Below are 114184 nucleotides of genomic sequence, written 5' to 3'. Positions count from 1 at the left end.
AGCGACCGTCATCCGCTGTTTGGCGAGCGGCGCATTCCGCCAGAGTTGATCACTCAGCAGCGCATGGTCGGGCGCAGTTATTGGAGCCAGGCGGAACTGGCGCGCCACGGTTTCAAACACAGCGCGGCGACGGTGGAAAGTATGGAGGCGCAGCTGATTCTGGTGCTGTCGGGCGCTTACATCGGCTACCTGCCCGAGCACTATGCGCAAGCCTGGGTCGACCAGAAACGCCTGCGTCCGCTGCTGCCCACCACGTTTGGTTACCAGGCGCCGTTTTCCCTGACCTACCGCCGTGGGCGTTCGCGCGAGCCGTTGTTGCAAACCTTTCGCGATTTACTGAAAACCCAGCTCAGCCAACCGCGCCCAGCCGCTGCGCTACCTGCCGCTGCGCAACCCAAAGCTGCGCTATAAGTACCGCCGTTGCTGGCGTCTGGCCATTGCTGTGCTACACCTAAATCCTTATGGGCATAGGGGTTTATATGCTCGTCACCACAAGGATGAACGCGATGCGCCAGAACCTGCCTGTTACTCAGCGCGAAAGAACCTTTTCCGAGCATGAGCGCCTTATTTCCACGACGGATTTGCACAGCAAAATCACCTACTGCAACGACGCGTTCGTCGAGCTCAGCGGTTTTACCCGGGAAGAGCTGATCGGCCAGCCACACAACCTGGTGCGCCACCCCGATATGCCGCCGGCGGTGTTCGGCCACATGTGGGACGTGATCAAGCAGGGCAAGCCGTGGATGGGACTGGTGAAGAATCGCTCCAAAAATGGCGATTTCTATTGGGTCAGCGCCTACGTCACGCCGGTGTATGAGAACGGCCAGATCGCCGGTTACGAGTCGGTGCGCTCGTTGCCGACCCGCGAGCAGGTCGCGCGGGCAGACAAACTTTACGCCCGCCTGCGTGCCGGCAAGAGCCCGGTGCCGGCCTTGGCCTACTGGACGCGGGACATTGTGAATTCCTGGCCGGTGATTCTGGCCACGCTGATTATTCTTGGCGGGGATCTGTGGCTTAAAGGCTGGGCGAAAACTGCATTGGCCATGGTGGTCATGGCGCTGCTGGCGCTCTGGCTGGTCATCAGCAAACGGCAAGACGTACGCAATACCCTGGCCGATCACCCCAAAGCCTTTACCAGCGAGCTGGTGGCCCTGACCTATTCCGACAACCCCGGCCCGCAGGGCTTGCTCGATCTGGCGATGATCAGCGAAGAGGCGCGTCTGCAAACCGCACTCACGCGCCTGGAAGATGCCGGCATCAGCGTAAAACTGCGCGCGGCGGAGTCGTCGAAGTTATCGAACTCCAACGCCGAACTGATCGAGCAGCAACGCAGCGAAACCGATCAGTCGGCCACCGCCATCAACCAGATGGCCGCCACCATTCAGGAGGTGGCGCACAACGTCGCCAGCACCGCCAATGCCGCGCAGGAAGCGGATCAGTTGGCGCAGCAGGGACGCGGTCTGGCCAACGACAGTCTGGGCGCCATGAAGCACATGGCGGATGCCGTTACCGAAATCGGCCAGGCGGTGAAAGATCTCGCCGACTCGACACAATCGATTGGCAGCGTCGCCGACGTGATCACCTCCATTGCCGAGCAAACCAACTTACTGGCCCTGAACGCTGCAATCGAAGCGGCGCGGGCCGGGGAGCAGGGGCGCGGTTTTGCCGTGGTAGCAGACGAGGTGCGTTCGCTGGCCTCACGTACGCGAGAATCCACCGAGCAGATTCACGCCATCATCGCCTCGCTGCGCAGCGGTGCCGACCGTGCGGTAACCACCGCCAGCAAAGGCGAAGAGATTTCCCGCGAAAGCGTGCACAGCGTGGAAGCCGTTCAGCAGGCGTTGGATGGCATCAGCCAGGCGGTGACGCGCATCACCGGCATGAGTCAGCAGATGGCGACCGCTTCCGAGCAGCAAAGCCACGTGGCCGAAGACATCAGCCAGCAAATCACCCGCATCGCCCAGCTTTCCGACCGCAGTGCCGGGCAGGCGCAGGAAGGCGTGGTCATCAGCCAGGACCTGGAACACATGGCCGATTACCTGCACAGCCTGGCCGAGCGTTTTAACAAATAATCAGTGGCGAGCCCGATGGCAGCGACTGCCATCGGGTGGCAGACTTCGCGCTCCAGAGGAGTGCCCATGTCCCGCCCGTTATGCCCGCGTTGTCAGCGTCCGCTCAGCCATTGCCTGTGCGCGCTGATCCCCAGCCTCAACAGCCGCACCCGCGTGCTGATTCTGCAGCACCCCAGCGAAGTCAAACACGCCCTCAACACGGCGCGCCTGGCCGCCCTCGGCCTGAGCAATGCCGAGCTGTGCGTGGGCGAGCGGTTTGACGAGCTGGAAACACTGCTCAACCCGCCGGGTTATCGCAGCGTGCTGTTGTTTCCGGGCGAGGGCGCTACGGTGCTGGAAGCGGGCCCGGCAGACGTACCGATTCAACTTGTTGTGCCGGATGGCACCTGGCGCAAGGCGAGCAAACTGCTGCACGTGAATCCGTTGCTGGCGGCGTTGCCACGGGTGTGTTTGCCGGCAGGCGGGGTTTCCCGATATCGGCTGCGCAAGGCGCCGAAGGAAGGGGCCTTATCGACAATCGAGGCCGTTGTTCAGGCGCTAAAAATGGTCGAGGCGCCGCTGCGTTTTGGCGAATTGCTCAGGCCGTTCGAGGCGCTGATTGAAGGTCAGATTGCGGCGATGGGCGAAGAGACGTTCCAGCGCAATCACCTATAAAAGGCATCGCGGCTGATCGGGTTGTGTTGCTGTTTGTGGGAACGGCTTCAGCCGCGATTGGCCGGACCTGCACAGCGCATTCCAGACCAACACACCGCCCCGTAGGAGCTAGCTTGCTAGCGAACCCTGCAAACGAAGATCGAGAATTTCGATTGCAAGGTTCGCCACCAAGGTGGCTCCTACAAAAAACCGTACGCAATGCGCCTGCGGGAGCCGCGATGCTGTTGATCTTCAAGGCGCATCCCGCAAGGCCAGCGCGTTATCGAGCATGCGGTTGGAAAAGCCCCACTCGTTGTCATACCAGGCCAGCACCTTGAGCAGCTTGCCGTTGGTTTTGGTGTGGTTGGCGTCGAAGATCGACGACAGCGGGTTGTGGTTGAAGTCGTGCGACACCAGCGGCAGCGTGTTGTAGCCGAGAATGGGCAACTGCTTGCTGGCTTCCAGCATCAGCGCATTGACGGTTTCGGCGCTGGTCTGCTGTTTCAGTTCTACCGTTAAGTCCACCAACGACACGTTGATAACCGGCACCCGCACCGCCATGCCGGTGAGCTTGCCCGCCAGTTCCGGCAGTACCAGGCCGACCGCTTCGGCGGCGCCGGTTTTGGTCGGGATCATCGACTGGGTGGCCGAGCGCGCGCGGTACGGGTCGCTGTGGTAGACGTCGGACAGGTTCTGGTCGTTGGTGTAGGCGTGAATCGTGGTCATCAGGCCGTTTTCAATGCCCAGCTCGCGGTGCAGCACTTGCGCAATCGGCGCCAGGCAATTGGTGGTGCACGAGGCGCTGGAGATGATCTGGTGCGACTGGCGCAAGGTGTCGTGGTTGACGCCATAAACGATGGTGGCATCGGCGCCTTTGGCCGGGGCCGAGATAATCACCTTGGCGGCACCTGCCGTGAGGTGCGCGGCCGCTTTGTCGCGGTCGGTGAACAGGCCCGTGCATTCAAAGACGATGTCGATCTGTTGCTCGCGCCATGGCAGCTCGGCGGGGTTGCGGATGGCGGTGACGGCAATGCGGTCGCCGTTCACCAGCAGTGCGTCGGCTTGTGCCTCAACAGTGCCGTCGAAAATGCCGTGCACGCTGTCGTACTTGAACAGGTGGGCGTTGATGGCGCTGTCGCCGAGGTCGTTGATCGCGACTACCTGCAGCTGTTGGCGGTAGTCCTGGGTGTAAAGGGCGCGCAGAATGTTGCGGCCGATACGGCCGAAGCCGTTGATTGCGATACGCAGTGTCATGGAATCACCGAATCTTGTCTTTTGTTGTTGGAATTACAAGATTATGCTCGGTAATATATAAATCAAGCCATTTTTACCGACTATATTTTGTTTTATATAAAATTTATGCCTGTTTGGAGCCGATGATATGCATCCCCGTGTCGTAGAAGTTACCGAGCGTTTGATTGCCCGCAGCCGCGCCACGCGTGAGCACTATTTGAAGATGATTCGCGCCGCTGCCGAAGACGGTCCGGCGCGGGCCAAGCACCAGTGCGCCAACTTCGCCCACGGCGTGGCGGGGTGTACCGGCGAGGACAAACAGCGCCTGCGCCTGATGGACTCCGCAAACGTGGCGATCATCTCCGCCTACAACGACATGCTCTCGGCGCACCAGCCATACGAGCACTTCCCCGACCAGATCAAACAGGCCCTGCGCGATATCGGCTCGGTCGGCCAATTTGCCGGCGGCGTGCCGGCCATGTGTGACGGCGTGACCCAAGGCGAGCCGGGCATGGAAATCGGTATCGCCAGCCGTGAAACCATCGCCATGTCTACCGCGGTGGCGCTGTCTCACAATATGTTCGACGCCGCCTTGTGCCTGGGTATCTGCGACAAGATCGTGCCGGGCTTAATGATGGGCGCGCTGCGCTTTGGCCACTTGCCGATTATTTTCGTGCCGGGCGGGCCGATGACCACCGGCTCGTCGAACAAGGAAAAAGCCGAAGTTCGCCAGCGCTACGCCGAAGGCAAAGCCACCCGCGACGAGCTGCTGGAATCGGAAATGAAGGCCTACCACGGCCCCGGCACCTGCACCTTTTATGGCACCGCCAACACTAACCAGTTGCTGATGGAAGTGATGGGCCTGCACTTGCCCGGCGCCTCGTTCGTCAACCCGTACACGCCGCTGCGTGATGCGCTGACCCGCGAAGCGGCGCAGCAGGTCACGCGCCTTACCAGTCAGGCCGGCAACCGACTGATGATGGGTGAAATGGTCGACGAAAAAGTGTTGGTGAACTCCATCGTTGCCCTGCACGCCACCGGCGGCTCCAGCAACCACACCTTGCACATGCCAGCCATCGCCCGCGCGGCCGGCATCTTGCTGACCTGGCAAGACATGGCCGACCTCTCCGAAGTGGTGCCGACCATGGCCCACGTCTACCCGAACGGCAAATCCGACATCAACCACTTCCAGGCCGCTGGCGGCATGGCGTTCCTTATCCGCGAACTGCTGGACGGCGGCTTGCTGCATGAAGACGTGCAAACCGTGGTCGGCCATGGCCTGCGTCGCTACACCCAGGAGCCGTTCCTGCAAGACGGCAAACTGGTGTGGCGCGACGGCCCGACCCAAAGCCTCGACGAAAGCATTCTGCGTCCGCTCGCCAACCCGTACTCGCCCGAAGGCGGCTTGCGCGTGATGGAAGGCAACCTCGGCCGTGGCGTGATGAAAGTGTCGGCCGTGGCGCTGGAGCACCAGATTGTCGAAGCGCCGGCCCGGGTGTTTCACGATCAGCAAGAACTGGCCGATGCCTTCCAGGCCGGCGAGCTGGAGCGCGATTTCGTCGCCGTGATGCGCTTCCAGGGCCCACGCAGCAACGGCATGCCCGAACTGCACAAAATGACGCCGTACCTGGGCGTATTGCAGGACCGTGGTTTCAAAGTGGCGTTGGTCACCGATGGCCGGATGTCGGGCGCCTCGGGTAAGATCCCGGCCGCCATTCATGTGTGCCCGGAAGCCTTCGACGGTGGTCCGCTGGCCCGCGTGCGTGACGGCGATATCGTTCGCGTCGACGGCACCAAAGGTGAATTGCGCGTGTTGGTAAACGAAGCGGAACTGGCGCAGCGGGAAAATGCCCAAGGGCTGCCGGTCGCCTTCGGTACCGGCCGTGAGTTGTTTGCCTTTATGCGCGCCGCGTTCAGCACCGCCGAACAAGGCGCCAGTGCCTTTACTACCAGTTTGGAAGGATTGAAATGAAGTTAGCCCTGGTCGGCGATATCGGCGGCACCAATGCACGCTTTGCGTTGTGGCGCGATAACCAGCTGGAGTCTGTGCGGGTTCTGGCCACGGCCGATTTTCCCGGCGTCGAGCAAGCCATCATCGCCTACCTCGACGGCCTCGGCCTGGCGCCGGGCGCTGTGCACGCGGTGTGCCTGGCCTGCGCCGGGCCGGTGAGTGGCGATGTGTTTGTGTTCACCAACAACCACTGGCGCCTGAGCCGTTCGGCGTTCTGCCGCGACTTGCAAGTGGACGACCTGCTGCTGATTAACGATTTCTCCGCCATGGCCCTGGGCATGACGCGCCTGGAAGAACACGAGCGCGTGCAAGTGTGCCCCGGCACCGCCGAAGCCGACCGCCCAGCCGTGGTGGTCGGGCCGGGTACCGGTTTGGGTGTTGGCACCTTGATTGGTTCGGCCGCCGAAGGTTGGCAAGCCTTGCCGGGCGAGGGCGGGCATGTCGACCTGCCGATTGGCTCGCCGCGCGAAGCGCAGCTGTGGCAAGAGCTGTATCGCCTGAACGGCCATATTCGCGCCGAAGACGTGTTGAGCGGTGGCGGTTTGCTGCTGTTGTACCGCGCCCTGTGCGCCCTCGACGGCCACCAGCAAACCCTGCAATCGCCGGCCGACATCACCGCTGCGGCGCTGGCCGGTGACGAAGTGGCGGGCCAGGTGATCGACCAGTTTTGCTCATGGCTTGGCCGCGTCGCCGGCAACAACGTACTGAGCCTTGGCGGGCGTGGTGGCGTGTACATCGTCGGTGGCATCGTGCCGCGTTTCACCGAGCTATTCTTGCGCAGCGGTTTCGCCCGCTGCTTCGCCGAGAAAGGCCCGATGAGCAAATACATGGTCGACGTGCCGGTATGGCTGGTCACCGCCGAGTACCCAGGTTTGATGGGCGCGGGTGTCGCCCTGCAACAGCTGTTGGAACGCCAGCAATAAACGTCTAGAAAACAAAAACCAGAAAAGGACGGGCCCCTTGAGCCAGACCGGAAAATCCATTCTGTTAGTGGATGACGATCAGGAAATTCGCGAACTGCTGGAAGCCTACCTGAGCCGCGCCGGCTTCCAGGTGCGCACCGTCGCTGACGGCGCCGGCTTTCGCGCGGCGCTGGGGGAGGAGAGCGCCGACCTGCTGATTCTCGACGTCATGCTGCCCGACGAAGACGGCTTCAGCCTGTGCCGCTGGGTGCGCCAACACCCGCGCCTGGCCCAGGTGCCGATCATCATGTTGACCGCCAGCTCCGACGAGGCCGACCGCGTGATTGGCCTCGAATTGGGCGCTGACGACTACCTCGGCAAACCCTTCAGCCCACGCGAGCTGCAAGCGCGCATCAAAGCCCTGCTGCGCCGCGCCCAGTTCGGCCAGGAACGCAGCCGCGTCGAGGTGCTGGCCTTTGATGAGTGGCGCCTGGACATGATCAGCCACCGCCTGTTTCACCTCGACGGCGAAGAAGTGTTTCTCTCCGGCGCCGACTTCGCCTTGCTCAAGCTATTCCTCGACCATCCGCAACAAATTCTCGACCGCGACACCATCGGCAACGCCACCCGTGGCCGCGAGCCGATGCCGCTCGATCGCATTGTCGACATGGCCGTGAGCCGCTTGCGCCAACGGTTGCGCGACACCGGCAAGGCACCGCGGCTGATTCGTACTGTGCGCGGTTCCGGCTACCTTCTAGCGGCCAACGTGACGCCGCACAATGCTGCCTAACCCGGCGCCGACGCCAGCGAAACCCTGGTATCAGCGCTGGTTCGGCTGGGTGCCGGTGCCGCGTTCCTTGCTCGGGCGCATGTTGCTGCTGACCCTGCTGGCGGTGTTGATGGCGCAAAGCTTGTCGAGCGTGATCTGGCTGTCGCAACTGCGCGCCACGCAACTGGAAGGCCTGGTGACCAGCGCCCGCAGCCTGGCGCATTCGATGTCCGCCAGCGTCAGTTACTTGCGTTCTCTGCCGCTGGCCTATCGGCCGCTGGTGCTGGATCAGTTGCGCAGCATGGGCGGCACGCGCTTTGTCGTGACCCTCAACGACAAGCCGCTGGACATGCGCGTGCTGCCGCCGACGCCGCGCAAGACGGCGGTGCTGGAATCGGTGCACGACGTGCTGCGCGAAGCCATGGGCAGCGACCCTGACATTCTGGTGACCTTCGTCAGCCCGGACGATTTACGCATCTTCAACGGCGGCCTGAAACTCGACGAACTGCCGCGCTCCTGGGCGCATTACGCGCTGACCCTGGAACCGGTGAAACCGCCGGTGCTGGTCACGCAAATTCAGATGGCGCCGGGCGAGTGGCTGTACATCGCCTCTCTGCTGCCCGAGCCCTACACCAGCTTGGAAGAAGAAGGCCTGCCGGCGCAGCAGGTGTGGTTCATTTTTCTCACCAGCAGCTTTTTGCTGCTGTTTATCGGCGTGCTGGTGCACTGGCAAAGCCGACCGCTTAAACGCTTGGCGCGGGCTGCGCGCGATATGTCGCTGGGCGCGGCCGAAGTGCGCCCGGTGGCGGAAGGCGGTGGCAGTGAAGTGGTGGAAGTGGGCCGCGCCTTTAACGCCATGCGCGAACGCATCAGCCGTTACCTGATCGAACGCAGCCAACTGTTCAGCGCCATTTCCCACGACCTGCGCACGCCTATCACGCGCTTGCGCCTGCGCGTGGAATTGCTCGAAGACGAAAAGGTGCAAGCCAAATTCGGCCGCGACCTGGACGACCTGGAGATGCTGGTCAAAGGCGCGCTGCAGTGCGTGAAAGACACCGACATCCACGAAAACATCGAGCCGGTCGACCTCAATCTCGCCCTCGACTGCCTGATCGAGCCGTACCTGCCGCCCCAAGGCAACGGCCGCGTCAGCCTCAACGGCCGGGCGCTGGCGGCCTATGCTGGCAAGCCGCTGGCGCTGCGCCGCTGCATGGGCAACCTGATCGACAACGCCCTCAAATACGGCAACAAAGCGCACCTGCACATTGAAGACAACGACAGCGCGTTCATTCTGCATGTGGACGACGAAGGCCCCGGCGTGCCGGAACAGCGCTTGGAGCAAGTGTTCGAGCCGCACTTTCGCCTGTCTGGCAAGCAGCAGGGCTACGGGTTGGGATTGGGCATCGCGCGCAACATCGCTCACAGCCATGGCGGCGAAGTGACCCTGCAAAACCTGCGCGAAGGCGGCTTGCGCGTGACCTTGTACCTGCCACGTTTCGCCGACTAATCAGAACTCAGCGACGATCTGCCCGAGCATTTCCATCGCCCGCTCGCTGGCTTCGTCCCACGTGTGGCCGTGATTCAGGCGCGCGCAATTGCCGAAACTGCGCGTGGCCGAAAAGATCGGTCCCGGCGCCAGGCTGATGCCCTGGGCTAACGCCAGTTGGAACAGCTGCAACGAGTCCACCGCCTGGGGAAATTCGAACCACAGAAAATACCCGCCGCTGGGCCGCGTCACCCGCGTTTCGGCCGGAAAGTGGCGGGCAGCGGAGGCGAGCATGGCGCTCTGCTGCATCTCCAGCGTGTGCCGCAACTTGCGCAAATGGCGGTCGTAGCCGCCGTGTTGCAGGTAATCGGCAATCGCCGCTTGCGCCGGCACGGACGGGGAAATGGTGGTCATCAGCTTCAACCGGCTAATCTTTTCCGCATAACGGCCGCCCGCCACCCAACCCACCCGATAACCCGGCGCCAGGCTTTTCGAAAACGAGCCGCAGTGCATCACCAGCCCGTCGCGGTCGAAACTCTTCACCGGCTTGGGCGGCTGGGTGCCGTAATACAGCTCGGCGTACACGTCGTCCTCAATCAGCGGCACCTGATGCTGGTGCAGCAGCTCATACAGCGCGCGCTTTTTCTCATCGCTCATGCTCGCGCCGAGCGGGTTCTGCAAACTGCTCATAAACCAGCACGCCTTGATCGGCAGCTGCGTCAGGCTGTCGGCCAGGGTTTGCAGATCAATGCCCTCGCGCGGGTGCACCGGAATTTCCACCGCCTTGAGCTTCAAGCGTTCCAGCACCTGCAACGTCGCATAAAAGGCCGGCGCCTCAATGGCCACCAAGTCGCCGGGCTGCGTGACCGTTTGCAAACACAGATTCAACGCCTCCATGGCGCCGTTGGTGATCACCAACTCTTCGAGCCGCAGCATCACGCCGGCCACGCGATAACGCAGGGCGATTTGCCGGCGCAAGTCCGGATTGCCCGACGTCATGTCGGCGATCACCGCATGGGGCGACAGCGCGCGCAGGCTTTGCGCCATCGAGCGCGCGAGGCGGGCGAGGGGGAACAGATGCGGGCTGGGAAACGCCGAGCCGAAAGGCACGGTGTTGGGGTCTTTCAGGGAACCGAGCACAGAGAACACCAACTCGCTGACATCCACCTCGGTGGTATGCGCCGCACGCGGACTGATCTGCGCCTCCGGCAGGGGGCGTTTGGCGTGTTCACGCACGAAGTAACCGGAACGGGCGCGCGCCTGAATCAGGCCGCGGTCTTCGAGCAGGTAATAGGCCTGAAACACCGTGGAAGGACTGACCCCATAGGTGCGGCTGGCATGGCGCACCGACGGCACTTTTTCCCCGGCAGCGAGCACACCGGAGCGGATCAGTTCGGCGATTTCATCGGCGAATTTTTCGTAGCGTTTCATCGAATCCTGCGCGGGCATGGGCGGGAGGGCAGGAGGCGACTTTACGGGAAGGGGTGGGGGCATGGCGATGGGGTCTGTTTTGAAGAGCTTCGCGAGCAAGCTCTGGGGTAGATCAAAAACATCGCGGCTAAAGCCGCTCCCACAGGTTTTCGCGTTCTGTGGGAGCGGCTTTAGGCGCGATTCCTGCACAAGGTGATATCAAACCGTACGCGCTCCCTCTCCCGCGTGCGGGAGAGGGCTGGGGTGAGGGGCTTTTAATCAGCGATTCACCGGCGCCACAAACGTACTCACCCCCGCCACACGACTGCCCGGCGCATCCACATCCTTCAACTCAAAATGCACCTTCTCGGAAATACTCGCCGGCTTCTCAGCGGTCAGCACCACGCTCAGCGGCACGTCAGTAATCTCGCCGGGCGCCAGTTGCAGGGTGGTGTCGCCGCGCAGTTCGTACGGGCCGTCGACGGTGAGGGCCAATTGATAGCGGCGGGTTTGTTGGGTTTTGTTAATGACTTTGACGCTGTAGATGTTTTCGATTTGCCCGGCGCTGTTTTCGCGGAACAGGCCACGGTCGCGGGTGATGTCCAGGGACAGCTGCGGCCGGGCGTCGAGCGCCCAGACAAAGGCGCCGATCATTAGCAGCAACGCGGCGCCGTAGCTGACCAGCCGGGGCCGCAGAAAGCGGGTTTTTTCGCCAGTCAGCGAGCGCTCGGAGCGGTAGCCGATCAGGCCGCGGGCGTAGCCCATTTTGTCCATCACCGAGTCGCAAGCGTCGATGCACGCCCCGCAGCTGATGCAGTCCAGTTGCAGGCCGTCGCGGATGTCGATGCCGGTGGGGCACACCTGTACGCACACGGTGCAGTCGATGCAGTCGCCCAGGCCCACACTTTGCGGCACCACGTCACGGCGGCGGGCGCCACGGCTTTCGCCACGGGCGGCGTCGTAGCTGACCAGCAGGGTGTCTTTGTCGAACATCACGCTTTGAAAGCGCGAGTACGGGCACATGTGCAGGCACACTTTTTCGCGCAGCCAGCCGGCGTTCAGGTAGGTGGCGGCGGTGAAGAAGAACAGCCACGTGGCGCTGCCGCTGTCGAGGCTGAAGGTCAGCAGCTCGTGGGTGAGGTCGCGCACCGGCACGAAGTAGCCGATGAAGCCGACTGCGGTTGCCAGGCTGATGGCTAACCACAGCCCATGTTTGGCGCTGCGGCGTAGCACTTTGTTGACCGACCACGGCGCGGCGTCGAGTTTGATCCGTTGGCCGCGATCACCCTCGGTAACTTTTTCGGCCCACATAAACACCCAGGTCCACACGCTTTGCGGGCAGGTGTAGCCGCACCACACGCGGCCGGCGAATACGGTGATGGCGAACAGGCCAAAGGCGGCGATGATCAGCAGCGCCGACAGCAGAATGAAGTCCTGCGGCCAGAAGGTGGCGCCAAAGATGTAAAAGCGCTGGCCGGACAAATCCCAGAGCACCGCCTGACGACCTTCCCAGTTCAGCCACGCGGTGCCGAAGAAAATCAGGAACAGCAGCCCCGCGCCGTACAGGCGCAGGTTGCGAAACAAGCCGGTGAAGGCGCGGGTGTGGATCGGCCCGCCGGCTTGCGCCGGGGTCAGCCGCAATGGCTGGCGCGGGTCAATGGTTTCAAGCAGTTGCGCGGGAATACGGTCGGTCATGGCTGGCCCCATCAGGCTCTTTTTCAGGCGTGGCCATGATGGGGCGGCATCTGCTCCGATAACAGACTCAGGTTTAGCGGAAAAAACCGGATCAGATGGGTTTCGCTCAGCTCAGTTCGAGCCAGATCGGGGCGTGGTCGGAAGGCTTTTCCATGCCGCGCAGGTCGTAGTCGATGCCAGCGTCTTTGAGGCGGCTCAGCAGCGGGGCGCTGGCCAGAATTACATCGATGCGCAGGCCGCGTTTGGGTTCGTCTTCAAAACCACGGCTGCGGTAGTCGAACCAGCTGAAGCGGTCGTTCACCTCCGGGTGCAGGTGCCGGAAGGAATCCACCAGGCCCCAGCCTTTCAAGGTTTCCAGCCATTCACGTTCTTCCGGCAGGAAGCTGCACTTGCCGGTTTTCAGCCAGCGCAGGCGGTTCACGTCGCCAATGCCGATGTCGCAGTCTTGCGGGGAAATATTGATGTCGCCAATCACCACCACCGCCTGGTCCGGCGAGAACTGTGTGGTGAGCAGGTTTTGCAGGTCGGCGTAGAAACGCTGTTTGGCCGGGAACTTGGTGGGGTGGTCGCGGCTTTCGCCTTGCGGAAAATAGCCGTTCATCACGGTGACGGGCTGGCCGTTTTCGTCGGCGAAGGTGCCGTAGATGAAACGGCGCTGGGCGTCTTCTTCATCGCCGGGGAAACCTTTGTGCAGCGACAGCGGCGCCTGACGGGAAAGCAGGGCGACACCGTAATGGCCTTTCTGCCCGTGCCAACTGACGTGATAGCCCAGGGCTTCAATTTCAGCGAAGGGAAATTGCTCGTCCGCCACTTTGGTTTCCTGCAGGCCGATGACGTCGGGCTGGTGTTTTTCGATCAACGCCGCCAACTGGTGAGGGCGGGCGCGCAGGCCGTTGATGTTGAAGGAAACGATCTTCATGGGCGGCAGGTTCTCTTTATGGCGGTCTAGACAGGCAAACAGCAAAGCCTGCGATGCTAGCCCATGCCCGGCGACGGGACCAGCGGCGGCGTGTGGCAGGGCGGCGCCTTGGCTGCTAACGTGAGGTCGGTCTTACGCAATAAACGCCCGATAAAACCAACAATAAAAAACCGCCTGGAGCCCGCGCCGTTCGTGCGTTTGCGCCAAGGCAGGTGAACCGAGGTACCGTGCATGCCTTCGTCTGTTGCCCTTCCCGCTGCCGAGGTGCGTTTACTCGATAGCAGCTTTGTTCGCGAAGCCCGTTCCTTGCTCTATCACGCCTACCGCCACGAGCCGACTTTCGGCTATCTATTCGAATCCGAACGCCCCGGTTACGACCAACGCGTACGCGCCACGGTGCGCGAATTGGTGCAGCGGCATTTTCTCGAAGAGCTGCCTGCCATTGGCCTGGTGATCAACGACCGGCTGGTGGCGTTGGCCTTGATCGCCCCGCCACAGCGGCGGCTCGACATCACCGAAAGCTGGGGCTGGCGCCTGCGCATGTTGCTGACCACCGGCCTGCGTTGCACCAAACGTTACCTGCACTACCACGACGCGGTGCTCGCCTGCCTGCCGCCGGGGCAATACCACGTGCTGCCGCTGCTGGGCGTGCACCCGGAATTTCAGGGCAAACACCTGGGCGAGCAGTTGCTCGAAGCCTTGCACGACTGGTGCGCCAGCGACGAAACATCCCTCGGCGTGGTGCTCGACACCGGCAACCCGCGCTACCTGGATTTCTACAAACGCCAAGGCTACGAAGAAATTGGCGAAGTGGCCGTGGGACCGATTCACGAACATGTGTTCTTCCACGCCAACCCCCAGCAGGTCGCCCTCGCCAGCGCTTGAAACGCGCCGCCACCGTGGCGCCCGCCCGCTCTGGAACGGGCGGGCGCCCGTGTTAGCATCGGTGCCCATGACTTTTCACGCATCAATCGGGCTGGCGTTGGCGCTGCTGCTCACGGCCACCACCGCCCTCGCGCAAACCCAGCTGAGCGTGCGCATCAAGCCGGCCAACCCGGCGCTCAGAGCCAACATCAGCGGCTATGTCGGCGATCTGGGCGAGCGCGACGAACAGGCTTTGCAGCGCTTCAGCCGCGGCGCCGAAGTGCAGGCACGCAAGGCAGCCGAGGCGTTGGGCTATTACCAGGCAACCATCAGCAGCGAAGTCGACCGCAACGACCGTGGCCCGCGCTTGATCCTGCGCATCGAACCCGGCGAGCCGGTGCACATACGCAACGTGACGGTGCGCATCGACGGCCCCGCCGCGCAATTGCCCGCCTTTCGCGTACCGGCCAGCAGCGAGCTGCGCAGCGGCGCGGTGCTTAATCACGGTCACTACGAAGATGCCAAACGGCTGATCCAGAACCAGGCCTCGCGCTATGGCTTTTTCAGCGGCCGTTTTACCTCGCAGCGCATGGCCATCGACCCGGTAGCCGGGGTGGCGGACATCGAGCTGATCTACGCCAGCGGCCCGCGCTATTACTTCGGCCCCAGCCAATTCAGCGGCGACCAGACCTTCGACGAACAACTGCTGCAACGCATGGTGCCGTTCAAACCGGGCACCGCCTATGACGCCGACCTGATCGCCAAGCTCTATCAAAACCTGCAAGGCAGCGGCTACTTCGACAGCGTGCGGGTGGATGCCGCGCCGGTTCAGGGCAGCGGCGAGCAGGTGCCGGTGAAGATAGACCTGGTCTCCCGTGAACCGCGCACCGTCGGCATCGGCTTGGGTTTTTCCACAGACGTTGGGCCGCGCGCGCGCTTCAACTGGACGCGCCACTGGGCCAACGCGCAAGGGCACAGTTACGGCACGGAAATGGAACTCTCCGCGCCTCGGCAAAACATCGGCCTGTGGTACGACATTCCCGGCAACCCGCCGCTGACCGACAAAACCCGCTGGGCCGGCGGCTACCAGTACGAAGAGCTGGCCAACACCGATAGCCTCAGCCGCCTGCTCACCGTCGGCCCGGAGTGGCACAGCAAACTCGACAGCGGCTGGCAGCAAGTGCTCTCGCTCAAGCTGCAACGCGAGGAATATCGGCTGGGCAGCGACAACGGCCTGAGCACGTTATTGATGCCTGGCGTCAGTTATTCCTACCTGCACAGCGACAACGCCATCGACCCCGCCAACGGCTACCGCTTGCAATTCGAGGCGTCGGTGGCCAAGGACGGGCTGATCTCCGACAGCAACCTTGTTTACGGCACGGCGCTCGCCAAAGGCTTGACCACGCTGTGGGACAAGCACCGTTTTCTCGGCCGCATTCAATTCGGCGGCAGCGCCACCGACGACTACAAAGCCGTGCCGCCGTCGTTACGCTTTTTTGCCGGTGGCGACCAAAGCGTGCGCGGTTACGACTACCAGTCGCTGTCGCCGGAAAACAATGAGGGCGACCGCATCGGCGGCCGCTATCTGGTGGCCGGCAGCGTGGAATACCAATACGCCTTCGCCGAGCGCTGGCGCTGGGCTACCTTTGTCGACCAAGGCAATGCCTTTCAGAACCTAGAAATTCCGACGCTTAAAACCGGTGTCGGCATGGGCGTGCGCTGGATTTCCCCGGTGGGGCCAATCCGCCTGGACCTGGCCCGGGCGCTGGATGACGACGGCGGCTTTCGCCTGCATTTCTCCATGGGGCCGGAGCTGTGAGGGTGCTCAAGCGTGCGCTCGACGCGCTGCTCGCCGTGGTGCTGAGCACGGTGCTGGTGGCGGCGGTAGTGCTTGGCACCGAGGGCGGCAGTCGCTGGCTAGTGACGAAAATTCCGGGCGTGCAGGTGGACGCCTTCGAAGGCCGCCTGGGCGGCGCGTGGCGTGCGGCGAGCGTGGTGTGGCAGCAGCAGAAGGATGAGGTGGCGCTGACGGACGTGAGCGTCGAGTGGTCGCCGTCGTGTTTACTGCGGCTGACCCTGTGCATCGACCAACTACACGCCCAGCAATTGACCCTGCAATTTGCCAGCAGCGAGAGCAGCGACGACACGCCCTTGGCGTTGCCTGCCCTGAATCTGCCGTTGTCGTTGCAACTGGGCGATATCCAGGTGGGCAGCATTCTTTACAACGGCGGCGAGCAGGCGAGCCAGCTGGCGTTGGTGGCGCACTGGAACGCGGGCGGCTTGCAGATCGAACGCTTGCTGGGCGCCAGCAATGGCGTGGCGCTAGACATACACGGCACGCTCGACCCCAACGGCCAATGGCCGCTGAACCTGGAGGGCACGGTGCAACTGCCGGCCCCCGATGCGCAGCGCTGGGATCTGGCGGTGAAGGTTGAGGGCGAGCTGCAAAACAGCCTGGCGGTGACGGCCGCCAGCTCCGGCTACCTGACGGCAACGCTCAAGGGCCGCATGCAGCCCCTGGCCGACGGCCTGCCGGCACAGGCGCAGATCAGCGCTGAGCAATTCTCGGCCCACGCCGATATGCCTGCGCTAAAGGCCATCGAACTGAGCGCGGCGGGCACGCTGAGTGCCGGTTATCAAGTGAACGGCACGGCGGCGCTGGATGCGCAGAACGGCGATATTCCGCTGACCCTGGCCGGCCTCGTCACCGCCAGTGGCGCCGATATCCAAGCCCTAACGTTGCAAGCGGCGGACAACCAGCACGTCACCGTCAATGGCCGTCTGGATTGGCAAGACGCCTTTACCGCCGACGCCGACTTCACCTGGCTGGACTTTCCCTGGCGCCGCCTGTTGCCCGAGGTGGAGGAGCCCGCCGTCACGCTGCACACCTTGGCCGGGCAGGTGCATTTTCAGGACGGCAACTACCTTGGCCATTTCGCCGCCGAGCTCAACGGGCCGGCCGGCGCGTTCAGCCTGAGCAGCCCGGTGAGTGGCGACCTCAGTCAGGTGCATTTGGTCAGCCTGCAGCTGCAAGCCGGGCAGGGCAAAGCCGAAGGGCAGGTGACCCTGGGCTTTGCTGATGGCATTCGCTGGGACAGCCGCTTGCAGCTCAGCCAGCTCGACCCCGCCTATTGGCTGGCCGAACTGCCCGGCACACTCGGCGGCACCTTGGTCAGCCAGGGCGAATACCGCGAGCAGCTGAAGCTGACTGCCGACCTCGACCTCAACGGTCGCCTTCGCGGCCAACCCGCCGTGGTTCAGGTTCAAGCGGCTGGCGAGGGCCAGCGCTGGACAGTCGACAAGCTGGCCCTGCGCCTGGGCGACAACAGCGTGCAGGGCCAGGGCAGTGTCGATCAACGCCTGGCCGGCAAACTGACCCTGGCCATGCCGCGTCTCGGCCAACTCTGGCCGCAACTGGCGGGCCAACTCAATGGCCAGCTCGACCTCGCGGGCAGCCTGCAAGCGCCGCAAGGCCAGCTCACCTTGCGCGGAACGCAACTGGCCTATCAGCAGCAGAAAATCGCCACGCTCGACCTCGCCGCCGCGCTCGACAGCCAACAGCGCGGCAAACTGGAACTCACCGCTACGGCCATCAAAAACGGCGACACCGACCTGGGCCGTCTGCACCTGACCGGCAGCGGCAACCGCCAGCAGCAACGCATGGCCCTCGACCTCACTGGTGACAAACTCAAACTGAATATCGCCGCCGACGGCACCCTGGCGCCGAATTTCGACTGGCGTGGACGCATCGCCAGCGGCCGCGTTGAAACGGCCGGGCAGGTGTGGACGTTGCAACAAGCCGCCACGCTGCAACGCTTGGCCAACGGCCAGTTGAGCCTGGGCGCGAACTGTTGGCTGAGCGGTGCGGCCAGCTTGTGTGGCGATGAGCAACGGCTGATGCCCGAACCGCGCTTGCGCTGGCGCCTGCGCGATTTCCCGATGCAAACCCTGGCGCAGTGGTGGCCGGCGGACTTCGCCTGGCAAGGCCAACTCAACGCCGACCTGTCCCTCGACTTGCCCGCCAGCGGGCCTAACGGCGATGTGCGCCTGGACCTGGGCGCCGGCAACTTTCGCGTCCGCGACAACGGTCATTGGCTGGACTTGCCCTACGACCGCTTCCTGCTCACCAGCCAACTGCGCCCGCAACGCATCGACTCGCAGCTGGATTTCCATGGCGCCAAATTGGGCCAGTTGACCCTGCGCGCACAGATCGACCCACGGCCGGTGAGCAAGCCGCTGTCTGGCAGCTTTGAACTGGCGGGCCTCGACCTCAGCGTGGCGCGGCCCTTTGTACCCATGGTCGAGCGCCTGAACGGGCATCTGAACGGCAGCGGCACATTGTCTGGCGGCTTGCTGGCGCCGCAAATCAACGGCCGCTTGCTGATCGAAGACGGCGAGGTGGCGGGCAGTGAATTGCCGGTCAGCGTCCAGGGTTTGAAGGCAGAGGCGTTGATCGTCGGCGAGCGCCTGCAACTGACCAGCAACTGGCGCAGCGGCGAAGCAGGCGAGGGCAGCCTAAGCGGGCAACTGACGTGGAACGCAGGCCTGAATATGGACATGCAACTGCGCGGCAGTCGCCTGCCAGTGATCGTGGAACCGTACGCCAACCTGGAAGTGCACCCGGACCTCAACCTGCGCCTGGCCGACGAACGTCTGGCGGTGCAAGGCAAAGTGCGCGTGCCCCGTGGCGCCATCGAGATTCGTCAGTTGCCGCCGTCAACTGTGAAGGTTTCTGACGATGCGCAAGTGGTCGGCGTGCACGACCCCGAAGCGCGGCAAACGCAGGCCATGGCGATGGATATCGACATTGATGTGGGCGCCGCCGATGGCCAGCCGCCGTTGACCTTCAGTGGCTTTGGTCTGACCGCCGAACTGGGCGGGCGCCTGCACATGGGCGACAACCTCGACACGCGCGGCGAACTGACGCTGAAAAAAGGCCGTTACCGCGCCTACGGCCAGCGCCTGAACCTGCGCCGCGCACGGCTGCTGTTTGCCGGCCCGATTGACCAGCCGTACCTCGACGTCGAGGCGGTGCGCCAGGTCGACAGCGTGACGGCCGGCCTGCGCATCAGCGGCAACGCCGAGCAGCCGACCACCGAAGTGTTCTCCGAACCGGCCATGAGTCAGCAGCAGGCGCTGTCGTATCTGGTACTGGGACGCCCGGCCAGCAGCGGCAGCGGCGACAACAATATGCTCGCCGAAGCGGCGTTGGGCCTGGGCTTGATGGGCAGCTCATCGGTGACCACGGAAATGGCGCAACGCCTGGGCATCAACGACTTCCAGCTCGACACTGGCGGCAGCGGCGCGACCACCAGCGTGGTCGCCAGCGGCAATCTGTCTGAACGTCTGAGCCTTCGTTACGGCGTTGGCGTGTTCGAGCCGGCGAGCACCATTGCCCTGCGCTACGAACTGACCAAACGGGTGTACGTGGAAGCCGCCAGCGGCTTGGCCAGTTCGCTGGATATTTTCTACAAGCGCGACTTTTGACGGGTAGGCGATTTAAGAGCCCCTCACCCCAGCCCTCTCCCGTGGACGGGAGAGGGGGCGAAATGCGATCTACGCCAACAAGCTCAGCCACGCCGAGGCCAGCAACAGCAACGCCATCACCTGATTGAACCGACGCATGCCGGCGTCGGTGCGGCAAAACCGCGTCACGCCCCGGCCCAACGCCGCCCAGACGCCGAGGCACGGAATCGCGACCAGAAAAAACAGCAAGGCCAGCAGCGCCACGCGGCTGGTTTTGTCCGGCGCATGGGCGGCAAACACCCCAACCACCGCCAGCGCCATCATCCAGGTCTTCGGATTCACCACCTGCAAGCCGGCGGCCGCCGCCATGCTTAGGCGCTTGCCTGGTTGCTGGCGGGCATTGTCGAGACCCACCGCCGGGCTGCGAAAAATCTGCCAGGCCAGGTAGCTCAGCCAGGCAATGCCCGCCCACGCCATCGCTTGCTGCACAAGCGGATGGCGAGTCAGCGCATCGCCAATGCCCACGCCCACCAGCAACACCAACAGGGCCGCACTGGCGCAGGCGGCCAGCACCAAGGGCACGGCCGCGAGCAGACCAAAGCGGGCGCTGTTACTGAGCACCAACAGGTTGGTGGGGCCAGGCGTTATGGAGGCGACGAGGGCGAAAAGCAGAAAGGGCAGCAAGTCCACGATGGGCTCCAGGCAGATTCAGGAGCCGTAAGGGTTGCAGGCGGGCGAGGTTCAGTCTGGATGATTTGTGCAGCGCTTGCGGTAGTCCGCCGGGGTCAGCCGATACGCCCGACGGAACCAGCGGCCGAGATGACTTTGGTCGGCAAAACCAAGGGCGCTGGCCACCTGGGCGGGCGTTTCGCCCCGAGCCAGCAGGTGCCGGGCTTTGCTCAGGCGCAACTGAATGAGATAGGCATGGGGCGCCATGCCAAACGCGACCTTGAACGCGCGGCTGAGGCGGAAACGGTCGACACCGCTGATGCGCGCCAGGTCGTCCAGCCCGATGTCGTCGTGCACATGGGCATGTAAATAATCCCGCGCCCGCTGCGCCACCAGCGGCAAGCGCGGGTCGAGGCCTTGCGGCTTGCGCCAATGCAAATGCGCGGTCATTTGCCCGAGCAGATCATCCAGCGCCGTCTGCCGCACGATGCGCAATTCGTTGCCATGCAACGCCTGGAACGCATTCAGCGTGGCCTGGGCCAGCGGCCGGTCGCCGATCAACGTTTGCTCGAACGCCGGCTGGCAATCGCTGGGCGCCTGCTCGAACAGGGCGTGCAGCTCACGCTCCAGCCACTGCGGGTCGAGATAGAGCATGGAATAGGTAAAGCCTTCCTCCGACGGCGCGGTGCCGTCGTGAATCTCGCCGGGCTCGAGCATAAATACTTGGCCGGGCGTGCTGTTGTGGCGCTGCTGCCGGCAACTGAACTGCTGCACGCCTTGCTCGGTGACGCCGATGAGGTAGCTGTCGTGGAAATGCGGGTCATAGGCATGGCCCCGGAAATGCGCACGGATGGTCTCGATGCCGGTGTCGGCGTCTTGGCTGAGATCGATCCAGTTGCTAGCGGCCATGGTAGGGACCAGACAGGGGACGGGGGTGGGTCAGTATGCCAAGGTCGAAAATGGGCGTCTGGAAGTTTTGTGCAGTGGGTTTGGATGGCGGCAGCGGCCGGAATCGCATCGCGGCTAAAGCCGCTCCCACAGAAATCGCACAACCTGTGGGAGCGGCTGGACCGCGTCGCCTGCTCTGGATCCCCGCCTGCGCGGGGATGACGGAGGATTTTTCAAACACCACCGTCATTCCCGCGAAGGCGGGAATCCAGAATTTCAAGCCGTACACGGTAGATCCGCGCAGGTATTCATTACCGCACGCGCTGAACGTTTTGGTATTGCGCCCAGTGACACGACGAACACCCCCCGTCCCCTCACCGAACAGCCGTCGACGTCGCCGCGTTAAACCACCCCTTCACGTAACACGTCGACACCAACGACGTATCACACCGCCCGTTCGTCAACGCCTCACGCAATTTGTCCACGTCCGCCCGCTCCACATAGCGGCGCGCATCGTCCATGTCGTCGGCCTGCCCATAGCCGCCGTTGAGCATTTCGCTCAGGGCTTCCTGTTTGCTCCAGCCTTGAATCACCGTGCGGAACATGGCGCCCATCAAGCCGGTGCGGTCGCTGCCGTGTTTGCAGTGCATCAGCACCGGGCCGCGGGTTTCGGCCAGTTGCAGGGTGTTGAGCACGCGCAGTACGTCGGCGTCGTTTACGCGGTCGGCGTGCAGGGGAATGCTGATTAAGGTGATGCCGCTGTTGCCTAGCCACTGGCGGTCGTCTTCCTTGCTCAGGCTGACCACGGTGCGCACTTGCAGCTGTTCTAGCACCGCCAGGTTTTGCGGCTTGGGCAGGGCGCTGCGGTAGAGGGTGGGGGACATTTCGAAGAGTTTGAAACTGCTGTCTACCGGCCGCGCCCAGGTTTCGTTTTGCGCGGCGCTGAATACTTCAACCGGCGCGGCCTGGGCGTGGCGGAAATGGACGAGCAGCCCCACGCCCACCAGCGCGATAAACCCCGCAACAGCAACCACCAGACGATAAGACGTACGCATGAAAGCCCCTCAAGTAAGGGCACCCATGCTAGGAATCGGCCGGTGAAGCGTTGATCAAATCGATGTGAAAAAACGGTGAAAGGCGAGGCGTTTTATTGCGTGCGCGAGCCGCCGAAATAGGCGCAGCCGCGTTCTACTTTGCCATTGCTGCGCAGCTCGGCGGACAGAAATTGCACGGCGCCGGTGGCGCTGTCGACGCAGCGTTGCGGGGCCACCCACAGTTCTATGCGCAAGCCGTTGGCTTCGCTGGTGAGGTTGAAGCGGCCGTTGGGCAATTGTTCTTCCAAATAGGGCAGGGCCAACGGTTCCTGGTTGGGACGCTCGAGCACCATGCCTTTGGCGTTGACGCTCACGCTCCAGTCCGGCTCGTGGCCGCTGGCGCGCAGCATTTGGCGTTTGAAGTTGGGGTCGTCGCAGCCGTGGCCTTCACGTTGCACGCGGTACAGGCGGGTGAGGTTCAGTTGGCCGTCGGTGCCGGCCACGGGGCTGGCGCCGAGGTTGCCGCTGACGTCGGCGAACAGGGTGGCGTCGCGGGTGTCGAGCAGGGCGGCGGACTCTTGCAGCAGGCCGGTGTTGCCGCTGTCGTTGATGACGAAACGGCGCTGTTCCTGGCACGGGCGCAGCAGCAGCTTGCCGTTGCTGACGCTCAGTTCGCCTTGCATGCGGGTACCGGGCGAGACCGGTGTTTCGTCCTGTTGATCAAACATGGCGCAACTGGCGAACAGGGGCAGCAGGGCAAACAGCAGAGGGCGAACGGCGCGCATCGGGAGGGTCTCCTGGAAAGTGCGGCCACGTTACCCATGGGTCTGCGTTGGCACAAGAGCGGAGCGCGGATTGAAAAGCATCGAGGCTGAAGCCTCTCCTACAGAAATCTGGGGGCTTCAGCATCGTGGGGCCCGTCACTCACCCGACGGTATAAACCTGCCCGGTTTGCTTGCCCTCAACGCTTTTCGAGTAGGCCAGAGAAACGTCCGCTGCCGACACCGGTTTGAAACCACGGAAGAACGGGCCGTAGCTGTCCATGGATTCCACCAGCACGTTGGGGCTGACTACGTTCACGCGCAGGCCGCGCGGCAGTTCGATGGCTGCGGCTTTGACGAAGCTGTTGATGGCGCCGTTAACCATGCTCGCCGAGGCGCCGGCAACGATGGGGTCGTCGCTGAGGATGCCGGAGGTAAAGGTGAATGAACCGCCGTCGTTGATGAATTCGCGGCCGATTAGCAGCAGGTTTACCTGGCCCATCAGCTTGTCGTTCAGGCCGATGGCGAACTGCTCGGCTTGGAGGTCGGCCAGCGCGCCGAAGTGCACGGAGCCGGTGGTGCTGACCAGTGCATCGAAGCGGCCGGTTTGTTCGAACAGCTGGCGGATGGAGGCGGCGTCGCGGATGTCGACCTGGAAATCGCCGCTGCTACGACCGACGCGAATCACTTCATGGCGCTCGGCCAGTTCACGCGCTACGGCTTGGCCAATGGTGCCGCTGGCACCGATCAGGATGATTTTCATGGCACTGCTCCTTGGGGTTGGGTGTGGGACGCAGTGTAGGACGGCAGTTTGTGAGCGATAATCCGTCTAATTGGAAACCTTTGGTTCTCGCTGGGAAACAATCGCCATGAGTGAAATGGATGATCTGGCGGCCTTCGCCACGCTGGTGGAGGCCGGCAGCTTTACCGCCGCCGCGTTGCGGTTGGGGTGCAGTAAGGGGCAGCTGTCCAAGCGTATTGGCTTGCTGGAGCAGGGCTTGGGCATCAGCTTGCTGCACCGCACCACACGGCGATTGTCGCTGACCGCTGCGGGCGCAGCCTTGTTGCCGGAAGCGCAGGCGTTGGTGGCGCAAGCGACGCGGGCGCGGCAGACCCTGGCGCGCTTGCAGGAAGAGGCGAGCGGCGTGGTGCGCATTACAGCGCCGGTGTCGCTGGGCGATACCTTTTTCGACGCCCTGCAACTGGAGTTCGCCCGCGCCTATCCGCACATTCGCATCGAGCTGGAGCTGAGCAACAGCTACCGCGATCTGGTGGCCGATGGTTTCGACCTGGCCATTCGCAGCGGCGAGCAGAGTGATGATCGCCTGGTGGCGCGGCCGTTGTTGTCGATGCAGGAACTGACCTGCGCCAGCCCGGCGTACCTGGCGGCCCACGGCCAAGTGCGCGAGCCGCAGGCGCTGAGTGAGCAGGTGTGCTTGCTCAACAGCCACTACAGCGGTGCCGAGGAGTGGCTGTATCACCGCCAACATGAATTGACGCGCGTGCGCGTGAACGGCCCGTTTGCCAGCAACCACTACAGCTTGCTGAAAAAAGCCTGCCTGGGCGGAGCGGGAATTGCGCGGTTGCCCTCGTACCTGGTGCATCAGGAATTGCTCGACGGCACGCTGGTGTGGCTGCTGCGCGATTACCAGACGCGCATCAGCCCGGTGTTTCTGGTGCATGCCTATCAGCACGGGTTGCCCAAGCGCACGCAGGTGTTGGCGGATTATTTGTTGGCGTGGTTTGAAGAGCGGCGGGGGGAGTTGGATCGGTTGACGACCGTGGCGCCTTAACGTCCCCCCTCACCTCAACCCTCTCCCGCGAGGGGAGAGGGGGCAAAACGAGGTGCTCGCAGGATTTCCTCTCCCCTCTACCTCTGGGAGAGGGGCTGGGGGTGAGGGTGGGGTCAAAGGCGCTGATCGGCCCTAAGCAGCGTCTCCAGACACTGCTCCTGAATCCCATAAAACGTTTTGATCCCTTGAATCCGCTCCATCACCGGCGCCGGGTCGACCGGTTCGGGGCGTTTTACGGCGAGGATCATTTTGTTTTTGTTGGTGTGTTCCAGCGAGACGAATTCGAACACTTTGGTTTCATAGCCGCAGGCTTCCAGCAGCAGGGCGCGCAGGCTGTCGGTGACCATTTCGGCTTCCTGGCCGAGGTGCACGCCGTATTGCAGCATCGGTCGCAGCAGCGCCGGGGTTTGCATTTGTGGGCGGATCTGTTTGTGGCAGCACGGCGAGCACATGATGATCGAGGCGTCGCTGCGAATGCCCAGGTGAATGGCGTAGTCGGTGGCCACGTCGCAGGCGTGCAGGGCGATCATGATGTCGATGGCGGCCGGCGTGTACGTGCGCACGTCGCCGTGTTCGAAGCTCAGGCCCGGTTGCTCCAGACGCGCGGCGGCGTCGTTGCCCAGGCGCACCATGTCTTCACGCAATTCCACACCGGTGACTTTGCCTTGGCGGCCGAGGCTGTTGCGCAAGTAGTCGTGCATGGCGAAGGTCAGGTAGCCCTTGCCGGAGCCGAAGTCGACCGCATGAATGGCCTCGTCGGCGCCGCGTTGTTGCAGCGGCGAGCTGGCCAGGGCGTGGGAAAACACTTCGACGAACTTATTGATCTGCTTCCACTTGCGCGCCATCGCCGGCACCAGTTCGTGCTTGGCGGTGGTGACGCCGAGGTCGGTGAGGAACGGGCGCGTCAGCTCAAGAAAGCGTTTCTTCTCGCGGTCATGGCCAGCCTGGGCGCCTTCACGTTCCACTGCCTTGCCCACAAACAGCCGGCTTTTGTTTTTCTTGCCGAAGGTCAGTTGCACGTCATCGGTCAGCGACAGCAGGTGGGCGTTTTTGAACGCGGCCGGCAGCATGTCGGCGATCAAGGCCAGGGCCTCGGCGTGGGGGAAATTCTTGGTAATGTCGCGGGTTTTGTAGGTGTACACGAACGACAAACACGCCTGGCCGCGCACCGTGATCGGACGGATCGCCACCCGTTGCAGCTCGGTTTCGTCGCCGTGGTATTTGCTCAGCAGCACCTTGACCAAGGTGTTCTGCACCAGGCTCTTTTCCACGAGGGCAAGGAAATCGCCACGGTCATCGGTGGTGGCGGCGGCGGAAACTTCGACTGACATGAACGGGCCCGGTCTTCACTGGCTGGCGAGGGGCGCTAATGCTACAGGGTTCGCGCCGTTCTGTGGCGCCGCGCCAGCAGGTGGTCGATGGACAGCACACCCGGCCCGCGCGCCATCAGCAGCAGCAAAATCGCCGCCCAGGTGCCGTGCACGGGATAGGCGTCGGGGTAGACGAACAGCTGAATCGTCAGGGTCATGCCCAGCAGAGCCAGTGCGGAAAAGCGCGTGGCCAGACCGAGCAGAATCAGCACCGGAAAAAGGTGTTCGCTGAACGTGGCGAGATACGCCGCCGTTTCGGGCGGGATCAGCGGCAGCGCATATTCGCTGCTGAACAGCGGAACGGTCGAGTCGGCCAGGTGCGGGTTGTCGTAAACAAAGGTGCCGCTGACCAGGTCGACGGCAAAGCCCTCCACCTTGGTTTGGCCGGATCGCCAGAACACCGCCGCAATGGAAAACCGCGCGATAAAGGCGATCAGGCTGTGGGGAATTTTTTCGAACAAGTCGATTACGCGGCGCAGGCTCATGGGGTTTCTCGGTAAGAAAGCGCGGTGATCGCGCCGTGGGAAATCAGCAGTGCCAGGGCGGCGCCGAGGTCGAAATCCGGCGCGCAGGATTGCGCCGCGTCGGCGAAGGTCTGGCCATTCAGCAGTCGGCCGATAAAGCCGGCGCTGTCGGCGTCGATGCCGATCACCAGCACGTCGAGGTGCTGACGCAGCACCAGGCAGTGTTCGGCGCTGCCAAGGTCAACCTGCTCGATGGCCAACTCGCCCTGGTGCGCGGCCCATAGCGAGCGCACCCCGAAAGCCGACGTCAGCAGGTGAACGCAGGCGTGCAACTGAAACCGCAAATCGCCCAGGCGCTCGCTGTCGCCTAGGGCGCCGGCTAGCACCTCATGCGCGACGGGCTCGGCATCAGCCGCGTGGTAGGCCCGCACCCGCAAGGCTTCCAGTCGCGCCATGTCTGCCAGGTACGGCAGCGTGGCGGCGGGCTCGAAGGTTTCAATAAACAGCGGGAAGTCGTTGCCGTAGTGCACCAACAGCCGTGAGGAAGGCGGATTGGCTTTTACGTACACCGCCGCCATGGCGCGGAAAAACGCCTCGCCCACCAACTGCTGCACCACCGGAAAGGTATCGGCCAGGGCATTGATCAGCGAGCTGAGTACGTTATTGCGGTACACCGCGAAACGCGCCGCCGGGTCGGAGCCGTTGTAGGTGTGCAGCCCGCTCGGCGTGGTGTTCTCGTCGCTCAGCAGGGCGTGCTCAAACTCGGCGTGCAGGCTCATCGCGCTGTGCTCCGCGCCAGTATGCGTTCGGCCATGTGCGCTTCGGCGAGCAGGTGGTCCAGCGGCGGCACGTCGTTGTCGCGCTCGATCAACGTCGGCAGCGGGCCGAGGCGGGCGATAAGTTCGGCGTACAGCTGCCACACGGCGTCGTCTACCGGCGCGCCGTGGCTATCGATCAACAGGCGGGCGCCGCTGCTGTCGCGGTCTTCGGCGAATCCAGCGAGGTGAATCTGCTCGAGGGCGTGCAACGGCAGTTCGTTGAGATAAGCCTGCACGTCGCGCTGGTGGTTGATGCACGAGATGTACAGGTTGTTGACGTCCAGCAGCAGGCCGCAGCCGGTGCGCTGCACCACGTCGCGGATAAACGCGGCCTCGCTCAAGCTTGAGGCGGTGAACTCGACGTAGGTGGCGGGGTTTTCGAGCAGCATGCGGCGCTTGAGCACGGTTTGCGTGTGGTCGATGTGTTCGCACACGCGCGCCAGCGTCGGTTCGTCGTAGGCCACGGGCAGCAGATCGTTCAGGTACGTGGGCCCGTGGCTGGACCAGGCCAGGTGCTCGGAAAACGCCGCAGGCTCGTAGCGTTCCAGCAGGGTGGCGAGGCGTTGCAGGTGGTCGCGATCCAGCGGCTCGGCGCCGCCAATCGACAACCCGACCCCGTGCAGCGACAGCGGGTAATGCTGGCGAATCTGCCCGAGGTAGTGATGAAAAGGGCCGCCGGCGACCATGTAGTTTTCCGCATGAATTTCGAAGAAACCAATGGCGGGCAGGCTGGCGAGAATGGCTTGGTAATGCTGGGACTTCAAACCCAAACCCGCTCGCGCGGGCAGGTTTGAAACAGAAGCGAGAGGCGCGCCGCTCGGAGCGATAACGGACTGATTCATGACGGCGCGCCCCGTGTACTTAGGCTTTTTCTTTAAACGCTGCCATCTGACCGAAGCCGGTCGGGGAGGTCGGGCTGGCGGTTTTTTCGCAGGTGCCAGCCGGTACGTGTTTCCAGGCGCTGCCTTGGTAGTCCTTGGTGGACGTGCCAGCACAGGTGGTGCCTGCGCCTGCTGCGCAATCGTTTTTACCCTTCATGGAAACGCCAAAACATTTTTCGCCTTTGCTGTCATCGGCATGGGCAACCATAGGCGCGGCGGCGATGCTCAATGCGCTGCCCAAGGCCAGAGCGAGGGCGGCGGTATGCAGAGGGCGGTTTTTGTTGTTCATGGAAGTGTCTCTCTTCAGTGGGAGGAAACAAGCCGTAGTGGCCTGCTTAGTGAAGTAGAGAAACGAGGCGGGGGGTTGTTACAGGGGACGGAAAATAATTTTTTCCTGGTTTGAATGGATCAAGAGCATCGCGGCTAAAGCCGCTCCCACAGGGTATGTGCGGTCTGTGGGAGCGGCTTCAGCCGCGATGCTTTTGAGGTCAACCGCCCAGGTAGGCGTCGCGCACTTTCGGGTCGGTGAGCAGCGCCTCCCCCGTGCCTTCCATAACGACATGCCCGTTTTCCAGCACATACGCCCGGTCAGCAATCTTCAGCGCCTGGTTGGCGTTTTGTTCCACCAGGAACACCGTCACACCGTCTTGGCGCAGCTGTTCGATGATCTGGAAAATCTGCTGGATGATGATCGGCGCCAACCCCAGCGACGGCTCGTCGAGCAGCAGCAGTTGCGGCTTGCTCATCAGCGCACGGCCGATGGCGAGCATTTGCTGTTCGCCGCCGGACATAGTGCCGCCGCGCTGGCTGTAGCGCTCTTTCAGGCGCGGAAACAGGTGCAGCACTTTGTCGAGCTGTTCCTGATAGTCGCCTTTGTCGGTGAAGAAACCGCCCATGGCCAGATTTTCTTCAACGGTCAGGCGGGCAAAGATGCGGCGGCCTTCAGGCACCACGGCAATGCTTTTGCGCATGATCTCGCTGGATTCCAAGCCCACCAGTTCTTCGCCTTGGTAGCGAATGCTGCCGCTGGCGGCACGCGGCGAACCGCACAGGGTCATCAGCAGGGTCGACTTGCCGGCGCCGTTGGCGCCGATCAGGGTGACGATCTCGCCTTTGTGCACTTGCACGTTGACGTTATGCAGCGCTTGGATCTTGCCGTAGAAGGTGGAAACGTTGTCGAAATACAGCATGGTTACGCTTCCCCCAAATAGGCTTTGATCACTTCCGGATTGTCGCGAATCTGCTCCGGAGTGCCATCGGCCAGCGGTGTGCCCTGGTTGATCACGACGATGTGGTCGGAAATGCTCATGACCAGTTTCATGTCGTGTTCGATCAGCAGCACCGTGACGTTGTATTCATCGCGCAGCACGCCGATGAGCTGCTTGAGCTCTTCGGTTTCGTTCGGGTTGAGACCGGCCGCCGGCTCGTCGAGCATCAGCAGGCGAGGGCGGGTCATCATGCAGCGGGCAATTTCCAGGCGGCGTTGCTGCCCGTACGCCAGCGTGCCGGCCGGGCGGTTGGCGACCTCGGTGAGGTTGACCTTATCCAGCCAGTGCGCGGCAAACTCCATGGCTTCACGCTCGCTTTTGCGAAACGCAGGAGTCTTGAACAGACCGGCCAGGAAGTTGGTGTTGATGTGCCGGTGCTGGGCAATCAGCAGGTTTTCAATGGCGGTCATGTCTTTGAACAGGCGCACGTTCTGGAACGTACGCACCACGCCCTTGCGGGCGATTTCATGGCCGGCCAGCCCTTGAATGGCTTCACCGTCGAGCAGGATGGTGCCGCTGGTGGGTTTGTAGAAACCGGTCAGGCAGTTGAACACCGTGGTTTTGCCGGCGCCGTTCGGGCCGATCATCGACACCACTTGTTTCTCTTGCACGGTCAGGCCCACACCGTTGACGGCCAACAGACCGCCGAAGCGCATGCAAAGGCCGCTTACTTCAAGAATCGGGCGGCTCATTGCTTCAACTCCAAGTGCGGGCGCTGCATGGGCAAGAAGCCCTGTGGACGCCAAATCATCATGAACACCATCAGGGCACCGAACAGCAGCATCCGGTACTCGCTGAAGTTACGCATCAGTTCGGGCAGCAGAATCATCACGATGGCGGCCAGAATCACCCCCAGCTGCGAGCCCAAGCCGCCGAGCACGACGATGGCCAGAATGGTGGCCGACTCCAGGAAGGTGAACGACTCCGGCGTGATCAGGCCCTGACGCGCGGCAAAGAAGCTACCGGCGAAACCGGCGAAGCAGGCGCCGAGGGTAAAGGCCGAGAGTTTGATCACGGTCGGGTTCATGCCCAAGGCGCGGCAGGCGATTTCGTCTTCACGCAGCGCTTCCCACGCACGGCCGATCGGCATGCGCAGCAGGCGGTTGATGACGAACAGCGCGACCAACACCAGCAGCAAGGCCACCAGATACAGGAAGATCACTTTGTAAATCGAGTTGTAGGCGATGCCGAAATATTCGTGGAAGGTTTGCAGGCCTTCCGCCGCCTTGCGCTCGAAGCTCAGGCCGAACAGGGTCGGTTTGTCGATGTTGCTGATGCCGTTCGGGCCGCCAGTCAGCTCGGTGAGGTTACGCAGCAGAATGCGGATGATCTCGCCGAAACCCAAGGTGACGATGGCCAGGTAGTCGCCGCGCAGACGCAGCACCGGGAAGCCCAGCAAGAAGCCGAACAGCGCCGCCATCAGGCCGGCAATCGGCAGGCACAGCCAGAAACCGAAGCCGTAGTAGTGCGAGAGCAGGGCGTAGCTGTAGGCGCCGACGGCGTAGAAGCCGACGTAACCCAGGTCGAGCAGGCCCGCCAGGCCGACCACGATGTTCAGGCCGAGGCCGAGCATGACGTAGATGAGGATCAGCGTGGCGATGTCCACCGCGCCGCGCGAGCCGAAGAACGGCCACACCAGCGCCACCACCACCAGGGCCAGCACGAACCAGCGTTGGGTCGAGGGCAGGGTCAGGAAGTTGGTGGCCGACGACGGCACGCCCGGCACTTTCGGCACGGCGTCCCAGGCATTGCCCAACTGGCTGCGGAACAACTGCCAGAAGAACATGCCGATGGCGCAGGCGAAGATGGTCCACAGCACCGGCGCGCTGGCGCCGTGCACTTCCAGCTTGATGCCGACGATGTTCAGCTTCAGGCCCAGAATCGGGTAGGCCACGGCCAGCACCAGCAGGGCGCTGAAAAACGCCGTCTTGAGCTGTTTGGCTTTAATAGAACTGGTCATACCTTTTCAACCTCCGGGCGACCGAGAATGCCGGTCGGGCGGAACAACAGCACCAGCACCAACAGGCTGAACGCCACCACGTCTTTGTATTGGTCGCCGAAAATGTCGGCACCAAACGCTTCGGCCACACCCAACACCAGACCGCCGAGCATGGCGCCCGGAATGCTGCCGATGCCGCCGAGTACCGCTGCGGTAAAGGCCTTGATGCCGGCCAGGAAGCCCAGGTTCGGGTTGATCACGCCGTACTGCATGCCCAGCAGCACCGCCGCAACGGCCGCCAGGGTGGCGCCGATCACGAAGGTCAGGGCAATGATGTTGTTGGTGTTGATGCCCAGCAGGTTGGCCATCTTGATGTCCTCGGCGCAGGCGCGGCAGGCGCGGCCCAGGCGGGAGCGGGAGATGAACACCGTGAGGCCGGCCATCACCAGGAACGTGACGACGAAGATCAGCACCTGCATATAGGAGATAACCACACCGTTCATGGTGCTCTCGCCAAATACGAAGTTGCCGGGGATCAGGTTTGGAATCGCTTTGTCTTTGGAGTTCTGCGCGAGGAGGACCTCGTTCTGCAGAAATATCGACATACCGATTGCGGAAATCAGCGGAATCAAACGGTTGCTGCCGCGCAGCGGTCGGTAGGCGACCCGTTCAATGCTGTAGCCGTAGGCACTGGCGACAATGATGGTGGCCGCAAAGGCCGCGATCAGAATGATCGGCAGGCTGTCCAGGCCCATCATGGTCAGGCCGGCGATCACCAGAAAGGCGATGTAGGAACCGATCATGTACACCTCGCCGTGGGCGAAGTTGATCATGCCGATAATGCCGTACACCATCGTGTAACCGATGGCGATCAGGGCGTACGTGCTGCCAATGGTCAAGCCATTAACCAGCTGCTGTAAGAAATGGTAGATGTCAGGCATCAGAACTCTCCTGAAAACTTGCAAAACCTGTTGCGCGACTCGATAGCTCTGTCAGGTCGAGATGTTCCCTGCAGGCCGGTTACGGCTGCATCCACTCGGTGTGGGCACAGTTAGCTGGGGTTCCAGCCAAGCGGTGTGGTCAATCGCTTCCATCACGAAGCACGCCTTGTGCTTCGCCCCGTGCGGGGTCGGCTCGCGCCGCTCAGACCTGCCAGTGGCGGTCTGCCTTGCTATTTAGCTGGGGATTGGGGTTTTGAAGCTTTCGCGTGGGTGGCGCTCATTCGCTTGTGGCTGAGCGTGGACCCGTTTACCTCTTAAAACAAAGCCCACTGCGTGTGCAGTGGGCTTCGGGTTGCGGCTTGTTACTTACTTGGCTTCTGTTTTGGTGCCGTCAGCGTGCCAGTCATAGACCACGAAGCTGAAGTCTTTCAGATCGCCTTTGGCGTCGAAGCTCAGGTCGCCAGTCGGGGTGTTAAAGGTGTTGGCGCGCAGGGCGGCCGCTACCTTGGCGGTGTCGGTGTCGCCGGCTTTCTTGATGCCTTCGGCAATCACTTGTACCGCTGCGTAAGCCGGGAACACGAAAGGACCGCTCGGGTCTTCTTTCTTGGCTTTGAACGCTTCAACCAGGGCCTGGTTTTTCGGGTCTTGGTCGAACGACTTCGGCAGGGTAACCAGCAAGCCTTCGGAAGCCGGGCCAGCGATGGCCGACAGCTCTTTGTTACCCACGCCTTCTGGGCCCATGTAGCGAACTTTCAGGCCTTTCTCAGCCGACTGACGCAGCAGCAGGCCGAGTTCTGGGTGGTAGCCGCCGTAGTAAACGAAGTCGACGTTGGCTTGTTTCAGCTTGGAGATCATGGCCGAGAAGTCTTTGTCGCCGGCATTGATGCCTTCGAACAGTGCGACTTTCACGCCTTTGGCTTCCAGGGTTTGCTTAACGGCAGTGGCGATGCCTTCACCGTATTGCTGCTTGTCGTGGATGACCGCAACGGTTTTTGGCTTGATGTGGTCAGCAATGAAGTTGCCGGCGGTTGGGCCTTGCAGGCTGTCCAGACCGATGGTGCGGAACACCAACTGATAACCACGGGCGGTGATTTCCGGGCTGGTCGAGGCCGCGGTAATCATCAGAATGCCTTCGTCTTCGTAAATGTCCGAAGCCGGCTGAGTGGAGCTGGAGCACAGGTGGCCAACCACGAATTTCACTTCGTCGTTAACGATTTTGTTGGCCACGGCCACGGCTTGTTTCGGGTCGCAAGCGTCGTCGTACACCACGCCTTCGAGCTGCTGGCCGTTTACGCCGCCAGCCTTGTTGATTTGTTCGATGGCCATTTTGGCACCGATGAACTGCATCTCGCCGTATTGAGCGACCGCGCCGGTAACCGGGCCAGCCAGGCCGATTTTGATGGTGTCAGCTGCTAGTGAATAGCTGGCGACGCCGGCCATAGCCATGGCTGCAAACAGTTGCTTAGTAGCCTTGTTCATAGTGCTCCACTCTTATGTTTTTTCGTTTTTTTGTAAGACCCGATCACGCGAGCTGCGCGAGCGGTTCATGCCCTGTTGGCCTAAGCTGCGGCGCCAGACGAAAATCCCCGGCCCTAAGTCCCTTTGAATACGAGGGTCCTGGCAACTTTAACGGCGGAGTTTAGAGTGCCGATTTGTGCCTTGAAAAGCGGCGACTGATGCTGTCTGTAGGCAATGTCGCTAAATCGAAATAAATGTATAGAAAAACGGCGTGTCGCCACTGCCGGGCAGAGCGTCAGGCCGATCTTGTTCCTGCGGCAAACGCCGCTATCATTGCCGCCCGGCGGCTTGGCCGCCATTTACATCTTGTCGAACAAAAGAGCCCGTGATGACCGACGCCATTGACCCGCTTTACGCCAAGTTGCTAGGCGAAACCGCCCCGATCACCTGGCAAGAGCTGCAACCCTTCTTCGCCCGTGGCGCCTTGCTGTGGGTAGCGCCCGGCAGTGACCTGATCGAGGTGGCCATGGGGTTTGCGCAAGACAACGGCGCCCAGGTGGCGCAGTGGTTGGCGAATGAAACAGTTTGCAAGGTTGAAGCCGCGCTGGCGCAGGATCTGCTCGACCGTGACCCGACGCTGTGGGCTGTGGTGGTGGCACCTTGGGTGTTGATTCAGGAGCGGGGGTAGGGCGAGGGTTCGTCGTTTCCAGGAATCGAGGCTAAAGCCTCTCCCACAGGTTTCATTCCATGGTGGGAAAGACGTCGTTTTATTGTGGGAGAGGCTTTAGCCTCGATTGGCCAGACCTGAAAACCGCACTCTCACCTACAAAAGCGCAAAAAAAAGCCGCTCAATCGAGCGGCTTCTTCATACCAACATTCTTACTCTTCGATGGCACCCATGGCCGTGGTGTTGAAACCACCGTCCACATAGGTGATTTCACCGCTGATGCCCGACGCCAGGTCGGAGCACAGGAAGGCGCCGACGTTGCCGACTTCTTCGATGGTCACGTTGCGGCGCAGTGGCGTTTGCGCTTCGTTGGCGGCGAGCATTTTGCGGAAGCTCTTGATGCCGGAAGCCGCCAGGGTGCGGATCGGGCCAGCGGAGATGCAGTTCACGCGAGTGCCTTCCGGGCCGAGGCTGCCTGCCAGGTAACGCACGCCCGCTTCCAGGCTGGCTTTGGCCATGCCCATCACGTTGTAGTTGGGCATGGTGCGCTCGGCGCCCAGGTACGAGAGGGTGAGCAGGCTGCCGTTGCGGCCTTTCATCATTTCGCGACCGGCTTTGGCCAGGGCCACGAAGCTGTAGGCGCTGATGTCGTGGGCGATGCGGAAACCGTCACGGGTGGTGACTTCGGTGAAGTCGCCGTTCAGTTGGTCGCCAGGGGCGAAGCCGACGGAGTGAACGATCACGTCCAGGCCGTCCCACTTCTTGCCCAGCTCAACGAATACGTTGGCAATTTCTTCGTCGCTGGCCACGTCGCACGGGAAGCACAGGTCGGCGTTCGAGCCCCAGCCAGCGGCGAATTCTTCGACGCGGCCTTTGAGCTTTTCGTTCTGGTAGGTGAAGGCGAGTTCAGCACCCTCGCGATGCATGGCGGCAGCAATGCCGGATGCGATGGACAGCTTGCTGGCGACACCGACGATCAGTACGCGCTTACCGGCGAGAAAACCCATGGTGTTATTCCTCTTCCTGCTTTCAAGGATTAATCGGCAGTGGCTGGGACCAGGAAAGCGGCCTCCAGCAACTGCTGCGTATATACGTGTTGCGGGGCGGCGAAAATGGCTTCGGCTGGCCCCTGTTCCACCACCCGACCTTGCTTGACCACCATCAAGTGGTGACTCAGCGCCTTGACCACCGCCAGGTCATGGCTGATGAACAAATAGGTCAGGTTGTACTTGCGCTGCAGCGATCGCAGTAACTCCACCACCTGACGCTGCACGGTACGATCCAGTGCCGAGGTGGGTTCATCCAGCAGAATCAATGCCGGCTTGAGCACAAGTGCCCGGGCGATGGCGATTCGCTGCCGTTGCCCACCGGAAAACTCGTGGGGGTAGCGGTGCCGGGTTTCCGGATCCAGACCTACCTCCAACAGTGCATCGATTATTGCCTGCTCCTGTTCTTCTTCACTGCCCATCTTATGAATGCGCAGCCCTTCACCAATGATCTGACACACCGACATCCGCGGGCTCAGGCTGCCAAACGGGTCCTGAAACACCACCTGCATCTGCCGCCGCAAGGGCCGCACTTGATGCTGGGTCAGGTCGTGCATGTCCTGGCCTTGAAAGCGGATAACGCCCTTGCTGCCAATCAGCCGCAAAATCGCCAACCCGAGGGTGGATTTGCCGGAACCACTTTCGCCCACAATGCCCAGGGTTTGGCCCTGGTGCAGGCTGAAGTGGATGCCGTCCACCGCTTTCACATGATCGACCGTATGGCGCAGCACGCCTTTCTTGATCGGAAACCACACCCGCAGGTCTTCAACTTCGAGCACTGGCTTGCCGGCTGCGTTGGCGACCGGCGAACCGCTGGGCTCGGCTCCGAGCAATTCCTGGGTGTAGGGATGCTGCGGATTGTCGAACAGTTCATCGCATGAAGCCTGTTCGACGATCACTCCGCGCTGCATGACACATACCCGGTGCGCAATTCGTTTCACCAGGTTCAAATCGTGGGTAATCAGCAGCAGCGCCATGCCCAGGCGGGCCTGCAAATCTTTCAGCAGTTCGAGGATTTTCAGCTGCACAGTGACGTCTAGCGCGGTGGTTGGCTCGTCAGCGATCAGCAGTTCCGGCTCGTTGGCCAGCGCCATGGCGATCATCACCCGCTGGCGTTGGCCGCCGGACAACTCATGAGGCAGCGCTTTGAGGCGTTTATGCGGCTCGGGGATGCCCACCAGCTCGAGCAATTCCAGAGTGCGTTTGGTTGCGGCTTTACCGGTCAGGCCTTTGTGCAGGGCCAGCACTTCGTTGATCTGCTTTTCGATGTTGTGCAGCGGGTTCAGCGAGGTCATCGGCTCTTGGAAAATCATGGCAATGCGGTTGCCACGGATGTGCCGGAGTTTCTTTTCGTTGACCGTCAGCAGGTCGTGTCCGGCATAGCGAATGCTGCCGGCCGGGTGGCGCGCGAGCGGGTAGGGCAGCAGGCGCAGAATGGAATGCGCAGTCACCGATTTTCCCGAGCCGCTTTCGCCAACCAGCGCCAAGGTTTCGCCACGGCGAATATCAAAGTTCAAGCCTTGGATCACGCACTGACGGCTCGCGCCCGAGGTGAATTCCACGGCCAGGTCGCGCACTTCAATGAGATTTTCCGGCGCGGTGTTTGGCGGTGTTTTAGGGGTCTGGCCCATGTTATTTCCTTGGGTCGAAGGCATCGCGAGCAGCCTCGCCGATAAACACCAACAGGGTCAGCATCAGGCCCAGCACGGCAAAGGCGCTGATGCCAAGCCACGGCGCCTGGGTGTTGGATTTACCCTGCGCCACCAATTCACCCAGCGACGGCGAGCCGGCCGGCAGGCCGAAGCCGAGAAAGTCCAGCGCGGTCAGCGTACCGATGGCGCCAGTGAGAATGAACGGCATAAAAGTCATGGTGGAAATCATCGCGTTGGGCAGAATGTGGCGGAACATGATGCCGCCGTTTTCCATGCCCAGCGCCCGCGCGGCGCGCACGTATTCCAGGTTACGGCCACGCAGGAACTCGGCGCGCACCACGTCCACCAGGGTCATCCACGAGAACAGCAGCATGATGCCCAGCAGCCACCAGAAGTTGGGCTGCACAAAGCTGGCAAGAATGATCAGCAGATACAGCACCGGCAGCCCCGACCACACTTCCAGAAAACGCTGGCCGAGCAGGTCGACCCAACCGCCATAGAAGCCTTGCAGCGCGCCGGTCACCACGCCGATCATGGAGCTGAAAATGGTCAGCGTCAGGGCGAACAACACGGAAATACGGAAGCCGTAAATCACCCGCGCCAGCACGTCGCGGCCCTGGTCATCGGTGCCCAGCAGGTTGTCCGCAGAGGGTGGCGCGGGGGCGGGCACTTTCAGGTCGTAGTTAATGGTGGAGTAGCTGAACGGAATGGGCGGCCATAGGGTCCAGCCGCCTTTTTCGGCGATCAGTTCGCGGATGTACGGACTCTTGTAATTCGCCTCCAGCGGAAATTCGCCGCCAAAGGTGGTTTCCGGGTAGCGCTTGAATACCGGGAAATACCAGCCGCCGTCGTAATGAACCACCAGCGGTTTGTCGTTGGCGATCAACTCGGCGCCCAGGCTTGCCACGAACAGCACGAGAAACAGCCACAGCGACCACCAGCCGCGCTTGTGCGCTTTCAGGCGTTCGAAGCGGCGACGGTTGAGGGGTGACATTTTCAATGCAGTGCCCATGCTCAACCCTCCCGATTCGCGAAGTCGATGCGCGGATCGACCAAGGTGTAAGTGATGTCGCCGATCAACTTCACCACCAGGCCGAGCAAGGTGAAGATAAACAGCGTGCCGAAGACGATGGGGTAGTCGCGGTTGATCGCCGCCTCAAAACTCATCAAGCCCAGGCCGTCGAGGGAGAAGATCACTTCGATCATCAGCGAGCCTGTAAAAAAGATGCTGATAAACGCGGCGGGGAAGCCGGCGATGATCAGCAGCATGGCGTTGCGAAATACATGCCCGTACAGAATCGCGTTGTTGGTCAGGCCCTTGGCCCTCGCGGTGACCACGTACTGTTTGTTGATTTCGTCGAGAAAGCTGTTTTTGGTCAGGAAGGTGAGGGTGGCGAAGTTGCCGATCACCAGCGCCATCACCGGCAGCACCAAGTGCCAGAAGTAGTCGAGAATTTTCCCGCCCATGCTCATCTGGTCGAAGTTATTCGAGGTCAGGCCGCGCAGGGGAAACCAGTCGTAATAGCTGCCCCCGGCAAACAACACGATCAGCAAAATGGCGAACAGAAAAGCCGGAATCGCATAGCCGACGATGATCGCCGAGCTGGTCCACACATCAAACGTGCTGCCGTTGCGCATGGCTTTGGCGATGCCCAGCGGAATGGACACCAGGTACATGATCAACGTGCTCCATAACCCGAGGGAAATGGACACCGGCATTTTCTCCACGATCAGGTCGACCACCTTGGCGTCGCGGAAGAAGCTGTTGCCGAAATCGAGCTGGGCATAGCTTTTGAGCATCAGCCAGAAACGCTCCGGGGCTGATTTGTCGAAGCCGTACATTTTCTCGATTTCTTTCACCAGCTCCGGGTCCAGGCCTTGCGCGCCCCGGTAGTTGGAACCGGCCACCGACACCTCGGCGCCGCCACCGGAGATGCGACTGGTGGCGCCTTCGAAGCCTTCCAGCTTGGCGATCATCTGTTCCACCGGCCCGCCCGGCGCGGCCTGAATGATGATGAAGTTGAGCAGCAAAATGCCCAGCAGCGTCGGAATGATCAGCAGCAGGCGCCGCAGAATGTAGGCAAGCATTTATTGGGAATCCTGTGGGGCCGCTTCGGGCGGCGCGACATCGGTGGTGGCCGGCGCTGCCGCTGGGGAGGTGCCCTCGGCGGTCTCGCGGGTTTGCCACCAGGTCATCAGGCCAAAATCATATTTCGGCGTGATGGCGGGCCGGCCGAATTTATTCCAGCGGGCGATGCGCCAGGTGTCGATGTAGTAGTTGGGAATCACGTAGTTGCCCCACAGCAACACGCGGTCGAGGGCGCGCGCATGGGTGATCAGGCTTTGCCGGGAGTCGGAGCGAATCAGGCCATCGACCAGTTCGTCAATGGCCGGGTCGCGCAGGCCGATGAAGTTACGGCTGCCGGGGCTGTCGGCGCTGCTGGAATGCCAATACTCGCGCTGTTCGTTGCCCGGCGAGTTGGACTGGCCCCAGGTCGCGTTGGTCATGTCGAAGTCGCGCGAGCGCAGGCGGTTGACGAACTGCGAGGCGTCGACGCGGCGAATCTGCATGTCGATGCCCAGCTCGGCCAGGTTGCGCATAAACGGCAGCAGAATGCGCTCCATGTTCAGCTGGTAGAGCATGAATTCGAAGGCCAGCGGCTTGCCGTCGGGGCCAACCATTTTGTCGTTTTCAATCTTGTAGCCGGCATCCAGCAGCAGCTTGTAAGCCTTGCGCTTTTGCTCGCGAATCATGCCGTCGCCCGACGACACGGGCGGGCGGAACACCTCGGTGAACACTTGGTCGGGCACTTTGCCGCGCAGCGGTTCGAGCAACTTCAGCTCGGCAGCGTCAGGCAGTTCGTGGGCGGCCATGTCGGAGTTTTCGAAGTAGCTGCTGTTGCGCTTGTAGGAGCTGAAGAACAACTGCTTGTTCGACCATTCGAAATCGAACAACAAGCTGATGGCTTCGCGCACGCGCGGGTCTTGGAATTTCGGCCGGCGGATGTTGAAAGCAAACGACTGCATGCCCACCGAGTTGTGGTTGGGCAGGGCTTCTTTAACGATGCGGCCATCGCGCAGGGCCGGGCAGTCATAGCCGGTGGCCCAGTCTTTGGCGGAGTACTCAAGGTTGAAGTCGAATTGGCCGGCTTTGAAGGCTTCGAGCGCCACCGACATGTCGCGGTAGTAGTCGATTTGCACGGTGTCGAAGTTGTAGTAGCCGCGCGTCACGGGCAGGTCTTTGGCCCACCAGTTGGGGTTGCGCTCGTAGCGGATGCTGCTGCCCGGCGATACCTGGGTAATGCGATACGGGCCGCTGCCCAGTGGCACTTCCAAATTGGCTTTGTTGAAGTCGCGGGTCGCCCACCAGTGTTTCGGCAGAATTTGCAGTTGGCCGATGATCAACGGCAGCTCGCGGTTGCCGGCGTGCTTGAAGTTAAAGCGCACGGTAAGCGGCGCTTCGGCCACCACGGTGTCGACGTCCGCGTAGTAGTTGCGGTACATCGGGTCGCCGTTTTTCAGCAGGGTGTTGAAGGTGAAAATCACGTCGGCGGCGGTGACGGGCGTGCCATCGTTGAAGCGCGCTTTGGGGTTGATAAAGAAGCGCACGTAACTGTCGTCGGCGGCCTTCTCGATTTTCTCGGCGAGCAGGCCGTACTCGGTGAACGGCTCGTCGGGGGAGTGGTAGGTGAGGCTGTCGTACAGCAAGCCCAGTTGATCGGCCGATACGCCTTTGGGAATGAATGGGTTGAGGCTGTCGAAGCCGCCGTTGCCGGCCAGGCGCAGGGTGCCGCCTTTGGGGGCGTCGGGGTTTACGTAGTCGAAGTGTTTGAAGTTGGCGGGGTATTTGGGCGCTTCGTCGTACAGGGTGATGGCATGTTGCGGCGCCGCTGCGGCTGTCAGGCAGAGACTGGCGAGCAGAGCGCCGCTGCCAACGCGCAGCACGGTGCGCAAAAACAAAGTCATAAAGCCTTCTCCGTGGGCTTCAGCCACCAGGCGCGCAACCCGAGGGTGTAAGGCGGCGTGGTGACGGAGGCGAACCGGTTGCGGTACGCCAGGCGGTGGTAGTTGAGGTACCAGTTGGGAATCATGTAGTGCTGCGACAGCAGCACGCGGTCCAGGGCGCGGGTTGCGGCCACCTGTTCGTCGCGGGTTTGGGCTGCCAACAGGCTTTCCAGCAGGCTGTCGACCACCGGGCTGCGAACGCCCGCGTAGTTTTTGCTGCCTTTGACGCTGGCCTGGCTGGAGTGAAAGTACTGCCATTGTTCGAGGCCGGGGCTGAGGTTTTGCTGCAGCGTCATCAGAATCATGTCGAAGTCGAATTGGTCCAGCCGCTGTTTATATTGCGCCCGGTCGACGGTACGCAAGTTTGCCTGTACGCCAATGCTGGCGAGGTTTTCCACATACGGCTGAAGAATGCGCTCAAGGTTTGGGTTGACCAGCAGCAGCTCGAAGCGCAGCGGTTCGCCCTTGGCATTTTGCAGACGCTGGCCGTTGAGCTTCCAGCCGGCGTCGGCCAATAGACCCAACGCGCGCCTGAGGGTTTCCCGGGGAATGCCGCTGCCCTGGGTTTTCGGCACCGCGAACGGCTCGGTAAACAAGCGGGCGGGCAATTGTTCGCGGAACGGCGAGAGCAGCAGCCACTCGCGGCCTTCGGGCTTACCGGTAGCGCTGAACTCGCTGTTGGGGAAATAACTGCTGGCGCGGGTGTAGGAATCGTTAAAGAGGGTGCGATTGGTCCACTCGAAATCGAGCATCAGGCCCATGGCTTCACGCACCTTTTCATCGGCAAAGGCTGTGCGCCGGCTGTTCATGAACAGCCCCTGGGTCTGCGTGGGAATTTGATGGGGAATTTGCGCGCGGATCACGTCACCGCGTTTCACGGCTGGGAAGCGGTAACCGTTGGCCCAGTTTTTAGCCTGATGCTCAATATAGAAATCGAATTCGCCGGCCTTGAAGGCTTCGAAGGCGACGTCGCTGTCGCGGTAGAACTCGACCTCCATACGGTCGAAGTTGTACTTGCCACGGTTCACCGGCAAGTCGGCGCCCCACCAGTCTTTCACGCGCTCGAACACCAGGCTGCGGCCTGGCGTGATTTCGGTGATTCGGTACGGGCCGCTGGTTACCGGGGCGTCGAAGGTGGTGGCTTTGAAGTCGCGGTCTTTCCAATAGTGCTGCGGCAGAATGGGCAGCTCGCCGAGGCGCAGAATCAATAGCGGATTGCCGGCGCGCTTGAGCACAAAGCGGATGCGGTGGCGATTGAGGATGTCGACCCGCGCCACTTCCTGCAGGTTGGTGCGGTATTGCGGATGACCTTGCTTGAGCAGCGTGCGGTAGGAAAACGCCACGTCGAAGGCGGTGACCGGTTTGCCGTCGTTGAAGCGCGCTTCAGGGCGCAAGTTGAACACCACCCAGCTGCGGTCCTCGGGGTATTCCACCGACTTGGCGATCAGCCCATAACTGGACGCCGGCTCATCGCCGGAAGGGTCGTACTGGCCGGTGCCGGCCATCAGCGGTTCGTTTAATTCACCAATGCCGTATTGGGCAAAGTTAGGAGTAGACGAAGGGCTGCTACCTTTAAAGGTGTAAGGGTTTAGAGTGTCGAAGGTGCCAAATGCCATCACTCGAATCGTGCCGCCTTTGGGCGCGTCTGGGTTAACCCAATCGAAGTGAGTGAAACTGGCGGGATACTTGAGTGTGCCGAATTGCGCATAACCATGACTTTCGCTGATAGACGCGAAAGCAGGAACGCACAGAGCCAGACTCAGGAGTAGCGAAAGGAGGCAACGCATCAGGCTAGGTGGTCCGTTCCGTAGCGGCATTGAGCTTCGTGGCCGTACAGTAACAGCTTGTATCCGCTGGAAAAAGAGAAAGCCCGGAGGCCGGTTTCAGAGGCTACTGGCGACAATGAAAGAATGTTCCGCGAGGTTTTTATCTTGGCAGCACGCACCCATGGATTGCAGTCATGGATCGATCGTTTGAATCAAGCCGAGTTACCGGCATTGGCCGCCGTAGTGCAGGACTTGCACCGCCTGGCCCAGGCAGAAAAATCGTCGGTGCAGCAACTGGCCGACGTGTTGCTGCGCGACGCGTCGTTAACCTCCAAAGTGCTGCGCGTCGGCAATAGCGTTTACTACAACCCCGCCCAGGAACAGATTCGGACCATTTCGCGCGCCATTGTGCTGATTGGTTTCGACAACGTGCGGCTGATTGGTTTGTCCGTCAGCCTGATCGACGGTTTGCTGGGCCGCGCTTCCAGCGAGCAACTGCACGAACTGCTGGCCCGCTCGTTTCACGCCGCCGTGCAGGCACGCAACATGGCCGGCTACGTGCTGACCAAGCACCAGGAAGAAGTGTTTATTGCCGCGTTGCTCTACCACCTCGGCGCGCTGGCGTTTTGGGGCTGCGGCGGTGAGCAGGCGGATGAACTGGGCGCCGCCTTGGCGCGCCCCGGCGTCAACGAAGACGAAGTGGTACGCGAGGTGCTCGGCACCAGCTTTCGGCAACTGACCCAAGGCCTGGTGAAAAGCTGGAACCTCGGCGAAATCGCCAGCCTCGCCCACAACACCAGCAACCACAACGACCCCGCCGCGTTCGCCGTGCACCTGGGTGCACGCATCAGCGAAGCGGCGCTGGAAGGCTGGGACTCGCCGGAAATGGAAGGCCTGATCAATCAGATGGCCACCTTTATTGGCGTGACGCCGCAAGAAGCGCTGCAACAAGTGCTCGACAGCGCCGACGAAGCGGTAAAAGTGGCCGCCACATTTGGCGCCAGTTCCTTGTGCCGATTGATTCCCTCCACCGACCCGGAACTGATCCGCACCCAACAGGAACAGCGCAAGGCGCGACTGCTGCAGCCCAACCTGCTGATCTTGCAACAGGCGCTGCAAGACCTCGGCATGATGGTTTCCAAGCGCGCCGACGTTGGCTTGATTCTCGAGACGTTATTCAAAGGCCTGCACCAGGGCGCTGGCCTGGAACGTGTGATGCTGGCCGTATTGGCCGACGAGCAGACACGCTTCAAAGCCAAACGCGCCGTCGGTGAAAAAACCGAACGCTGGCTCAGCGACTTCGTATTGCCCGCCGAACAGGCCGAGCAGCCGCATATTTTCAGCTACGTGCTGCGCCACCGCGAAGCGCTGTGGATGGGCGTGCCGGCCAGCTACAACCTCAACGAACTGGTGACCCAACCGATCCGCCAATGGCTCGGCCAAGGCATGTTCTTCATCGCTCCGTTGCTGGCTGGCAATCGGCAGATTGGCGTGCTCTATGCCGACAGCCGTATTTCCGGGCGGGCGCTGAAGCATGAACAGTTTGTGGCGTTTCAGCGCTTTACTCAGCTGACGGGGCGGTGTTTGGAGGCGTTGACCAAGAAGTGATTCGGAGGCGGCTAAGGCCGGTCCCACAGTTTGTGCAGGTCTGTAGGAGCGGCTTTAGCCGCGATGCTGTTGATCTTCTCTGTCCACTGAAATCGACGTTTCCAGGAATCGCGGCTAAAGCCGCTCCCACAGGACCAACGCAATCTGTAGGAGCGGCTTTAGCCGCGATGCTGTTGATCTTCCCCGCCCACACCCCAATGGCACGCATAAAAAAAAAGAGGCCCGCAGGCCTCTTTTTCGTTTGCGCGGGATTTCCTTAAGACAAGAAACCGCCGTCGACGTTGAGCGCCACACCCGTGGTGTAGCTGGAAGCATCGCTTGCCAAGTACAAAACAGTGCCCGCCATCTCGCTCGGATCTGCTACGCGCTTGAGCGGAATCTGTTGCAGCGCGGTGTTCAAAATAGCGTCGTTTTTCACCAGCGCCGAGGCAAATTTGGTGTCAGTCAGGCCCGGCAGCAGGGCGTTGCAGCGGATGCCGAATTGCGCGCATTCCTTGGCGAATACTTTGGTCATGTTGATCACGGCGGCCTTGGTCACCGAGTAGATGCCCTGGAACACGCCCGGCGATACGCCGTTGATCGAGGCCACGTTGATGATGCTGCCTTTGCCTTTTTCACGCATCAGCTTGCCGGCTTCGATGGACATGAAGAAGTAGCCGCGAATGTTCACGTCCACGGTTTTCTGGAAGGCCGACAGGTCGGTGTCCAGCACGTTGCAGAACTGCGGGTTGGTGGCGGCGTTATTGACCAGGATGTCCAGTTGGCCGAACTGCTCGCGAATCTGGGCGAACACGTTCTGAATCTGTTCCATCTCGCCGATGTGGCAAGCGATGGCAGTGGCTTTGCCGCCGTCGGCAATGATGGCGTCGGCCACGGCCTGGCAGCCTTCGATTTTGCGGCTCGAAACGATCACGTGCGCGCCTTGCTGGGCCAGCAATTTGGCGATGGACTCACCGATGCCGCGGCTGGCGCCGGACACGAAAGCGACTTTGCCGTCGAGGTCGAACAGAGTGGTCTTGGACATGGGGTTCCCCTGATGCTGGGTTTTTATAAGCGTCGGCTTAGCGACGGCCAGGTGGCTGAACCCGCCGCCAGCCGAGGGCCGGGCGGCGGGTTGCGCATGATTACAGCGTGGACTTGTGGATGACCTGCAGGCTCGCTTGCTCCAGCAGCTTGTTCAGTTGAATGAACGAGGCGAAGCGTTTGTCCTGGGTTTGGCCATGGAAGTAGCGGTAGTAAATCTGCTGCACGATGCCGGCCAGACGGAACAGGCCATAGGTGTAGTAGAAGTCGAGGTTTTTAACTTCCACGCCGGCGCGCTCGCCGTAGTAGTCGGCGAATTCCTGACGGGTAAACATGCCCGGCGCGTGGCTTGGCTGGCGACGCATCATTTGCATCGGCGCCGAGTCGGCTGCGTCAATCCAGTAGGCGAGGGTGTTGCCCAGGTCCATCAGCGGGTCGCCGATGGTGGTCAGTTCCCAGTCCAGAACGCCGATGATTTGCGTCGGGTTGTTAGGGTCGAGAATCACGTTGTCCAGGCGGTAGTCGTTATGCACGATTGCCGGCTTGTGGTGGTCGGCGGGCATCTTGTCGCGCAGCCAGGCTTTGGCCACGTCCCAGGTCGGCGCGTCGGGGGTCATGGCTTTTTCGTAGCGGTCGGTCCAGCCGCCAATCTGCCGCTCTACGTAGCCTTCCGGTTTGCCCAGATCGCCTAGGCCGCAGGCGTGGTAGTCGACGTTGTGCAGCTCGACGAATTTGTCGACGAAGTTCTTGCACAGCTCGCGGGTTTGCTCGGGGCTGAAGTTCAGCTCAGGCGGCATGTCGGTGCGCAGGATGATGCCGTTGACGCGTTCCATCACATAGAACTCGGCGCCAATCACGCTCTCATCGGTGCAGTGCACGTAGGCTTTCGGGCAATACGGGAAGCCGGCGTTGAGCTGGTTGAGAATGCGGAATTCGCGGCCCATGTCGTGGGCCGATTTGGCTTTGTGGCCAAACGGAGGACGGCGTAGCACGAATTCCTGATCTGGGTATTCGAGCAAGTAGGTGAGGTTCGAGGCGCCGCCGGGGAATTGGCTGATTACCGGCGTGCCAGTCAGGCCTGGAATGTGCGCCTTCAAGTACGGGTCGATAACGGCGGCGTCGAGTTCTTCGCCATTACGGATTCGGGTGGACTGGTCGGTAAGCGCCATACTTATCCCTTCTACTTATAATGAGGGCCTTAGATTATTGGCTAATCTAATGCCGTGCCGCAGGCCTCACAAGCCGCGCGGGCCCTTATTGGTGAGCGTGTTTTTGGATAATCATCCGGCCTGATTGCCGGCTACAACCTAGGCAACAGACAGCGCGCAGACGAAAAAAAACCGGAGTCCAAAGACTCCGGTTTGTCATCTAGCGTAGACGCTAAATCGCCTTAAACCGGGAACAGTTCGCCCAGTTTCATGGCCAGCATCATGTCGCCTTCAGCGCGCAGTTTGCCGCCCATGAACGCCTGCATGCCGTCGGTTTCACCGGAGGTGATGCCAGCCAGGGTTTCGGTGTTCATGATCAGGGTGACGTTGGCGTTCGGCGCGGTGCCTTCGGTCAGGTCGCAGGTGCCGTCTTTAACGGTCAGGTAGAAGTCTTCGCCGTCTTCGATTTTGAAACCGAATACCAGGTCCAGGCCGGCAGCAGCGGAAGCGTTGAATTTGGACTGCATGGTTTTTGCGATGTCAGCAACTGTGGTCATGATTCGATCCTTTATAGTTTTCTTGGGTTACGCGCGGCCTTGCGGGCCACAGTAGTCCGGAACTCAGCGGAAAGTGATGAGTTCCGGCGCCTTCAACAGCTCTAAATGCGCGTGACTGTTGAAGGAAGCCAGTGCCACCTCGCGACCGCGGAACTTGAAGCGGTTGAGCGAGGTGTTGACGATTTGCCAGTTCAGCTCGAAAGCTTGCGCTGCCGGCATTGCAGTAATGAGATGCAGCATGGCGGTAATGGTGCCGCCTGATGTGAATACGGCGACGCTGTCTTTGCTCGACGCACGTTCGAGAATCCGCGCCAGACCGCCTTCTACTTGTTCAACGAATTCCTTCCAACTTTGCAGGCCCGGTTTGGGATGGTCGCCGGAAATCCAGCGGCCGATCAGCAGGGCGAACAGGCGCTGAAACTCGCCACGGTTTTGTGCCGCGTTGCGTAAGGTTTCGAGAGCGTGGGGTTCTTCGGGAAGCAGGTCGGGGAGCAGGGCGCGAATGACGGCGTCGGCGTCGAATTCGTTGAAGGCTTCATCGGTTTCCAGCTCCGGCGTGGCAATGCCTGCGGCCTGGAGTTGAGCGAGGGCCGATTTGCCGGTGTGCTGCTGACGCAAGAGGCTGCCGGCCAGGCAACGATCAAAGCGTACGTCGAGCTGCGCCAGGTGCCGGCCGAGAATTTCGGCTTGCTGCACACCGCGCTCGGACAGCACGTCGTAATCGTCGGCGCCAAAGGAAGCCTGGCCATGGCGAATCATATAAATGCTGCCCACGTGAGCGTCATCCCGCTACGGTGAAAGTTTCGCGAGGGTATGAGGATAGGGTGGGCCTGTCAACGAAAAAACATACGCTTGTTTGAATCGCTATCACCGCGCTCTATGGCGTAAGCGAGACGCACGAACCGGTAACAAACGGCCGCTTTGCGCGGCTGGTCGGGCCAGGGTTGCGTCGGTATGCTTGAGCCCTTACTCGCCGCCCGATGCCGGGCGCTTATCAGGTTTATCGAGGAAAAACGCGTGGAGTTTCTAGCCGATTACGCTGGCTTTCTGGCCAAGACGTTCACCGTGGTGGTGGCCATTCTGGTGGTGCTGCTGACCATCGCCGCGCTGCGTGGAAAAGGCCGTAAACGTAGCGGGCAATTGGAGGTCCATAAACTTAACGACTTCTACAAAGCGCTGCACGAGCGGTTGCAAGGCTCGATTGTGAGCAAGGACCAACTGAAGGTTCTGCACAAGGCTCAAGCCAAGGCCGACAAACTGGCTAAGAAAAACCCCGAGGCGAAACCGCGTGTTTACGTGCTGGATTTCGATGGCGACATCAAAGCCTCTGCCACCGACGCGCTGCGCCACGAAGTGACTGCATTGCTGACCCTGGCTACACCGAAAGACGAAGTGGTGCTGCGCCTAGAGAGCGGCGGCGGAATGGTCCACAGTTATGGTCTGGCGTCGTCGCAACTGGCGCGCATCCGTCAGGCCGGCGTGCCGCTGACCGTGTGCGTCGACAAGGTCGCAGCCAGCGGCGGCTACATGATGGCGTGCATCGGCGAGAAAATTATCTCCGCGCCGTTCGCCATTCTGGGTTCGATTGGCGTGGTGGCGCAGCTGCCCAACGTGCACCGCTTGCTGAAGAAACACGACGTTGATTTTGAAGTGCTCACCGCTGGCGAATATAAACGCACGCTGACGGTATTTGGCGAGAACACTGAGAAGGGCCGCGAGAAATTCCAGCAAGACCTGGAAATCACCCACGAGCTGTTCAAAGACTTCGTCGCCAGCTACCGCCCGCAGTTGCAGATGGACGAAATCGCCACGGGCGAGGTCTGGCTGGGTCAGGCCGCACTGGGTAAAAAACTGGTGGATGAGCTGATGACCAGCGACGAATACATCGCCACGAAAGCGAAAACCGCCGACGTGTACCAATTGCATTACGCGCACAAGAAAAGCCTGCCGGAGCGGGTCGGCCTGGCAGCGAGCCTGTCGGTTGACCGCCTGTTGTTGACTTGGCTGAGCCGCCTGCAACAGCAACGCTTCTGGTAACTAACCGGTCGGGCACCGCGTCGCGCGTTCAATAACAAGAGCTAACGCAGGAGAGCGATATGAGTAAGTTCAACGCACTACAAGTCAGTGAAGTGGCTGGCGTGTTCGAGCCGCAGGTGATTGAGCGAGACACCGCGGACCTTCCAGCCGGCGAGTTGCTGATCCGTGTGCATTACTCGTCGCTCAATTACAAAGACGCGCTGTCGGCCAGCGGCAACCGTGGCGTCACCCGTAACTTTCCGCACACGCCCGGCATCGACGCCGCTGGCGTGGTGGAGCAGTCCAGCGTTGGCGAGTTTTCCGTTGGCGATGAAGTGATCGTCACCGGCTACGACCTGGGCATGAACACCGCTGGTGGTTTCGGCCAGTACATTCGCATTCCTGCTGCCTGGGCGATCAAGCGTCCGCAGGGTTTGTCGCTGCGTGAATCCATGGTGCTCGGCACCGCTGGCCTGACCGCCGCGCTGTGCGTCGACAAACTCGAACAAGCCGGCCTGCGCCCGGACAGCGGTACCGTGCTGGTCACGGGCGCTACCGGCGGCGTCGGCAGCATTGCCGTGGTGCTCCTGACACGCTTGGGTTACACCGTGGCGGCATCCACTGGTAAAGCGGAGCAGGCGGCGTTTCTGCAAGGCTTGGGCGCAAGCCAGATTGTCAGCCGTGAAGACCTGCAAGCCGGCGCCGACAAAGCCCTGCTTAAAGAGCAATGGGCCGGCGCGGTGGATACCGTGGGCGGCGACATCCTTTTCAACGTAGTCAAAGCCCTGCAATACGGCGGCAGCGTCGCCTGCTGCGGTTTGACCGCTGGCGTGGGCTTCAAGGGCAGCGTAATGCCGTTCATTCTGCGCGGCGTGAACCTGCTGGGCGTCGATTCGGTAGAGCTGCCGATGGTGGTCAAGGCATCGATGTGGGATCGCCTTTCCCTGCAATGGAAACTCGACCTCGAACCGCTGGTTGAAGAAGTGAACCTGCCGCAACTGCCAGCCGCCTTGCAGCGCATTCTGGCCGGGAAAATGGTCGGTCGCGTGCTGCTCAATCTCGGCTAAGCGCCACTCTGGGAGGCGAGTGCAACGCTCGCTTCCCGCTACACCGCCGTACCTAAGCCCCCGGATGCCGGGCTACACTCCAGGCTCATCCCCATAACAAGGAAAACAACCGATGAGTCTGCCGTTCTGGTGTGTATTCATTACTGCGTTGCTGATTTACGTGGCCAAGGTTCCGGTGGCCCGCGAGATGAAAAAAGATGGCGGTTATGACAATCACCATCCGCGCGCCCAGCAAGCGCGCCTGACCGGCTTTGGCGCTCGCGCCTATGCCGCGCACCAAAACACCTTCGAAGCCTTCATGTTGTTCGCCGCCGCTGTGCTGATGGCGCACGGCACGCAAACCATGGGCTTTTTCGTCGACACCCTGGCGGTGATCTTCGTGGTGGCCCGCGTGCTGTATCTGGTTCTGTACTGGGCGGATTTGCACTGGCAACGGTCGCTGGTGTGGATCGTTGGCCTGGTGTGCACGCTGTTGATCATGCTCAGCCCTACATTGCGTTAAGGCTGCGTGGCGCGTTGATCAGCGGTCGGTGAGGTAAAGCGTGAGGGTCTGGCCCGGAGTGAGGTCGTGACTGGTCTTCGGGTTCCAGGTTTTGAGGTTTTGCATTTCGACGTTGAAGCGCTTGGCGATCATGTACATCGAGTCGCCTTTCTTCACCTTGTAATAGGTGACCGTCTCGCGGCCCTGCGCCGGGCTGTTCTTGGCGATGCTGCGGATCACTTGCTGCGTGCCTTGTAGCGCCAGGGTCTGCCCCGGTTTTACCGCATTGTTTGGCAGGTTGTTCCAGCGGCGCAGGTCGCCGACGTCCAGCTTGTTGGCCTTGGCGATCTGCCAGAGGTTATCGCCGTTTTTCACCTTGTAGCTCTTGAGCTTGACGCTGGTGGTGGTGCTGCTGGCCACGGCGGTCGGCTTGCTGGTGGGGAAAGGCGAGGGCAGAGGCGCCGAACCGGCGGTCAGCGGAATGGTCAGGGTCTGGCCAACGCTGAGTTTATTGCCGGACAGGTCATTGGCTTCTTTCAATTCTGCTGACGAGAGCTGATAGCGGCTGGCAATGCCATGCAGGCTGTCGCCTTTGCGCACGCGGTATTCCTGGAATTCGGTGATGTCGCTCGGCTGAATTTGCGCCAGCGAGGTGGTCAGGCGTTCGGCTTTTTGTGTCGGCACTAAAAGGTGCGAAGGGCCGCCACGGGTGATGTTGCGTTTGAACGCCGGGTTCAGCTGGATCAACTCGTCTTTGTCGATATCGGCCATGGCGGCGACGCGGCTGAGGTCCATCGGCTTGTCGATTTCCACCACTTCAAAGTAGGGCTCGTTGGCGATGGGGTCGAGGTTGATGCCGTACGCGGCCGGGGCGTTCACCAGTTGCGACAGCGCCAGCAGCTTGGGCACGTAGTCCTGGGTTTCCTTGGGCAGCGGCAGGTTCCAGTAGTCGGTCGGCAAACCGAGGCGCTGGTTGCGCTCGATGGCGCGGCTCACGGTGCCTTCGCCGGCGTTGTAGGCGGCCAGGGCCAGCAGCCAGTCGCCGTTGAACATTTCATGCAGGCGCGACAGGTATTCGATGGCGGCGTTGGTCGAGGCGGTAATGTCGCGGCGACCGTCGTACCAGGTGGTCTGCTGCAAATTGAAGTTGCGCCCGGTGGACGGGATGAACTGCCACAGGCCAACCGCATCGCTGCGCGACAGGGCAAACGGGTTATACGAGCTTTCAATCACCGGCAGCAGCGCCAGCTCTAGCGGCATGTCGTGGGCTTCAAGGCGCTCGACCACGTAATGGATATACAAGCTGCCGCGACCGCTGGCGCTTTCCAGATACGAGGGCTTGCTGGCGAACCACAGGCGCTGTTGTTCGATGCGCGGATTGATGCCGATTTCGTCTTGCAGCTTGAAGCCGGCGCGCATGCGGTCCCACATATCTTGGGGCTTGTCGGTGCCGGGGGTGTCGGTCATCCATTCCGGCGGCTGGGTGCGGCTGGTCAGGGTGACGGGGCTGGAAGTGCCGGGATTGTGGCCGCCGCTGCTTTGGCAGCCCGCCAGAATGGCCGCGAAGACAACCGGGAGCGCACGAGCCAGACGGGCCAATGTGTCGAATTTCCGGGACTTCTGGGCGATTGACGGCATTGGCGGCGGGTGTGATCCAGGCAAAAAGATCGGGCGATTCTAGGAACGCCGCCTAATGTGGTCAAGTTTTAACCGCCCGCCCGGTTAGGCGGCAATGGACTTAAAACTGGTCTTTCCAGGCCCGCAGGCGAGCAAATACCTCGCTAGGCTTGCGCTGAGCCGCGCCGTCCCGTTCGTCGATTTTTGCGACCACGTTCGCAACCTCGGCGCGCAAAAACGGATTGGTTGCCCGCTCCAGCGCCAGATTCGACGGCAAGCTGATCTGCCCGTTTTCGCGCCAGGCCGTCACCTGCGCCAGGCGCGCCGTCACCTCGGGGTTCTGCGGCTCCACCGCCTGGGCGAAGCGCAAATTGCTCAGGGTGTATTCGTGGGTGCAATAAACAGCCGTGTCGTTGGGCAACGCTGCCAGCCGGCTCAGGGAGCTGAACATTTGCTCCGGCGTACCCTCGAATAAACGGCCGCAGCCGCCGGCAAACAAGGTGTCGCCGCAAAACAGCAGCGGCACGTCGGCCTCGGTTGGCGCGCTGGCGGCGTAGTAGGCGATATGGCCGAGGGTGTGGCCCGGCACGGTGAAAATGCGCAGCGTGAGGCCGAGCACTTCAATCTGATCGCCGTCGTCCAACGCCACGTCGCGGCCGGGAATGTTTTCCTGGGACGGGCCATAGACCTTCGCCCCGGTAGCGGTTTTCAATTGCTCCACGCCGCCGACGTGGTCGAAGTGGTGGTGAGTGACCAGAATGTCGCTCAGTTGCCAGCCGGGGTTGGCTTTCAACCAGGCCAGCACCGGGGCGGCATCGCCGGGATCGACCACCGCGCAGCGCTGCGTGGCAGTGTCTTGTAACAACCAGAGGTAGTTGTCGTTGAAAGCGGGTAGGGCATCGATCTGTATCATGGCGCGGTCGCTAAGCTGACGGTGACGACGCATCTTATTGGTTTTTCGCGCGGTCTGGTGCTGTGCCCGCAATGCGGTGCCCATGAAGTGAGGAACGGTTATGACTGACAAGGCCTTCGCCCAAGCTGACCCCGAATGGCTCGAGCTGATCAGCGCCGCGCGCGGCTGGCTCGACGGCCCGCTGGGGCAAATGATGCTCGGCGAAGAACGGCGCTTGCTGGAAGACGAACTGGCGCGGTTCTTTGGCGGCTACCTGGTGCATTACGGCCCGCACGCCGACAAACCGTCCGGCGCCAAACAGATTCAACGCTGCGTTCACGTCGGCGCGCCGTTGCCAGGCGCCGAGATTGTTTGCGAAGAACAAGCCTGGCCGCTGACCGAATCTGCCGCCGACGTGCTGGTGCTGCAACACGGCCTGGACTTCTGCCTCTCGCCCCACGGTCTGCTGCGCGAAGCTGCCCGCAGCGTACGACCGGGCGGGCACCTGATCATCATCGGTATCAACCCGTGGAGCACCTGGGGCCTGCGCCATGTGTTCGCCCGCGACGCCCTTGGCGATGCCCGTTGCATCGCCCCCAACCGGGTCACCGACTGGCTGCGCCTGCTTGGTTTCGCGCTGGAGAAACGCCGCTTCGGGTGCTATCGTCCGCCGCTTGCCTCGCCAGCCTGGCAATCGCGCCTCAGCCGCCTTGAGCAGTGGGGCGGGGCCTGGCAAATGCCGGGAGCAGGCTTCTATCTATTAGTGGCGCGCAAGCTGGTCATCGGCCTGCGCCCCTTGCGTCAGGCACAGCGAGCGCCCATGGGCAAGCTGATGCCCATGCCGGTGGCGAAAGTCAGTCGGCGTGATTCAAAACCGTGACACACAAGCAGCAGGATTCATGAGCGAACAGATCGAAATCTTCACCGACGGCGCCTGCAAAGGTAACCCCGGCCCTGGCGGCTGGGGCGCGTTGCTGGTGTTCAAAGGCGTGGAAAAGGAACTGTGGGGTGGCGAAGCCAACACCACCAACAACCGCATGGAACTCACCGCCGCCATTCGCGGCCTGGAAGAGCTCAAACGCCCGTGCGAAGTGCTGCTGGTGACCGACTCCGAATATGTAATGAAAGGCATGAAAGAGTGGTTGGTGAACTGGAAAAAGCGCGGCTGGAAAACCGCCGCCAAGCAGCCGGTTAAAAATGCCGACCTCTGGCAGGCGCTGGACGAACAGGTCAACCGCCACACCGTGACCTGGAAGTGGGTGCGCGGCCACACCGGCCACCCCGGCAACGAGCGGGCCGACCAGTTGGCCAACCGCGGCGTCGATGAAGTACGAGGAATCAAGCATGCGTAGTGTTGTACTGGATACCGAAACCACCGGTATGCCGGTTACCGATGGCCACCGGGTTATCGAAATCGGTTGTGTTGAACTGATCGGCCGCCGCCTCACCGGCCGGCATTTCCACGTGTACCTGCAGCCCGATCGCCAGAGCGACGAAGGCGCCATCGCGGTTCACGGTATTACTGATGAATTCCTCGCCGACAAACCGCGCTTCAAAGAAGTGGCCGACGAGTTCTTCGAATTCATCAAAGACGCGCAACTGATCATCCACAACGCCGCGTTCGACATCGGCTTTATCAACAACGAATTCGCCCTGCTGGGCCAGGACGATCGCGCCGACATCACCGAGCACTGCAGCGTGCTCGACACACTGATGATGGCCCGTGAACGTCACCCGGGGCAGCGCAACAACCTCGACGCCCTGTGCAAACGCTACGGCGTCGACAACTCCGGCCGCGAACTGCACGGCGCCTTGCTCGACGCCGAGATTCTCGCTGACGTTTACCTGAGCATGACCGGCGGCCAGACCAGCCTGTCGCTGGCCGGCAACGCCTCCGACGGCAACGGCGGCAATGGTGGCGCCAACCAGGCCAGCGAAATTCGCCGCTTGCCCGCCGACCGCCCGCGTACCCGCGTGGTCCGTGCCAACGAAGAAGAACTGGCCGCTCATGCCGTGCGCATGGGCCTGCTGGAAAAAGCCTCCGGCGCGCTGCCGCTGTGGGTGCAAATGGATGCGCCGGCAGTGCAAGCCGAGCCCGCCGAAACCGCATAAGGTTTTTATAGGAGCGACCTTGGTCGCGAACCCTGGAAACTACTTTCTAAAAAGAAGTTTGCAGGGTTCGCTAGCAAGCTAGCTCCTACGGTTCGCACCTCCCTTCAAAATTCTCGACGCTCCCAACATCCCCACTGTGGGAGCGGCTTCAGCCGCGAGCTCTTGATCTCGTCGTTTGCAGGAAATCGCGGCTAACGCCGCTCCTACAGATCGCACACCTCCTGTGGGAGCGGCTTCAGCCGCGATGCTCTTGATCTCATCGTTTCCAGGAAATCGCGGCTAAAGCCGCTCCTACAGATCGCACACTTCCTGTGGGAGCGGCTTTAGCCGCGATGCTTTTTGTCCACATTCACCTTCGCCATTTCCTACTGAATTATCCGCGTGCGACGTTTTCGTACAGCCCCCGACGCAGGGGGTTACGCGCATTCGGGTGAGTCTCTACCCTGAGGGCTGCACGGGCCCGGCCCGGTAACTCTTCAGGCGATAACAGCATGTATAAAGACCTCAAGTTTCCCGTTCTCATCGTGCACCGCGATATCAAGGCCGATACCGTGGCCGGCGACCGCGTGCGGGAAATTGCCCGCGAGTTGGAGTTGGAAGGCTTCACCATCATTTCCACCGCCAGCTCTACCGAAGGGCGCATCGTTGCCTCCACTCACCACGGCCTGGCCTGCATTTTGGTGGCCGCCGAAGGGGCAGGGGAAAATCAGCGTTTGCTGCACGATGTGATCGAGCTGATCCGCGCCGCTCGGGTGCGTGCGCCGCAGTTGCCGATTTTCGCCTTGGGTGAGCAAGTGACCATCGAGAACGCGCCGGTCGAGGCCATGGCCGATCTCAATCATCTGCGCGGTTTGCTCTATCTATTCGAAGACACCGTGCCGTTCCTGGCGCGCCAGGTGGCCCGCGCCGCACGTATTTATCTCGATGGTTTGCTGCCGCCGTTTTTCAAAGCGCTGGTGCAGCACACCGCCGAGTCCAACTATTCCTGGCACACGCCCGGCCACGGCGGTGGCGTGGCGTATCGCAAGAGTCCGGTGGGCCAGGCGTTTCACCAGTTTTTCGGCGAAAACACCTTGCGCTCGGACCTCTCGGTGTCGGTGCCGGAGCTGGGTTCGTTGCTCGACCACACCGGCCCGCTGGCTGAAGCTGAAGCCCGCGCGGCGCGCAATTTTGGCGCCGACCATACCTACTTCGTGATCAACGGCACCTCGACGGCAAACAAGATCGTCTGGCACTCCATGGTCGGCCGTGACGACCTGGTGTTGGTCGACCGCAACTGCCACAAATCGATTCTGCATTCGATCATCATGACCGGCGCCATCCCGCTGTACCTGAGCCCGGAGCGCAACGAACTGGGCATCATCGGCCCCATTCCGCTGAGCGAATTCAGCCGCGAATCGATCCAGGCCAAGATCGACGCCAGCCCGCTTGCCCGTGGCCGCGAGCCGAAGGTGAAGCTGATGGTGGTGACCAACTCCACCTATGACGGCCTGTGCTACAACGCCGAGCTGATCAAGCAAACCGTGGGCGACAGCGTGGAAGTGCTGCACTTCGACGAAGCCTGGTACGCCTATGCCGCCTTCCACGAGTTCTACGCCGGCCGTTATGGCATGGGCACCTCGCGCACCGAAGACGGGCCGCTGGTGTTCACCACCCATTCCACGCACAAATTGCTCGCCGCGTTCAGCCAGGCCTCGATGATTCACGTGCAGGACGGCGGCGCTCGCCAGCTCGACCGCGACCGTTTCAACGAAGCGTTCATGATGCACATCTCCACCTCGCCGCAGTACGGCATCATCGCTTCCCTGGACGTGGCCTCGGCCATGATGGAAGGCCCGGCAGGCCGTTCGCTGATTCAGGAAACGTTCGACGAGGCCCTGAGTTTCCGCCGCGCCCTGGCCAACCTGCGGCAGAACCTGAGCGCTGATGATTGGTGGTTCAGCATCTGGCAGCCGACCCTCGCCGACGGCGCCGAGCAGCTGACCACCGCTGATTGGGTGCTGCAGCCACAGGCGGATTGGCATGGCTTCGGCGATGTGGCCGATGACTACGTGCTGCTCGATCCGATCAAAGTCACGCTGGTCACGCCCGGCCTCACCGCCGGCGGCGCGCTCAGCGAGCGGGGCATCCCAGCGGCAGTGGTGAGTAAATTCCTTTGGGAACGTGGACTGGTGGTTGAGAAGACTGGTCTGTATTCCTTCCTGGTGCTGTTCTCCATGGGCATTACCAAGGGCAAATGGAGCACCTTGCTCACCGAGTTGCTGGAGTTCAAACGCAGCTACGACGCCAACGTGCGCTTGATTAATTGTCTGCCTTCGATCGTGCGCGAAGACACCCGCTATCAGCACATGGGCCTGCGCGATTTGTGCGATGCGTTGCACACCTGCTACCGCGATAACGCCACGCCCAAAGCGCTGAAACGCATGTACACCGTGCTTCCGGAGCTGGCGATCAAACCTGCCGATGCCTACAACCATCTGGTGCGCGGCGAAGTGGAAGCGGTGCCGATCGACCAGTTGCAAGGGCGTATCGCGGCGGTGATGTTGGTGCCGTATCCGCCTGGCATTCCGCTGATCATGCCGGGCGAGCGCTTCACCGAAGCGACTCGCTCCATCATCGATTACCTGGCTTTCGCCCGCACCTTCGACCGCAGCTTCCCCGGCTTCGATACCGACGTGCATGGCTTGCAGCACCAAGACAGCCCGCAAGGGCGCTGCTATACCGTTGACTGCATCAAGGAATAACGGGTTCGGAGAATGTACGCAGCATCAAGCGCAACAGAACGCAACAAGGCGTATGGGGTTCTGGACCTGCTTGGCGCTGTTAGTCGGCAACAGGATTGGCTCGGGGGTGTTTCTGCCGCCCTCGAGCCTCGCCGCTTTCGGTTCAAACGCCAAGGCGTTCAGGCCCGGCGCCCGTGGCGCAACCGCGTGCACGGTGTCGCCACGTTATAGGCGTGGCGCGTTATTCGCCGGTGGCTACGGGCCGGCTTGGGTCGGTGATCCATTCGCTCCAAGACCCTGCATACAGCGGCGCCAGCGGGTAACCGGCGAGGCTCAGGGCGAACAGGTTATGGCACGCCGTTACGCCGGAGCCGCAGTACGCCACCACGCCGTCAGCGGGACGGTTGCCCAGTTGCGCGGCAAAGCGGGCGCGCAGTTGCTCGGTCGGCAGGAAACGCCCGTCGCTGCCCAGGTTGTCGGTGAACACCGCGCATTGCGCGCCGGGAATATGCCCGGCCACCGGATCAATAGGCTCCACTTCCCCACGAAAACGCGGCAGGGCGCGGGCGTCCAGCAAGGTCAATTGCGGCTCGCTCAGGCGTTGCTGCACCTGCTCAGCGTTCAGCACCAACTTGACGTCGGCGTGGCCGGTAAACGTGCCGGCGCTGCGCTCGGGCACGGCGTGGTCCAGCGGCAGACCCGCCTCGCGCCATGCCTTTAAACCGCCATCAAGCAAAAACACCTTGTCGCGCTTGCCCAACCAAACCAGCAGCCACCAGGCATGGGCGGCAAAGGCGCCGGGGCCGTCGTCGTAGAGGATCACTTCACTGTCATTGTTCAGGCCCCAGGCACGCAGGCGTTCGATCAGCTGCTGTGGGTCGGGCAGGGGATGACGGCCGGTGACGCCTTTGACGATGGGGCCCGACAGGTCGCGTTCAAGATCAGCAAACACCGCACCAGGAATGTGGCCTTCGGCATAACTGCGTTGGCCATAGGCGAGGTCATCGAGGGCGAAGCGGCAATCGAGCAGCAAACGCTCAGAGCCGGCAGGACGGCTGACGAGTTCGGAAGCAGAGATCAGTTGCGCGAGGGACATGATGGGCACCTGAGAACAAATCGGGGGCTCATCATAAACGCGTTTGACCAGAGAGGGCCGTTTCCAGGCCCGGCCAATCGCGGCTAAAGCCGCTCCCACAGAAATCGCACAACCTGTAGGAGCGGCTTTAGCCGCGATGCTTTTGGGACTACCGAACACAGACCGGGGAATTTTGTTTCCAGGGTTCGCCACCAAGGTGGCTCCTACAACGGCTTGTTTCAGTCGATTTTCAACTTACCAATCCGGTCGTTATCCAGGCTGCCGAAGTACAGGAAGCCACCCACCGGTTTCACCGACGTCACCATGCGCAGGTTGCTGCCGCTGGTGTCGTGCAGGCTGCGGGTGATTTTGCCTTGCTCGTCCACGGCAATCGCCAGGCCGTATTTCGCCGGTTTCGGCCACAGGGCGCGGGGCAGTTTGGCCATTTGCGCTTTCAGGAATGGCTGGCCTTGGAGGAAATCGGCGTCAGCTTTGCGTGGCGTTGGCAGGGCGACCCAGAAGGTGCCGGCGCGGTCGCCTTGCAGGTTGTCCGGCATGCCCGGCAGGTTGTCGATAAAGATGTCGTGGGTGCCGGCTTTCGGACCCTTAAGCCAGAGGCGGCTGATGCGGTAGCGGTAGGTTTCGTTAACCAGCACGAAATCCTCCTTCGCCGACAGCGCCACGCCGTTGGCGAAGTACAGGTCTTTGAGCAGCACCTCGGTGGTTTTGCTCACCGGGTCGTAGCGCAGCAGGCGGCCGTATGGGCGGCCTTCGAGCAGGTCGAGCAGGTAGTCCGGTTGTTCGAATTTGCTCGAGGCATCGGAGAAGTAGATGCGCCCGTCGCTGGCGATGTCGACATCGTCTGTGAAGCGGAACGGCACGCCGCCGGCTTCGGTCGTCAGCACGGTGATTTGGCCTTGCGGGTCGATGCTCAGCAAGCCTTTGTAGGCATCGGCGACGATCAGGTTGCCCTTGGCGTCAAAGTCCATGCCCAGCGGCCGGCCTTTGGTTTCGGCAAAGGTTTCGACCGAACCGTCTGCTTTGATGCGAATAATTTTGCCGTCATGGGTGCCGCCATACACGCGGCCTTCGGCGTCGACGGCGGTGTCTTCAGGGCCGTGAACCTGGCCTTTGGCGAGCAGTTCGGCTTTCATCAATGCGTCGTTGGGTTCCAGCACGCCGGTCATGGCCGGCTCGTGCGGCGGGGTCCAGGCCAGCGGGTCGATGGGGCTGGGTTTGATCAGCAGGTACACCACCACAATGACCAGCAGCAGGGCCACCAGGCCCAGAAACTTTTTCATGACATATCCTTATTCTGATTATTGTCGGACAAAACGCCCGCAGCATAGGAGCGCCGCCAGTGCAGGGCAAGCCGTGAATCACCGCTCGAATCACCGGCCATAGCCGGGCTCGATATATACTGCGCGGCAAATTTAAGGAGAGGCATGTGGCCATCGAAATCAATTGGATCCGCGATGACGCCAACTTGGCGCAGTTATGTGCCCAATGGCGACGTCTGCCCTATGTGGCCCTCGACACCGAATTCATGCGGGTCGACACCTTTTATCCCATCGCCGGCCTGCTGCAGGTGTGCGACGGAAGCCAGGTTTTTCTGATTGACCCGCTGCTGATTCAGAACTGGGATGCCTTCGCCGAGCTGCTGTCCGACCCTGCCGTGCTCAAAGTGCTACACGCCTGCAGCGAAGATCTTGAGGTTTTTTCCCGCCTCACCGGCACCTTGCCGCTGCCACTATTCGACACTCAGATTGCCGCCGCTTACTTGAATATCGGCTTCTCCATGGGCTACTCGCGCCTGGTGCAGAGCGTGCTGGACATCGACCTGCCCAAAGGCGAAACGCGCTCCGACTGGTTGCAGCGGCCGCTCTCCGAGACGCAAATCAGCTACGCCGCCGAAGACGTGCTTCACCTGGCCGAAGTGTTCCAGGCCTTGCGCGCGCGGTTGGCCCCGGACAAGTTCGACTGGGTGCTGGAAGACGGCGAAGAAATGGTCAGCAACCTGCGCCGCGAAATCGACCCCAACGAGGTGTACCGCGACGCCAAGCTCGGCTGGAAACTGCCGCCGGCCAAACTCGCCGTGCTGCGCGAACTCTATGCCTGGCGCGAGCAGCAGGCGCGGCTGCGCAACCTGCCGCGTAACCGGGTGATCCGCGAGAACTCACTGTGGCCCATGGCGCGCACCCAGCCAGACAACCTTGTGGCGCTGGCGCGCATTGAAGACATGCACCCGAAAACCGTGCGCCAGGACGGCGAGTTTCTGCTTGGCCTGATAAAACAGGCCGCCGCAAAACCCGCCGAACAATGGCCAGAGCCGCTGCCCGAGCCGCTGCCGGTCGAAGCGGCGGCTTTGCTGAAAACCTTGCGCGCGGTCGGCCAGCGCGAAGCCGAGCGCCTGGATATCGCGCCGGAAATCATGCTGCGCAAAAAAGTACTCGAGGCGCTGCTCAAAAGCGGTTACCCCAACGGTCCCTACCAACTGCCCGAGTCCCTGCGCGGTTGGCGACGTGAATTGATGGGCCAGGAGCTGCTCGACAGCCTGGCGGCCCATACCCAGGAACAACAGGCATGAAACAGATTTGCTCGATTTACCGCAGCCCGAAGAAAAACGAGATGTACCTGTATGTGCTTAAGGCCGATGCCTTGAAGAAGGTGCCAGAGTCATTGTTGGTGGCGTTTGGGCCGCCTAAGCATGCGTTTGATTTGGTGTTGAGTCCGGAGCGGCAGCTGGCGCGCGAGGATATTAATAAGGTGCTGGAGAATCTTGAGGGGCAGGGGTATCACTTGCAGATGCCGCCCGCGGAGGACGAGTACATTCAACATTTACCGGAAGAACTCCTGCGCCGAAACGACCCCATTTAACCGGGCGACCTCCTGGGTCGTCGGCCAGGCTGCGTTGCGTCCTCACTTTGAATGCTCACGTACTGGAGTACGCTCCGCTTCAAAGTTCCGGGGCGCCTTGCCTGGCCTAGCCCAGGAGGTCGGAAGTAGCTTTAAAAGCACGGCAAAAGCAAAGCAAAGCAAAGCGTCAGTCGGGTTGGTTTTCCATTTTCTTTTTTTGAGGGGTTGTCACTTAGCGTGGCTTCGCCGTGTTTGAAGGTTTTGTAGTCACATGCGCGTTTTAGTTGCTGAACATGATCACGCTTTGTATGCGCAGTTGCTGCGCGGGGCTCAACCGGATCTGGAGGTGGTGGCCAGTGATGATCCAACCGAGTTGGCGCGCTTGGCGCCGGAGTGCGAGGTGTGGTTGGGGGAGCCGGGGTTGTTGGCGTCGGTGTTGCGTAAGGGGCATGTGCCGCAGTGGTTTCAGTCGACGTGGGCGGGCATTACGCCGCTGTTGGCGAAGGATTTGCCGACGAGTTATCGGTTGACCCGCGCGGTGGGGATTTTCGGTCAGGTGATGGCTGAGTATGTGCTTACTTATATGTTGGCTCACGAGCGCGAGGTGTTGGCGCGCCTGGCCGCTCAGGTGGAGCGGCGGTGGGACAACCACGCGCCGCGCAGCCTGGCGGGGCGGCGGGTGCTGATTGTCGGCACGGGTGATATCGGCCTGAGCGTGGCGCAGTTTTTGGCGCCGTTTGGCGTCGAGTTGTATGGCGTGGCAAGTTCGGCCCGCGAGTTGGCGCCGTTCAAGGAAGTGGCGGCGATGGATCAGTTGCCACGTTTGGTTGGGCAGGCCGATTACGTGATCAATCTGTTGCCGGACACGCCGAGCACTCACGATATTTACAACGCGGCGCTGTTCGCTCAGTTCGTGCCGACGGCGTTGTTTATCAACGCCGGGCGCGGAGTGGCGGTGGTCGATGCGGACTTGGTGGCGGCACTGCGGGAGGGGCATCTGGCCGGCGCCATTATTGATGTGTGCCGTCAGGAGCCGTTGCCGGCGCGCCATCCGTTCTGGACTGCGTTCGGCTTGTTGCTCACCGGCCACAGTTCGGCGCCGACCCAGCCGCCGTTGATGGCACAGCTGTTTCTGGACAACTTGCAGCGCTTGCAAAGCGGCGAACCGCTGCGCGGCGAAGTGGACTTTTCCAAGGGCTATTAAGAGTGGTTCGCAGGCCCGTCAAACGGCCTGCAACCGTTTGGCAATGCGGCCTTGGCCGGTGCCGAGGCAGGCGCTAGACTGCCGGCCTTTTCACCAGCCCGTACCTTGCCATGGCCGCCAAAGTCGAACCTTTCTGGAAACGCAAAACCCTCGACCAGCTCGACCAGGACGAGTGGGAGTCGCTGTGCGACGGTTGCGGCCTGTGCTGCCTGCAAAAGCTCGAAGACGAAGAAGACGGCAGCGTTTACTACACGCGCATCGCCTGCAAATTGCTCGACCTGAAAACCTGCCGCTGCAGCAACTACCCCAAACGCCGCGACTTCGTGCCCGACTGCATCCAGCTCACCCCCGGCCAGGCCAGCGAATTCCAGTGGCTGCCGCCGACCTGCGGCTATCGCCTGGTAGCCGAGGGCAAAGACTTGGAAAGCTGGCACCCATTGGTGTGCGGCGACCCGGAAATGGTCCACAACGCTGGCATTTCTCAGGTCGGCGCGATGCTCAGTGAGACGGCCGTCCCGGAAGATGACTGGGAAGACTATATGATCTTCCGCTCGGGCTGAGCCTGGCCCGTGGTCCCAGGCGACCCATTATTCATCTCGGTGAATCAAACAACCGAGGCCCGGTCATAGGGACGTACCGCGCCGCATCAACAAGGAATTGTCTGCAATGCCCAGCCTCCGTCACGCGTTTGTTTCCGCCGTTTTACTCCTCGCCAGCAGCCCGCTCTGGGCGGTGGAAAAAGTCGACCTCGATTACACCGTGCGTTTGCTGCCCGACAGCGACCAGGCCGAGGTGCGCCTGACCCTGGCCAAAGGCGAGGCGGTGCGCAGCCTGAGTTTCAACCTGGGCAAAAAGGGCTACTTCAGCGACTTCACCACCGACGGCACCTGGCAGCTCAACGCGGCGCAAGCGGGCGAGCAGCAGCAGGGCGTCTGGCAGCCGGGCAAAGGCAAAACCAGCCTCAGCTACCGCGTGCGCATCAGCCATCCGCGCCCGGCGGCCGACGGCAAAGCCACTCGCTACGACGCGCGCATGACCGCCGACTGGGCTTTGCTGCGCGGCGATGACTTGGTGCCCAGCGCGCGTCTGGACCAGCACGACGGCATCGAACTGGTTTCGCGCCTGCAATTCGAATTGCCCAAAGGCTGGAAAAGCGTCGAAACCGGCTGGCCACGCGTGGGTAAAAACCGCTTCCGCATCGACAACCCTTCGCGTCTGTTCGACCGCCCCACGGGCTGGATGCTGGCGGGCAAGATCGGCACCCGGCGCACCACCCTGGGCGAAACCGAAGTGACCGTCGCCGCGCCCGTGGGCTCGGGCGTGCGGCGCATGGACGTGCTGACGATGCTGACGTTCGTGTGGCCGCAGGTGCAGGCCGTATTCCCGCGCGACCCGGCCAAGCTGCTGGTGGTAGGCGCGGGCGACCCGATGTGGCGGGGCGGTTTGTCGGCGTCTAATTCGCTGTTTATGCATGCCGACCGGCCCTTGGTCAGCGAGAACGGCACCAGTTCGTTGGTGCATGAACTGGTGCACGTGTTCAGCCGCATCCGCGACACCGACAACAGCGACTGGATCAGCGAAGGTCTGGCTGAGTACTACGCCATCGAACTGCTGCATCGCGCCGGCGGCATGACCACCGAGCGTTACAAAGCGGTGAACGCCAACCTCAAACAATGGAGCCGCAAAGTGGTGAGCCTGCGCGGCAATAGCGTCAGCGGCAAAACCACCGCCCGCGCCGTGCTCCTGCTGCAAGACCTCGACCGCGAAATCCGCAAAGCCACCGGCAACAAACGCTCGCTCGACGATGTAAGCCGCGGGTTGATGCGCATGGATGTGGTGAGCACCAAGGATTTTATCGGCGTTGCTGAAGATGTTATGGGTGGGGCGTCGAAGGTGTTGGATACGCCGTTGTTGAAGCAGGCTGATTAAAGAGCGTATCGCGACAGTTTTGGATGTATTGCACTAGGGCCGCGAAGTTGGGACAACCGGCACCGTCATTCCCGCGCAGGCGGGAATCCAGAAACTCAAACTGCCCTCGATGAAAACTGCCAACGCTGATATATAAGACTGGCCGATGGTTCTGCGAGATCGATTATTCTGAAAGAGAGTCGGCGATTTCGAATATGTTAACTTCAAGACCCTTATCTTTTACTGCACGTTCAAACTGCTTGCGCAGGCTTTTTGGTATGAGTTCATATTCCTCTCTGGTCTTTCGGTCAAAGCTTCCTTGAAGGCCGACATAAAGGTCCAGTGCTTCAACCAGAGATTTTACGTCCTCTGGGAAGATGTTTTCGGAGCGAAATAAATTTAGAACTTCGACGTGTTTACGTATGACAGTGTTCTCTTCTAGATAAACGCATGCTGATAACCTATTCCATTTTTCGCGGAGTATCATTATTTGCGCCTGTCGTCGATTCAGAAAGTTTATATCTGAAGCCTGCAATTGTGGTTTTTTCTTTTCAGTGTTTTCGCACTCTACGGATTTCGAATTGTACTCCGCGAAGGCCTTGCGAAGGGGGAACATGTGTTTGTCTTTTAATTCGAACTCATCGTCTTGATTGGAAGCTCTCGCACTCATCGCTAGGGCGGCCAGGAATAATGCTAAGAGCATGGTTTTAATGCGCATCTTGTACGCACTTCCAGAAATCTCTCTCTTGACGAGTTATATCACCCGATAATATGAGATGGGCCGTTGCAAGCCTAACCCTATCTTTGACTATTTTCGATACGCTGGCCACCGACTGCGAATATGTTTCAAAATCGAATTGCGATATCGAATAAGCGGAAGATAGTGGGTTGTTTTTGACAAATAGTTGGATTATCACGCCGCCCGACATGGATATGCTCAGAAAGCTGCCATTTCTATAAAAGCCTTCTATCTGTTCAAATAACCTTTTGCTGTCACGGCCGAAATTTATGTCTTTGATACTGCAGAACATTTAGTAACTCCCTCTGGCCTTTATTAACAGAGGGGCAAGTTACAGCTGTCCGGGGCTTGAGAAAGTAGGACCACAAGCGTTGCGCTGTGGCCCGTTTTCTATATTTATTAGGATATTTCGGCGTGACAGTGGCGTTACCGTGCCAACAGCATTTTCAAGACTGAAACGACTTTCCGAAGAGGGGTCCGGATTTGGTATTCAGCCCCTTCGCCATCCGGTCATACAGCACCACATTCACCGTCGCCGCCAGGTTCATGCAGCCGTTGGTGGGGATGTAAACCACCTCTTCGCACCAGGCCAACACCTCTTTGCTCAGCGAGCCATCTTCGGGGCCGAAGATGTAAATGGCGCGATCGGGGTGGGTGTATTCGGTCAGCGGTTTGGCGCCTTCCACCAGCTCCACTGCCACCGGGGTGCAGCCCAGCGGAATGATGCTTTGCAGGTCTTCAATGCCGATCAACGGGATGTCCTGGTGGACCATCTTGGTGTCGGTAGCAAATTCCTGCGCACGGGCGTAGCGCTTGCCGGTGTAGAACACCGAGTTCACGCCATAGCAGCCAGCGGCGCGCATGACGGCGCCGACGTTGTCCGGGGATTTTGGGTTGAACAACCCGATACAGCTGTAGCGACGATTAGCCACAAAACGCTCTCTTATTCTTTGCTCTTCAACAGGGCAGCCAGGTCGGCAAAGGCTTTGTGGGTGACTTTCGGCCCGGTCGGGCTGGCGGTGGAGCCTTCGCTGAAGTACTGCTGATCGGTGTAGCGCGAATGTTCGTTGTCGTGACAGAACAGGCAGAGCAGCTCCCAGTTGGAGCCGTCTTGCGGGTTGTTGTCGTGGTTGTGGTCGCGGTGGTGCACGGTCAGTTCGCTCAGGCGTTTGCCTTCGAACTCGCGCTGGCAGCGCCCGCAAATGTGTGGATACATCTTCAGGGCTTTGGCTCGATAGCCTTCTTCACGGCTGCGCTGGGCTTCGGCGATCAGCCGGTCGGTTTTAAGCGTGGCCGCCGATTTTTCAGTGCTCATGGGATGTCCTGTTCAGTCCAGGTTGAGAGTGCGGTAATGGTGAGCCCGGCGCGCGGGCTTCTCAAGGGCTTCAGCGTTTTTCCGCGATCCAGATGGTGTGCCGTGTGCCTTTGTTGCCGTGGGCATACACCTGCACCTCTTTCACCGCGAAACCGGCCTTGGCCACGCGCTCGGAAAACTTGCGGTCGGCGCTGGCCGACCACACGGCCAGAATGCCTTTGGGCCGCAGCGCGCGATGGCAGCTGCCCAGGCCGGCGGCGGAGTAAAGCCAGCTATTGCCTTTTTGTGTCAGGCCTTCGGGACCGTTGTCGACGTCGAGCATGATGGCGTCGAAGCCTGCCGGTTCGCCTTGCAGTACATGGGCGACGTCGGCCAGGCGGATTTCGGCCCGTGGGTCGTCAATCGGCATGCCGGCTTTCAGACCAAGCGGGCCACGGTTCCACTCGATGACGCCGGGCACCAGCTCGGCGACCACCACCTGAGCAGTGGCGCCCAGATTTTTCAGCGCAGCGGCCAGGGTGAAGCCCATGCCCAACCCGCCGATCAGCACTCGCGGCGCGGGGCGATGGGCGACTTGCTTGCATGGGATTTCGGCGAGCGCATCTTCGGAACCGTGCATGCGCGTGTTCATCAACTGGCCGCCGTCGCCACCCTGAATTTTGATCACGAAATCTTCGCCGTACTCGAACAGGCACAGGGCGCCGCCGTTTTCGGGAATGGGGGCGGTGTCGAGCAGAACGAAGCGTTTCATTGAGGGTGAGCCTTATGCGGGGCGCGTAGTCTAACGTCCACGTCACGGTTACGGAGGTGCGTTATGCAACTGTTTAGATTGATGGTGCTGGGGGCGGGCGTTATGGCCGCCGCCGCAACGATGGCTGCCACGCCGGGTTCACCTGGCACCGCCACGCCTAATCCTTACCAGACCATTCAGCCGCGCAACGTGCCGATGCCAGCGCCCGCCGCCCGGCCGACCACGCCCGGCGCCTACAACCCGCGCACCGCGCCGCCCGCCAACACGGTTAACCCACGCGACAACGGCCTGCCGCAACTGCAGCAGGCGCCGAGCACGCCAAAGGTGAAGCCGGCCGAGCCGGTGAAGCCAAGGGTTGAGGAGTAGGCGCTCCTACAGGTGCCACTTTGGGGCTGGAAGACACCCACCTTCCAAATCCCACCGTCATCCCCGCGTAGGCGGGGATCCAGAATTTCGGATGGAATACAGAGTGCGGGTGCCCACTCGTGTGGGAGCGGCCGGGCGGCATTCCGATTAGCTGAGATTCCTGGGTGCGGTTAAATCAAGAGCATCGCGGCTGAAGCCGCTCCTACAGATTCCACTTTTAACTGGTAGAACCCCACCGTCGATCACACCGCCAATCCCAACACCTTCAGCAAAAACGCATATTCCAACGCCACATCCTTGATCCCTTGATAGCGCCCACTCATGCCGCCGTGCCCGGCGCCGAGGTCGGTTTTCAGCAGCAGCAGGTTGTCGTCGGTCTTGTGCGCGCGCAGCTTGGCCACCCATTTCGCCGCTTCCCAGTACTGCACGCGGCTGTCGTTGTAGCCGGCCACGGCGAGCAGCGCAGGGTAGGCCTGGGCGCTGACGTTTTCGTACGGCGCGTAACCCTTGATGCGCTCGAATACTTCGGGGTCGGTCGGGTCGCCCCATTCGTCGTATTCAGTGATGGTCAGCGGCAGGTCGGGGTTCTGCATGGTGTTCAGCACATCCACGAATGGCACTTCGGCGATGGCGGCGGCGAACAGGTCGGGACGTTGGTTGAGCACCGCGCCAATCAGCAAACCGCCGGCGCTGCCGCCGCTGATCGCCAGTTGGCTGCGGGTGGTGTAGCCCTCGGCAAGCACATGCTCGGCGCAGGCGATGAAGTCGCTGAAGGTATTGGCCTTGTGCTCGAGCTTACCGGCGCGGTACCAGGCCTCGCCCAGTTCGCCGCCGCCGCGGATGTGGGCGATGGCGAAGACGAAACCACGGTCGAGCAAGCTCAAGCGGGCGTGGGAAAACCACGGGTCCAGGCTGGAGCCATAGGCGCCGTAGCCATAGAGATAGAACGGCGCCGGTTTGCCCAGCGTTTCGCGCCGAGCCACCAGGCTGATGGGGATTTGCGTGCCGTCACTCGCGGTCGCCCACAGGCGCTGGCTAACGTACGCATCGGCGTCGAACACGCCTTCAACCGGTGTTTCTTTCAGCACAACTTGCTCGCCATTCACCAGATGCAGCTGGCGCACTTGGGCCGGACGGTTGAGCGCTTCATAACGCAGGCGGATAACGTCGCTGTCGAATTCCAGGCTGTCTTGCACGTGCAGGCTGTACGCCGCGTCTGGAAGTTGCACGCGGGCGGGCGCCTGCCCCAGACCGTGCACTTCCAGAATCGGCAAACCCCCTTCGCGCAGGCTGAGCACCAGAGCGCCGGCGTTGAGGGTGATGTCTTCAAGCATCACGGCCGGGTTGTGGGCGATCAGTTCTTGCCAGTCACTGCGCGCTGGCACGCCGGCGGTGGCGGCGTGGTACAGGGCGAAGTTGATGCCGGTCTGATTGCTGCGAATGACCCAGCCCCATTGGCCGGCGTCGGCGCCGTGCACCAGGCGGCCATGGTCGACAAAGTATTCGTGGCCTTCTTCGCGCGGTGCCAGGCAGGTGAACGTGCCCTGGGGCTTATCGGCATCCAGGGCCCAGGTTTCGCAGGTGGTTTTGCTGTTGAGCAGCACGAACAGCTGGCGCTCGGAGCTGCTGCGGTAGCAGTTGACGAAGAAACGCCCGTCGAGCTCTTCGAACACCTGCTCGGCGCCTTCGGTGCCCAGGGTGTAACGGTTCAGGCGGTAAGGGCGGTGGGTGTCGTCCAGTTCGCCGAAGAACAGCGTCTGGCTGTCGTTGGCCCAGGTCATGCTGCCGTCGCAGTCGTCGAAGGGCAGGGCGGTGATGGCGCCGCTGGCCAGCTCTTTGACGAACAGCTGATAAATCTCGTCGCCGCTGGTGTCCAGGCTGTAGGCGAGGCGCGCGTAGTCGGGGCTGACGCTAAAGGCGCCTAGCGACAGGAAGCCGCCGTTGGCCAATTCGTTCGGGTCGAGCAGCAGCTCTTCGCTGGCGTCGTCCACGGTATTGCCGCCATCGGCCGGGCGGGCGCAGCGGTAATGGCGCGGGTATTCATCGCCAGCCGTGGTGCGGGTGTAATACAGGTGCGGGCCCCAGGGCGAGGGCAGCGACAGGTCGGTCTCGCGGATCCGACCTTTGATCTCGGCGAACAACTGCTCACGCAGCTCGGCTTGTTCGGCCAGTTGGGCATCGAGGTAGGCGTTCTCGGCGTTGAGGTATTCGAGTACCTCGGGAGTGTCGCGGTTTTCCAGCCAGTGGTACGGATCGTTGCCGTTTTCGATGCGGGCAATAGGGGCTTGCGGCATACCAAAACTCCAGAGCAAAGGCGGCCGACGTCAGACGCGCCGGGCAGGAGAAAAGCCGCTATCATAAGCGCCCCTTCGCCAGCATCGCCACGAACCGCATGAACGAACACGATTACGTCCTCGCTTGGGGCCTGTATGCCATCGCTGCCCTGGGTTGCTTGCTGGTGAGCTTCCTGATGACCGGCTGGATGTGGCGCTACTTGCGCGAGCCGCTGCGGTTGGTCATCGCGGTGCTGCTATTCACACCCACCGTTGTCGACCCCGGCAAAGAATTGTATGCCCCGGCCGTGGCGGTGACTGCGCTCGATTTGCTGTTCAAAGTCGGCAGCAACATGTGGACCGCCGTTTCCGACCTGGCCATGTACGGCATGATCGCCGTGGTCGTTTATGTGCTGTTCGTGCTGATTCGTTGGCCCATCGAGCGGGCGTGGAACAAGCGCAAAGCCGCCAAGGCCGCGCCGGCACCGGTTGAAGAAGATGAACCAACCCTGCGCGAGCTGATGGAACGCGAGCCACAAGGCCAGCCTTATATCCGTCCCGCCGCCGACAGCCGCACCCAGCCCGCCAGTGGCAGTGGCGGCCGTCGTGAACGCATCGAACCGCGTCTGTAAGTCCCTGCCCAATCCAGTTGTCCGGAAGAGTTGAGCCATGTGTGAATTGTTGGGCATGAGTGCCAACGTACCGACCGACATCGTGTTCAGTTTTACCGGCCTGATGCAGCGCGGCGGCGGCACCGGCCCGCACCGCGACGGCTGGGGCATCGCCTTCTATGAAGGACGCGGCTTGCGCCTGTTTCAGGACCCACAAGCCAGCGTCGATTCGGAAGTGGCCAAGCTGGTGCAGCGCTACCCAATCAAAAGCGAAACCGTGATTGGCCATATCCGCCAGGCCAACGTAGGCAGGGTTTGTCTGGCCAATACACACCCGTTCGTGCGGGAACTGTGGGGCCGCAACTGGTGCTTCGCCCACAACGGCCAACTGGCCGACTTCGCCCCGGCGCCGAGTTTTTATTGGCCGGTGGGCGACACGGACAGCGAGGCTGCGTTTTGCGATTTGCTTAACCAGATTCGCAGCGCCTTTCCGCAGCCGGTGTCGGTGGAAATGCTCTTGCCGACCCTGGTGCGCGCCTGCACGGCGTACCGCACCAAGGGCGTGTTCAACTGTCTGTTGAGCGACGGTGACTGGTTGTTCGCTTATTGCTCGACCAAGCTGGCGCAAATCACCCGCCGCGCGCCATTCGGCCCGGCACGGTTGAAGGATGTGGATGTAATCGTCGACTTCCAGGCCGAAACCACACCGAACGATGTGGTCACCGTGCTGGCCACCGAGCCACTTACCGAAAACGAAAGCTGGACCTTGTACCAACCCGGCGAATGGAGCCTGTGGCGCCGCGGCGAATGTATCGCCAAAGGCCGCAGCTAAGCCGGGCGACGGACCCATCCAAGGAGCACAGGAGCAGGCATGTTCAGAAGTTATCTACGTTTGGTGTTGTTTGCCGTCGGCCTGCTGGTTGGCGTGCAGATTCCGGGGTTCATCAACGACTACAGCCAGCGCATTGAAGCGCACTGGAAAGAGTCGGAGCAGAGCCTCAGCGGCTTCCGCCAGACCGCCAATCAATTCTTCAACGGCGACCTCGACGCCCTGGTCGCCCACTACCGCGCCAGCAACGACCCGGTGTTCGCCAGCGATGCCAATAGCCTGACCAACCTGCTGGTGCGCTCGCGCTTGCTGGACCGCGAATGGCAAGCCATGACCGGGCCGTGGTACGTGCGGGTATGGCATGTGGCGTTCAATCCCAACCCTGAATTGTTTAAGGAAACCTACGAGGGCTACCGCTACCAGGTGCTGCTGGCGCCGGAGGCGATTGCCTGGGGTATTTTCTGCGCGTTCGTGTTGGCGTTTTTGATCGAGCTGCTGGTGCTCGGGGCAGGGTGGACGTTGGGCGTGAACCGCACCCACAAGGTTACCCAGCATGAGCAGCGGCCCTGGCGGTGATTCATTTTTCTGTGGGAGCGGCTTTAGCCGCGATGCTTTTTCAGATCAACAGAATCGCGGCTAAAGCCGCTCCCACAAAAGAAGAACGGGCCCTTTCGAGGCCCGTTTTTTTATTTCGACAAGAACTTCATCCCGTCTTCCAGCCCGCGAAGGCTCAAGGGATACATATGGTCTTCCAGCAGCTCGCGAACAATGTTGGTGGAAGCCGTGTAGTTCCAGGTGTCTTTCGGGTACGGGTTGATCCAGATGAGCTTTTTGTATTTCTCGCGAAAGCGCTGCATCCACACATAGCCCGGCTCTTCGTTCCAGTGCTCGACGCTGCCGCCGGCCTGGGTGATCTCATAGGGCGCCATGGCGGCGTCGCCGACGAACACCACTTTGTAATCGGCGCCATATTTGTGCAGCAGGTCTTGCGTGGAAAAACGCTCCGAGGTGCGGCGCAGGTTGTTTTTCCACACCGATTCGTACACGAAGTTGTGGAAGTAGAAATACTCCAAATGCTTGAACTCGGTTTTGCACGCCGAGAACAACTCTTCGCAGACCTTCACGTGGGCGTCCATCGAGCCGCCGATGTCGAACAGAATGAGCAGCTTCACCGCGTTACGCCGTTCCGGGCGCATCTGAATATTCAGCAAGCCGCCATCGCGGGCGGTGAAGTCGATAGTGCCGTCCAGATCCAGCTCATCCTGCGCGCCCTGGCGGGCAAACTTGCGCAGGCGACGCAGGGCCACCTTGATGTTGCGGGTGCCGAGCTCCACCTGGTCGTCGAGGTTTTTGTACTCGCGCTGGTCCCAGACTTTTACCGCTTTGCCCTGACGCTTGCCGGCATCGCCAACGCGAATGCCTTCAGGGTTAAAACCACCTGAACCGAACGGGCTGGTGCCGCCGGTGCCGATCCACTTATTGCCACCTTCGTGGCGTTCTTTCTGTTCTTCGAGGCGCTTCTTGAACTCCTCGATCAGCTTGTCCAGGCCGCCGAGCGACTCGATCTTGGCCCGCTCTTCGTCCGTCAGCGAACGCTCGAATTCCTTGCGCAGCCACTCATCAGGGATCAACGCCTCGATGTGCTGGTTAAGATTTTCCAGGCCCTTGAAATAGGCGCCGAAGGCACGGTCGAACTTGTCGAAATGGCGCTCGTCTTTGACCAAAATCGTGCGCGACAGGAAATAGAACTCGTCCATGTCGGCAAACGTCACGTTGTGCTTCAACGCATTGATCAGATCCAGCAGCTCACGCACCGAGACCGGAACCTTGGCGGCGCGCATTTCGTTGAATAGGTTGAGCAGCATGGCTGCGTCTCCGTTGGAGTTTCACTCGATCAGTCCCCTCGCCCCTCAGGGGAGAGGGCTAGGGTGAGGGGCTGCGGGCAACACGGTGTCGCTCCCGGCCCTCACCCCCAGCCCCTCTCCCGCAAACGGGCAGAGGGGAGCACAGCAATTGACTTTGTTACCGGCCAGCGCGGCGGCTCATGAAGGCCAGGCGCTCAAGCAACTGCACATCCTGCTCGTTCTTCACCAACGCCCCCGCCAACGGCGGAATCGCCTTGGTCGGATCGCGTTCGCGCAATACCGCTTCGCCAATATTGTCGGCCATCAGCAGCTTCAGCCAATCCACCAATTCAGAGGTCGAAGGCTTCTTCTTCAGGCCCGGCACTTTGCGCACGTCGAAGAACACATCGAGCGCTTCGGCCACCAGGTCTTTCTTGATGTTGGGGTAGTGCACGTCAACGATCTGCTGCAGCGTGGCGCGATTGGGGAAGGCGATGTAGTGGAAGAAGCAGCGGCGCAGGAAGGCGTCCGGCAGCTCTTTTTCGTTGTTCGAGGTAATGATGATGATCGGGCGCTTCTTGGCCTTGATCGTCTCGTTGGTCTCGTAAACGTAGAACTCCATCTTGTCGAGTTCTTGCAGCAAGTCGTTGGGGAATTCGATGTCGGCTTTGTCGATCTCGTCGATCAGCAGAATCACGCGCTCATCGCTCTCGAACGCTTCCCAGAGCTTGCCCTTCTTGATGTAGTTGCGCACGTCGTGAACTTTGTCGCTGTCCAGTTGCGAGTCGCGCAGGCGGCTTACCGCGTCGTACTCGTACAGGCCCTGGTGGGCCTTGGTGGTGGACTTCACGTGCCAGGTAATCAGCTTGGCGCCGAACGAGGCGGCCAATTGCTCGGCCAGCATGGTTTTACCGGTGCCCGGCTCACCCTTGACCAGCAGCGGGCGCTCCAGGGTGATGGCAGCGTTGACTGCCAATTTAAGGTCGTCGGTTGCGACGTAAGCCTGGGTGCCTTCGAACTTCATCGGAAAATCCTCAAACGGATAGCAGCAAGTTCCTATGGAACCTGGCGGTTTCAGTAGATGTAGACGCCGACTATAGCGCGGCCGTCCCACGGCTGTGAACGCGGACGCACTATTCAGTCACTGAATGGGCAGTCACCCCGACGAAGGTGTCAGTAATTGCCCATCGGTTAGGGTCGGATTCATTCCTCGGTGGGTTTGCCTCGCTCATACCGGGCATTGAATGCCTGTACGAAGCCATTACGCAGAATCGCCAGGAATGCCTGAAAGGCGCTGACGTCTTGCTGGTGCACGTTGCCGCTGAGTTCGACGCGGGTGGCGAATTGGTCTTTCTGCTGGTTTTTCAGCACGGTTTCGCTGCCGCCGACCAGTGCTTCCCAAATCGAGCGGAAGAAGCCTTTGTCTTTTTCCTCCACGTCTTGCTGCCAGTTGAAAACATCGACATCACGCAGCAGCGGTTTGATATAGCCACTGAGCTGGGCTTTCTTGGCGTTGGCTTCGATCACCAGATCGCCGTGGCCGGCGTTAAAGTCGAATTTTCCGTAAGCGCTGGAGAAGTCGTTGAGTTTGCGCAGCTCAACGTCGCGGGCGCGCAGGCGGAATTGGAAGTCTTCGAAGTTCTCGTAGGGGTCGAACACGATGGTGCATTCCAGCGGCGCATGCCCCAGCAACAGCGCCTTGCCTTCGAAGTGCGCGACGCGTTCGCCGTTTTTGTCAGCCACGTTGGTGAGGTTGTAGAGGCTGGCGTTGACCTCGGTGGCCTGCATATCCACCGGCGGGGTGGAGGTGAAGTTGTGGAAACCCAGCTTGCCGTCTATTACGCGAACCTCGTTAAGGGTGATCGGCAGCAGTTTCTCTAGCTGCTCGCGCCAGTTCACGCCTTTACCGGTCTGCGTCGCGTCTTCGTTTTTGCCGCCATCGACGAAATTCAAAGTCGGCGCAATAAACATGACTTCAGCCACCACCGCGTGGTCATACCAGAGCGAGTGCCAGCTGACCGCGATGTCGATTTGTGGCGCTTCGAGCAGCGGAACCGGCACGTTGCCGTCTTCTTTATGAATGTTCAGGCCATTAATTTGATAAGCGCCGCGCCACCACGCCAGGTCTACATCGGTGATGTGGCCCTGGTATTCGCCCATGTCGGCGAGCTTGCCGTTGAGGTAGTCGCGCACCACGTAAGGCAGTGTGAAGTGCAGAACCAGCACCAGGACAATCAGTCCAACCAAGGTCCAGAGTGGCCAGCTGTAGCGTCTTTTCATGGGTTTGGCTCCGATTTGCTGGCGGTTTGGCATCGCTCAATTGGCGTGCGTGTTTCGCCCGGCAGTCTCCTTTGAAGTACTAGCTAGACTGTCCCCAGGCCGCTCGGGTTCGGATTTTTTCCGGCTGGACGCCTGCCCGTTGGCGGGCATAGGCTGTTTTTCTTTCGCATCAATCAAGGATTAGAGGATATGAGCCGCATCTACGCAGACAACGCCCAGTCCATCGGCAATACGCCGCTGGTATTCATCAACCGCCTGGGGCCCAAGGGCGTCACCATTCTGGCCAAGATTGAGGGGCGCAACCCCGCGTATTCGGTGAAATGCCGCATCGGCGCCAACATGGTGTGGGACGCCGAAGAGCGCGGCGTGCTAAAGCCCGGCATGACGATCGTTGAACCCACATCCGGCAACACCGGCATCGGCCTGGCGTTTGTCGCCGCGTCACGTGGCTACAAGCTGATGCTGACCATGCCGGCCTCAATGAGCCTGGAGCGGCGCAAGGTGTTGAAGGCGCTGGGCGCTGAGCTGGTGCTGACAGAAGCGGCGAAAGGGATGAAAGGCGCGATTGAAAAAGCCGCCGAAATCGCTGCCTCCGATACCAGTAAATACTTTATGCCGCAGCAGTTCGAGAACCCGGCCAACCCGGCGATTCACGAGAAAACCACCGGCCCGGAAATCTGGAACGACACCGAAGGCGCCATCGACGTGCTGGTGTCGGGCGTCGGCACAGGCGGCACCATCACCGGTGTGTCGCGCTATATCAAAAACACCTGCGGCAAACCGATTCTGTCCGTGGCGGTGGAACCCAGCAGTTCGCCAGTGATTACCCAGGAACTCGGCGGCCACGAGCTGCGCCCGGCGCCCCACAAGATTCAGGGCATTGGCGCCGGCTTTGTGCCGAAAAACCTCGACCTGAGCATGGTCGACCGCGTGGAAACCGTCGGCGATGACGAAGCCAAAGCCATGGCACTGCGGCTGATGCGCGAAGAAGGCATTTTGTGCGGCATTTCTTGCGGGGCGGCCATGGCAGCAGCGGTTCGCCTGGCTGAGCGCCCGGAAATGCAGAGCAAAACTATCGTCGTGATTCTTCCCGACTCCGGCGAGCGTTACCTCACCAGCATGTTGTTCAGCGACATGTTCGACGAGCAGGAACTCGTCCAATAAACCGGCGTTGGTTGGGCTGAGCGCCAGGCTCGGCCCAACCCAACCCACCGCTTACAAGGTGTGTTGCCCATGTTGCAGTCTGTCTCCCCAAAAAACGACATCACCCCCGAAACCAGCGCCACCCCGGAACCTCCCAAGCCCACCTCGGCGGGCATTTTCTCGCCGTTTGCGGTGCGCGCTTTTCGCATCATCTGGATTGCCAACCTGTTCGCCAACCTCGGCACCTGGGCGCAGTCGGTGGCCGCCGCCTGGGTCGTCACCGAAGCCCATGCCAGCGCGCCGATGGTGGCGATGATTCAAGTGGCGTCGGCCTTGCCGCTGGTGGTGCTGTCGATTGTGTCCGGGGTGCTGGCCGACAACCATGACCGGCGCAAAATCATGCTCATCGGCCTGACCTTCGAGCTCAGCGGCGCCACGTTTTTAACCGTCATCGCTTTCGCCGGGCTGCTCGATCCGCTGTTGTTGATCGTCTCGATTCTGTGGATCAGCCTGGGCGGCGCCATCACCATTCCGGCCTGGCAAGCGGCCGTGAACGAGCAGGTGCCACCGAGCATGGTCGGCAATGCGGTGCTGCTCAACAGCGTGAACTACAACGTCGCCCGCGCCGTGGGCCCGGCGCTCGGTGGCTTGCTGCTGAGCGTCACCGGCTCGGCGTGGGTGTTTCTCTTTAACTGCCTGTGCTACCTCGGCCTGATCGCGGCCATCTGGCAATGGCGGCGTCATGTGCCGGCTCGGCAGTTTCCGCCGGAGCACATCGGTGAGGGCGTGATCGCGGCGCTGCGCTTCACCCAGCATTCCAGCGTGACGCGCTTGGTGATGCTGCGCTCATTCAGCTTTGGCCTGTCGGCCAGCTCGATCTGGGCACTGTTGCCGATTCTGGCGCACCGCAACCCCGAAGGTGACGCGTCGGTGTACGGCTATATGTTGGGCGCGCTCGGCATCGGTGCGATTGTCGGCAGTACGTTGGTCAACCGCGCTCGGCAGGTGGTGGGCAGCAGCCGGCTGATCAGTTTTGCCGGCTTGTTGCTGGCGGTCATCGTGTTGCTGCTGGGCAGCGTCGATACGTTGTGGGTGCTGTATCCGGCGCTGTTGGTTGGCGGCGCCTGCTGGATTGCGGCGGTGGCCACGTACAACTCGGCGGTGCAGATTCTGGTGCCCGACTGGGTCAAGGCCCGCGCTTTGGCGCTGTACCAGACCGCGCTGTATGGCGGCCTGGCGTTGGGCTCGTTCTTGTGGGGGCATTTGGCGCAGACCATGGGCGTGCAGGGCGCGTTGCTGGCGGCCGGCTGCTTGATGCTGGCTTCGGCGCTGCTGCTGTACCAGTCGCGCTTACCCGAGTTGGACGCCAGCAATATCGCCCATGCGCCCGCTACCTTGCCGGGCCAGCCGACGTTTGTGTTCAACCCCGAGCGCGGCTCGGTGCTGGTGAGCATCGAGTACCGCATCCCCACCGAGCGCACCCGCGAGTTTGTCAAAGCTGTGCAAGGCTTGCGCAGCCTGCGCTTGCGTAACGGCGCCGAGCGTTGGGCGATGTACCGCGACGTCAGCGATCAGGAGGTATGGCAAGAAGTGCTGGTGGTCGATAACTGGCTGCAACACTTACGCATGCTCGACCGCCTGACGCTGTTCGATAAAACCCTGATCGACAACGTGGTGCTGCTGCACAGCGGCGAAGAGCCGCCGCGCGTGCGTCACGGCGTGAGTTACGAGTCGGGTAATTACGACAGCGTGCCGTGAGGCGTGCGCTCAGGAGGCCTCGGCGGCTTTGGCTGGCTGTGTCGGTTTGACCACCAGCCACAGCGCCAGGCCGATCAGCACGCCGCCATATAAATAGGCCCACGACAGCGGCTCGCCGAGCAGCAGCACGCCCCACAACACGCCGAAAGGCGGCACGGCGAAGGTGACGGTAGAGGCTTTGATCGGGCCAATGTCGGTGATCAGGCGGAAATACAGCACATAGGCAAACGCCGTGCACACCAGACCAAGCCCGGCGAGGGACAGCCACACGGTGGCACCGCCCCAGCTAGCCGGTGGTTGTTCAACCACGGCATAGCCGAACAGTGGCAACAGAAACAACGTGGCGCCAAACATGCTGCCGCATGCGGTGACGCGGTTGTCCAGCGGCACGCCGCCTAGCCATTTGCGCGTGAGAAAGCCGGCGAAGCCGTAGCAGGTAGTCGCCACCAGGCAGGCGAGGGCGCCCCACAACAACTGCGCATCGAAAGCCACCGGGCCAGTGCGGGTGAGCAAACCGACGCCAAGCAACCCCAGCACCACGCCCAGCGATTTGGTCGGCGTTGGCGGCTCGGCGAAGAACAGCATGCCGATGAGCACACCCATGAGCGGTGTGGTGGCGTTGAAAATAGAGGAATAGCCAGCGGGCAACACCATGGCGGCCAGGCAATACATGGTCGCGGGCAGGCCAGAGTTGATCACGCCCAACACCAGCAAGTGGCGCATTTTGCCGTGGAAATTCCACTGCACGCGCATCACCCAGAGAATCACGATCAAACCGACCGCTGCGAGCGCGACGCGAAAAAACGCGCTGGGCAATGGTCCGAGCACTGGCACGATCACCCGCATAAATAGAAAGCTGGCGCCCCAAATGGCAGCCAGACTCAGCAGGCGAACGTAATCTGCAAGTCTCACAACAGTCTCCAGCCTCGGATAAAGAGGCGAGAGTGTTGCCGCTGGGTCGGCGAATGGCAATCCGATTGTTGCGCTTGAATATGCCTACGCAGGGAAGTAAGACGTGCACACTTCCTACACGAGAATTAGCGCCATTACCCAATCGGAACGATTGCTTCAGGGCGTAGGGTCGGGCTCGGCATCGCCAGGAACTGCTTCGTCGTTCATGTCGGAAGGCAGCATGACCATGAGTTCATGCATGTCCACCATCAAGTAGCGACCGATGCGGCGGGTGGGCAGCACGCCTTGATCTACAAGGCGCTCAATGTGCGCTTGGCGCTTGGTTAAACCGGCGGCCTCGCAAAAACGCTTAACGCTTAAATAACGGGGGCATTCGCGGAACCATGCCTGGGTTAGCTGTATTTCTTTCATAGGGCTTCCTGCACCATCGCGACCTGTCAAAGCACCTGACAGGTTTGGTTTCCTTAATCTCTGTTCCGCATTCTATTACTAAAGGTTAGGGGTTTAATCCGGTTTGTACCTAACTGGTAGTAAAGATCGGAAATACGGTATCTCGACAGGAAGTACAGATGAACAATCAACGTTTTCTCTTCACCGCTGGCCAACGACTGCGCGGTTTGCGCGAGTTGATGGGCTTGAGCCGTCCAGCGTTTGAGAAATTGACGGGTATCGACAGGAAGCGCCTGGAAAATATTGAAAGCGGTCAGCAACGCATGCACGACATCGATTTTGAGAAAGTCTGCAGCCTGTATCCCGAATTCTCACGCTGGATCACTTACGGCGGTCCGGTGGATGGGGAGGTGGAGTTGAAGGTAGCGGATTCCGGGCAACTGAACGCGGTGTACCTGGTGCAGCGCAACCCCGTGCTGCTGGAAAATCTCGGGTTGACGCTGGAAGACTGGACCCATCGCCACGAACCGCAGTTGCAATTGATCAGCGAAAGCGAGGCGCTGCAAGAGCGCCAGTCAGCACTTGAGGCGGAGCAGGGGAGCGACGTTGACGAAATAGGTGCGGTGACCGACCCCGATAACGCTCAGCGCTGAGCGATCGTCTTCGCCAACTGACACAAATACGCCACCACATCCGGCGCGCCGGCCAGGCGCAAGCCTTCGCCCAAGGCGGTGGCTTCGGCGGAATGTTTGGGTAACAACAAGAACTCTGGCGCGCCGGGAGTACGCAACATGGCCAGCCGCGCGTAGGGCACGCCTTTGTCGAGCAGCAACCCCATGAACTGCGGATCGCTCCAGGCTTGCACGGGCATGGCCAGCATGTGATAACCCGCCTGCAGGGCGTGCAGTCCGGCTTCGTTGATGCGGTAGCGGGTCAGCTCGGCGGGCAAGGTCACGTCCAATCCCCGCAAACGTGCATAGGCAATGGCGCTGGCAAATGCCTCGTGGTGGTGCTCGCCGGCCCAATACACGCGATTGCCTACCCAGTCGGCCTGGCGCAGCACGATGCGCTCGCCGGCCAGAAAACGCGGAAGTGCGGTGCTGATAACTCTGACGAAATCTTTGTAGCTAATGATGCGTATGCCTTTACACGCCTCGCTGCTGGCGTACTGCTCGAAGCTGGCGAAGGGTGGGGCGCTGAGGTCGCTGCCGCACAGGCCGTCGATCAAGCGCAGGTCGAAGGCGTTGAGCTGCTGAGTGTCGTGCTCGACCACTTTGATCAGCATGGCGTGAGCCTCGGCTTTGTCTTCCTGCACCGGGCCGGAGAGCGCGTTACGCGGCAGGTCGACCAGGCGTTGCAGCGGTGCGCCGTTTTGCCACCAGATTTGCTCGCTGGGCTGCGGCAATACCTGGAATGGCAAACGCAGTTCGCTGGCACGTTGCAAGATATGCCGCGGCCCACGGCCACTCAAACCCAGGCGCTGCGCCAGGGCTGAAATGCGTTCGGTAAGGGAGGCGGGATGCTCGCTGGGACTCATGGCCAAATGCTAGTTCCTAGGTCATGCAAGCCAGTGTGGCAGACGATGTGAAAATGTGCCGGAGCAATTGTCCAACCATTCATAACGGTCGTGCAGCCGGGCATGCCCAGCCAGCGGCCATGCGCCTGCGACCTATTGGTGGTCTGTGGCAGTATTGCGGGAATCATTAGCGAGGTAGCCTCCATGCCAAGCCTGGAGTTGGATATTGCCCTATCTGCCGAACGTTTGCGCGCGGTCTATCAAGGGCATGCCAACCGAATCCTGTTACGTAGCCGCGATGGTCGGCGTGTCAGCCTGCCGGCGCACCACTTGCGGCCATTTCTGACCCACGACGGCGTCTACGGTTCCTTCGAGCTGGAGTTTAACAGCGCCGGTGAGCTTGTCGCCCTGCGGCGTCTTACAGCGACGCGCTAGCGCCTCGCCGTGCAGCGCCGGGCAGGGCTATAATCGCCGACCTTTTTTCTCGAGCGAAGCCCGCCCATGTATACCCTGGCCCGCGACCTGCTTTTCAAACTCTCCGCAGAAACCTCTCACGAGTTGTCGATCGACATGATCGGCGCCGGCGGCCGCCTGGGCTTGAATGGCGTGTTCTGCAAACAGCCGGCGCGCGTGCCGGTGCGGGTGATGGGCCTGGATTTCCCCAACCCTGTCGGCCTCGCGGCCGGGCTGGACAAGAACGGCGACGCCATCGACGGCTTCGCCCAGTTAGGGTTCGGCTTTGTAGAAATCGGCACCGTGACCCCGCGCCCGCAGCCGGGCAATCCCAAGCCCCGCCTATTCCGCCTGCCGCAAGCCGAAGCCATCATCAACCGCATGGGGTTTAACAACCACGGCGTCGACCATTTGCTGGCGCGGGTTCAGGCGGCGAAATTCAAAGGCGTGCTGGGCATCAACATTGGCAAGAACTTCGACACGCCGGTCGAGCGCGCCGTCGATGATTACTTGCTGTGCCTGAACAAGGTGTACGCCCACGCCAGCTACGTGACCGTCAACGTCAGCTCGCCCAACACCCCGGGCCTGCGCAGCCTGCAGTTCGGCGACTCGCTCAAACAACTGCTCGAAGCGCTGCGCCAGCGCCAGGAAGACTTAGCCCAGGTGCACGGCAAGCGTGTGCCGCTGGCCATCAAGATTGCTCCGGACATGAGCGATGAAGAAATCGTCGAAGTGGCCAACGCCTTGGTGCAGGCCGGAATGGATGCCGTCATCGCCACCAACACCACCTTGAGCCGCGACGGCGTGCAAGGCCTGGAGCACGGTGACGAGGCGGGCGGGTTGTCCGGCGCGCCGGTGCGCGAAAAGAGCACCTACACCGTCCGAGCATTGGCCGCCGAGTTGGGCGGGCGTTTACCGATCATCGCTGCGGGTGGCATTACCGAGGGCAAGCACGCTGCCGAGAAAATCGAGGCGGGCGCGAGTCTGGTGCAAATTTATTCGGGCTTCATCTATAAGGGCCCCGCGTTGATCCGCGAAGCGGTGGACGCCATCGGGGCGATGCCCAAGGCCAAATAACCCAAAGGCGAAAAAACGCAGCCAATAAAAAGGCCTCCTTAAAGGAGGCCCTGGGCTCTCGCCCGCCGTCCGGATGGGACGTGCATGGTTAAGCGGAGAGTAAATAAGTAGTCGGAGTTTCCCTGTTTAACCGACTGCGTTGAGTTCATTAAGCCTATGGATACCGGCGGTGCCGATCAGTCCGTCCCAATTGTCACCGCGACCTTCTCGCCAGCCGTTGATCCAGGCTTGGCGCACGGACGGAAGAGTAAATGGACACAATTCACGAGATTTGCCATGGACGCCAAATTGATAGCCGCGCAAAAAAGCTCTTTCTAAAGGATCACGCTTAAGTCTTCTCATAGGGTGTTGCCCTCACTTGTTGACTGTTATGTCCTGGTTCGCCTCTTGACGAGGCCTGGCAGAAAGCCTCTGCCAGTGGAGCCCGCTGCCGGCGTTACGGGTCTCCTCCCAGCGCCGTTGCGACGTTGGGCTGAGTTGATTTCTATCGAATGCGGCGGGTGCTGGGAATGATCGTTTTGTCATAAGCACGTAACGTTTGTCGTGGTGCGGCCATAAGCAAACCGCTACGGTACGGCCTGCGCCAACGGGGCCGGGGCCGCAGCTGGAAATAACGGCGATTGGCCAGTGCGATATTTTCGCAGTTGCGATGTTCATCGATTCCGACGAAGGGTCTCGAATACGTTTTTTTGCGGTGTCCGTCGCCTTTTTTTGGTGTCGGATACCGCCGCCAAACCTGCAAGCAGGCGCGGCAAAGGGGTTGCGTCTAGGCTGCTTTCACACGGGCTGGCCTGGCAGCTCGAGCCGTAAGGCTCACCAAGCGCTTCATTTCGATGCGCGGGACCGGAGGGTAGAACCCCGGTTTTTAACCGGGCACGCAGCTCAACTGCGCGCCATTACGCTTAGGCACTGGAATACACATGTCGGATCGTTACGAACTTTTTCTTACCTGCCCCAAGGGCTTGGAAGGCTTGCTCGCTGAGGAAGCCACCGCGCTGGGGTTGGAGGAAACCCGTGAACACACCTCGGCGATCCGCGGCTTCGCGCAGATGGAAACGGCCTATCGCCTGTGCCTCTGGTCGCGCCTGGCCAACCGCGTATTGCTGGTGCTCAAGCGCTTTCCCATGGCCAATGCCGACGACCTCTACGACGGTGTGCTGGACGTCGACTGGGCTGAACACCTTGACGCGGCCGGCAGCCTGGCTGTCGAGTTCAGCGGCAATGGCTCGGGTATCGACAACACTCACTTCGGCGCCCTGAAAGTCAAAGACGCCATCGTCGACAAGCTGCGCACCAGCAGTGGCGAGCGCCCCTCGATCGACAAACTCAACCCGGACCTGCGCATTCACCTGCGCCTGGACCGTGGCGAAGCCATTCTCTCGCTCGACCTCTCCGGCCACAGCCTTCACCAGCGCGGCTACCGCTTGCAGCAAGGCGCCGCGCCGCTGAAAGAAAACCTCGCCGCCGCCGTGTTGATTCGCGCCGGCTGGCCGCGTATCGCCGCTGCCGGTGGCGCGCTGGCCGACCCGATGTGTGGCGTCGGCACCTTCCTGGTCGAAGCGGCGATGATCGCTGCCGATATCGCGCCGAACCTCAAGCGTGAGCGCTGGGGCTTTACCGCCTGGCTCGGCCACGTGCCGGCACTTTGGAAGAAGCTGCATGCCGAGGCGCAGCAGCGTGCTGACGAAGGCCTGGCGAAACAGCCGTCGTGGATTCGCGGTTACGAGGCCGACCCTCGACTGATTCAACCCGCGCGCAACAACATCGAGCGCGCCGGCCTTTCCAACTGGATCAAGGTGTACCAGGGCGAAGTGGCCACGTTTGAGCCGCGCCCGGACCACAACCAGACCGGCCTTGTGGTGTGCAACCCGCCGTACGGTGAGCGTCTGGGGGACGAAGCCAGCTTGCTTTACCTCTACCAAAACCTCGGTGAACGCCTGCGCCAGGCGTGTATGAACTGGGAAGCGGCGGTGTTTACCGGCGCGCCAGATCTGGGCAAGCGCATGGGCATTCGTAGCCACAAGCAATACGCCTTCTGGAACGGCGCACTGCCCTGCAAGCTGCTGCTGATCAAGGTGCAACCCGAGCAATTCGTTACCGGCGAGCGCCGCACTCCTGAGCAGCGTGAGCGCGAGCGTGAACAAGCGGCCCAGGGGCATGAAGTCGAGGCGCCGGCCAGCGCGCCAGTTGAGCAGGCACGCCTGAGCGAAGGCGGGCAGATGTTTGCCAACCGCTTGCAGAAAAACCTGAAAACCCTGGGCAAATGGGCGCGCCGTGAGGGCGTGGATTGCTACCGTGTGTATGACGCGGACATGCCTGAATACGCCCTGGCTATCGATCTGTACCACGACTGGGTGCACGTTCAGGAATACGCGCCGCCCCGCACCATCGACGCCGACAAGGCCCAGGGGCGGCTGTTCGACGCCCTGGCGGCCATCCCGCAGGCGCTCGGTATCGATAAGTCGAAGGTGGTGATCAAGCGTCGCGAGCGCCAGAGCGGCACCAAGCAGTACGAGCGCCAAGCCAGCCAAGGCACCTTTACCGAGGTCAGCGAGGGCGGCGTGAAGTTGCTGGTCAACCTCACCGATTACCTCGACACCGGCTTGTTCCTCGATCACCGCCCGCTGCGCCTGCGCATTCAGCGTGAAGCGGCCGGCAAGCGTTTCCTCAACCTGTTCTGCTACACCGCCACGGCGTCTGTGCACGCGGCCAAAGGCGGCGCGCGCACGACCACCAGCGTAGACCTGTCGAAAACCTACCTGGACTGGGCGCGCCGCAACCTGTCGCTGAACGGCTTCTCGGATAAGAACCGTTTGGAGCAGGGCGATGTGATGAACTGGTTGGCCGCAGATCGCGAGGAATACGACCTGATCTTTATCGACCCGCCGACCTTCTCCAACTCCAAGCGCATGGAAGGCGTGTTTGACGTGCAGCGCGACCACGTGCAGTTGCTAGACCTGGCCATGGCGCGGTTGGCGGCCGGTGGCGTGCTGTATTTCTCCAACAACTTCCGCAAGTTCCAGCTCGATGAAGGACTGGCGGCGCGGTATCAGGTGGAAGAAATTACCGCCAGCACGCTCGATCCGGACTTCGCCCGCAACGCGAAAATCCACCGCGCGTGGCGTTTGATGGCGAAGTAACGAATCTGACGCCCACAAAAAAGCCGCTCTGTTGAGCGGCTTTTTTGTGGGCGCTTACTGCGCGTCGAACGCTTGGCCGTTCACGCCTTGGCTGTCTGGCCCCATCAGGTACAGATACACCGGCATGATCTCTGCGGGCAGCGGATTGTTCATCGGGTTTTCGCCGGGGTAGGCGTGGGCGCGCATGTCGGTGCGGGTGGCGCCCGGATTGATGCTGTTGGCGCGCACGTTGGTGATGTCGGCCACTTCGTCCGCCAGCGTTTGCATCAGGCCTTCGGTGGCAAATTTCGAGACGCCATAGGCGCCCCAATAGGCCCGGCCTTTGCGTCCTACGCTGCTGGAGGTGAAGATCATCGACGCATCGGCAGACAGTTTCAGCAGCGGCAGCAAGGTGCTGGTGAGCATAAACATAGCGTTCACGTTCACCTGCATCACGCGCATGAAATTGTCGCCAGACAGCTGCTCCAGCGGCGTGCGCGGGCCAACGATGGACGCGTTATGCAGCACGCCGTCGATGTGGCCGAATTCGTTTTCGATCATCACCGCCAGTTCGTCGTACTGGTGCGCCAGCGCTGTTTCCAGGTTGAAGGGAATCACCACCGGTTGCGGGTGCCCGGCCGCTTCGATCTCGTCGTACACGGCGCTCAGATTGGCTTCGGTTTTACCGAGCAGCAGAACGGTGGCGCCATGGGCGGCGTAGGTTTTTGCAGCGGCGGCACCGATTCCACGGCCGGCGCCAGTCACGAGAATGGTACGGCCCTTGAGCAAGTCGGGGCGGGCGGAATAGTCGAACATCAGCAGTCTCTCTAGGAATAAGCCGGTCGGGCGCTGGGAAGCGGCCGACCGGGAATCAAACAGTCAGCAGCTACACAACGCCCGATCCAGCACGGCGCGCAGTTCGGACGGGTGATCAACCACCACGTCGGCGCCCCAATGGCGCGGGTTGTCGTCGGGATGGATATAGCCGTAGGTCACGGCTGCGGTTTTGGTGCCGGCGGAGCGGCCCGATTCGATGTCACGCAAGTCGTCGCCGATATACAGCACGCTCGCCGGGTCCAGGCCCAGGCGCGAACAGGCCAACAACAGCGGCTCGGGGTCCGGTTTGCTGTTAGTGACGTGATCTGGGCAAATCAGAATGGCCGAACGCTTGGCCAGGCCCAACTGTTCCATGATCGGCGCCGCGTAGCGCACCGGCTTGTTGGTGACCACGCCCCAAATCAGCTTGGCGTGCTCAATGTCGGCCAACAGCTCGGCGATGCCGTCGAACGGCTTCGTCAACACGGCGCAGTGGTCCTGATAGCGCTCCAGGAACTCCAGGCGCAGGGCTTCGAACTGCTCGGACATCGGGTCTACGTCAAAGGCGCGCAGCACCATGGCGCGGGCGCCGCCGGAGACGTGGTCGCGAATCAGCTTGTCTTCCATCGGCGGCAGGCCGCGGGCGGCGCGCATGGCTTGGGCGATGGCGATGAAGTCTGGCGCGCTGTCGAGCAGCGTGCCGTCCATGTCGAAAAGAACCGCTTGCAGGCGCATCAGGCCCCCTTCACGGTCTGGATCATGTAGTTGACGTCTACGTCGTTGGCCAGCTTGTAGTGCTTGGTCAGCGGGTTGTAGGTCAAGCCGATGATGTCTTTGACTTCCAGGCCGGCGGAGCGGCTCCACGCGCCGAGTTCGGACGGGCGAATGAATTTCTTGAAGTCGTGGGTACCGCGCGGCAGCAGGCGCATCAGGTATTCGGCGCCGACGATGGCGAACAGGTACGCCTTGGGGTTGCGGTTAATAGTGGAGAAAAACACCTGGCCGCCGGGTTTGACCATGGCGTAACACGCGCGAATCACCGAGGCCGGGTCGGGCACGTGTTCGAGCATTTCCAGACAGGTGACTACGTCGAACTGCTCGGGCATTTCTTCGGCCAGGGCTTCGGCGGTGCACTGGCGGTATTCCACCTGTACGCCGGATTCCAGCTGGTGCAAACGCGCGACGGCGAGCGGCGCTTCGCCCATGTCGATGCCGGTAACAGTGGCGCCGCGCTGGGCCATGGCTTCGCTGAGAATGCCGCCGCCGCAGCCGACGTCGAGCACTTTCTTGCCAGCTAGGTTGACCCGCTCATCAATCCAGTTCACCCGCAGCGGATTGATGTCGTGCAGCGGCTTGAACTCGCTTTCGCGGTCCCACCAGCGGTGGGCGAGGGCGGAGAATTTGGCGATTTCGGCGTGGTCGACGTTGCTCATACAGGTTTCCTCAAATCGAATTCGGTGGCGGCCAGGGAGCCCTTGGTCATTTCAAGGGCGCGCGGCTGCTGGCGATTTTCTGGCCCCAGGCGCGGGCGCTGGCGTGCAGTTTGTCTTCGTCCATGCGGGTCAGGCGACGGTTGTCGAGCAACTGCTTACCGCCGACCCAGACATGTTTGACGCTGTTGCGGTTGCTGGCATAGATCAATTGAGAGACCGGATCGTACACCGGTTGTTGCGCTAATTCGGTGAGGTCAAATGCCACGATGTCGGCGGCCTTGCCGATTTCCAGCGAGCCGATTTCGTTTTCCAGGCCCAGCGCGCGGGCGCCGTTCAAGGTGGCCATGCGCAGGGCCCGGTGTACGTCCAGGGCGGTGGCGGAACCGGCCACGGCTTTGGCCAGCATGGCGGCGGTACGGGTTTCGCCGAGCAGGTCGAGGTCGTTGTTGCTGGCCGCGCCGTCGGTGCCGATGGCCACGTTCACGCCCGCTTGCCACAAGCGCTCGACCGGGCAAAAGCCGCTGGCCAGCTTCAGGTTCGACTCGGGGCAATGAATGACGCTGGCGTTACTTTCCACCAGCAACTGCAGATCTTCGTCATTTACCTGGGTCATGTGTACGGCTTGAAAGCGCGGGCCGAGCAGGTCGAGCCGGGCCAGGCGGGCCATCGGGCGCTCGCCATGCTGCTCCAGGCTTTGCTGCACCTCAAAGGCGGTTTCCTGCACATGCATATGAATGCCGGCATCCAGCTCCTCGGCGAGCATGCGGATGTTTTCCAATTTGTCGTCGCTGACGGTGTACGGCGCGTGCGGGCCGAACGCCACCTTGATGCGCGGGTGCAGGCGCAGGTCGTCGAACAGGTTCAGCCCTTTGCGCAGGGCTTCGTCGGCGTCACGGGCGCCGGGGATTGGGAAGTTCAGCACCGGAATGGTGATCTGCGCGCGAATGCCGCTGGTGTGCACCAGCTCGCTTGCGACCTCCGGGAAAAAGTACATGTCGGAGAAGCAGGTGATGCCGCCCTGCAACTGCTCGGCAATGGCCAATTCGGTGCCGTCGCGAATAAAGCTTTCATCCACCCATCTGGCTTCGGCAGGCCAAATGTGGTCTTGCAGCCAGTTCATCAGCGCTTTGTCGTCGGCCATGCCGCGAAACAGGCTCATCGCCGCATGACCATGAGCGTTAACCAGGCCGGGGCTGAGCAACATGCCCGGCAGCTCGCGCACCTCGGTCGCCGGATGGCGCAGGGCCTCGTCGCGCGGGGCGATCAGGGCGATGCGACCGTCGCGAATACCCAAACCGTGCTCCTGCAACACCACGCCGGCAGGCTCGACGGGCACCAGCCAGGTTGGCAGGAGCAGCAGGTCGAGCGGGGCGGCGGTGTTGGGCATGGCGGCATCCAGAGGCTATAACGATGGGCGTGTAACAGTAGGCTTTTGACAGTATCGCCTACGTCTATGTAGGAAGTTGACTACGCCAGGCTCGGAACGCTGGCCTGGACGGGTTTTTGCGCTGACGAAGTATACCCGAGCGCCCAAGTGTGGGGCTCGCTATAATCCGCGGCTTTTCGCTTCTGAGTACGAGGATGGTCATGCGCGAGCAATTGTTGGCAGCAGAGAAGGTTACAGCCATCGATTGGCGGGATGGCGCGCTGTACCTGCTGGACCAGCGTGCGTTGCCTTTCGAGGAAACCTGGGTGCGCTTCGACTCGGCGGCCGGTGTCGCCCAAGCGATCAAAGACATGGTAGTGCGCGGCGCCCCGGCTATTGGTATTGCTGCGGCTTATGGCCTGGCGCTCGGTGTGCGGGCGCGAATGGCCGAAGGCGATGACTGGCAGATGGCGCTGGAAGAAGACTTCGAAACCCTCAATAACTCGCGGCCCACGGCGGTCAACCTGTTCTGGGCGCTGAACCGCATGCGTGAGCGCCTGTACCGCCTCAAAGACAGCGACGATGCGTTGGCGATCATGAATGCCGAGGCCGAGGCCATTCACGAAAGCGACCGCGAGGCCAATCTGACCATGGCGCAATTAGGTGTCGACCTGATTCGCCGCCATCAAGGCAACCTGCAAACCTTGCTGACTCACTGCAACACTGGCGCCCTGGCCACTGGCGGCTTCGGTACGGCGTTGGGCGTGATTCGGGCGGCCTACCTGGATGGCTTGGTCGAGCGCGTGTATGCCGACGAAACCCGGCCGTGGCTGCAAGGCTCGCGCCTGACCGCTTGGGAATTGCTCAACGAAGGTATTCCGGTGAGCCTGAACGCCGACTCGGCGGCGGCGCATCTGATGAAAACCAAAGGCATCACCTGGGTAATCGTCGGCGCCGACCGCATCACCGCCAACGGCGATGTGGCCAACAAGATCGGCACCTATCAATTGGCCGTAAACGCCATGCACCACGGCGTGCGCTTTATGGTGGTGGCGCCGAGCTCGACCATCGATATGAACCTGGAAAGCGGCGACGACATTCCGATTGAAGAACGCGCTGGCAGTGAGCTGCTGGAGCTGGCTGGCAAACGGGTGGCGGCGGATGTGCCGGCGGTGAATCCGGTGTTCGATGTGACCCCGGCTGACCTGATCGATTTCATCGTTACCGAGAAGGGTGTGGTCGAGCGTCCGGACAAGGCCAAGATGGCCCTGCTCATGTGCCGCAAGCGTCTGCACTAACGCCTTCATTTATTAGCGTTTGTGCCCGTTCAGGTGATGTCATTTATATGGCCTCGCCTGACGCGCGGCCTGCGTTGCGGGGATAGGTTCAGGGCATCGGTTGTGGTACTCTCCGTCAGTTTTCAAGGGGGCCTGCCATGGCCACCCCAATTGCGCAGATCCATGCCATAACTCGTTGATTTGTCATGTGTCGTTGTGGCCTGAAGGCGGCAACGGCGAACTCCCCGTCATTCAGGATGAATGCGCGGAGTTTCACCAGAAAAAGGAACCAGGCTTCTCATGGGCGAACTGGCCAAAGAAATCCTCCCGGTCAATATCGAAGACGAGCTGAAACAGTCCTACCTCGACTACGCAATGAGCGTAATCGTAGGGCGCGCCTTGCCGGATGCACGTGACGGCCTCAAGCCCGTGCACCGTCGCGTTCTGTACGCGATGAGCGAGCTGGGCAACGACTGGAACAAGGCTTACAAGAAATCCGCCCGTGTGGTCGGTGACGTAATCGGTAAGTACCACCCCCACGGTGATACGGCGGTTTACGACACCATCGTCCGTATGGCGCAGCCCTTCTCCTTGCGCTACCTGCTGGTCGACGGCCAGGGCAACTTCGGTTCGGTAGACGGCGACAACGCCGCCGCCATGCGATACACCGAAGTGCGCATGACCAAGTTGGCCCATGAACTGCTGGCCGACCTCGACAAAGAAACGGTCGACTGGGTGCCCAACTACGACGGCACCGAAATCATTCCGGCCGTTATGCCCACCAAGATCCCCAACCTGCTGGTCAACGGTTCTAGCGGTATTGCCGTGGGCATGGCGACCAACATTCCGCCGCACAACCTCACCGAGGTTATCGACGGTTGCCTGGCGCTGATCGACAACCCCGAGCTGACGATCGACGACCTGATGCACTACATCCCCGGTCCGGACTTTCCGACTGCGGCGATCATCAACGGTCGTGCCGGCATCATCGAGGCCTACCGCACCGGCCGTGGTCGCATCCAGATTCGCGCCCGCGCCATGTTCGAAGACATCGACAAAGTCGGTGGCCGCCAGCAGATCGTGATCACCGAGCTGCCGTATCAGCTCAACAAAGCCCGCGTGATCGAGAAGATTGCCGAGCTGGTGAAAGAGAAGAAGCTCGAAGGCATCACCGAGCTGCGCGATGAGTCCGACAAAGACGGCATGCGCATCGTCATCGAGCTGCGTCGCGGCGAAGTGCCGGAGGTGATCCTCAACAACCTCTACGCGCAAACCCAGCTGCAAAGCGTATTCGGCATCAACGTGGTGGCGCTGATCGACGGCCAGCCGAAGATTCTGAACCTCAAGGATCTGCTTGAAGCGTTCATTCTTCACCGCCGTGAAGTGGTTACCCGCCGTACCGTCTACCTGCTGCGCAAAGCCCGTGAGCGCGGCCACATCCTTGAAGGCCAGGCCGTTGCGCTGTCCAATATCGACCCGGTTATCGCGGTCATCAAGGCGTCGCCTAGCTCGGCAGAAGCCAAGGAAGCGTTAATTTCCCAAGCCTGGGAATCCAGTGCCGTGCAGGGCATGGTTGAAGCGGCTGGCGCCGAAGCGTGCCGCCCGCAAGACCTCGACCCGCAATATGGCCTGCGTGACGGCAAGTATTACCTGTCGCCAGAACAGGCTCAGGCGATTCTCGACCTGCGTCTGCACCGCCTGACCGGTCTTGAGCACGAAAAACTGCTGGCCGAGTACAAAGAAATTCTCGACCAGATCGGCGAGCTGATCCGCATCCTGACCAGCGCCACGCGCCTGATGGAAGTGATCCGCGAAGAGCTGGAAGGTGTGAAAGCCGAGTTCGGCGACAAGCGTCGCACTGAAATTCTCGACACTCGTCTGGACCTGACTCTAGGTGACTTGATCACCGAAGAAGAGCGTGTAGTCACCATTTCCCACGGTGGTTATGCCAAGACCCAGCCGCTGTCGGCCTATCAGGCCCAGCGTCGCGGCGGTAAAGGCAAGTCAGCTACCGGCGTGAAGGATGAGGACTACATTGAGCACCTGCTGGTCGCCAACAGTCACGCTACGCTGTTGCTGTTCTCCAGCAAGGGCAAGGTGTACTGGCTGAAAACCTACGAAATCCCGGAAGCGTCCCGCGCTGCCCGTGGTCGTCCGTTGGTGAATTTGCTGCCGCTGGACGAAGGTGAATACATCACCACCATGCTGCAGATCGACCTCGAAGCCCTGCAGAAAACGGCCGGCGCTGACGACGATCTGGACGACGCCGAAGATGTGATCGAAGGCGAAGTGGTGGAAGCCGAAGAAGCGGCGGAAGTCGAAGAAGTCGAAGGCGAGACCGCTGAGTGGGTGGCTGAGCCGACCGGCGAGTACATCTTTATGGCCACCGCCATGGGCACCGTGAAGAAGACCCCGCTGTCGCAATTCGCCCGTCCGCGTACCAGCGGCTTGATCGCGCTGAAGTTGAAAGAAGGCGACACCCTGATCGCAGCGGCCATCACCGACGGCGCCAAGGAAGTCATGCTGTTCAACGACTCCGGTAAGGTGATTCGCTTCGCTGAAAGCTCGATCCGCGTGATGGGCCGTGGCGCCCGTGGTATTCGCGGTATGCGTTTGGGCAAAGGGCAAACGCTGATTTCCATGCTGATTCCTGAATCCGGCGCGCAGATTCTTACTGCCTCCGAGCGCGGCTTCGGCAAGCGCACCGCCTTGAGCAAATTCCCGCGTCGCGGTCGTGGCGGTCAGGGCGTTATCGCCATGGTCACCAAGGAGCGTAACGGCAAGCTCATTGGCGCTATTCAGGTGCAAGACGGCGAGGAGATCATGCTGATTTCCGATCAGGGCACCTTGGTGCGTACCCGTGTGGACGAAGTGTCCAGTTCGGGCCGCAACACCCAAGGCGTCACGCTGATCAAGCTGGCCTCTGACGAGACGCTGGTTGGCCTGGAGCGTGTGCAGGAACCTTCGGAAGTGGAAGGGCAAGTGCTGGTTGGCGAAGACGGTGAAGTGCTGGAAGGCGCTGAGCTGGATGATGCCGACATCGATGCTGCTGACTTGCACAGTGCCGATCTGGACGACGCGATTGACGCGGTGTCCGACGACGCGGCCGAGGCGCCAAGCGAAGACTAAGCGGGCAGGGCGCGCTGCCTTCGGTGGCGCGCCTCACACCTGCACGAATGACAGCATGCACCGTCGCTCGGTTGACGGTGTAGAACGAGAGAGACTGACGTGAGCAAGCGAGCCTTTAACTTCTGCGCAGGCCCAGCCGCGCTTCCCGAAGCTGTACTGCAACGTGCTCAGGCCGAGCTCCTGGACTGGAATGGCAAAGGCCTTTCGGTCATGGAGATGAGCCATCGCAGCGATGACTACGTGGCCATTGCTGAGAAAGCCGAGCAAGACCTGCGCGACCTGCTCGCTATTCCGTCGAACTATAAAGTGCTGTTTCTGCAAGGCGGCGCGAGCCAGCAATTTGCCGAAATCGCCCTGAACCTGCTGCCAGAAGACGGTACGGCCGACTACATCGACACCGGCATCTGGTCGAAGAAAAGCATCGAAGAAGCGCGTCGCTACGGCAACGTCAACGTCGCCGCCAGTGCCAAGCCGTACGACTACTTCGCCATCCCTGGCCAGAACGAATGGCAGCTCACTAAAGACGCCGCTTACGTTCACTACGCCAGCAACGAAACCATCGGTGGTCTGCAATTCGACTGGATTCCGGAAACCGGTGACGTGCCGTTGGTGGTTGATATGTCTTCGGACATTCTGTCGCGCAACCTCGACGTGTCGAAGTTCGGCCTGATTTACGCCGGCGCCCAGAAGAACATCGGTCCGTCCGGTTTGGTCGTGGTGATCGTCCGTGAAGACCTGCTCGGCCGTGCTCGCTCCAGCACGCCGACCATGCTCAACTACAAAGTCGCGGCCGATAACGGCTCGATGTACAACACGCCAGCGACCTTCTCCTGGTACCTCTCTGGCCTGGTGTTCGAATGGCTGAAAGAGCAGGGCGGTGTCGCGGCCATGGAGCAGCGCAACCGGGCGAAGAAAGAGCTGCTGTACGGCGCCATCGACGCCAGCGGTCTTTACAGCAACCCGATTGCCATTAATGCGCGCTCCTGGATGAACGTGCCGTTCCGTCTGGCGGACGAGCGCCTGGACAAGCCATTCCTGGCCGGCGCGGACGCCCGTGGCCTGCTGAACCTTAAAGGCCACCGTTCGGTCGGCGGTATGCGCGCTTCTATCTATAACGCCGTCGGCCTCGATGGCGTTCAAGCGCTGGTTGCCTACATGGCGGAGTTCGAGAAGGAGCACGGCTAAATGACAGGTGTACCTTCCGAGCACGAGCTCAAAGCGCTGCGGGTTCGCATCGATAGCCTCGACAAGCGAATCCTCGATTTGATCAGCGAGCGCGCCAGCTGCGCGCAAGAAGTGGCACGGGTGAAAATGGCCGCGCTGCCCGAGGGCGAGAAGCCGGTTTTCTACCGTCCAGAACGCGAAGCCTGGGTGCTCAAGCACATCATGGAACTGAACAAAGGCCCACTGCCAAATGAGGAAGTGGCGCGTTTGTTCCGTGAAATCATGTCGTCGTGCCTGGCGCTTGAGCAGCCGCTGAAAGTGGCTTATCTGGGGCCGGAAGGTACCTTTACCCAAGCAGCAGCCATGAAGCATTTCGGCCATGCGGTCATTACCGTACCGATGGCTGCCATCGACGAAGTGTTCCGCGAAGTGGCCGCCGGTGCGGTGAACTTCGGCGTGGTGCCGGTGGAAAATTCCACCGAAGGCGCGGTGAACAACACCCTCGACAGCTTCTTCGAACACGACTTGGTGATTTGCGGCGAAGTTGAGCTGCGCATTCACCATCACTTGTTGGTCGGTGATGTCACCAAAACCGACCGCATTACCCGCATTTACTCCCACGCTCAGTCCCTGGCGCAGTGCCGCAAATGGCTGGACGCGCATTACCCGAACGTGGAGCGCGTAGCAGTTTCGAGCAACGCCGAAGCCGCCAAGCGGGTGAAGAGCGAGTGGAACTCAGCGGCGATTGCCGGCGACATGGCCGCTGGTTTGTATGGCTTGAGCAAGTTGGCCGAGAAGATTGAAGACCGTCCGGATAACTCCACGCGCTTCCTCATCATTGGCAGTCAGGAAGTGCCGCCGACCGGCGACGACAAGACCTCGATCATCGCCTCGATGCGCAACCAGCCGGGCGCCTTGCATGAACTGCTGGTGCCGTTCCATGCCAATGGAATCGACCTGACCCGCATCGAAACGCGGCCATCGCGCAGTGGCAAATGGACCTATGTGTTCTTTATCGACTTTGCTGGCCATCACCGTGATCCGCTGATCCGTGACGTGCTGGAAAAGATCAATCAGGAAGCGGTCGCACTGAAAGTATTGGGCTCGTATCCCAAGGCAGTGCTGTGACCTCCACGATTCTCTGAGGAGAACCCATGAGCAGTGATTTCCTCGCCCTGGCCCAGCCCGGCGTGCAAAAGCTTTCGCCTTACGTGCCGGGTAAACCGGTAGACGAGCTCGCCCGGGAGCTGAATCTGGACCCGGCCAGCATCGTCAAATTGGCCAGTAACGAAAACCCGCTGGGGCCAAGTCCGAAATCGCTGGAGGCCATTCGCGTGGCGGCCGCCGAATTGACGCGTTACCCGGACGGCAACGGCTTCGAATTGAAAGCGGCGCTGGCTGAGCGCTGCGGTGTGCGGACTAATCAAGTGACGCTCGGCAACGGCTCGAACGACATTCTTGAGCTGGTCGCCCGTGCGTATTTGGCGCCGGGCTTGAATGCGGTGTTCAGCGAGCACGCGTTCGCCGTTTATCCCATCGCCACCCAGGCGGTGGGCGCTCAGGCCAAAGTGGTGCCGGCGAAGGAGTGGGGGCACGACCTCGACGCCATGCTCGCGGCCATCGACGCCAACACCCGTGTGGTGTTTATCGCCAACCCGAACAACCCGACCGGCACCTGGTTTGATGCCGATGCGTTGCGCCGTTTCCTCGCCAAGGTGCCAGCGCATGCGTTGGTAGTGCTCGACGAGGCGTATATCGAATACGCCACTGGCGGAGAACTGCCGGATGGGCTGAATTTCCTCGCCGCGCACCCGAACTTGCTGGTGTCGCGCACCTTCTCCAAGGCGTATGGCCTGGCTGCGTTGCGCGTGGGCTACGGCGTATCGTCGCCCGCCATTGCCGACGTGCTAAACCGCGTTCGCCAGCCGTTCAACGTCAACAGCCTCGCCCAGGCGGCGGCTTGTGCGGCGCTGGCGGATGCGGCCTACCTTGATGAAAGTCGCGCGCTCAACGACGCGGGCATGCAGCAACTGGAACAGGGTTTCCGCACGCTGGGCCTGAGCTGGATTGCCTCGAAAGGCAACTTCATCGCTGTGGACCTCGGACGCGAAGGCATGCCGGTGTATCAAGGCCTGCTGCGTGAAGGCGTGATCGTACGTCCGGTTGCCAACTACGGCATGCCGAACTTCCTGCGCGTCACCATCGGCCTGCCGGCTGAGAACACCCGCTTTCTAGATGCGCTGACCAAGGTTCTCGCCAGTGGCTGATGTCATGGCGGCGCAACAGCGTGCACCTATGATCGAGCGCCTGGTGGTGATTGGCCTGGGCTTGATCGGCGGGTCGTTCGCCAAAGGCTTGCGCGAAAGCGGCTTGTGCCGGGAAGTGGTCGGCCTCGACCTTGACCCCGAGTCGCGGCGCATGGCCGTCGAGTTGGGTGTGGTGGACCGCTGCGAAGCAGAATTGGCTGCCGCCTGTCAGGGCGCCAGTGTGATTCAGCTGGCGGTTCCTATTCTGGCGATGGAAAAGCTGCTGCGCGAATTGGCCAAGCTCGACCTGGGCGACGCCGTGCTGACCGATGTCGGCAGCGCCAAAGGCAATGTGGTGCGCGCGGCGCGTCTGGCCTTCGACGGTTTGCCAGCGCGGTTCGTGCCGGGTCACCCAATTGCCGGGTCGGAGCAGAGCGGTGTTGAGGCCTCGAATAGCGAGTTGTTCCGTCGTCATAAAGTCATTTTGACGCCGCTTGAACAGACGGATTCGGCAGCGTTGAGCCTGGTCGACGCCCTGTGGCGTGCGCTGGGCGCCGACGTTGAACATATGGCGGTGGAGCACCACGATCAGGTGCTGGCCGCCACCAGCCACTTGCCGCATCTGTTGGCATTCGGGCTGGTCGACTCGCTGGCCAAACGCAGCGAGAACCTGGAGATCTTTCGTTACGCCGCTGGCGGCTTTCGCGACTTTACGCGAATCGCCGGCAGCGATCCGGTGATGTGGCATGACATCTTCCTCGCCAATCGCGAGGCAGTGCTGCGCACGCTGGACACTTTTCGCAGCGACCTCGACGCCCTGCGCGACGCGGTCGATGCCGGGGATGGGCATCAGCTTCTGGGCGTTTTCACTCGCGCTCGAGTGGCCCGTGAGCATTTCAGCAAAATTTTGGCCCGTCGGGCCTATGTGGACGCTATGAATACCAACGATCTGATTTTCCTGGCCAACCCAGGTGGCCGTTTGTCCGGCCGTATTCGTGTACCGGGCGACAAATCCATTTCCCACCGCTCGATCATGCTCGGCTCGCTGGCCGAAGGCGTAACCGAAGTGGAAGGTTTCCTGGAAGGCGAGGACGCCCTGGCGACCCTGCAGGCGTTCCGCGACATGGGCGTGGTCATTGAAGGCCCGCATCACGGCCGCGTGACCATCCACGGCGTTGGCCTGCATGGCCTGAAAGCGCCACCCGGCCCGATCTATCTGGGCAACTCGGGCACTTCGATGCGTCTGCTGTCGGGCCTGCTGGCTGCGCAGCCGTTCGACGTCACCCTTACGGGCGATGCGTCGCTGTCGAAACGTCCGATGAATCGCGTGGCCAAGCCACTGCGTGAAATGGGCGCCTTGATCGACACCGCTGCTGAAGGGCGTCCGCCCATGACCATTCACGGCGGCCGTCGCCTGGGTGGCATGACCTACGAAATGCCGATGGCCAGTGCTCAGGTGAAATCCTGCCTGCTGCTCGCCGGTCTGTACGCTGCGGGCTCAACCACCGTGATCGAGCCTGCGCCAACGCGTGACCACACCGAGCGCATGCTGCGCGGCTTCGGTTGCCCGGTGACCGTCGAAGGCAACAAGGCGACCGTTGAATCCGGCCACAAACTGACCGCGACGCACATCGAAGTGCCGGCGGATATTTCCTCCGCCGCTTTCTTCCTGGTCGCCGGTTCGATTGCCGAAGATTCCGAGTTGGTGCTGGAACATGTCGGCATTAACCCGACCCGTACTGGCGTGATCGACATCCTGCGTCTGATGGGCGCCGACATCACGCTGGAAAACCAGCGGGAAGTGGGCGGCGAGCCAGTAGCCGATTTACGCGTTCGCTCGGCCAAACTCAAAGGCATCGACATTCCGGAAGACTTGGTGCCGCTGGCCATCGATGAATTCCCGGTACTGTTCGTCGCTGCCTCTGTGGCTGAAGGGCGCACTGTGCTGCGCGGCGCTGAAGAGCTGCGGGTAAAAGAGTCCGACCGTATTCAGGTTATGGCCGATGGGCTGCTGGCGTTGGGCGCGAAGGTCGAGCCGACGCCGGACGGCATTATCATTGATGGTGGCACCCTGGGCGGGGGCGAAGTGCACAGCCATGGCGACCATCGCATCGCCATGTCCTTCAGCGTCGCCTCGCTGCGCGCTACGGCGCCAATCCGCATTCACGATTGCGCCAACGTCGCCACCTCGTTCCCCAACTTCCTCGGCCTGGCCGCGCAAGTGGGCATTCGTGTCGCTGAAGAGGGCAAATCATGAGCATTCAGGCGCCAGTCATCGCAATCGACGGTCCAAGCGGTTCGGGCAAGGGCACGATTGCCAGCTTGGTCGCCAAAAAGCTGGGCTGGAGCTTGTTGGATTCTGGTGCGCTGTATCGCTTGTTGGCATTCGCAGCGCGCAACCATGGCGTCGACCTCACTAATGAAGAAGCGCTAAAGCTGCTCGCCGCTCATCTGGATGTGCAGTTCGTGGCGGCCGCCAATGGCCAGCCGCAACGCATCATTCTTGAAGGCGAAGAAGTAACTGACGCGATTCGCAACGAGCAGATTGGCGCCGGTGCTTCGCAGGTGGCCGCACTAGGCGCCGTGCGGGATGCGCTGTTGCAGCGCCAACGCGCGTTTCAGGAAATGCCAGGGCTTGTGGCGGATGGTCGCGACATGGGCACCGTGGTTTTCCCCGACGCTCCGCTTAAGGTTTTCCTGACGGCCAGCGCGGAAGAGCGTGCTCGACGCCGGTACTTGCAGTTGAAGGCAAAAGGCGACGATGTTAATCTTGCGAGTCTGCTAGACGAGATTCGTCTGCGCGATGAGCGCGATACTCAGCGCACGGTGGCACCGCTCAAACCAGCGGCTGACGCCATTGTGCTGGATTCCACCGAACTCTCGATCGAGCAGGTGCTGGAACGCATTCTGAACGAAGTCGCCAATCGCGACCTCGCTGGATGACAGAGCAGGTGTGTGAGGAACCCAGTCTTTATCCCACACCCGGCTTTTAAACTAACGAAACCCACATTGTCTGGAGTGTGGATGCTGGGCGGGTTTATCCGTCCTAGATCAATCAGGAATTAACATGAGCGAAAGCTTTGCAGAACTTTTTGAAGAAAGCCTAAAAACCCTCGACATGCAGCCGGGCGCAATCATCACTGGTATCGTTGTTGATATCGATGGTGACTGGGTTACTGTCCACGCCGGTCTGAAGTCTGAAGGCGTCATCCCGCTCGAGCAGTTCTACAACGACGCTGGCGAGCTGACCATCAAGGTCGGTGACGAAGTACACGTTGCGCTGGACGCGGTTGAAGATGGCTTTGGTGAAACCAAGCTGTCCCGCGAAAAAGCCAAACGTGCAGAGTGCTGGATCGTTCTGGAAGCGGCTTTCGCAGCTGAAGAAGTGGTTAAGGGCGTTATCAACGGTAAGGTTAAAGGCGGCTTCACAGTCGACGTTAACGGCATCCGTGCGTTCCTGCCAGGTTCTTTGGTTGACGTTCGCCCAGTGCGCGACACCACGCACCTCGAAGGCAAAGAGCTGGAATTCAAAGTCATCAAGCTCGACCAGAAGCGCAACAACGTTGTCGTTTCCCGTCGCAGCGTCCTCGAAGCCGAGAACTCCGCCGAGCGTGAAGCTCTGCTGGAATCCCTGCAAGAAGGCCAGCAAGTCAAAGGTATCGTCAAAAACCTCACCGACTACGGCGCATTCGTCGATCTGGGTGGCGTGGACGGCCTGCTGCACATCACCGACATGGCTTGGAAACGCATCAAGCATCCATCGGAAATCGTCAACGTTGGCGATGAGATCGATGTAAAAGTGCTGAAGTACGATCGTGAGCGTAACCGTGTTTCCCTGGGCTTGAAGCAACTGGGCGAAGACCCATGGGTTGCTATCAAAGCGCGTTACCCAGAAGGCACTCGCGTGACTGCTCGTGTAACCAACCTGACCGACTACGGCTGCTTCGCTGAGCTGGAAGAAGGCGTTGAAGGTCTGGTACACGTTTCCGAAATGGACTGGACCAACAAGAACATCCACCCTTCGAAAGTCGTACAAGTTGGCGACGAAGTGGAAGTTATGGTTCTGGACATCGACGAAGAGCGTCGTCGTATCTCCCTGGGCATCAAGCAGTGCAAAACTAACCCGTGGGAAGATTTCTCGGGTCAGTTCAACAAAGGCGACAAGATCTCCGGCACCATCAAGTCGATCACCGATTTCGGTATCTTCATTGGTCTGGATGGCGGCATCGACGGCCTGGTTCACCTTTCCGATATCTCCTGGAACGAAGTTGGCGAAGAAGCTGTACGCCGCTTCAAGAAAGGCGACGAGTTGGACACCGTGATCCTGTCGGTTGACCCAGAGCGTGAGCGCATCTCCCTAGGCATCAAGCAACTGGAAAGCGATCCGTTCTCCGAATACGTTGCTACCAACGACAAAGGCGCGATCGTTCGCGGCACCGTCAAAGAAGTAGACGCCAAGGGCGCTGTAATCACCCTGGCCGAAGGCATCGAAGCTGTACTGAAAGCCTCCGAAATCAGCCGCGACCGCGTTGAAGACGCCCGCAACGTGCTGAAAGAAGGCGAAGAAGTAGAAGCTAAAATCATCAGCGTTGACCGTAAGAGCCGCGTAATCAGCTTGTCGGTTAAGTCGAAAGACGTTGAAGACGAAAAAGAAGCCATCAAAGAAATGCGCAAGCAGGAAGTTGAAACTGCTGGTCCGACCACCATCGGTGATCTGATCCGCGCACAAATGGAAAACCAGAACTAAGTTCTGAGCTTCCTTTAAGAAAAAAGGCGACTTCGGTCGCCTTTTTTTGTTTTTGAATTCAACAAGCTGCAGCGTTCAGGGGGCTGTTCAAAGCGCTGCGGTCATGCTAAAACCTTTGCAAGCTGATCTAGTCGCTTGAAAACGAAGGGAAAATCATGACCAAGTCCGAACTGATCGAACGCATCGTCACCCATCAAGGCCTCTTGTCCCCAAAAGACGTTGAGTTGGCTATCAAGACCATGCTGGAACAGATGTCCCAAGCGCTGGCGACGGGAGATCGGATCGAGATTCGAGGATTTGGCAGCTTTTCACTCCACTTCCGTGCACCGAGAGTTGGGCGAAACCCCAAGACGGGGCAGTCAGTTCGGTTGGACGGGAAGTTTGTCCCGCATTTCAAACCGGGCAAGGAGTTGCGCGACCGGGTCAACGAAGACGAATAAAGCTGGCTTACCACAATAGCGCTCATTTCCCTCCCTGAAGCGCGGTACGCTGAACCGTTTGAATCGGATTCTGCAAAATAGATTGCCCTGTAAGGCTCGCGAGTTATTTACCGTTTGAGGTAGAATTCGGCCTTCGCAGGATGGTCCAAGCCCTACATTTTTCAGGCTTGTATGAAATGGATTTTTCAGTTAACACGTTGAAAAATCGACTGATTTCACAGGTGTGTGGCCTGCCTTTCTCTCCTGCTTAATTATTTCGCCGCCGCGACCGCCTGGTTTCGTCGCGAGTGTTCATAAGCATTGGCAGGTAAGGTTTTCATGAAAGCGGTAATTCTTGCAGGCGGCCTCGGCACGCGCATCTCTGAAGAGTCCCATCTCAAACCTAAGCCAATGATCGAGATCGGTGGAAAACCTATCTTGTGGCACATTATGAAAATTTACTCCTACTACGGAATAAATGATTTCGTGATCTGCTGTGGTTATAAAGGCTATGTAATAAAAGAGTACTTTGCTAACTACTTTCTTCATATGTCAGACGTAACGTTTGATATGTCTAACAACACCATGGAAGTTCACCAGCGCTATGTAGAGCCATGGCGAGTTACGTTGGTGAATACCGGCGAGGACACTCTGACCGGCGGGCGACTTAAGCGCGTTCGCGAACATCTCGGCGATGAGCCTTTCTGCTTTACCTATGGCGATGGCGTTGCCGACGTCAACATTCGCGATCTCGTCGATTTCCATCTTGCCCACGGCAAACCTGCCACCGTAACCGCCATCCAGCCGCCTGGTAGATATGGCGCGCTGAACCTGCAGGGCGGGTCGGTGCAAAGCTTTCAGGAGAAGCCGGCCGGCGATGGTGCCTGGATCAACGGCGGCTATTTCGTTTTGAATCCCTCTGTCATCGATTACATCGCCAACGACCAAAGTAGCTGGGAAGCTGAACCATTAATGCGTTTAGCCAGCGAAGGTAATTTGATGGCCTACGAGCACAATGGCTTCTGGCAGGCGATGGACACGCTACGTGACAAGAACCACTTGGAAGACCTGTGGAGCAACGGCACTCCCCCCTGGAAAGTGTGGGCATGAAACTTTTCGGTGATATCTACCGCGGCCGCAAAGTGCTGTTAACCGGGCACACCGGTTTCAAAGGCAGCTGGCTTGCCGCTTGGCTCACGGAGCTGGGTGCTGATGTGACCGGGTTCGCCCTAGAGGCGGGCACAAACCCCAGTCATTGGTCGCTGCTGAACAGTTCTGCCCGAGACATTACCGGCGACATTCGCGATGCCAAGGCGGTGCAGGACGTATTTAACCAAGTCCAGCCAGACATCGTTTTTCACCTGGCCGCACAAGCGTTGGTCCGCCGCTCGTATCGAGACCCGCTAGAAAGCTGGTCTACAAACGTGATGGGCACGGCTAATGTCCTCGAAGCATGCCGCACGACCGCAAGCGTCACCGCCGTGGTCGTCATCACCACCGACAAGGTCTACGCCAATAACGAATGGCCGTGGGGCTATCGGGAAGTCGATCGTCTCGGCGGCCACGACCCCTATAGCGCATCCAAAGCCGCCAGTGAGCTAGTCGTCGAAAGCTACCGCAAGTCGTTCTGGTCCAGCGAAGGCGCGCCGTTGATGGCGTCGGCGCGAGCCGGCAACGTGATTGGCGGCGGCGATTGGTCTGAAGATCGGCTCATCCCCGACCTGGTCCGCGCCGTCGCAGCCAATACGTCGCTGGAAATCCGCTCGCCGCAGTCGACGCGGCCTTGGCAGCACGTATTGGACTGCCTGTCCGGCTACCTGCTCCTCGGTCAGCGTCTCTTGCTCGCGGATAAAACCGCCGCCGATGCCTGGAATTTCGGGCCAGCCCCCGAAGACAACCGCACCGTTGCCGACGTGTTGAAAAGCCTCCAGATACATTGGTCACAGATGGTCTGGCATACCTCGCAAGCCACGCAACCGCACGAAGCCAATCTGCTTTATCTGGACTGCGCAAAGGCTCATGCCCATCTCTCTTGGCGGCCGGTATGGACTATCACCGAAAGCCTGGCAATGACCGCTCAATGGTACAAACATCATCACACCACCGGCGTGGCGCTAACGGGCGAGCAACTCAAGCGTTACGTTGAAGCCGCGGGCGAAGCCGGCAGCGTCTGGGTCGAAGCATGATTGTCAGTCACACCAAAATCGACGGTCTCGTGGTCGCCCAACAACTTCCATTTGAGGATAACCGTGGCGCTTTCGGCCGGCTTTTCTGCGAACGAAGTCTCGCAGAGCAGTTGGGTGCTGAGCACATCGTGCAGATCAACCATTCCCGCACCCGCGCAGTGGGGGCGGTAAGAGGTATGCACTTTCAGCACGCGCCCTACGCCGAAATAAAAATGGTCCGCTGCCTAAAAGGGCGCGTTTGGGATGTGGTCTTGGATTTGCGTGCGAACTCACCGACGTTCCTTCAATGGCACGCCGAAATACTGAGCCCCGAATCTGCGAATATGTTGGTAATTCCAAAAGGGTGCGCGCACGGGTTTCAAGTGTTGGAAGCCGAGAGCGAGCTGCTTTACCTGCACACCGCTTTCTACGAGCCCGCGTCCGAAGGTGCCGTTCGTTTTGACGATCCTCTCGTCAACATCACGTGGCCGTTGCCGGTCACCGATTTATCACAGCGCGATACGAATCATCCGCTGCTAACTCCCGATTTTGCCGGACTGTATCTATGAACTGTCGTCACTGTGCCGATCCGCTCCAACACACGTTCGTTGACCTCGGGTTCGCGCCGCCTTCGAACGCCTACCTTAGTGAGACGGAACTCAGCGCGCCTGAAACTTACTTCCCGCTCAAACTGAAAGTGTGCAGCCACTGCTGGCTGGTGCAGACGGAAGACTACGCGCAGGCCGATCTGTTCTTTTCCAAGGACTACGCCTACTTTTCTTCGACCTCCAGCAGTTGGCTGGAGCACGCAGCGGCTTACGCCAAAGCCATGACCGAGCGTCTCGCACTCGGTAATGAAAGCTTCGTGATCGAAGTCGCATCCAACGATGGATACCTGCTGAAAAACTTCGTGGACAGCGATATTCCATGCCTGGGAATCGAGCCGACCGCCAGCACCGCAGCCGCTGCGGAAAGTCTCGGGATTCCCGTATTGCGCGAGTTTTTCGGCGAAGCGCTGGGCAAGCGTCTGGCAGACGAAGGGCGCCAAGCCGACTTGATCGCCGGCAACAACGTTTATGCACACGTCCCCGACATCAACGACTTCACTCGTGGTTTAAAAGCCGCCTTGAAACCTGGCGGTACGATCACGCTGGAGTTTCCACACCTGATGCGCCTGATCGAACACACCCAGTTCGACACCGTCTACCACGAGCATTTTTCCTACCTGTCGCTGTACACCGTCTCGCAAATCTTCGCCGCGGCGGGCTTGTGCATCTACGACGTACAAGAGCTTCCAACCCACGGCGGAAGCTTGCGCATATTCGGCGCCCACGCAGAACAGGCGCCCGCTACCAGCGCCGCCGTCGCTGCGGTACTGGAAGCCGAAGCAACTGCCGGCCTGCAAAACCTAGCCGTGTACGAAAGCTTCCAGCAACGCGCGGATGAACTGAAAAATAACCTGCTGAGTTTCCTTATCGAACAAAAGCGAGCAGGGAAAAAAGTGGCCGCCTATGGGGCCGCTGCCAAAGGGAATACGTTGTTGAACTACGCCGGGGTTAAACCTGACCTACTGTCCTTCGTATGTGATGCAGCGCCCTCGAAGCAGGGGAAATATTTGCCTGGCAGTCATATCCCTGTGTTTGCACCGGAAAGACTGATTGCGGAGCGCCCGGATATCGTCGTGATTCTGCCGTGGAATATTGCAACCGAAGTTATGCAGCAGACCGGCTATATCCGTGAGTGGGGCGGTAAGTACGTCACTGCAGTTCCGACGCTGGAGTTAAAATGAGCGAACGCATCTATTACACCAAACCCTCAATTACCGAACTCGAGGTTGAATACGCAACCGACGCAGCTAGGAATGGTTGGGGTGATCGTTGCTACGAATACATCTCCCGGTTCGAAGAAGCCTTTAAAGCTCATCTCGGCGTTAAATATGCGATCGCTACCTCCAGTTGTACTGGAGCGTTGCACATGGGCATGGCCGCGCTCGGTATTGGCCCTGGCGACGAAGTGATTATGGCGGACACCAACTGGATCGCCACTGCATCGCCGATTGTGCAGCTTGGAGCGACCCCAGTTTTCGTCGACATATTGCCCGACTCCTGGTGCCTGGACCCGGCCCAAGTGGAAGCGGCCATTACGCCTCGTACCAAAGCGATCGTGGCGGTACATCTTTATGGCAATCTTTGCGATATGGATGCGCTGCTTAGTATCGGGCGTAAGCATAACCTTCCGGTTATTGAGGATGCTGCAGAGGCCCTTGGTTCGCAATACAACGGTAATAAAGCCGGAAGTATGGGCGCGTTTGGCGCGTTCTCTTTTCACGGCACCAAGACAATGACCACCGGGGAAGGCGGCATCTTTGTAACCAACGATCCTGCACTCTACGAGGCGGTGTTGACTCTATCGAACCATGGTCGAGCGAGAAGCCAGAAAAAGCAGTTTTGGCCGGATGTTGTAGGTTTCAAATACAAAATGTCAAACATTCAAGCTGCCATTGGATGCGCTCAAATTGAGCGTATTGAAGAGCTTATTGATAGAAAGCGTCAGATACTCTCTTTCTATCGAGATTCACTCGCTGATATTACAAGCGCTCAGCTAAATCCCGAGCCGGCAGGTTGTATTAACGGAGCCTGGATGCCAACGGTGGTTTTCACTGAAGAAAGCGGCGTGAAAAGAGAGGCATTGCAGAATGCTTTCGCTCTCGAAAACATTGACGCCCGCGTATTTTTTTATCCGCTATCGCAGATGGGCATCATTGATTCGAATGGTAATAATCCTATCGCCAAGAGCATACCGGAGCGCGCCATAAATCTGCCTAGCTTCCACGATATTACCGTGGCTGAAATGGAGCGAGTGGTTGCGGTTGTCAAGAAATGCGTGGTGGTTAATGAATAACATCGTCTTCGCTGACGGTGCAGTTGGCCTTCGACTGGTGCAGTGGCTTCTCGCTAACTATAAAGACGATATTGCGTTAGTGGTGACGGTTTCAGAAAACGATATTTACGCCTGCGCACTGGCGAGCGGAGTTACCTGTGTTTGTTATTCCACGGATGCACAGTTGGTTCTGGATATAACCGCCACTCAGAAAAAAATCGACTTCGGCTTGCTTATTTGGTGGCCGAAAATTATTCGTGAAGAAATTATTTCCACCGCAGCTAGTGGTTTTATCAATACCCATCCCAGTTTGCTTCCTTACAACAGAGGCAAGAATTACAATTTTTGGGCGCTTGTAGAGGGCGCGCCCTTCGGCGTGACCCTGCATTTCGTTGACACCGGAGTAGATAGCGGAGACATAGTGGCTCAGCGACCTATTCCTTACACATGGGAAGACACCGGCGCCACGCTTTACCATCGTGCTCAGTCCGAAATGGTTGTTCTGTTTCAAGTCGCCTACCCGGAATTACGCAGCGGCACGTTTAAACGGATAAAGCAGGACCTGAGCAAAGGCAGCTTCCATAAAGCGTCTGAGCTCGAGCCAGCAAGTGAAGTGGAATTAGATAAAACCTATACGGCGAAAGATCTTATTAATTTGCTTCGGGCAAGAACATTTGAAGGCTTTCCAGCTTGTTATTTTGAAGAGCATGGCGAGCAGTACGAGATTAGAGTTTCAATTTCTAGGAGAATCAAGTGAATCATTACGAGAAATTTAAAGCTGAATGCAACGCTGAGATCGCCGCTCAGGGTGCGGACCCCGAATTACGTGCAAAGACTCGGGAGTGGTTCAATCTGGCAAACGCCCATAAGTATTCCTACCACTTCGAAGCGCTCGGCCGGCCCATCATCCAATACCCTCAAGATATGGTGGCAATGCAGGAGCTGATCTGGCAAGTCAAGCCAGACCTCATTATCGAAACGGGCATTGCGCATGGCGGCTCGTTGATTATGAGTGCCTCTGTATTAGCGCTGCTCGATTATAGCGACGCTGTTACGAACGGAACCTTGCTGGACCCCAAAAAGCCCGCACGCAAAGTGCTGGGTATCGATATCGATATTCGTGAGCATAATAAGCAAGCGGTACTGGACCATCCAATGGCTGGCCGAATCTCTATGATCCAAGGCTCGTCCATTGCGCCGGAAATTATTTCGCAAGTTAAAGACTTCGCTAAAGATTTCAAGCGTGTCATGGTCGTCTTGGATTCCAATCATACCCACGAGCACGTGCTCGCCGAGCTCGAGGCGTACGCGCCGTTGACCAGCAAGGGCAGTTACTGTGTCGTATTTGACACGGTAATCGAAGACTTGCCGGAAGACGCGTTCCCTGATCGCCCTTGGGGTAAAGGCGATAATGCTAAGACTGCTGTATGGGCTTATCTCGACAATCTTTCGAAATCCCCAATAAAGGGTGCCGACGGTAATGACTTTGGTTTGGCGATTGATAAATCGGTCGAGAATAAGCTGCTTATTACCGTTGCTCCAGACGGTTTCTTGTTGCGTGTCTAAGGCGATAACGTGAAGCAGAGCGCAGCTCCAAACATCAGATCAAATATGGCTGCCAACCTTTTAGGTAGTGGCTGGTCTGCTGTTATGGGGCTTGCATTTGTTCCTGTTTACATAAAATTAATGGGTGTTGAGGCCTACGGAATAGTTGGGGTTTATCTTTCTCTGCAGGCAATGTTTGCAATTTTAGACCTGGGTCTTTCTCAGGTGCTTGCAAGGGAGTTGGCTCGACTCTCCGGTGGAGTTGGAGATGGAAAGAGAGCAGTTGATACTGTAAAGACTTTTGAAGTTATATACCTGTGTCTTGCTGTTGTCGTTTTCCTCTGTATCCATATGCTTTCGGGGTACATAGCAAGCGATTGGTTGAAGCCTAAAAGTATCAGCCCCCAAGAAGTTGAATTCGCGCTGTCGGTCATGGCTTTTGCTATCGCGGCTCGATGGCCCATATCGTTGTACATGGGTGGGTTCGGCGGCCTTCAGAAACACGTACACCTAAACCTGATCGTTGCGTTTTTCGCAACCGTGCAGTCGCTCGGTGTCCTGGTTGTTTTGTGTTTCCTGAGTCCCACCATTAGTGCCTTTCTGGCTTGGCAGGCATTGGCCGCTTTCTTGCAGTTACTGGTGATGCGGCATGTGTTTTGGAAACTATTGCCCGATGTCACGGCAACCTTTTCTCCAACGATACTCAAAGATGTCTGGAGGTTTGCTGCAGGAATGACGGGCGTTGCGTTGTTAGGTACGCTGTTAAGTCAAATGGACAAGATTCTTCTCAGCCGGATTCTTACGCTTGAAGACTTTGGCTATTACGTATTTGCGTCTACCGTGGCTGCCGTCCTCTTTCGGCTTATTGGGCCTATCTTCTCTACATATCTGCCTCGGATTACCCAGCTTGTGGCTTCGGGCGACCAAGCTCGTTTAGGTGCTACTTATCATCAGGCGAGTCAGATTATGGCGTTAACGGTGATTCCGATAGCCGCCATATTGGCAGCGTATTCGTCGGAGGTCGTCCTGTTGTGGTCGGGCAATAGTTCGCTCGCAAGCGGCACAGGTACTCTTATTACGCTACTGGTGGTGGGGAATTTTCTAAATGGAATGGTGAATATTCCATATGCGCTCCAGTTGGCTAATGGTTGGACCAGTCTAGCCTTGGTGCAGAATATTGTGGCGGTGGTGTTTCTGGGGCCCGCTATTTACATTTGCGTCGCTAAGTGGGGCGCTGTTGGCGCTGCAGCAGTATGGGTCGGTTTAAATCTGATTTATGTTTTGGTTTCCGTGCAAATAATGCACGTTAGGTTGTTGTCCGAAGAGAAGTGGCGTTGGTATTTGGAATCTTTAATAGCGCCTTCAATCGCTGCGGTCTTCGTGGTTATTTTATTTCGCGCATTGGCGCCGAGTTCAGGTTCGCGCGTAATTGAGTTCTTTGTGTTGGCTATTGCAGGATTAAGCTGTCTTTTTTGCGTCGCTTTAGTCTTGCCCGTAAGTCGCGCGTTGATGTTCCAAAGAATTTTGAGGTTCGGTAGATGATTACAACGGTTATTCCGACATTTGAACGTTCTGCGATGCTGCGAAGGGCGATCGAAAGTGCTTTGGCTCAGGATGTAGACGGGCACGAGGTGCATGTCTGTGATAACGCATCGACTGATGATACGGCGGCAGTCGTCGCAGAGTATGTCGCCCGCGATCCCAGGGTAAAATATTTTGTTAATTCCGAGAACATCGGTGGTGCCAGAAATATTATGAGTGCGCTGGCGCGAGTTAGCACCCAATATTATTCTTTGTTAAGCGACGATGATTTTCTTCTTCCCAATTTTTATGCCCAGGCTCTTCAATCTTTTGCAGAAAATCCTGATGCCGGTTTTGTGTGCACAAAGACTCTAACGGTCGACACTATTCACGAGCGAGTGGAATTTAGAAATCGAGATTGGCAGGCCGGTGTCTACCAACCGGGGCCTGAGATCAGCCGCAAAATGGCCGTGTCTCATTTCGTCACGACCTCTGTCGTTTTTAGTTCGCGCGTTAGGATGCAGCTTGGGCCATTTGACCCGTCGGGGAGTGATTCCCTATATATGACTATGGCGGCGCTGGTGTTCCCTTTCGTTGTGGTGAACTCTTATGGCGCGGCGGTATTACTTCATGAGAGCGCTTACTCGATTATGGGTGAAGGTATCTCGCAGGAAAAGATTCCCACGCTGTACGCCCATTTGGTGAAGACCATTAGCACGGTTACGGCTGCCGAGTTGCCTGAAAAAACAAAAGCGTTACTTTTTATGCAAGTTATGCACGCTTATCACCAGATGTTCGATACCAAGAGATTAAAAGGCGCTCTTTACGGGCTGGACGAGCCACATCAGGCGGAATTGTTCATGCTGCCATCGTTTATTAATAACAGAGGGATGGTGGTTAAGTTATTTAATGCTTCGCCTTCGGTGATAAAGCCTTTGGTGAAATTTCTATATCAGATTTTAAATAAGCTAAACAGGACTAAGGCCGCCTCTAAGATGGCAGAAGGTTGGACGCCGATTGGTCCTGAGACTATGGAAATGCTTTCGCGTTATGAGCCCGATGTTAAGCGCTTAAATTTTGTTGAGCCTGTTTCCAAGCCTGTCAAAAGTCTCTAGTGATAAACAATATGACCGATAAAGTCGTCTCCATCGTCATCCCTGCCTACAACCACGCCGGTTACCTTGCCGAGGCCATTGACAGCGTCTTGGCCCAGGATTACCCGAACATTGAGCTGATCGTGCTGGACGATGGCTCGACCGACGAAACGGCTGACGTGCTCAAGCGGTATGGCGATGCGTTTCGGTGGGAAACCCATACCAACATGGGGCAGGCCAATACCCTGAATAAGGGGTGGAACATGGCGCGGGGAGAGGTGCTGTCGTATTTGAGCGCTGATGACGCGCTGTTTCCTGATGCGGTGAGCCGGTCGCTGGCGTTTTTGCAGGACGACGTCGTGCTGACGTATTGCGATTTCAATTTGTTCGACCCAGCCTCGAAGGTCATTCGCAAGGTGTCGGCGCCCGATTTCAATTACGCCGAAATGTTTGGCCAGTTGGTGTGCCATCCAGGGCCAGGTGTGTTTTTTACCAAAGCGGCATTTTTGGCTGCCGGAGGCTGGAATAGCAGCTTTCGTCAGATGCCGGATTATGACTATTGGCTGCGCCTCGGGCGTTATGGCCGGTTTGTTCGGGTGCCGGAACTGTTGGCCTCGTTTCGGGTGCACGAGGGGTCGCAAACTTTTGCAATGGCTGATGAGGTCAAAGCGTCTGAGCCGGTGCGCATCATCACCGGTTTTATTGACGCGCAGCCCTTGCCCGCCGCGCTCCAGGGCCTGGAGGGAGAGGCGCTAAGCAGTGCCTGGATTGCTTCCGCTCAGCTGCACATTCGGGCTGGGCGCTTTGCGTCCGGATACTCGGCGTTGCGCAACGCGTTTCGTCTAAGCCCACGTAACTTTCTCGCGCCACGCACGTTAAAGGTGCTGTTTCACAGTGTCTTCAATCGAACATTGCACCGCATTGTCCGTCTCGTGAATCGCATTCGTGGCTGAGGTCGAAATGGTTCAGGCATCGGCTCATTCCGAACGCGCACAAACCTTGGCGGGGCAAACGGTTTGTCTCTCCGGGGCGACCGGCTTCATTGGCTCTCACCTCGTGCCGTTGTTGCTCGCTTCAGGGGCGCGGGTGAAGGTTTTGACCCGCTCGGCGCAAACCTCGATTGCGGGCGTTGAATCCGTCGTCGGCGACCTGTTTGATCAATCCAGCCTTGTAGCCTTTCTCCGGGAAGCAGATGTGCTGATCAATTTGGCTCAGCCCGCCGATGCTGTGTCCGACGAACAGTTTTCCAGTGCTATCAGGCACCTTGCTCATGCCGCGCGCGAAGCTCGGGTTCGCCGGGTGCTGCATATCAGCACGGCGATGGTGATTGGTGTGCCGGCGGCTCGGCGTGTAAATGAGGACACGCCCGGCGAGGCGAAAACGGTGTACGAGCGGCAAAAACTGTCGGCGGAGATAACCCTTCGCGCGGAGCTGGGCGCGCAGGTTGATCTCGGCATTTTGCGCCCGACGGCGGTGTTTGGCGCAGGCGGGCAAAACCTGCTCAAGCTGGCCGAAGGCATCGCCGGCGGTTCGGTACTCAAGCGCCGCGTGTTGCGGTTTCTGCATGGCCGACGCGCTCTGCATTTGGTCAGCGTGCATGAGGTGGTGGCGGCGATCATGTTTCTTGCTTCCCTTGATCGCCCTCTGGCCGGGCAGGTGTTTCTGGTCGCTGCCGACGACCAACACGCCAACAACTATCAGGCCGTGGATGCACTCTTAGCGGCGGCGATGGGTAAGCCTGTGCTCAGCTCATCCGCCAGGCTACCCGGTGCGCTGCTGAAATTTTTACTCCGCCTTGTGGGGCGTTCGCAGGCTGATCCTAATTTGATTTACGACGGT

Annotated in this window: 103 protein-coding genes and 3 pseudogenes (2 of these 106 running past the window's edge); 57 read left to right on the top strand and 49 right to left on the bottom strand. The window is 60.4% G+C overall.

Features of this window, described 5'->3' with window-relative positions; translation table 11 throughout:
* The 4 genes and pseudogenes from ACZZZU_RS05650 to ACZZZU_RS05635 form a co-directional block, all read left to right on the top strand.
* On the top strand, positions 1-411 hold the 3' end of the coding sequence (locus ACZZZU_RS05650; protein WP_463550013.1) for a LysR family transcriptional regulator. It extends 531 nt beyond the left edge of the window; 411 of the gene's 942 nt are visible here — the last part of the coding sequence; its start codon lies beyond the left edge, outside the window; the stop codon is at positions 409-411.
* A 50-nt stretch (positions 412-461) separates the two neighbouring features.
* Positions 462-788: pseudogene (locus tag ACZZZU_RS05645) on the top strand (PAS domain-containing protein); the annotation flags it as partial.
* Between the two features lie 318 nt (positions 789-1106).
* Positions 1107-2072, top strand: a pseudogene (locus ACZZZU_RS05640) (methyl-accepting chemotaxis protein); the annotation flags it as partial.
* Positions 2073-2138: 66 nt separating this feature from the next.
* Positions 2139-2726, top strand: a complete 588-nt coding sequence (locus ACZZZU_RS05635) for a tRNA-uridine aminocarboxypropyltransferase (RefSeq protein ID WP_463550012.1) — start codon at positions 2139-2141, stop codon at positions 2724-2726.
* A 231-nt stretch (positions 2727-2957) separates the two neighbouring features.
* On the opposite strand, the gene gap is transcribed toward ACZZZU_RS05635, so the two are convergent.
* Positions 2958-3959, bottom strand: a complete 1002-nt coding sequence (gene gap, locus ACZZZU_RS05630) for a type I glyceraldehyde-3-phosphate dehydrogenase (RefSeq protein WP_463550011.1) — start codon at positions 3957-3959, stop codon at positions 2958-2960.
* 127 nt (positions 3960-4086) lie between these two features.
* Between gap and edd the strand changes: the two genes are divergently transcribed.
* The 4 genes from edd (at position 4087) to ACZZZU_RS05610 (ending at position 9127) form a co-directional block, all read left to right on the top strand.
* Positions 4087-5910, top strand: a complete 1824-nt coding sequence (gene edd, locus ACZZZU_RS05625) for a phosphogluconate dehydratase (RefSeq protein ID WP_122497758.1) — start codon at positions 4087-4089, stop codon at positions 5908-5910.
* Positions 5907-6872 carry a glucokinase gene (locus ACZZZU_RS05620; RefSeq protein ID WP_463550010.1) on the top strand — a complete coding sequence of 322 codons (966 nt, stop codon included), beginning with the start codon at positions 5907-5909 and terminating at the stop codon, positions 6870-6872. Before edd ends, ACZZZU_RS05620 begins: the two co-directional genes overlap by 4 nt.
* A 37-nt stretch (positions 6873-6909) precedes the next feature.
* Positions 6910-7641, top strand: a complete 732-nt coding sequence (locus ACZZZU_RS05615) for a response regulator transcription factor (RefSeq protein WP_122497762.1) — start codon at positions 6910-6912, stop codon at positions 7639-7641.
* Positions 7642-7720: 79 nt separating this feature from the next.
* Positions 7721-9127, top strand: coding sequence for an ATP-binding protein (locus tag ACZZZU_RS05610; RefSeq protein WP_463384675.1), 1407 nt, complete (start codon positions 7721-7723; stop codon positions 9125-9127).
* Here the strand turns inward: ACZZZU_RS05610 and mapR are convergent, their stop codons facing one another.
* The 3 genes from mapR to xthA all read right to left on the bottom strand — a co-directional run bounded on the left by mapR (position 9128) and on the right by xthA (position 13130).
* Entirely contained in the window at positions 9128-10537 is a 1410-nt protein-coding gene (gene mapR, locus ACZZZU_RS05605; RefSeq protein ID WP_463382389.1) for a GntR family transcriptional regulator MpaR, read from the bottom strand.
* A gap of 258 nt (positions 10538-10795) precedes the next feature.
* Entirely contained in the window at positions 10796-12211 is a 1416-nt protein-coding gene (ccoG, locus tag ACZZZU_RS05600) for a cytochrome c oxidase accessory protein CcoG (protein ID WP_463550009.1), read from the bottom strand.
* A gap of 106 nt (positions 12212-12317) precedes the next feature.
* Positions 12318-13130 carry an exodeoxyribonuclease III gene (xthA, locus tag ACZZZU_RS05595; RefSeq protein WP_463550008.1) on the bottom strand — a complete coding sequence of 271 codons (813 nt, stop codon included), beginning with the start codon at positions 13128-13130 and terminating at the stop codon, positions 12318-12320.
* A 231-nt stretch (positions 13131-13361) separates the two neighbouring features.
* Here xthA and ACZZZU_RS05590 point away from each other — a divergent pair, with 231 nt between their 5' ends.
* From ACZZZU_RS05590 to ACZZZU_RS05580, 3 genes are all read left to right on the top strand, one after another.
* The gene (locus ACZZZU_RS05590) at positions 13362-14015 is read left to right on the top strand and encodes a GNAT family N-acetyltransferase (RefSeq protein ID WP_463550007.1); all 654 of its coding nucleotides are present in this window, start codon (positions 13362-13364) and stop codon (positions 14013-14015) included.
* 67 nt (positions 14016-14082) lie between these two features.
* Complete coding sequence (locus tag ACZZZU_RS05585; RefSeq protein WP_463550006.1) at positions 14083-15813, top strand: autotransporter assembly complex protein TamA; 1731 nt, start codon at positions 14083-14085, stop codon at positions 15811-15813.
* The gene (locus tag ACZZZU_RS05580; protein WP_463550005.1) at positions 15810-19481 is read left to right on the top strand and encodes a translocation/assembly module TamB domain-containing protein; all 3672 of its coding nucleotides are present in this window, start codon (positions 15810-15812) and stop codon (positions 19479-19481) included. Before ACZZZU_RS05585 ends, ACZZZU_RS05580 begins: the two co-directional genes overlap by 4 nt.
* 69 nt (positions 19482-19550) lie before the next feature.
* Here ACZZZU_RS05580 and ACZZZU_RS05575 read toward each other — a convergent pair whose 3' ends face one another.
* The 5 genes from ACZZZU_RS05575 to ACZZZU_RS05555 form a co-directional block, all read right to left on the bottom strand.
* Positions 19551-20153, bottom strand: coding sequence for a LysE family translocator (locus ACZZZU_RS05575; RefSeq protein WP_122497774.1), 603 nt, complete (start codon positions 20151-20153; stop codon positions 19551-19553).
* 48 nt (positions 20154-20201) lie between these two features.
* Positions 20202-21038: an AraC family ligand binding domain-containing protein gene (locus ACZZZU_RS05570; RefSeq protein ID WP_463550004.1), complete on the bottom strand. Its 837-nt coding sequence runs from the start codon at positions 21036-21038 to the stop codon at positions 20202-20204.
* A gap of 353 nt (positions 21039-21391) precedes the next feature.
* Entirely contained in the window at positions 21392-22072 is a 681-nt protein-coding gene (locus ACZZZU_RS05565; RefSeq protein ID WP_463550003.1) for a phosphatase domain-containing protein, read from the bottom strand.
* Positions 22073-22164: 92 nt separating this feature from the next.
* Positions 22165-22836 (bottom strand): hypothetical protein, encoded by a 672-nt coding sequence (locus ACZZZU_RS05560; protein WP_122497780.1) that lies wholly within the window; start codon positions 22834-22836, stop codon positions 22165-22167.
* Positions 22837-22975: 139 nt separating this feature from the next.
* Complete coding sequence (locus ACZZZU_RS05555; RefSeq protein ID WP_463550002.1) at positions 22976-23575, bottom strand: short chain dehydrogenase; 600 nt, start codon at positions 23573-23575, stop codon at positions 22976-22978.
* A gap of 106 nt (positions 23576-23681) precedes the next feature.
* Between ACZZZU_RS05555 and ACZZZU_RS05550 the strand changes: the two genes are divergently transcribed.
* Positions 23682-24605: a LysR family transcriptional regulator gene (locus ACZZZU_RS05550; RefSeq protein WP_463550001.1), complete on the top strand. Its 924-nt coding sequence runs from the start codon at positions 23682-23684 to the stop codon at positions 24603-24605.
* A gap of 113 nt (positions 24606-24718) precedes the next feature.
* Here ACZZZU_RS05550 and ACZZZU_RS05545 read toward each other — a convergent pair whose 3' ends face one another.
* From ACZZZU_RS05545 to ACZZZU_RS05500, 10 genes are all read right to left on the bottom strand, one after another.
* A complete protein-coding gene (locus tag ACZZZU_RS05545) occupies positions 24719-25936 on the bottom strand; it encodes a class I SAM-dependent methyltransferase (protein ID WP_463550000.1) in 1218 nt (405 codons plus the stop codon).
* A 41-nt stretch (positions 25937-25977) separates the two neighbouring features.
* The gene (locus ACZZZU_RS05540; RefSeq protein WP_463549999.1) at positions 25978-26460 is read right to left on the bottom strand and encodes a DoxX family protein; all 483 of its coding nucleotides are present in this window, start codon (positions 26458-26460) and stop codon (positions 25978-25980) included.
* Entirely contained in the window at positions 26457-27218 is a 762-nt protein-coding gene (locus ACZZZU_RS05535) for an HvfC/BufC family peptide modification chaperone (protein ID WP_463549998.1), read from the bottom strand. Before ACZZZU_RS05535 ends, ACZZZU_RS05540 begins: the two co-directional genes overlap by 4 nt.
* On the bottom strand, positions 27215-28099 hold the full coding sequence (gene bufB, locus ACZZZU_RS05530; RefSeq protein WP_463549997.1) for an MNIO family bufferin maturase: 885 nt from the start codon (positions 28097-28099) through the stop codon (positions 27215-27217). The genes ACZZZU_RS05535 and bufB overlap by 4 nt, the downstream gene beginning before the upstream one ends.
* A gap of 19 nt (positions 28100-28118) precedes the next feature.
* Complete coding sequence (locus ACZZZU_RS05525) at positions 28119-28427, bottom strand: BufA1 family periplasmic bufferin-type metallophore (RefSeq protein ID WP_122453359.1); 309 nt, start codon at positions 28425-28427, stop codon at positions 28119-28121.
* Between the two features lie 199 nt (positions 28428-28626).
* Positions 28627-29328 carry an ABC transporter ATP-binding protein gene (locus ACZZZU_RS05520; protein ID WP_463382403.1) on the bottom strand — a complete coding sequence of 234 codons (702 nt, stop codon included), beginning with the start codon at positions 29326-29328 and terminating at the stop codon, positions 28627-28629.
* Positions 29329-29330: 2 nt separating this feature from the next.
* Positions 29331-30098 (bottom strand): high-affinity branched-chain amino acid ABC transporter ATP-binding protein LivG, encoded by a 768-nt coding sequence (gene livG / locus ACZZZU_RS05515; protein WP_122453357.1) that lies wholly within the window; start codon positions 30096-30098, stop codon positions 29331-29333.
* Positions 30095-31366, bottom strand: a complete 1272-nt coding sequence (locus ACZZZU_RS05510; RefSeq protein WP_122453356.1) for a high-affinity branched-chain amino acid ABC transporter permease LivM — start codon at positions 31364-31366, stop codon at positions 30095-30097. Before ACZZZU_RS05510 ends, livG begins: the two co-directional genes overlap by 4 nt.
* Positions 31363-32286: a high-affinity branched-chain amino acid ABC transporter permease LivH gene (gene livH, locus ACZZZU_RS05505; protein ID WP_122453355.1), complete on the bottom strand. Its 924-nt coding sequence runs from the start codon at positions 32284-32286 to the stop codon at positions 31363-31365. Before livH ends, ACZZZU_RS05510 begins: the two co-directional genes overlap by 4 nt.
* Before the next feature lie 366 nt (positions 32287-32652).
* Positions 32653-33765: a branched-chain amino acid ABC transporter substrate-binding protein gene (locus ACZZZU_RS05500; protein WP_463541847.1), complete on the bottom strand. Its 1113-nt coding sequence runs from the start codon at positions 33763-33765 to the stop codon at positions 32653-32655.
* Between the two features lie 367 nt (positions 33766-34132).
* Here ACZZZU_RS05500 and ACZZZU_RS05495 point away from each other — a divergent pair, with 367 nt between their 5' ends.
* Positions 34133-34432 (top strand): DUF2288 domain-containing protein, encoded by a 300-nt coding sequence (locus ACZZZU_RS05495; RefSeq protein WP_463549996.1) that lies wholly within the window; start codon positions 34133-34135, stop codon positions 34430-34432.
* Between the two features lie 191 nt (positions 34433-34623).
* Here ACZZZU_RS05495 and fabI read toward each other — a convergent pair whose 3' ends face one another.
* Genes fabI through ACZZZU_RS05465 form a run of 6 tightly spaced genes read right to left on the bottom strand, consistent with a single transcriptional unit; the run spans position 34624 to position 42901 of the window.
* Positions 34624-35418: an enoyl-ACP reductase FabI gene (gene fabI / locus ACZZZU_RS05490; RefSeq protein ID WP_463382405.1), complete on the bottom strand. Its 795-nt coding sequence runs from the start codon at positions 35416-35418 to the stop codon at positions 34624-34626.
* 29 nt (positions 35419-35447) lie between these two features.
* On the bottom strand, positions 35448-37088 hold the full coding sequence (locus ACZZZU_RS05485; RefSeq protein ID WP_463549995.1) for an ABC transporter ATP-binding protein: 1641 nt from the start codon (positions 37086-37088) through the stop codon (positions 35448-35450).
* Position 37089: 1 nt separating this feature from the next.
* Complete coding sequence (locus tag ACZZZU_RS05480; RefSeq protein ID WP_463552108.1) at positions 37090-38109, bottom strand: ABC transporter permease; 1020 nt, start codon at positions 38107-38109, stop codon at positions 37090-37092.
* 14 nt (positions 38110-38123) lie between these two features.
* Positions 38124-39197, bottom strand: coding sequence for a microcin C ABC transporter permease YejB (locus ACZZZU_RS05475; RefSeq protein ID WP_122497807.1), 1074 nt, complete (start codon positions 39195-39197; stop codon positions 38124-38126).
* Positions 39198-41075: an extracellular solute-binding protein gene (locus ACZZZU_RS05470; protein WP_463549994.1), complete on the bottom strand. Its 1878-nt coding sequence runs from the start codon at positions 41073-41075 to the stop codon at positions 39198-39200.
* Positions 41072-42901 carry an extracellular solute-binding protein gene (locus tag ACZZZU_RS05465; RefSeq protein WP_463549993.1) on the bottom strand — a complete coding sequence of 610 codons (1830 nt, stop codon included), beginning with the start codon at positions 42899-42901 and terminating at the stop codon, positions 41072-41074. Before ACZZZU_RS05465 ends, ACZZZU_RS05470 begins: the two co-directional genes overlap by 4 nt.
* A 165-nt stretch (positions 42902-43066) precedes the next feature.
* Here ACZZZU_RS05465 and ACZZZU_RS05460 point away from each other — a divergent pair, with 165 nt between their 5' ends.
* Positions 43067-44488, top strand: coding sequence for an HDOD domain-containing protein (locus ACZZZU_RS05460; RefSeq protein ID WP_122498531.1), 1422 nt, complete (start codon positions 43067-43069; stop codon positions 44486-44488).
* 256 nt (positions 44489-44744) lie between these two features.
* Here the strand turns inward: ACZZZU_RS05460 and ACZZZU_RS05455 are convergent, their stop codons facing one another.
* The 4 genes from ACZZZU_RS05455 to ACZZZU_RS05440 all read right to left on the bottom strand — a co-directional run bounded on the left by ACZZZU_RS05455 (position 44745) and on the right by ACZZZU_RS05440 (position 47990).
* Positions 44745-45512, bottom strand: coding sequence for an SDR family oxidoreductase (locus ACZZZU_RS05455; protein WP_122497811.1), 768 nt, complete (start codon positions 45510-45512; stop codon positions 44745-44747).
* Positions 45513-45612: 100 nt separating this feature from the next.
* The gene (locus ACZZZU_RS05450; RefSeq protein ID WP_463549992.1) at positions 45613-46680 is read right to left on the bottom strand and encodes a phosphotransferase family protein; all 1068 of its coding nucleotides are present in this window, start codon (positions 46678-46680) and stop codon (positions 45613-45615) included.
* Between the two features lie 221 nt (positions 46681-46901).
* On the bottom strand, positions 46902-47216 hold the full coding sequence (locus ACZZZU_RS05445; protein ID WP_122453347.1) for an SCP2 sterol-binding domain-containing protein: 315 nt from the start codon (positions 47214-47216) through the stop codon (positions 46902-46904).
* 63 nt (positions 47217-47279) lie between these two features.
* A complete protein-coding gene (locus ACZZZU_RS05440; protein WP_463549991.1) occupies positions 47280-47990 on the bottom strand; it encodes a histidine phosphatase family protein in 711 nt (236 codons plus the stop codon).
* Between the two features lie 243 nt (positions 47991-48233).
* Between ACZZZU_RS05440 and sohB the strand changes: the two genes are divergently transcribed.
* From sohB to ACZZZU_RS05425, 3 genes are all read left to right on the top strand, one after another.
* Positions 48234-49253, top strand: coding sequence for a protease SohB (sohB, locus tag ACZZZU_RS05435; protein ID WP_463382411.1), 1020 nt, complete (start codon positions 48234-48236; stop codon positions 49251-49253).
* A gap of 59 nt (positions 49254-49312) precedes the next feature.
* Positions 49313-50299, top strand: a complete 987-nt coding sequence (locus tag ACZZZU_RS05430) for a YhdH/YhfP family quinone oxidoreductase (protein ID WP_463549990.1) — start codon at positions 49313-49315, stop codon at positions 50297-50299.
* A 112-nt stretch (positions 50300-50411) separates the two neighbouring features.
* Positions 50412-50801: an MAPEG family protein gene (locus ACZZZU_RS05425; protein WP_463549989.1), complete on the top strand. Its 390-nt coding sequence runs from the start codon at positions 50412-50414 to the stop codon at positions 50799-50801.
* Between the two features lie 18 nt (positions 50802-50819).
* Here the strand turns inward: ACZZZU_RS05425 and ACZZZU_RS05420 are convergent, their stop codons facing one another.
* Together ACZZZU_RS05420 and gloB are read right to left on the bottom strand one after the other, a co-directional pair.
* A complete protein-coding gene (locus ACZZZU_RS05420) occupies positions 50820-52418 on the bottom strand; it encodes a LysM peptidoglycan-binding domain-containing protein (protein ID WP_463536439.1) in 1599 nt (532 codons plus the stop codon).
* Between the two features lie 100 nt (positions 52419-52518).
* Positions 52519-53310: a hydroxyacylglutathione hydrolase gene (gloB, locus tag ACZZZU_RS05415; protein ID WP_463549988.1), complete on the bottom strand. Its 792-nt coding sequence runs from the start codon at positions 53308-53310 to the stop codon at positions 52519-52521.
* Between the two features lie 100 nt (positions 53311-53410).
* Here gloB and ACZZZU_RS05410 point away from each other — a divergent pair, with 100 nt between their 5' ends.
* The 5 genes and pseudogenes from ACZZZU_RS05410 to ACZZZU_RS05390 form a co-directional block, all read left to right on the top strand.
* Positions 53411-54169 (top strand): methyltransferase domain-containing protein, encoded by a 759-nt coding sequence (locus tag ACZZZU_RS05410; RefSeq protein ID WP_122497826.1) that lies wholly within the window; start codon positions 53411-53413, stop codon positions 54167-54169.
* A 19-nt stretch (positions 54170-54188) separates the two neighbouring features.
* Positions 54189-54641 (top strand): ribonuclease HI, encoded by a 453-nt coding sequence (gene rnhA, locus ACZZZU_RS05405; protein WP_122453340.1) that lies wholly within the window; start codon positions 54189-54191, stop codon positions 54639-54641.
* Positions 54634-55401 carry a DNA polymerase III subunit epsilon gene (dnaQ, locus tag ACZZZU_RS05400; RefSeq protein ID WP_163016739.1) on the top strand — a complete coding sequence of 256 codons (768 nt, stop codon included), beginning with the start codon at positions 54634-54636 and terminating at the stop codon, positions 55399-55401. The genes rnhA and dnaQ overlap by 8 nt, the downstream gene beginning before the upstream one ends.
* A gap of 491 nt (positions 55402-55892) precedes the next feature.
* Entirely contained in the window at positions 55893-58145 is a 2253-nt protein-coding gene (locus ACZZZU_RS05395; protein WP_463382414.1) for an Orn/Lys/Arg family decarboxylase, read from the top strand.
* 52 nt (positions 58146-58197) lie between these two features.
* Positions 58198-58287 (top strand): annotated as a pseudogene (locus ACZZZU_RS05390) (hypothetical protein); the annotation flags it as partial.
* 78 nt (positions 58288-58365) lie between these two features.
* On the opposite strand, the gene ACZZZU_RS05385 reads toward ACZZZU_RS05390, so the two are convergent.
* Entirely contained in the window at positions 58366-59220 is an 855-nt protein-coding gene (locus ACZZZU_RS05385) for a sulfurtransferase (RefSeq protein WP_463549987.1), read from the bottom strand.
* A 218-nt stretch (positions 59221-59438) separates the two neighbouring features.
* A complete protein-coding gene (locus tag ACZZZU_RS05380) occupies positions 59439-60500 on the bottom strand; it encodes an SMP-30/gluconolactonase/LRE family protein (protein ID WP_122497834.1) in 1062 nt (353 codons plus the stop codon).
* Between the two features lie 146 nt (positions 60501-60646).
* Between ACZZZU_RS05380 and rnd the strand changes: the two genes are divergently transcribed.
* From rnd to ACZZZU_RS05355, 5 genes are all read left to right on the top strand, one after another.
* On the top strand, positions 60647-61786 hold the full coding sequence (gene rnd / locus ACZZZU_RS05375) for a ribonuclease D (protein WP_463549986.1): 1140 nt from the start codon (positions 60647-60649) through the stop codon (positions 61784-61786).
* Positions 61783-62076, top strand: a complete 294-nt coding sequence (locus ACZZZU_RS05370; protein WP_463549985.1) for a YcgL domain-containing protein — start codon at positions 61783-61785, stop codon at positions 62074-62076. The genes rnd and ACZZZU_RS05370 overlap by 4 nt, the downstream gene beginning before the upstream one ends.
* 250 nt (positions 62077-62326) lie before the next feature.
* Positions 62327-63259, top strand: coding sequence for a D-2-hydroxyacid dehydrogenase (locus ACZZZU_RS05365; RefSeq protein ID WP_463549984.1), 933 nt, complete (start codon positions 62327-62329; stop codon positions 63257-63259).
* A 110-nt stretch (positions 63260-63369) separates the two neighbouring features.
* On the top strand, positions 63370-63819 hold the full coding sequence (locus ACZZZU_RS05360; RefSeq protein WP_122497842.1) for a YcgN family cysteine cluster protein: 450 nt from the start codon (positions 63370-63372) through the stop codon (positions 63817-63819).
* A 106-nt stretch (positions 63820-63925) separates the two neighbouring features.
* Entirely contained in the window at positions 63926-65188 is a 1263-nt protein-coding gene (locus ACZZZU_RS05355; RefSeq protein WP_463549983.1) for a hypothetical protein, read from the top strand.
* Positions 65189-65351: 163 nt separating this feature from the next.
* Here the strand turns inward: ACZZZU_RS05355 and ACZZZU_RS05350 are convergent, their stop codons facing one another.
* The 4 genes from ACZZZU_RS05350 to ACZZZU_RS05335 form a co-directional block, all read right to left on the bottom strand.
* Positions 65352-65885, bottom strand: coding sequence for a hypothetical protein (locus ACZZZU_RS05350; protein WP_463549982.1), 534 nt, complete (start codon positions 65883-65885; stop codon positions 65352-65354).
* Positions 65886-66352: 467 nt separating this feature from the next.
* Positions 66353-66838 (bottom strand): RNA methyltransferase, encoded by a 486-nt coding sequence (locus tag ACZZZU_RS05345; protein WP_463549981.1) that lies wholly within the window; start codon positions 66836-66838, stop codon positions 66353-66355.
* Between the two features lie 11 nt (positions 66839-66849).
* Complete coding sequence (locus ACZZZU_RS05340) at positions 66850-67221, bottom strand: YajD family HNH nuclease (RefSeq protein ID WP_108099891.1); 372 nt, start codon at positions 67219-67221, stop codon at positions 66850-66852.
* A gap of 70 nt (positions 67222-67291) precedes the next feature.
* Complete coding sequence (locus ACZZZU_RS05335) at positions 67292-67972, bottom strand: spermidine synthase (protein ID WP_463382419.1); 681 nt, start codon at positions 67970-67972, stop codon at positions 67292-67294.
* A 63-nt stretch (positions 67973-68035) separates the two neighbouring features.
* Between ACZZZU_RS05335 and ACZZZU_RS05330 the strand changes: the two genes are divergently transcribed.
* On the top strand, positions 68036-68338 hold the full coding sequence (locus tag ACZZZU_RS05330; RefSeq protein ID WP_122497854.1) for a hypothetical protein: 303 nt from the start codon (positions 68036-68038) through the stop codon (positions 68336-68338).
* Positions 68339-68580: 242 nt separating this feature from the next.
* On the opposite strand, the gene ACZZZU_RS05325 is transcribed toward ACZZZU_RS05330, so the two are convergent.
* Entirely contained in the window at positions 68581-70632 is a 2052-nt protein-coding gene (locus tag ACZZZU_RS05325) for a S9 family peptidase (RefSeq protein ID WP_463549980.1), read from the bottom strand.
* A gap of 98 nt (positions 70633-70730) precedes the next feature.
* On the opposite strand from ACZZZU_RS05325, the gene ACZZZU_RS05320 reads away from it, so the two are divergent.
* From ACZZZU_RS05320 to ACZZZU_RS05310, 3 genes are read left to right on the top strand one after another with little or no spacing between them, the layout of a single operon-like run.
* Positions 70731-71243, top strand: a complete 513-nt coding sequence (locus tag ACZZZU_RS05320; protein ID WP_463382422.1) for an MFS transporter — start codon at positions 70731-70733, stop codon at positions 71241-71243.
* A 37-nt stretch (positions 71244-71280) separates the two neighbouring features.
* Entirely contained in the window at positions 71281-72054 is a 774-nt protein-coding gene (locus tag ACZZZU_RS05315) for a class II glutamine amidotransferase (protein ID WP_463549979.1), read from the top strand.
* Positions 72055-72093: 39 nt separating this feature from the next.
* A complete protein-coding gene (locus ACZZZU_RS05310; protein WP_463549978.1) occupies positions 72094-72627 on the top strand; it encodes a DUF2937 family protein in 534 nt (177 codons plus the stop codon).
* 110 nt (positions 72628-72737) lie between these two features.
* Here the strand turns inward: ACZZZU_RS05310 and ACZZZU_RS05305 are convergent, their stop codons facing one another.
* The 3 genes from ACZZZU_RS05305 to ACZZZU_RS05295 form a co-directional block, all read right to left on the bottom strand.
* Positions 72738-73916 (bottom strand): vWA domain-containing protein, encoded by a 1179-nt coding sequence (locus tag ACZZZU_RS05305; protein ID WP_122453321.1) that lies wholly within the window; start codon positions 73914-73916, stop codon positions 72738-72740.
* Positions 73917-74073: 157 nt separating this feature from the next.
* Positions 74074-74919 (bottom strand): AAA family ATPase, encoded by an 846-nt coding sequence (locus ACZZZU_RS05300; RefSeq protein ID WP_463549977.1) that lies wholly within the window; start codon positions 74917-74919, stop codon positions 74074-74076.
* A 179-nt stretch (positions 74920-75098) separates the two neighbouring features.
* Complete coding sequence (locus ACZZZU_RS05295; RefSeq protein WP_463549976.1) at positions 75099-76208, bottom strand: DUF748 domain-containing protein; 1110 nt, start codon at positions 76206-76208, stop codon at positions 75099-75101.
* Between the two features lie 156 nt (positions 76209-76364).
* Between ACZZZU_RS05295 and cysK the strand changes: the two genes are divergently transcribed.
* Both cysK and ACZZZU_RS05285 read left to right on the top strand, forming a co-directional pair.
* Positions 76365-77339: a cysteine synthase A gene (gene cysK, locus ACZZZU_RS05290; RefSeq protein WP_463549975.1), complete on the top strand. Its 975-nt coding sequence runs from the start codon at positions 76365-76367 to the stop codon at positions 77337-77339.
* 69 nt (positions 77340-77408) lie between these two features.
* On the top strand, positions 77409-79076 hold the full coding sequence (locus ACZZZU_RS05285) for an MFS transporter (RefSeq protein ID WP_463549974.1): 1668 nt from the start codon (positions 77409-77411) through the stop codon (positions 79074-79076).
* Between the two features lie 9 nt (positions 79077-79085).
* Here the strand turns inward: ACZZZU_RS05285 and ACZZZU_RS05280 are convergent, their stop codons facing one another.
* Positions 79086-79988, bottom strand: coding sequence for a DMT family transporter (locus tag ACZZZU_RS05280; RefSeq protein ID WP_463549973.1), 903 nt, complete (start codon positions 79986-79988; stop codon positions 79086-79088).
* A gap of 156 nt (positions 79989-80144) precedes the next feature.
* Positions 80145-80399 (bottom strand): MerR family transcriptional regulator, encoded by a 255-nt coding sequence (locus tag ACZZZU_RS05275; protein ID WP_122497869.1) that lies wholly within the window; start codon positions 80397-80399, stop codon positions 80145-80147.
* Positions 80400-80557: 158 nt separating this feature from the next.
* Here ACZZZU_RS05275 and ACZZZU_RS05270 point away from each other — a divergent pair, with 158 nt between their 5' ends.
* The gene (locus ACZZZU_RS05270; RefSeq protein WP_463549972.1) at positions 80558-81031 is read left to right on the top strand and encodes a helix-turn-helix domain-containing protein; all 474 of its coding nucleotides are present in this window, start codon (positions 80558-80560) and stop codon (positions 81029-81031) included.
* Here the strand turns inward: ACZZZU_RS05270 and ACZZZU_RS05265 are convergent.
* Entirely contained in the window at positions 81022-81915 is an 894-nt protein-coding gene (locus tag ACZZZU_RS05265) for a DUF6685 family protein (RefSeq protein ID WP_463382428.1), read from the bottom strand. The two genes, ACZZZU_RS05270 and ACZZZU_RS05265, sit on opposite strands and share 10 nt — an antisense overlap.
* A 183-nt stretch (positions 81916-82098) precedes the next feature.
* Here ACZZZU_RS05265 and ACZZZU_RS05260 point away from each other — a divergent pair, with 183 nt between their 5' ends.
* Positions 82099-82329, top strand: coding sequence for a DUF2835 domain-containing protein (locus ACZZZU_RS05260; protein ID WP_122498539.1), 231 nt, complete (start codon positions 82099-82101; stop codon positions 82327-82329).
* Between the two features lie 66 nt (positions 82330-82395).
* Positions 82396-83424 carry a quinone-dependent dihydroorotate dehydrogenase gene (locus ACZZZU_RS05255; RefSeq protein WP_122497873.1) on the top strand — a complete coding sequence of 343 codons (1029 nt, stop codon included), beginning with the start codon at positions 82396-82398 and terminating at the stop codon, positions 83422-83424.
* A 126-nt stretch (positions 83425-83550) separates the two neighbouring features.
* On the opposite strand, the gene rmf is transcribed toward ACZZZU_RS05255, so the two are convergent.
* Positions 83551-83766: a ribosome modulation factor gene (gene rmf, locus ACZZZU_RS05250; protein WP_122453312.1), complete on the bottom strand. Its 216-nt coding sequence runs from the start codon at positions 83764-83766 to the stop codon at positions 83551-83553.
* 578 nt (positions 83767-84344) lie between these two features.
* Between rmf and rlmKL the strand changes: the two genes are divergently transcribed.
* Positions 84345-86564, top strand: coding sequence for a bifunctional 23S rRNA (guanine(2069)-N(7))-methyltransferase RlmK/23S rRNA (guanine(2445)-N(2))-methyltransferase RlmL (gene rlmKL / locus ACZZZU_RS05245; RefSeq protein WP_463549971.1), 2220 nt, complete (start codon positions 84345-84347; stop codon positions 86562-86564).
* A 54-nt stretch (positions 86565-86618) separates the two neighbouring features.
* Here the strand turns inward: rlmKL and ACZZZU_RS05240 are convergent, their stop codons facing one another.
* The 4 genes from ACZZZU_RS05240 to ACZZZU_RS05225 form a co-directional block, all read right to left on the bottom strand.
* On the bottom strand, positions 86619-87359 hold the full coding sequence (locus ACZZZU_RS05240; RefSeq protein WP_122497877.1) for a YciK family oxidoreductase: 741 nt from the start codon (positions 87357-87359) through the stop codon (positions 86619-86621).
* Between the two features lie 63 nt (positions 87360-87422).
* On the bottom strand, positions 87423-88094 hold the full coding sequence (gene mupP, locus ACZZZU_RS05235; RefSeq protein ID WP_122497878.1) for an N-acetylmuramic acid 6-phosphate phosphatase MupP: 672 nt from the start codon (positions 88092-88094) through the stop codon (positions 87423-87425).
* Positions 88094-88792, bottom strand: coding sequence for a bifunctional 2-polyprenyl-6-hydroxyphenol methylase/3-demethylubiquinol 3-O-methyltransferase UbiG (gene ubiG / locus ACZZZU_RS05230; protein ID WP_463541884.1), 699 nt, complete (start codon positions 88790-88792; stop codon positions 88094-88096). The genes mupP and ubiG overlap by 1 nt, the downstream gene beginning before the upstream one ends.
* A gap of 46 nt (positions 88793-88838) precedes the next feature.
* Positions 88839-90179, bottom strand: coding sequence for a TRZ/ATZ family hydrolase (locus ACZZZU_RS05225; RefSeq protein WP_463549970.1), 1341 nt, complete (start codon positions 90177-90179; stop codon positions 88839-88841).
* Between the two features lie 200 nt (positions 90180-90379).
* On the opposite strand from ACZZZU_RS05225, the gene mtnA reads away from it, so the two are divergent.
* From mtnA to ACZZZU_RS05125, 20 genes are all read left to right on the top strand, one after another.
* Complete coding sequence (mtnA, locus tag ACZZZU_RS05220; RefSeq protein ID WP_463549969.1) at positions 90380-91456, top strand: S-methyl-5-thioribose-1-phosphate isomerase; 1077 nt, start codon at positions 90380-90382, stop codon at positions 91454-91456.
* Between the two features lie 279 nt (positions 91457-91735).
* Complete coding sequence (gyrA, locus tag ACZZZU_RS05215) at positions 91736-94564, top strand: DNA gyrase subunit A (RefSeq protein WP_463382433.1); 2829 nt, start codon at positions 91736-91738, stop codon at positions 94562-94564.
* Positions 94565-94663: 99 nt separating this feature from the next.
* Positions 94664-95749: a 3-phosphoserine/phosphohydroxythreonine transaminase gene (serC, locus tag ACZZZU_RS05210; protein WP_122453305.1), complete on the top strand. Its 1086-nt coding sequence runs from the start codon at positions 94664-94666 to the stop codon at positions 95747-95749.
* A complete protein-coding gene (pheA, locus tag ACZZZU_RS05205; protein ID WP_122497890.1) occupies positions 95750-96856 on the top strand; it encodes a prephenate dehydratase in 1107 nt (368 codons plus the stop codon).
* A 26-nt stretch (positions 96857-96882) separates the two neighbouring features.
* Entirely contained in the window at positions 96883-97995 is a 1113-nt protein-coding gene (gene hisC, locus ACZZZU_RS05200; protein ID WP_463549968.1) for a histidinol-phosphate transaminase, read from the top strand.
* 28 nt (positions 97996-98023) lie between these two features.
* Positions 98024-100231, top strand: a complete 2208-nt coding sequence (locus ACZZZU_RS05195; RefSeq protein ID WP_463552107.1) for a bifunctional prephenate dehydrogenase/3-phosphoshikimate 1-carboxyvinyltransferase — start codon at positions 98024-98026, stop codon at positions 100229-100231.
* Positions 100228-100917, top strand: coding sequence for a (d)CMP kinase (gene cmk / locus ACZZZU_RS05190; RefSeq protein ID WP_463549966.1), 690 nt, complete (start codon positions 100228-100230; stop codon positions 100915-100917). The genes ACZZZU_RS05195 and cmk overlap by 4 nt, the downstream gene beginning before the upstream one ends.
* A 124-nt stretch (positions 100918-101041) precedes the next feature.
* The gene (gene rpsA / locus ACZZZU_RS05185; protein WP_122453300.1) at positions 101042-102721 is read left to right on the top strand and encodes a 30S ribosomal protein S1; all 1680 of its coding nucleotides are present in this window, start codon (positions 101042-101044) and stop codon (positions 102719-102721) included.
* Positions 102722-102876: 155 nt separating this feature from the next.
* Positions 102877-103161, top strand: coding sequence for an integration host factor subunit beta (gene ihfB, locus ACZZZU_RS05180; protein ID WP_108098123.1), 285 nt, complete (start codon positions 102877-102879; stop codon positions 103159-103161).
* A 318-nt stretch (positions 103162-103479) separates the two neighbouring features.
* The gene (rfbF, locus tag ACZZZU_RS05175; RefSeq protein WP_463549965.1) at positions 103480-104250 is read left to right on the top strand and encodes a glucose-1-phosphate cytidylyltransferase; all 771 of its coding nucleotides are present in this window, start codon (positions 103480-103482) and stop codon (positions 104248-104250) included.
* On the top strand, positions 104247-105326 hold the full coding sequence (gene rfbG, locus ACZZZU_RS05170) for a CDP-glucose 4,6-dehydratase (RefSeq protein WP_463549964.1): 1080 nt from the start codon (positions 104247-104249) through the stop codon (positions 105324-105326). Before rfbF ends, rfbG begins: the two co-directional genes overlap by 4 nt.
* The gene (locus tag ACZZZU_RS05165; RefSeq protein WP_463549963.1) at positions 105323-105874 is read left to right on the top strand and encodes a dTDP-4-dehydrorhamnose 3,5-epimerase family protein; all 552 of its coding nucleotides are present in this window, start codon (positions 105323-105325) and stop codon (positions 105872-105874) included. Before rfbG ends, ACZZZU_RS05165 begins: the two co-directional genes overlap by 4 nt.
* Entirely contained in the window at positions 105871-107094 is a 1224-nt protein-coding gene (locus ACZZZU_RS05160) for a class I SAM-dependent methyltransferase (protein ID WP_463549962.1), read from the top strand. Before ACZZZU_RS05165 ends, ACZZZU_RS05160 begins: the two co-directional genes overlap by 4 nt.
* Positions 107091-108206: a DegT/DnrJ/EryC1/StrS family aminotransferase gene (locus tag ACZZZU_RS05155; RefSeq protein WP_463549961.1), complete on the top strand. Its 1116-nt coding sequence runs from the start codon at positions 107091-107093 to the stop codon at positions 108204-108206. The genes ACZZZU_RS05160 and ACZZZU_RS05155 overlap by 4 nt, the downstream gene beginning before the upstream one ends.
* Positions 108199-108942, top strand: a complete 744-nt coding sequence (locus tag ACZZZU_RS05150; RefSeq protein WP_463549960.1) for a formyltransferase family protein — start codon at positions 108199-108201, stop codon at positions 108940-108942. The genes ACZZZU_RS05155 and ACZZZU_RS05150 overlap by 8 nt, the downstream gene beginning before the upstream one ends.
* A complete protein-coding gene (locus tag ACZZZU_RS05145; RefSeq protein WP_463549959.1) occupies positions 108939-109751 on the top strand; it encodes a cephalosporin hydroxylase family protein in 813 nt (270 codons plus the stop codon). The genes ACZZZU_RS05150 and ACZZZU_RS05145 overlap by 4 nt, the downstream gene beginning before the upstream one ends.
* A gap of 9 nt (positions 109752-109760) precedes the next feature.
* Complete coding sequence (locus ACZZZU_RS05140; RefSeq protein WP_463549958.1) at positions 109761-111272, top strand: oligosaccharide flippase family protein; 1512 nt, start codon at positions 109761-109763, stop codon at positions 111270-111272.
* Positions 111269-112366, top strand: a complete 1098-nt coding sequence (locus ACZZZU_RS05135; protein ID WP_463549957.1) for a glycosyltransferase family 2 protein — start codon at positions 111269-111271, stop codon at positions 112364-112366. The genes ACZZZU_RS05140 and ACZZZU_RS05135 overlap by 4 nt, the downstream gene beginning before the upstream one ends.
* 11 nt (positions 112367-112377) lie before the next feature.
* Complete coding sequence (locus ACZZZU_RS05130) at positions 112378-113298, top strand: glycosyltransferase (RefSeq protein ID WP_463549956.1); 921 nt, start codon at positions 112378-112380, stop codon at positions 113296-113298.
* A protein-coding gene (locus tag ACZZZU_RS05125) for an NAD-dependent epimerase/dehydratase family protein (RefSeq protein WP_463549955.1) crosses the window boundary here: on the top strand, positions 113291-114184 show its 5' portion. The gene runs 96 nt beyond the window's last position; only the first 894 of its 990 coding nucleotides appear in the window; its start codon is at positions 113291-113293; the stop codon falls past the right edge of the window. The genes ACZZZU_RS05130 and ACZZZU_RS05125 overlap by 8 nt, the downstream gene beginning before the upstream one ends.

The sequence above is a fragment of the Pseudomonas sp. AC136 genome (genome assembly GCF_979258585.1).
The sequence above is the reverse complement of the archived record's forward strand: the minus strand, read 5'-3'. Positions and strand labels throughout refer to the sequence as shown.

Bases quoted from the DNA above. Each gene is read 5' to 3' on its own strand.
- ACZZZU_RS05635 (WP_463550012.1), top strand. From the start codon at position 2,139: ATGTCCCGCCCGTTATGCCCGCGTTGTCAGCGTCCGCTCAGCCATTGC.
- gap (WP_463550011.1), bottom strand. From the start codon at position 3,959: ATGACACTGCGTATCGCAATCAACGGCTTCGGCCGTATCGGCCGCAAC.
- edd (WP_122497758.1), top strand. From the start codon at position 4,087: ATGCATCCCCGTGTCGTAGAAGTTACCGAGCGTTTGATTGCCCGCAGC.
- ACZZZU_RS05620 (WP_463550010.1), top strand. From the start codon at position 5,907: ATGAAGTTAGCCCTGGTCGGCGATATCGGCGGCACCAATGCACGCTTT.
- ACZZZU_RS05610 (WP_463384675.1), top strand. From the start codon at position 7,721: ATGTTGCTGCTGACCCTGCTGGCGGTGTTGATGGCGCAAAGCTTGTCG.
- mapR (WP_463382389.1), bottom strand. From the start codon at position 10,537: ATGAAACGCTACGAAAAATTCGCCGATGAAATCGCCGAACTGATCCGC.
- ccoG (WP_463550009.1), bottom strand. From the start codon at position 12,211: ATGACCGACCGTATTCCCGCGCAACTGCTTGAAACCATTGACCCGCGC.
- xthA (WP_463550008.1), bottom strand. From the start codon at position 13,130: ATGAAGATCGTTTCCTTCAACATCAACGGCCTGCGCGCCCGCCCTCAC.
- ACZZZU_RS05590 (WP_463550007.1), top strand. From the start codon at position 13,362: ATGCCTTCGTCTGTTGCCCTTCCCGCTGCCGAGGTGCGTTTACTCGAT.
- ACZZZU_RS05585 (WP_463550006.1), top strand. From the start codon at position 14,083: ATGACTTTTCACGCATCAATCGGGCTGGCGTTGGCGCTGCTGCTCACG.
- ACZZZU_RS05570 (WP_463550004.1), bottom strand. From the start codon at position 21,038: ATGGCCGCTAGCAACTGGATCGATCTCAGCCAAGACGCCGACACCGGC.
- ACZZZU_RS05565 (WP_463550003.1), bottom strand. From the start codon at position 22,072: ATGCGTACGTCTTATCGTCTGGTGGTTGCTGTTGCGGGGTTTATCGCG.
- ACZZZU_RS05560 (WP_122497780.1), bottom strand. From the start codon at position 22,836: ATGCGCGCCGTTCGCCCTCTGCTGTTTGCCCTGCTGCCCCTGTTCGCC.
- ACZZZU_RS05555 (WP_463550002.1), bottom strand. From the start codon at position 23,575: ATGAAAATCATCCTGATCGGTGCCAGCGGCACCATTGGCCAAGCCGTA.
- ACZZZU_RS05550 (WP_463550001.1), top strand. From the start codon at position 23,682: ATGAGTGAAATGGATGATCTGGCGGCCTTCGCCACGCTGGTGGAGGCC.
- ACZZZU_RS05545 (WP_463550000.1), bottom strand. From the start codon at position 25,936: ATGTCAGTCGAAGTTTCCGCCGCCGCCACCACCGATGACCGTGGCGAT.
- ACZZZU_RS05540 (WP_463549999.1), bottom strand. From the start codon at position 26,460: ATGAGCCTGCGCCGCGTAATCGACTTGTTCGAAAAAATTCCCCACAGC.
- ACZZZU_RS05535 (WP_463549998.1), bottom strand. From the start codon at position 27,218: ATGAGCCTGCACGCCGAGTTTGAGCACGCCCTGCTGAGCGACGAGAAC.
- bufB (WP_463549997.1), bottom strand. From the start codon at position 28,099: ATGAATCAGTCCGTTATCGCTCCGAGCGGCGCGCCTCTCGCTTCTGTT.
- ACZZZU_RS05525 (WP_122453359.1), bottom strand. From the start codon at position 28,427: ATGAACAACAAAAACCGCCCTCTGCATACCGCCGCCCTCGCTCTGGCC.
- ACZZZU_RS05520 (WP_463382403.1), bottom strand. From the start codon at position 29,328: ATGCTGTATTTCGACAACGTTTCCACCTTCTACGGCAAGATCCAAGCG.
- livG (WP_122453357.1), bottom strand. From the start codon at position 30,098: ATGAGCCGCCCGATTCTTGAAGTAAGCGGCCTTTGCATGCGCTTCGGC.
- ACZZZU_RS05510 (WP_122453356.1), bottom strand. From the start codon at position 31,366: ATGACCAGTTCTATTAAAGCCAAACAGCTCAAGACGGCGTTTTTCAGC.
- livH (WP_122453355.1), bottom strand. From the start codon at position 32,286: ATGCCTGACATCTACCATTTCTTACAGCAGCTGGTTAATGGCTTGACC.
- ACZZZU_RS05500 (WP_463541847.1), bottom strand. From the start codon at position 33,765: ATGAACAAGGCTACTAAGCAACTGTTTGCAGCCATGGCTATGGCCGGC.
- ACZZZU_RS05495 (WP_463549996.1), top strand. From the start codon at position 34,133: ATGACCGACGCCATTGACCCGCTTTACGCCAAGTTGCTAGGCGAAACC.
- fabI (WP_463382405.1), bottom strand. From the start codon at position 35,418: ATGGGTTTTCTCGCCGGTAAGCGCGTACTGATCGTCGGTGTCGCCAGC.
- ACZZZU_RS05485 (WP_463549995.1), bottom strand. From the start codon at position 37,088: ATGGGCCAGACCCCTAAAACACCGCCAAACACCGCGCCGGAAAATCTC.
- ACZZZU_RS05475 (WP_122497807.1), bottom strand. From the start codon at position 39,197: ATGCTTGCCTACATTCTGCGGCGCCTGCTGCTGATCATTCCGACGCTG.
- ACZZZU_RS05470 (WP_463549994.1), bottom strand. From the start codon at position 41,075: ATGACTTTGTTTTTGCGCACCGTGCTGCGCGTTGGCAGCGGCGCTCTG.
- ACZZZU_RS05465 (WP_463549993.1), bottom strand. From the start codon at position 42,901: ATGCGTTGCCTCCTTTCGCTACTCCTGAGTCTGGCTCTGTGCGTTCCT.
- ACZZZU_RS05455 (WP_122497811.1), bottom strand. From the start codon at position 45,512: ATGTCCAAGACCACTCTGTTCGACCTCGACGGCAAAGTCGCTTTCGTG.
- ACZZZU_RS05450 (WP_463549992.1), bottom strand. From the start codon at position 46,680: ATGGCGCTTACCGACCAGTCCACCCGAATCCGTAATGGCGAAGAACTC.
- ACZZZU_RS05445 (WP_122453347.1), bottom strand. From the start codon at position 47,216: ATGACCACAGTTGCTGACATCGCAAAAACCATGCAGTCCAAATTCAAC.
- ACZZZU_RS05430 (WP_463549990.1), top strand. From the start codon at position 49,313: ATGAGTAAGTTCAACGCACTACAAGTCAGTGAAGTGGCTGGCGTGTTC.
- ACZZZU_RS05425 (WP_463549989.1), top strand. From the start codon at position 50,412: ATGAGTCTGCCGTTCTGGTGTGTATTCATTACTGCGTTGCTGATTTAC.
- ACZZZU_RS05420 (WP_463536439.1), bottom strand. From the start codon at position 52,418: ATGCCGTCAATCGCCCAGAAGTCCCGGAAATTCGACACATTGGCCCGT.
- gloB (WP_463549988.1), bottom strand. From the start codon at position 53,310: ATGATACAGATCGATGCCCTACCCGCTTTCAACGACAACTACCTCTGG.
- ACZZZU_RS05410 (WP_122497826.1), top strand. From the start codon at position 53,411: ATGACTGACAAGGCCTTCGCCCAAGCTGACCCCGAATGGCTCGAGCTG.
- rnhA (WP_122453340.1), top strand. From the start codon at position 54,189: ATGAGCGAACAGATCGAAATCTTCACCGACGGCGCCTGCAAAGGTAAC.
- dnaQ (WP_163016739.1), top strand. From the start codon at position 54,634: ATGCGTAGTGTTGTACTGGATACCGAAACCACCGGTATGCCGGTTACC.
- ACZZZU_RS05395 (WP_463382414.1), top strand. From the start codon at position 55,893: ATGTATAAAGACCTCAAGTTTCCCGTTCTCATCGTGCACCGCGATATC.
- ACZZZU_RS05385 (WP_463549987.1), bottom strand. From the start codon at position 59,220: ATGTCCCTCGCGCAACTGATCTCTGCTTCCGAACTCGTCAGCCGTCCT.
- ACZZZU_RS05380 (WP_122497834.1), bottom strand. From the start codon at position 60,500: ATGAAAAAGTTTCTGGGCCTGGTGGCCCTGCTGCTGGTCATTGTGGTG.
- ACZZZU_RS05370 (WP_463549985.1), top strand. From the start codon at position 61,783: ATGAAACAGATTTGCTCGATTTACCGCAGCCCGAAGAAAAACGAGATG.
- ACZZZU_RS05365 (WP_463549984.1), top strand. From the start codon at position 62,327: ATGCGCGTTTTAGTTGCTGAACATGATCACGCTTTGTATGCGCAGTTG.
- ACZZZU_RS05360 (WP_122497842.1), top strand. From the start codon at position 63,370: ATGGCCGCCAAAGTCGAACCTTTCTGGAAACGCAAAACCCTCGACCAG.
- ACZZZU_RS05355 (WP_463549983.1), top strand. From the start codon at position 63,926: ATGCCCAGCCTCCGTCACGCGTTTGTTTCCGCCGTTTTACTCCTCGCC.
- ACZZZU_RS05350 (WP_463549982.1), bottom strand. From the start codon at position 65,885: ATGCGCATTAAAACCATGCTCTTAGCATTATTCCTGGCCGCCCTAGCG.
- ACZZZU_RS05340 (WP_108099891.1), bottom strand. From the start codon at position 67,221: ATGAGCACTGAAAAATCGGCGGCCACGCTTAAAACCGACCGGCTGATC.
- ACZZZU_RS05335 (WP_463382419.1), bottom strand. From the start codon at position 67,972: ATGAAACGCTTCGTTCTGCTCGACACCGCCCCCATTCCCGAAAACGGC.
- ACZZZU_RS05330 (WP_122497854.1), top strand. From the start codon at position 68,036: ATGCAACTGTTTAGATTGATGGTGCTGGGGGCGGGCGTTATGGCCGCC.
- ACZZZU_RS05325 (WP_463549980.1), bottom strand. From the start codon at position 70,632: ATGCCGCAAGCCCCTATTGCCCGCATCGAAAACGGCAACGATCCGTAC.
- ACZZZU_RS05320 (WP_463382422.1), top strand. From the start codon at position 70,731: ATGAACGAACACGATTACGTCCTCGCTTGGGGCCTGTATGCCATCGCT.
- ACZZZU_RS05315 (WP_463549979.1), top strand. From the start codon at position 71,281: ATGTGTGAATTGTTGGGCATGAGTGCCAACGTACCGACCGACATCGTG.
- ACZZZU_RS05310 (WP_463549978.1), top strand. From the start codon at position 72,094: ATGTTCAGAAGTTATCTACGTTTGGTGTTGTTTGCCGTCGGCCTGCTG.
- ACZZZU_RS05305 (WP_122453321.1), bottom strand. From the start codon at position 73,916: ATGCTGCTCAACCTATTCAACGAAATGCGCGCCGCCAAGGTTCCGGTC.
- ACZZZU_RS05300 (WP_463549977.1), bottom strand. From the start codon at position 74,919: ATGAAGTTCGAAGGCACCCAGGCTTACGTCGCAACCGACGACCTTAAA.
- ACZZZU_RS05295 (WP_463549976.1), bottom strand. From the start codon at position 76,208: ATGCCAAACCGCCAGCAAATCGGAGCCAAACCCATGAAAAGACGCTAC.
- cysK (WP_463549975.1), top strand. From the start codon at position 76,365: ATGAGCCGCATCTACGCAGACAACGCCCAGTCCATCGGCAATACGCCG.
- ACZZZU_RS05285 (WP_463549974.1), top strand. From the start codon at position 77,409: ATGTTGCAGTCTGTCTCCCCAAAAAACGACATCACCCCCGAAACCAGC.
- ACZZZU_RS05275 (WP_122497869.1), bottom strand. From the start codon at position 80,399: ATGAAAGAAATACAGCTAACCCAGGCATGGTTCCGCGAATGCCCCCGT.
- ACZZZU_RS05270 (WP_463549972.1), top strand. From the start codon at position 80,558: ATGAACAATCAACGTTTTCTCTTCACCGCTGGCCAACGACTGCGCGGT.
- ACZZZU_RS05265 (WP_463382428.1), bottom strand. From the start codon at position 81,915: ATGAGTCCCAGCGAGCATCCCGCCTCCCTTACCGAACGCATTTCAGCC.
- ACZZZU_RS05260 (WP_122498539.1), top strand. From the start codon at position 82,099: ATGCCAAGCCTGGAGTTGGATATTGCCCTATCTGCCGAACGTTTGCGC.
- ACZZZU_RS05255 (WP_122497873.1), top strand. From the start codon at position 82,396: ATGTATACCCTGGCCCGCGACCTGCTTTTCAAACTCTCCGCAGAAACC.
- rmf (WP_122453312.1), bottom strand. From the start codon at position 83,766: ATGAGAAGACTTAAGCGTGATCCTTTAGAAAGAGCTTTTTTGCGCGGC.
- rlmKL (WP_463549971.1), top strand. From the start codon at position 84,345: ATGTCGGATCGTTACGAACTTTTTCTTACCTGCCCCAAGGGCTTGGAA.
- ACZZZU_RS05240 (WP_122497877.1), bottom strand. From the start codon at position 87,359: ATGTTCGACTATTCCGCCCGCCCCGACTTGCTCAAGGGCCGTACCATT.
- mupP (WP_122497878.1), bottom strand. From the start codon at position 88,094: ATGCGCCTGCAAGCGGTTCTTTTCGACATGGACGGCACGCTGCTCGAC.
- ubiG (WP_463541884.1), bottom strand. From the start codon at position 88,792: ATGAGCAACGTCGACCACGCCGAAATCGCCAAATTCTCCGCCCTCGCC.
- ACZZZU_RS05225 (WP_463549970.1), bottom strand. From the start codon at position 90,179: ATGCCCAACACCGCCGCCCCGCTCGACCTGCTGCTCCTGCCAACCTGG.
- mtnA (WP_463549969.1), top strand. From the start codon at position 90,380: ATGCGCGAGCAATTGTTGGCAGCAGAGAAGGTTACAGCCATCGATTGG.
- gyrA (WP_463382433.1), top strand. From the start codon at position 91,736: ATGGGCGAACTGGCCAAAGAAATCCTCCCGGTCAATATCGAAGACGAG.
- pheA (WP_122497890.1), top strand. From the start codon at position 95,750: ATGACAGGTGTACCTTCCGAGCACGAGCTCAAAGCGCTGCGGGTTCGC.
- hisC (WP_463549968.1), top strand. From the start codon at position 96,883: ATGAGCAGTGATTTCCTCGCCCTGGCCCAGCCCGGCGTGCAAAAGCTT.
- ACZZZU_RS05195 (WP_463552107.1), top strand. From the start codon at position 98,024: ATGATCGAGCGCCTGGTGGTGATTGGCCTGGGCTTGATCGGCGGGTCG.
- cmk (WP_463549966.1), top strand. From the start codon at position 100,228: ATGAGCATTCAGGCGCCAGTCATCGCAATCGACGGTCCAAGCGGTTCG.
- rpsA (WP_122453300.1), top strand. From the start codon at position 101,042: ATGAGCGAAAGCTTTGCAGAACTTTTTGAAGAAAGCCTAAAAACCCTC.
- ihfB (WP_108098123.1), top strand. From the start codon at position 102,877: ATGACCAAGTCCGAACTGATCGAACGCATCGTCACCCATCAAGGCCTC.
- rfbF (WP_463549965.1), top strand. From the start codon at position 103,480: ATGAAAGCGGTAATTCTTGCAGGCGGCCTCGGCACGCGCATCTCTGAA.
- rfbG (WP_463549964.1), top strand. From the start codon at position 104,247: ATGAAACTTTTCGGTGATATCTACCGCGGCCGCAAAGTGCTGTTAACC.
- ACZZZU_RS05165 (WP_463549963.1), top strand. From the start codon at position 105,323: ATGATTGTCAGTCACACCAAAATCGACGGTCTCGTGGTCGCCCAACAA.
- ACZZZU_RS05160 (WP_463549962.1), top strand. From the start codon at position 105,871: ATGAACTGTCGTCACTGTGCCGATCCGCTCCAACACACGTTCGTTGAC.
- ACZZZU_RS05155 (WP_463549961.1), top strand. From the start codon at position 107,091: ATGAGCGAACGCATCTATTACACCAAACCCTCAATTACCGAACTCGAG.
- ACZZZU_RS05150 (WP_463549960.1), top strand. From the start codon at position 108,199: ATGAATAACATCGTCTTCGCTGACGGTGCAGTTGGCCTTCGACTGGTG.
- ACZZZU_RS05135 (WP_463549957.1), top strand. From the start codon at position 111,269: ATGATTACAACGGTTATTCCGACATTTGAACGTTCTGCGATGCTGCGA.
- ACZZZU_RS05130 (WP_463549956.1), top strand. From the start codon at position 112,378: ATGACCGATAAAGTCGTCTCCATCGTCATCCCTGCCTACAACCACGCC.